The organism is Streptomyces coelicoflavus (genome assembly GCF_003112555.1).
In the GTDB taxonomy this organism is placed as follows: Bacteria; Actinomycetota; Actinomycetes; order Streptomycetales; family Streptomycetaceae; genus Streptomyces; species Streptomyces coelicoflavus.
This window is the reverse complement of the sequence record NZ_BEWB01000006.1, coordinates 1-109,935: the sequence shown is the minus strand read 5'-3', so window position 1 is coordinate 109,935 and position 109,935 is coordinate 1. Positions and strand designations below refer to the sequence as shown.

Genomic DNA, 109,935 nt, shown 5'->3' with positions numbered 1-109,935 from the left:
TCGAGGTCGTCGCCGACGAGACGACCGGCTACCGCGTGACGGTGGAGCAGCTGGAGGCGGCGCGCACCGAGAAGACCAAGGTCGTCCTCTTCGTGTCGCCGTCGAACCCGACGGGCGCGGTGTACAGCGAGGCCGAGACCGAGGCGATCGGCAAGTGGGCCGTGGAGCACGGCCTGTGGGTGCTGACCGACGAGATCTACGAGCACCTCGTCTACGGCGACGCCGTCTCCGTGTCCCTGCCCGCGCTGCTGCCCGAGCTGCGCGACAAGTGCGTCGTGGTCAACGGCGTGGCGAAGACGTACGCGATGACCGGCTGGCGGGTCGGGTGGATCATCGGCCCGAAGGACGTCGTCAAGGCGGCCACCAACCTCCAGTCGCACGCCACGTCCAACGTGGCCAACGTGTCCCAGGCGGCGGCGCTGGCCGCGGTCTCCGGCGACCTGGACGCCGTGGCGAAGATGCGGGAGGCCTTCGACCGCCGCCGCCAGACCATCGTACGGATGCTGAACGAGATCGACGGCGTGCTCTGCCCGGAGCCCGAGGGCGCGTTCTACGCCTACCCGTCGGTGAAGGCGCTGCTCGGCAAGGAGATCCGCGGCAAGCGCCCGCAGGACTCGGTCGAGCTGGCCGCGCTGATCCTGGAGGAGGCCGAGGTCGCGGTGGTGCCGGGCGAGGCGTTCGGCACGCCGGGGTACCTGCGGCTGTCGTACGCGCTCGGGGACGAGGACCTCGTCGAGGGCGTGAGCCGGATCCAGAAGCTGCTGGCGGAGGCGCGGGACTGACCGTCCCACCGCCCGCGGGGCCACACCGGAACGTTCCGGTGTGGCCCTGTTTGTTTGTGCGAGCAAGACCACGTACGGGGAAAGTGCTGTCGGGCCGGGCGTGTCGTGCGGCAGGATCCTCGGATGGAGCGTGTACGTGATGTCTCTGAACTGCCCAAGGCCCATCTCCACCTGCACTTCACCGGTTCGATGCGGCCCACCACCCTGCTGGAGCTGGCCGACAAGCACGGCGTACGGCTGCCCGAGACGCTGACCGAGGCGCTGGGCCGCGGGGAGTCGCCGAAGCTGCGGGCGACGGACGAACGGGGCTGGTTCCGCTTCCAGCGGCTGTACGACGCGGCGCGGTCGTGCCTCCAGGCGCCGGAGGACATCCAGCGGCTGGTGCGGGAGGCCGCGGAGGAGGATCTGAAGGACGGCTCGGGCTGGCTGGAGATCCAGGTCGACCCGACGTCGTACGCGCCGCGGCTGGGCGGGCTGATCCCGGCGCTGGAGATCATCCTGGACGCGGTGGAGACGACCGTGCGGGACACCGGGATCGGGATGCGGGTGCTGGTCGCCGCGAACCGGATGAAGCACCCGCTGGACGCGCGGACGCTGGCACGGCTGGCGGTGCGGTACGCGGAGCGGGGCGTGGTCGGCTTCGGGCTTTCGAACGACGAACGGCGCGGGATGGCCCGGGACTTCGACCGGGCGTTCGCGATCGCGCGGGACGGGGGCCTGCTGTCCGCGCCGCACGGGGGCGAACTGACCGGCCCCGCGTCGGTCCGGGACTGCCTGGACGACCTGGAGGCGGACCGGATCGGGCACGGCGTGCGGGCGGCGGAGGACCCCCGGCTGCTGAAGCGGCTGGCGGACCGGCAGGTGACGTGCGAGGTGTGCCCGGCGTCGAACGTCGCCCTGGGCGTGTACGAGAAGCCGGAGGACGTGCCGCTGCGGAGGCTCTTCGAGGCGGGCGTGCCGATGGCGCTGGGCGCGGACGACCCCCTGCTGTTCGGGGCACGGCTGGCCGCCCAGTACGAGATCGCGCGCGAGCACCACGGCTTCACCGACGCGGAGCTGGCGGAGCTGGCCCGCCAGTCGGTACGGGGGTCGGCGGCGCCGGAGGAGATGAAGGCGAAGCTGCTCGCGGGGGTGGACGACTGGCTGGCGGCCTAGGAAGGGGCCGCGGGCGGAGCGCGGGTCAGCCGAGTCCCGCGAGCAGCGTCCGGGCCAGACGGCGCGCGAACGCGTCGACCGGCGGGCGTACGCCGGTCGACGTCGCCTCGTACGCGAAGGCCCGTTGTGCGCAGGCGCCCAGCAGAAGGGACGCGGCCGCGAACGTGTCCGCGTCGGACCTGATCCGCCCCGCCGCCCGCTCGGCCCGCAGATAGGCGTCGAGGCCCTCGATCGGCAGGTGCGGCCCGGTGCCGAGTTCACGCATCGTCTCGTCGTGCCGGCGCTTGAGCTGGGTCTGCGCGTACAGCGAGGCGGCGATCGGGAAGCTCTGTTCGTAGAAGAGCGCGGCCTGACGGGCGATCTCCGTGAGGTTGTCCTCGAGCGGGGCCCGTCCGGGCTCGGCCGCGAGGCCCCGGAGCAAGGGGGTCAGCCGGGGCAGCCGTTCGGACAGGACCCGGATGAACAGCTCCTCCTTGCTCGCGTAGTGCTTGTACAGCGCGGCCTCGGAGCAGCCCGCCACCCTGGCGATCTCCTTAGTGGTGGCACGGGCGAGCCCGACGGTCAGCATCAGCTCGTGGGCGGCGTCCAGGATGCGTTCCCTGGCCGGCTTGGCGGAGGGCATGGCTGCTCCAGTCGGGGGTTGACTCGGGGGTGAGTGCTTGCTCACCCTAGAGGGAGCAGGGGTGAGTGAGTACTCACCCACCAGTCCGCTCGGACGCGTAAGGATGGGGTGTGCCATGGAACTCACCGTCTTCGGTGCCACCGGAGGAATCGGGCAGGAGATCGTCCGGCAGGCGCTCGGCGCGGGACACCGGGTGACCGCCGTCGTACGGGACCCGGCCCGGCTGTCCGTGACCGGCGACGGCCTGGAGGTGTTCCGCGCGGAGCTGGGTGACCCGGCGGCGGTGCGTCCGGCGGTGGCCGGGCGGGACGCCGTGCTGTCCGGGCTCGGCGCCCGCAGCCGGAAGGACGCGGGGGTCGCCACCCGGCTGACCCGGACGGTGCTCGACGCGATGCGGGCCGAGGACGTGAGCAGGCTGCTGGTCGTCAGTGCCGCCCCGGTGGGGCCCGAGCCACGCGAGGACGGGCTGGTGGACCGCACCGTGCGCGGCATCGTCTCCGCCATGCTGAAGGAGGTGTACGTCGATCTGCGCGCCATGGAGGACGAGGTGGCGCGCAGTGGCCTGGACTGGACGGTCGTCCGCCCGCCGCGGTTGCAGGACAAGCCGCTGACCGGCCGGTACCGGACGGTGGTCGGCGGTTTCCCGCCCAAGGGGCGGTTCGCGGGCCGTGCCGACGTCGCCCACGCGATGCTCGCCATGACCGAGGACGCGGGGACCGTGAAGCAGGGTGTGGGCGTCGCCTACTGAGGCCCGCCCACCGGGCGCCGGCGGCCGACGCCGGCCGTCAGAGGCTGACGCCGACCGTCACCGGTTCGTTGACCAGCGTGACGCCGAAGGCCTCGCGGACCCCGGCGACGACCTCGCGGGCCAGCGCGAGCAGGTCCTCGGTGGTCGCCTCGCCGCGGTTGGTGAGCGCGAGCGTGTGCTTGCCGGAGATGCGGGCGGGACCCGTGCCGTACCCCTTGGTGAAGCCCGCCCTGTCGATCAGCCAGGCCGCGGAGGTCTTGACCCGTCCTTCCCCGGCCGGGAAGGCGGGCGGCTCGACGGCATCACCGAGGCGCTCGGCGACGCGGGAGCGGAACGCGGCGAACTCCTCGTCCGTGAGGATCGGGTTGGTGAAGAACGACCCGGCCGACCAGGTGTCGTGGTCCTCGGGGTCCAGCACCATGCCCTTCCCCGCGCGCAGCTTCAGCACCGTCTCCCGGGCGGCCGTCAGCGGCACCCGGTCGCCCACCTCGACACCGAGGGCGCGGGCCGTCTCGGCGTAGCGCAGCGGCGCGGAGAGACCGCCGGCGTCCTCCAGCCCGAAGCGGACACGCAGGACGACATACCGGTCGGGCTCCGCCTTGAAGCGGCTGTGACGGTAGGAGAAGGCGCAGTCGGCGTTGGAGAGGGCGACCGTCTCGCGGCTCCTGCGGTCGTAGGCGATGACCTCGGTGACCGTGGCGGACACCTCCTGGCCGTACGCGCCGACGTTCTGGATCGGCGTCGCGCCGGCCGAGCCGGGGATGCCGGCCAGGCACTCGACGCCCGCCAGGCCCGCCTCGACGGTGCGGGCGACCGCGTCGGTCCAGATCTCGCCGGCCGCCAGCTCGAGCGTCGTGCCGTCGAGGCGGAAGCCGCGGGTGGCGATGTGCAGGGCGGTGCCGTCGAAGCCCTTGTCGCCGATGACCAGGTTGGATCCGCCGCCGATGAGCAGCAGCGGGGTGCCGGTGTCGTCGGCCTCGCGGACGGCGGCGATCACCTCGGCGTCGGTCGTGGCCGTGACCAGCCGGGTGGCGGGCCCGCCGAGTCGGAAGGTGGTCAGCGGGGCGAGGGGCGCGTCGTGGAGTTCCTGCACGCGCTCAAGACTACGAGACGGCACCGACAGCGCCGGGCGGCGGGAAACCAGGTAGCACGGGAAGCGCAGCAGGCGCAGCAGGCGCAGGGAGACAGGAAGCGCGGGAAGCACGGGCAACGCCCCGGCCGGTGGGCCGGGGCGTTGCCAGGGTGGGTGCTCGGGCGCGTCCTCACGTCAGGCGCCTGCGCACCTCCGCCCAGCTCACCGGCAGCTCGTCGCTCGAGGCCGGCCAGGAGGCGAACTTCGAGCCCCGCATCTGCGCCGACAGCCCCTCGGAGGCCGGCGCGTGGGTGCCGGAGCGGGCGAAGGTCTTGAGGGCCTCGGGCGACTCCCAGGCGGAGAGCGTCCAGAAGGTCCGCTTGAAGGGTTCCGCCTTCAGGGAGGCGCCGTACGCTCCGGGGGCGCTCTTGACCTGCCGCCACACGCCCGGCGTCCGCACGAGGAACTTGAGCGCTCCCCACAGGGTGCGGGTCTCGAAGCGGGAGGCGAAGACGTGGACCTCGGTGGCCCGGGGAGGCGGGTTCGGCACGGTCCAGGGAAGGGTGGGCATGTCGTGCTCCTCTCGTGTCGGGTGCCGTGCGGTCAGTGCCGGGGAGTCGGTCCCGTCGTGGCGAGGGCCGGTTCGGGGGCCGTCTCCGTCGTCGGCGCGGCCGTGGGGCCCTGTCCCCCGGTGCGGCGGCGCGCCGGGATGAACAGGACCGCGACACCGCCGAGGGCCACCATCGCGGCGCCCACCGCGGCCGCGGGCCGCAGCCCGTCGACGAAGGACTGCGCGGACTCGTAGCCGCCCTGCGCCGCGAAGATCGACGACATGATGGCGATACCGAGCGCGCCGCCCACCTCGCGCAGCGCGTTGTTGGCGCCGGAGGCGATGCCCTGCTCCTTGGCGGCGACGCTGGACATCACCAGCGCGGAGGCGGGGGCGAAGTAGAGGGCCATGCCGATCCCGCTGACGATCAGACCGGGCAGCTGGATGGCGTAGGAGGCGTCGGCCGTGATCACGGAGGCCAGGTAGCCGAGGCCGGCCGCCTGGAGGAAGAGACCTGCCGCGACGACGGGGCGGCCTCCGATCCGGTCCGAGAGGATGCCGGCGATCGGCGCGACCAGCATCGGCATGCCGGTCCAGGGCAGCATGCGCAGGCCCGCCTCGGTCGGCGAGTAGCCGAGCACCCCCTGCATGTACTGGCTGAGCAGGAAGATCGAGCCGAACATGCCGAGGAACATCAGCAGGCTCGCCGCGTTGATGCCGGAGAAGGCGCGGGAGCGGAACAACCGCATGGGGAGCATCGGGTTCTTGGCCCGGGTGCTGTAGAGGACGAAGCCGACGAGGAGCGCGGCCCCGGCGAACAGGGCGGTCAGCACGACGGTGCCGGACCAGCCGTCGACGGGCCCGCGGACCAGGCCGTAGACGATGCCGAAGAGTCCGCCGCTGGCGAGCAGGGTGCCGGGTATGTCGAGCGGGGCGCCGGTGCCGTGCGACTCGGCGAGGCGGAGCCGGGCCAGGGGCAGCAGGGCCAGACCCAGCGGGACGTTCAGCCAGAAGATGAACTGCCACGAGATGTGCTCGGTGAGGCTGCCGCCGACCAGCGGTCCGGAGGCCACGGCGAGTCCGTTGACCGCACCCCAGATGCCGTACGCCATCCCCCGGCGTTCGGCGGGGACCGCGGCCGTGAGCAGGGTCAACGTCAGCGGCATCATGATCGCCGCGCCGACGCCCTGCACCGCGCGGGCGGCGATGAGCGAGTCGATGCCGGGTGCCATGGCCGCGGCGGCGGACGCCCCGGTGAAGACGGTGAGGCCGACGAGGAAGAGCCTGCGGCGGCCGAAGCGGTCACCGAGGGCCGCGCCGAACATCAGCAGGACGGCGAAGGTGAGCGTGTAGGCACTCACGGTCCATTCCAGGTCGTGCAGCGCGCCGCCCAGGTCTTCGCGGATGGAGGGCAGGGCGGTGGTGACGACGAGGTTGTCCAGGGCCGCCATGAAGCCGGCGACGCTGGTGATGACGAGGGCCCAGGCGGCGCCCCCGCGACGTGCGTTCTGCTGTGACATCTCTCCCCCAGAGTGATGTTCGACGAGCCTTCAAGTAGTTATTGATCACTAACTTTTGCGGTCACACGAACGCAGGGCACACGGGTGCCCCGATCTCCTACTCCTGCGGTCCGCCCGCCGGCCGCCCGGACGGGTAGATCCCTTCCCACACCCGGTGCTCGGACGGAAAGCCCATGGCCGACAGGCAGTTGATGAGCATGCCGTAGGCCAGGAACCCCGTCGTCTCGCCGACGTCGCCCCCCAGCGGCAGATGCACGGTGTCCCACAGCCGCATCCACCCGGTGCGCACCGACTCACCGAACTCGCGGTCGCCCTCCTGCTCGGCGGCCGCCACGGCCAGATACATCTGCATCTGCATCATCAGCCGCTCGGGGTGTTCACCGATGGCCACCTGGTACGCCCGCCCCATCGCGTGCAGCGCATCCTCGCCGTGCAGCCCTTCGGAGGCCTTCTCGAACATGCGGACGGTCTCGTCCACGCAGCGGTCCGCCGCCGCGAGGAAGATCGCCTTCTTGCCCGGGAAGAGCCGGAAGAGGTACGGCTGCGAGACACCGACACGCTTGGCGATCGCCTCGGTGGAGGTGCCGTAGTAACCACCTCGCGCGAATTCGGCCATCGCCGCGCGGATGACGCTTTCGCGCCGCTCCTCTGCGCTCATCCTGACCATGAGAGAAAGTTAGTACTCAATCACTAACTTCGTCAAGAGGCGTGCGCTCGGGGCAGCGCGGGAAGCGGCGGCGCGTCAGCGCGGGCGCCGTTGCACCACGTCGGCGAGCACCGTGTCGACCAGCCTGCCGACGGTCGCCGCGGCCGGCGGGCCGGGATCGCGGTCCGCGAACAGGAGGTGCCCTCCTCCGACCAGGGAGAGGGTGAGCGAGTCGATGTCGGCGTCAGCCGAGATGCGCCCCCTCGCGCGCTCGTCGGCCAGGTAGGCGGAGACGGCGGCCGTGACCTGGGAGAGGATCGCGATGCCGCCTCCTGGCATGGCCCGCCGCAGCCGTACGCGCAGCTCGTCCCGGAAGGTGATGAGCGGAATGATCGCCACCGGAACCGGCCCGAACAGAGTGGTCAGCGCATCGGTGAGGTTGGCGGCCACGTCGCCGGTCCCCACGACCTCGCGCAGCGCCAGCGCCTGGGCCTCGAGCTGCGCCGCCCGGTCGAGCACCAGCTCGGCGAGGAACGCGTCGAAGTCGGCGAAGTGCCGGTGCAGGACGCCCTTGGCGCAGCCCGCCTCGTCCGTGACGGCCCGGCTGGTCAGCCCGTTCGGGCCGTCTCGCAGGAGTACGCGTTCGGCGGCGTCGAAGAGCTGCTGCCGCGCGTCGCGAAGATGCACTCCGGTCGGCACTCGCGGAACCTCCCTCACGCCAGGCACTCCTGGCACTCTCATCGCTTGCCCACCCGCCGCCCATTGGCAGGTGGGCGCTTGCCCATTAAAGTGAACGCATGCCCACTTTACCGCCGTCCGAGTCGTCCGAACCATCCGAGCCGTCCGAGCCCATGCCGCAGCAGTCGGACCCGGCCCCGCAGCCGGAGCCGGAGCCCATGGCACAGCAGTCGGATGCGGCCCCACAGCCACAGCCACAGCCACTCCACCAGGCCCGGCACACGGCCCAGTCCTTCGGCACGGATGCGCGACGCTACGACCGGGCCCGGCCGCGCTACCCCGACGACCTGGTGGCGCGGATCGTCGCCGGGAGCCCGGGCCTCGCCGCCCCCGACGTCCTCGACGTCGGCTGCGGCACGGGCATAGCGGCCCGTCAGTTCACGGCCGCCGGTTGCACCGTGCTCGGTGTCGAGCCGGACGCGAGGATGGCCGAGTTCGCGCGGGCCCGCGGCCTCCGGGTGGAGGTGGCGACCTTCGAGGCCTGGGAGCCCGCCGGCCGAACCTTCGACGCGGTGATCGCCGGCCAGTCGTGGCACTGGGTGGACCCGGTCGCCGGCGCCGAGAAGGCGGCCCGGGTGCTGCGCCCGCACGGGCGCCTGGCCGTCTTCGGGCACGTCTTCGAGCCGCCGGCCGAGGTGGCCGAGCCGTTCGCGGCCGCCTACCGCCGGGCGGCGCCCGACTCGCCGTTCAGCGGACAGCCGGCGCGTCGTCCGGTGGAGACGTATCAGGCGGGGTACGCGAAGATCGCCGACCGGATCCGCGGGACCGGGCGGTTCGAGGACCCGGAGCAGTGGCGATTCGACTGGCAGCGGTCCTATACGCGCGAGGAGTGGCTGGAGCTGCTCCCCACCACCGGCGGTCTCACCCGGCTGCGTCCCGATCAGCTGGGCGCGATACTGGGCGCGGTCGGCCACGCCATCGACGCCCTGGGCGGTCGCTTCACGATGCACTACACGACGCTGGCGACCACAGCGGTACGCACCGGCGCCGACGACTGACGCGGATCCGCCCGCCGGGGCCGGCCCCACCGCGTGCGGGGACCGGCACGAGGCGGGACCGGACGGAACCCGTCAGCCCAGTCGTACGACCGCCCGGGCCATGCCGAGGACCTTCTGGCCGCCGCTGGTGGCCGTGAGGTCGACGCGGACGGTGTTGTCGTCGAGCTTGGCCGCGACCTTGCCGCCGACCTCGATCACGGCACCCCGGTCGTCGTTCGGGACGACGACGGGCCGGGTGAAGCGGACGCCGTACTCGACGACCGAGCCGGGGTCGCCGGTCCAGTCGGTGACCACGCGGATCGCCTCGGCCATGGTGAACATGCCGTGTGCGATGACGTCCGGCAGGCCCACCTCCTTGGCGAACTTCTCGTTCCAGTGGATCGGGTTGAAGTCGCCGGAGGCGCCCGCGTACCGCACGAGCGTGGCGCGGTCCACGGGGAAGCTCCGCGCGGGCAGTTCGGTGCCGACCTCGACGTCGGCGTACGCGACCTTCGCCGTCGCGGACTGCGTCTGGGTCTGGGTCTGCGTGTGGGACTGCGTGTGGGGCTGCGTGTGGGGCTGCGTCATGGGGATGCTCACGCCTCCTCGGCCGCGCGGGCGACGAGCTTGGTCCAGGCGGTCACGACGTGCTCGCCGGCCTCGTCGTGGACCTCGCCGCGGATGTCCAGGATGTCGTTGCCGGCCATCGACTTGATCGCCTCGATGGTCGAGGTGACGGTGAGCCGGTCACCGGCCCGCACGGGGCGGACGTAGGCGAACTTCTGGTCGCCGTGCACCACCCGGCTGTAGTCCAGCCCGAGCTGCGGGTCCTCGATGACCTGGCCGGCCGCCTTGAACGTGATCGAGAACACGAAGGTCGGCGGAGCGATCACATCCGGATGACCGAGCGACTTCGCGGCCTCCGCGTCGGTGTACGCCGGGTTGGCGTCCCCCACGGCCTCCGCGAACTCACGGATCTTCTCCCGGCCCACCTCATAGGGCGCGGTGGGCGGATAGGTCCGCCCCACGAACGACTGGTCGAGCGCCATGGGCTCGCAACCTCCTGCTGCTGCTCTTCGTAGCGGTGCCAACGATGGGCGGTGACAACGACACGAGGCCGCCCCCAGACATCGGGGACGGCCTCGTGTACGAGCCTGATTTATCGCGTCTCGCGGTGCGCGGTGTGCGCGTTGCAACGCGGGCAGTGCTTCTTCATCTCCAGTCGGTCCGGGTTGTTACGCCGGTTCTTCTTGGTGATGTAGTTCCGCTCCTTGCACTCCACGCAGGCCAGCGTGATCTTCGGGCGGACGTCGGTGGCAGCCACGTGAGTGCACTCCTTGACGAACGGATTGATGTTATTAACGCAGAAAAGAGTAGCCGACTGAAGGACCGACCCCGCAATCGGCTACTGAGAGTAGCGGTGACCGGACTTGAACCGGTGACACAGCGATTATGAGCCGCTTGCTCTACCGACTGAGCTACACCGCTGTGATGCGATCGGGCCCCGCCTCGCGACGGGAACCTTTCACACCAGAGCCCCAAAACGGAATCGAACCGTTGACCTTCTCCTTACCATGGAGACGCTCTGCCGACTGAGCTATTGGGGCGAGCGATGAAGACATTACACGGTCGCCCGCCGTTCGCCCAAATCCGTTTCGTCGACCCTGCCCCGACCCGTCCCGGAGGCCGCGGGACGGCCCGACCACAGGGGACGGCACCGGTACGACTATTGCGCTCCTCCGCGCCACGGGCTGATCACCGTCCTAGGCTCGACTCACTCTGCGTGATCTTGCGTCCCCCACTGCGCAGCCCCGAGCCCAGAGGAGCGCGATGTCCGACAGCCAGCCGCAGCCGCCCCACTCGCCCTCCCCCTCGGACGCCGCCGACCGGGGCTCGCTCCTGCTCACCGGGGCCCGGCTCGCCGACGGCCGGACCGTGGACGTACGGCTCCACGGCGGGCGCATCGAGGCGGTCGGCACGGCCGGCAGCCTGACCCCACGGCACGCATCCGGCCCCGGCGGCCGGGCGGGCGCGGGCGGCCGGGCGGGCGCGGGCCGTCATCACCTGGACCCGGGCGGTCATCTGGACCTGGGCGGCTACCTCCTCCTCCCCGCCCCCGCCGATCCGCACGTCCACGCCGACACGGCGCTCACGGCCGACGTCCCGGGCCCCGTCTCCTACGACCCCGACGACGTCCGGCGCCGGGCCACGGAGGCGGCCCTGCTCCAGCTGGGACACGGCGCCACCGCGCTCCGGGCACATGTGCGGGTGGGCGACGTCGCGGGCCTGGGTGCCCTGACCGCCGTACTGCGGACCCGGCGCTCGCTGCGCGGGCTCGCCGAACTGACCGCGGTGGCGATGCCGAGGGTGCTCACCGGGGTGGCCGGTGCCGACGGCCTGGCGATACTGCGGGACGCGGTCAAGATGGGCGCGGACGTGGTGGGCGGCTGCCCGGACCTGGACCCCGACCCGACGGGGTACGTGGAGGCCGTCCTGGAGGTCGCCGCCGAGCACGGCTGCCCGGTCGACCTGCACACGGACGCCGCCGACCCCGCGCGGCTGGCCCGTCTGGCGGCCATGGCGGGCGGGCTGCGCCCCGGGGTGGCCATCGGGCCCTGCGACGGCCTGGGCCGGCTTCCGGCCGAGGCGGTCTCCCGGGCCGCGGACCAGCTCGCGGCGGCCGGAGTGGCGGTGGTCTGCCTGCCCCAGGGCGCCTGCGGGCCGTCGGACCGTCCCGACGGCACGGCTCCCGTACGGCTGCTGCGGGCGGCCGGGGTACGGGTCACCGCCGGGAGCGGCGCGCTGCGGGACGTGTCCAACCCTGTCGGGCGGGGCGACCCCCTGGAGGCCGCCTACCTGCTGGCCTCGCGCCACGGGCTGCGCCCCGAGGAGGCGTACGACGCGGTGAGCGCGGCGGCACGGGCGGCTCTCGGGCTGCCCGAGGTACGGGTGGAGGCGGGCTTCCCGGCCGAACTCCTCGCCGTACGCGGGGACCGGCTGGCGGGCGCGCTGTCGCTGGCGTACAGCCGGATCGTGGTGCACCGGGGGCGCGTGGTGGCGCGGACCAGCGCGGTACGGGAGTACGGCGACTCCTGCGCCCCGTCCGACCTGGGGTTGCCTCGGCAGGGACGCAGCGGGCGCGGACGACGTGACGGTCACGGCGGGCCGGGCGGGCGTGACGACCTGGCCTGAGCGCCTGAGGACCGGACCAGATACCGGGAGGGGGCGAACCGGGGCGGCAGGCCTAGAACCCACGCGGCGCCGGGCGGTGGGCCTGCGCGGCACTGGGCTTCCGCGGCACTGGGCCTCCGCGGCCGGCGACGAAGGCGTGGGGCAGGGGCGCGGGCGGTCGTCGGGGCGTACGGTCGAAGACATGCGCATTGTCATCGCTGGTGGTCATGGTCAGATCGCGCTGCGGCTGGAGCGGTTGCTCGCCGCGCGCGGTGACGAGGTGGCGGGCATCGTCCGCAAGGCCGAGCAGGCCGACGATCTGCGTGCGGCGGGCGCCGAACCGGTCGTGCTGGACCTGGAGTCGGCCTCGGTCGAAGAGGTGGCGGAGCGGCTGCGGGGCGCGGACGCGGCGGTCTTCGCGGCGGGGGCGGGTCCCGGCAGCGGGGTGGCCCGCAAGGACACGGTGGACAAGGCGGCGGCCGTCCTCTTCGCGGACGCGGCGGTCCGGGCGGGCGTACGGCGCTTCCTGATCGTGTCGTCCATGGGTGCGGACCCCCGGCACCAGGGGGACGAGATCTTCGACGTCTACCTGCGCGCCAAGGGCGACGCCGACGCGTACGTCAGCTCCCTGGACGCCCTGGACTGGACGATTCTGCGCCCCGGCGCCCTGACGGACGACGCGGGCACGGGCCTCGTACGACTGGAGGCGCACACCGGCCGCGGTCCCGTACCGCGCGACGACGTCGCCGCCGTCCTCGCGGAACTGGTCGACACCCCCGCCACCAACGGCCTGACCCTGGAGCTGATCAGCGGCTCGGCGCCCGTGTCGGTGGCGGTGAAGTCGGTGGCCGGGAACTGAGGGACGACGCGGCGCTCGCGGGCACGGCGCCACGGGCCCGCAGACCGAGGGGGCGGAGTCAGAAGAGGGGCAGCTGTCCGGGGAAGTCGGGGACGACGTACCCGTCCAAGGACGGCTGCGCCGCTCCGAGTTGCGCCGACCGGCGCGAACCGGGGCAGGACACCAGCTCACCACTCCCCCGTGCGCCGGACGGGTCATGGCGCGCGTACCGCCCCGCGACCACGGCGATCTCGCGACGGCACTCGGGGCAGGTTCTGCGGCGGGAGGACGAGACCATGACACCAGTCTGCCCGCCGCGCGCGTCCCCAGAGCCGCCCCACGGGCCGCACTCCCGCACCCGGGCATGACGAAGGGCCCCGTGACCTGCTGTTCGGGCAGGTCACGGGGCCCTTCGTTCCCGTGTGGCGGCGCCAGGATTCGAACCTGGGAAGGCTGAGCCGGCAGATTTACAGTCTGCGCTAGCGACCTCCAAAGGTCTACGAGACGCTTCGCGCACGACTCAAGGCAGGCAGTCGTCCGGCATGTCTGCCGAAGCGCGGGCAGCGACGGCCGATTGGCCGGACGCGAAGGTGACCGGTGAGGGCATCCGCCGCGCGGTCCGCACGTCGCCGGCGAACGCCCGGACGCTGCGGGACACCCTTCTCGCCGAACGCGCCGCCACGGCTGAGGCCGCGTGATAGGGGCGCTGCCGGTGTTCCGGTGGCCTCTGGCCCCGGACGGGTACGCCACCCGCCGACAGCTCCGCGCACGGGGCTTGCGCCTGGTGGTCAGGGCGTGGCTGCGACGGTCGAACGGCCGCGTCGCCGCCGGGGACCGCTGGTCGCCTACCTCTACCGCGTCGGCCTGGCCAAGCCGGTCCGGCCCGGCGTCATGGGCCGGACGGATGCGGGCCACGTCATTCCGCCGGCACTCGGCATGTGTGCCTTGTGTGCGTTCCCTGACGCGGTTGGCGGGGCCGCCTAGCCGCTGAAGAGAATTTCACCCAGGGACGCAAGCCAGTACCGCACCTGGTGCCGTCGGCGGCAGAACCGCTTCGGGCGCCGCCAACGGGGCGTTTCCAGCGGTCGGTTGCACTGCATGCACTGCTTCGTACGGAGCTTGGTACGAATCACGGATTCCCCACCCATGCCACACACCGTAACCGCTTTCTCACGCCGACTCTCCGAGGAGCGTCTGACCATGCGTAACGCTGACATCCGTCGTCTGGACCGCGAGATCCTGGCGACGACGAAGAAGCTGGAGGCGGTCCGCCGAGGTGAGTAGTGGCCGCTGAACGGCAGTGAGCGCCGGGCCATGGCCCGCTCGCCGGCCGCCGGCGGCTACAAGGTAGCCCGGGGCCGCAGCGCGGGCCGCGACGAACAGCGCATGGACGCCACCGGCAACAGCGCCGAGATCCGGCTGAACGCGGAACTGACCGCCCTGCACGGCGAACGTCAGCGCCTCATCACCGAGGCCGCCCGCAACAAGGCCGCCAAGAAGTCGTCCGGCTGGTTCTGACCAGCCCGTTTCCCGCGCCGGGGTGACCGGGACTTTCCACGGACACGACCACCCCGGCGCTCTCCCTTACTCCCGCCCTTCGAAGGGGCAGTCAGGAGCAGTTCCAGCATGTCTGAGAACGTCGTTCACCTCCACAAGGCCACCGACCCCCCGACCCCCGACACCGCCCCCACCCTGCTCACGGTCGTGCCCGACGCGCCCCCGGCCCGCCCGGTGCCGCTGTGGGTCCGCTCCGGCCGCGTCGTGAAGACGGCCGTCACCCACGAGACGACCCGGGTCACAGTCCGCGCGGCGGCCCGGCACGGCCTCTACACCTTCAACGGCGGCCGGATCGTGGCCCGCCGCGCGTGGGACGGCCGCACCGGCTCCCGGTATGAGCGGATGATCCGGGCGGCGGAAGCCGCAGGGAACCTGGAGGCGGCGGAGGAGTGGGAGGAGCGGCTGGCCCGGTTCCGCGCCGCCCGCTCTCGTGAGGGACGCGAAGGGAATGGCTGATGCCCAGACCGTGCGGACGGCCCTCTATAGCTGGGCATTCAACGTGAGTCGTCGTGACCAGGACCCGCCTGACGAGGTGGCCGCCGTGCTGGCGTGGTTCGAGCGGAAGTCCGTGCCCACGTCCGCGCTGGCCGACCGTATGCAGGTACGCGCCGCCCTGGACGCCTTGACCAAGAAACTGGACGGCACCACGGCGGCGCGGCACCGACGGCACCCCCGGCGTCGACCATCCGCCGGAAGCGGACCACCTTTCACAACGCCCTCGGCTACGCCGTTGACGCCGGACGCCTGACGGACCACCCCCTGCCACAGGTGCAGTGGAAGTCCCCGGAGCAGGTAGCGGAGGACCTGGACCCCGCCTCCGTACCGGACCCCCGGCAAGCTCTCCCCCTGCCCGATCTCGTGAACCTGCTCCGGTGGCACGTCACGGCGTACGGCGTCGCCGCCGACGGGCGGCTGTTTCGGACGCGGCGTGGCGGACTCGTCCAGGACACCGGATACGGCGAAGTGTGGGCGGAGGCCCGTACCCGCGCGCTCACGCCCGCTCAGCGCGCCTCACTGCTGGCCAAGCGTCCATATGATCTTCGCCACGCCACCGTGTCTACGTGGCTCAGTTCCGGGGTGGAACCGCAGGAGGTAGCCGCGCGCGCCGGCCACAGCGTGGCCGTGTTGTTCCGGGTCTACGCGAAGTGCCTGGACGGCGGCGCCGCTACAGCCAATGCCCGGATCGAGCGGGCGTTGAAGAACGGCAGCTAGGAGGAGCGGAAGCTGCCCCACGCTTGCCCCACACGGACTGGTCAGCACCCGAATCAGGGTGAGACACACTGGGAAAAAGCACCCATAACGATCAGGTCGGGCCCGTCAACGACGAAAGGGCCTGCGATCAGCATTGCTGCTGGTCACAGACCCTTTCGGTCGTGTGGCGGCGCCAGGATTCGAACCTGGGAAGGCTGAGCCGGCAGATTTACAGTCTGCTCCCTTTGGCCGCTCGGGCACACCGCCGGGGGTCGCTGCCCGTCGAACCGCTTTGGGGCGGTGCTCCGTGGCAACGACGTAAACAATACCTGATGTGGAGGGGTGCTTCGCCACCCGATTGATCGCCGCTCGGGACGCGGCGGATGACTAGGCTTGTGCGGATGCGGCCGAGGACCCTGCCGGGGCCGGCGGCCGTCGATGTATGCCGGTACGGACCCGACACGCACCCAGATACAAGGAGCCACAGGACATGGCCGACTCCAGTTTCGACATCGTCTCGAAGGTCGAGCGGCAGGAGGTCGACAACGCCCTCAACCAGGCCGCCAAGGAGATCTCCCAGCGCTACGACTTCAAGGGCGTGGGCGCCTCGATCTCGTGGTCCGGGGAGAAGATCCTCATGGAGGCCAACTCCGAGGACCGGGTGAGCGCCATCCTCGACGTCTTCCAGTCCAAGCTGATCAAGCGCGGCATCTCGCTCAAGGCTCTGGATGCGGGCGAGCCCCAGCTCTCCGGCAAGGAGTACAAGATCTTCGCGTCGATCGAGGAGGGCATCTCCCAGGACAACGCGAAGAAGGTGGCCAAGCTCATCCGCGACGAGGGTCCCAAGGGCGTGAAGGCCCAGGTGCAGGGCGAGGAGCTGCGGGTCTCCTCGAAGAGCCGGGACGACCTGCAGACCGTGATCGCCCTGCTGAAGGGCCAGGACTTCGACTTCGCGCTGCAGTTCGTGAACTACCGGTGAGGCGCTGAACCGACGACGCGGGGCCGCCGACAGACAGGTCCCCGTGGACGGGAACTGACGGGAAAGGGTGGGCACCCGGTGGTGCGCACCCTTTCGCGTCCCGCGTCCCGCCGCCTCTCGCCTCGTCCGGTCCGCGCGGGTTCAGTCGCGCGAGTTGCCGAACAGGAGCCGATAGGCGATCAGGAGCACCAGCGAACCGCCGATCGCCGCGGCCCAGGTCGCACCGTCGTAGAAGTCCTTGCTGATCGGGTGGTCCAGCCAGCGGGCCGATATCCAGCCGCCGATGAACGCGCCGGCGATGCCGATGAAGGTGGTGCCGATGAATCCTCCGGGGTCGCGGCCCGGCAGCAGGAACTTGGCGATGGCTCCGGCCAACAGTCCGAGAATGATCCAGCTGATGACGGTCATGCCGTGACCCTGCCCTTTCTTGCTGTGCCCGCACTGTGCCAGTGCCGTGGGCTCGTTCCTCCGCGGTGTTCATGTCCTCTTGGTGGAGAGGACGTTCCGACCGCGCCGGGTGGTTGCGCCGATCAGTAGGGTGCCACCCATGACACCTGCGGGTTCGGGTCTGCGTCGCAGCCTCGGTCTCGGCGACGCCGTCGTCGTCGGGCTCGGTTCCATGATCGGCGCCGGGATCTTCGCCGCCCTGGCGCCGGCGGCACGCGCCGCCGGTTCGGGGCTGCTCCTCGCCCTCGCCGTGGCAGCCGTCGTCGCCTACTGCAACGCCATGTCGTCCGCCCGGCTGGCCGTCAGGTATCCGGCCTCGGGCGGCACCTACGTTTACGGACGTGAGCGGCTCGGGGAGTTCTGGGGCGTTCTCGCGGGCTGGTCGTTCATCGTCGGGAAGACGGCCTCCTGTGCTGCCATGGCGCTCACCGTGGGCGCGTACGTCTGGCCGGAGCAGGCGCACGTGGTGGCGGTCGCGGCCGTGGTGGCGCTGACCGCGGTGAACTACGGCGGGATCCAGAAGTCCGCCTGGCTGACGCGCGTGATCGTGGGCGTGGTGCTTGCTGTCCTCGCTTCCGTGGTGGTGGTGTGTCTGGGGTCGGGGCGGTCCGATGCCGGACGGCTGGACATCGGCTTGTCAGGCGGCACCGACGGGGTCCTTCAGGCCGCCGGCCTGCTGTTCTTCGCGTTCGCGGGGTACGCGCGCATCGCGACCCTCGGTGAGGAGGTGCGGGACCCGCGGCGCACCATCGCTCGCGCGATCCCACTGGCGCTCGGCCTCACCCTGGTCGTGTACGGGTGTGTCGCGGTGGCTGTCCTTTCCGTGCTGGGCTCGGGCGGTCTGGGACAGGCGACGGCTCCCCTGGCCGACGCGGTACGGGCGGCCGGCCTGCCGGGGCTGGCACCGGTCGTGCGGGTGGGCGCCGCTGTCGCCGCGCTGGGCTCCCTGCTGGCGTTGATCCTGGGCGTTTCACGGACGACGCTGGCCATGGCCAGAGACCGCCACCTGCCCAGGGCGCTGGCCGCGGTGCATCCGCGGTTTCAGGTGCCGCACCGGGCGGAGCTGGCCGTGGGAGTGGTGGTCGCGGTCCTGGCGGCGACGGTGGACGTACGCGGTGCGATCGGCTTCTCCTCCTTCGGTGTGCTGGCGTACTACGCCGTGGCCAACGCGTCGGCCTGGACGCTCGACCCTTCGAGGACGTCCCGGGTCGTACCGGCGCTGGGACTGGCCGGGTGCGTGGTACTCGCGTTCTCGCTGCCGGTGGTCTCGGTCGTCGTGGGTGTGGGTGTGCTGGCGGTGGGTGTGGTGGCGTACGGGGTGCGGGGGCAGCAGATGCCGCGGTAGGCGGGTGTCTCCGGGCAACGACCCGCGCCCTCGGCCACGGTGCCGTCGAGAGACGCTCTGCCGTTGCCCGCGTGGCTCGGCCGGGGTCAGCCGGAGGTCTCCCCTACGGGCGCCGTGTCCGTCGTACCGGGCCGTCTCCCCGTCCGTATGGGGAAGCCCGCCCACGGGGCCGCCGGTTCCGGCCCCTCGTTGGCCTCCTCGTACCAGCCCGCGCCGTCGACCCAGGCGCACAACCAGTCGGTGAGGCTCGGGGCATCGACGTACCAGGCGTGGTCGGCGTCGCCGGCGTTGGGTTCGAAGAGAAGCACCGTGGCCTGTGGGGAGCGGCAGTCGACGCAGGCGTACATCGCACAGCCCCAGTGGGATATCGGCAGGACACCCTCGGGCCAGGGCCAGTCGGGGTCCTTCGCACCGCTCTCGCGGTTGGCGAGGTACTGGGCGACTGCGGCGGGCTCGCCCGAGGGCGGGCTGTCGAGCAGGGGCAACAGACCGTACTCCGGGCCGAATCCGCCGTCACCTATGCGCAGGTACAGGTCGGCGAGCAGCGCGGGGAGGGGAAAGCCCAGGGCTGCCTCGGCGCGGGCCGACGTCGCCCCGTCCACGGGGGCGGGCAGGGAGCCCCAGCCCCACGGGCGAGTGCTTCGCGCCTTGGCGGCCACCCGTTCCAGCAACTGCTCGTTCTCGGTCATGAATTCATGATGCAGGCCGCCGCCGACATCGGGGCGGGCCTGTGGACAACTCGGAAGATGTGGACGGGCGAGGTGGAAAAGGCGCTTACCAGCCGGTCCGCTGTGTCGTCGCCGCCGCCGTGAAGGGCTGGTCCGTGCGCACGATCTCGCGTCCCAGCGGGAGCAGTGAGACGGGGATCAGCTTGAAGTTGGCGATGCCGAGCGGGATACCGATGACGGTGACGCACAACGCGATGCCGGTCACGATGTGGCCGAGGGCCAGCCACCAGCCCGCGAGGACGAGCCACAGCACGTTTCCGATACACGAGGGCGCCCCGGCGTCTCGGCGCTCGACCGCCGTGTACCCGAAGGGCCACAGGGCGTAGACACCGATGCGGAAGGCCGCGATGCCGAAGGGGATTCCGATGATCGTGATGCAGAGCAGCGCGCCCGCGAGCAAGTAGCCGAGGAACAGCCAGAAGCCGCTGAGCACGAGCCAAATGACGTTGAGGATGGTCTTCACGGCTGACGACCTGCCATCTTTTCGAGTCGGGCGATTCGCTCCGCCATCGGCGGGTGGGTGGAGAACATCTTCGAAAGCCCCTGCCCCGGACGGAAGGGGTTGGCGATCATCATGTGGCTGGCGGTCTCGAGCCGGGGCTCCGGGGGGAGCGGGAGCTGCTTGGTGCCGACTTCCAGTTTGCGCAGGGCACCGGCCAGGGCGAGCGGGTCGCCGGTCAGCTGGGCGCCGGAGGCGTCGGCCTCGTACTCCCGGGAGCGGCTGATGGCCAGTTGGATGACGGTGGCGGCGAGCGGTCCGAGCAGCATGATGAGGAGCATGCCCAGCAGACCGGGCCCGTCGTCGTCGTTGGACCGGCCGATGGGGATCAGCCAGGCGAAGTTGACCAGGAACATGATCACGGAGGCGAGGGCGCCGGCCACGGAGGAGATCAGGATGTCGCGGTTGTAGACGTGGCTGAGTTCGTGCCCGATGACGCCCCGCAGCTCGCGTTCGTCCAGCAGGCGCATGATGCCCTCGGTGCAGCACACGGCCGCGTTGCGCGGGTTGCGGCCGGTCGCGAAGGCGTTCGGTGCCTCCGTCGGTGAGATGTACAGGCGGGGCATCGGCTGGCGTGCCTGGGTGGAGAGCTCTCGGACCATGCGGTACAGCGCCGGGGCCTCGAACTCGCTGACCGGACGGGCACGCATCGCGCGGAGTGCGAGCTTGTCGCTGTTCCAGTACGCGTACGCGTTGGTGCCCAGGGCGACGAGGACGGCAACGACGAGCCCCGCTCGGCCGAAGAAGCTGCCGATGACGATGATGAGCGCGGACAGTCCCCCGAGGAGTACTGCGGTCCTGAGCCCGTTGTGCCGGCGGTGCACGGTACGCCCTCCAAATCGTGCAGCAGGGGAACCCTTTGCTTGCTGGTCTCGCTCGCTGTGGTTGCTTCCTGGTCTCCGATGCCACCGGTGCCGTGGGTGACACGTCCAGTGGACCCTTCCGTACTGGTCAACGCCAGGCGAGGGCCACCAGTTCCCCGGCGCCCGCCGCGACGCGTGTGGTCCGTACGGGTGACCGCCGTGGCGGGCGGCACACGCGCGTGGAGACCCCGTGCCGCACGCGCGCGTGCCCTGGGGGCTGCGTTCAGAAGAGCCCGGTGTCGGCGAAGCGCAGGATCAGCTGCGGTGCTCCGGAGAGGGCGACGGCGAGGACCGCGGTCACGGTGATCGCGGCCGTGAGGGGGGCGGGGGCCCGGTGACCGGCGGTCGCCGCCTCGGGCGCCCGGAACAGCAGTGCCGTCCATTGGAGGTAGTAGAAGAGCGCGATCACGACGTTGACGGCCATGACGACGGCCAGCCAGCCGAGTCCGGCGTCGACGGCCGCGGAGAACACCGTGACCTTGGCGAAGAGGCCGATGATGCCGGGCGGCAGTCCGGCGAGGCAGAGCAGGAAGAAGGCCAGGAGGAGGGCCGTGAGCGGGTTGGAGGAGTACAGGCCGCGGTAGTCCGACACCCGGTTCAGGGACCTGGTGCGGCCCACGAGCGCGGCCACCGCGAAGGCACCGAGGTTCACCGCGGCGTACATGAGCGCGTAGGCGACGCTGGAGCCGACCGAGCGCTCGGGGTCGTCGGAGTAGGCGGCGGAGGCGATCGGTACCAGGAGGTAGCCCGCCTGGCCGACGGACGACCAGGCGAGCAGCCGTACCGCGCTGTACGCGCGCGTGGCCTGCTGCCGGAGGGCACCGACGTTGCCGACGGTCATGGTGAGCGCGGCCAGTGCCGCGAGGGCGGGACCCCAGACGTCGGCGTAGGAGGGCAGGGCAACGACGGTGACCAGGATGAGGCCGGAGAAGCCGACCGCCTTGCCGATCACGGACAGGTAGGCGGCGATCGGCAGGGGCGCGCCCACGTAGGTGTCGGGCACCCAGAAGTGGAAGGGGGCGGCGGCCGTCTTGAAGGCGAAGCCGACGAGGGTGAGGACGACGCCGGCCTGGGCGAGCGTGGTGAACTGCCCGTCGACGTGCTGGATGCGCTCGGCCACCTGGGTGAGGTAGAGGGTGCCGGTGGTGGCGTACACGAAGCTGATGCCCATGAGGCTGACCGCGGTCGCGGTGACCGAGGACAGGAAGAACTTCAGGGCCGCTTCGGAGGACCGGCGGTCGCCCTGCCGGAGGCCGACGAGGGCGAAGGCGGGCAGGGAGGCGACCTCCAGGGCGACGATCAGGGTTGCGAGGTCGCGGGAGGCGGGCAGGAGGGCGGCTCCGGCGGCGGAGGAGAGCAGCAGGAACCAGAACTCGCCCTCGGGCAGCCCCCGGTCGGCGTCCTTCACGGCGGTGACCGACAGGAGGGCGGTCAGGAGTGCGCCGCCGAGGACGAGGAACTGGATGGCGAGGGTGAAGGTGTCCGCGGTGTAGCTGCAGACGCCGGGCTCGCCGCTCTGGCAGAACGTCGAGCGGTCGTCGTTCACCAGGGGCAGCAGCAGCAGGGCGGAGGCGGCGAGTCCGGCGACCGAGATCCAGCCGAGCAGGGGCTTGCGGGCGTCCTTGACGAACAGGTCGGTGACGAGGACGACGAGGCCCACGACGGCCGTGACGGTGGGCGGCGCGATGGCGAGCCAGTCGACGGACTGGACGAGGTTCTGGGCCAGCGGCTGCTGCGCCAGGGCCACCTCGGCGAGGGGCTGGGCCGGGGAGCTCATCGGGTGCCTCCTGAGAGGAGCTGCTGCACGGCCGGGTCGGTCAGCCCGAGCAGGGTTCTGGGCCACAGCCCGGCGACGACGGTGAGGACGACGAGCGGGGTCCAGGCGGCGAACTCGTACGCGCGCACGTCGGCCGGCTGCGGCTGCGGGGCGTCCTGGGGTACGGCGCCCATGCAGACGCGGCGGACCACGATCAGCATGTACGCGGCCGTCAGCAGGGTGCCGAAGGCGGCGACCGCCATGAAGGTGAGGAACGCGGGGCGGCTGAGGTCGTGGTGCGGGTCGAAGGCGCCGAACAGGGCGAGCATCTCGCCCCAGAATCCGGCCAGGCCCGGCAGGCCCAGCGAGGCGACGGCGGCGAAGGCGAGCAGTCCGCCGAGACGGGGTGCCTTGCCGTACAGGGCGTGGCCCGACTCCTCGGCGAGGGTGTCCAGGTCGGTGGTCCCGGTGCGGTCCTTGAGCGCGCCGACCACGAAGAAGAGCAGGCCGGTGATCAGGCCGTGGGCGATGTTGGCGAACAGGGCCCCGTTGACGCCGGTCGGGGTCATGGTCGCGATGCCCAGCAGGACGAAGCCCATGTGGCCGACGGAGGAGTAGGCGATGAGGCGTTTGAGGTCGCCCTTCGCGCCTCTCCTGGCGAGGGCCAGGCAGGCCAGGGAGCCGTAGATGATCCCGACGACGGCGAAGGCGGCGAGGTAGGGCGCGAAGGTGCGGAAGCCGTCTGGCGCGACCGGGAGCAGAATCCGAACGAACCCGTACGTACCCATCTTCAGCAGGACGCCGGCGAGCAGGACCGAGCCGACGGTCGGCGCGGCGGTGTGGGCGTCGGGCAGCCAGCTGTGCAGCGGCCACATCGGGGTCTTGACCGCGAGCCCGATCCCGATCGCCAGTACGGCGGTGACCTGCACGGATGTGGTCAGCGACCGGCCGTTGTCAGTGGCGAGTGCCACCATGTCGAATGTGCCCGCCGTGATTCCGATCAGGAGCAGGCCGAGCAGCATGACGACGGAGCCGAGGAGCGTGAAGAGGATGAACTTCCAGGCGGCCCCGGCCCGTCCCTCGCCGCCCCAGCGGGCGATGAGGAAGTACATCGGGATGAGGACCATCTCGAAGGCGAGGAAGAACAGGACCAGATCGAGGACGGCGAAGGTCGCGAGGGTGCCGGACTCGAGGACGAGCAGCAGCGCGACGAACGCCTTCGGGCTCGGGCCCGGAGCCCGCGGCGTCAGCCGCTCGTGTCGCTGCTTGAAGTACGAGTAGAGCGCGCAGAGGAAGGTCAGCAGCGCGGTCAGGACCAGCAGGGGGAGGGAGATGCCGTCGATGCCGAGGTGGATGCGTACGTCGAGTGCGGGGATCCAGCTGATGTCCGTGCTGGCCTGCATCTTCGACGGATGGTCGTGGTCGAAGCCGAGCACGAGGACGACCGCGGCGATGAGGATCGCGCCGGTGACGGTGACGCCGTGCCGGAGCACGGCCTGGTCGGGTGACTTCCCCTTCAGTCCGGGCGGGGCCGGCAGAAGGGCGGCGACGGCACCGAGGAGTGGGCCGACGACGAGGAACGCGAGAAGGACCCGCATCACGGACTCGTTGATATCGATCACGCCTGCTCACGCTCCCGTGGCGACGAGGACGGCGGCGACCGCGAGGACGACGGTGCCGGCGAGCAGCGCGCTCACATAGGTCTGCACATTGCCGGTCTGGGCGCTTCGTACGGCGGCCCCGAGCAAGCGGGGCAGGGCGCCCGCCGCGCGTACGTAGGTGTCGACGACCTCGCGGTCGAGGAACCGGACGAGGCTCGCTCCGGCCCGGACCGGGCGGACGAAGAGGGTCGTGTACACGGCGTCCAGGTGGAAGCCGGCCGCCGCGTGCGGGTGCACCGGGCCCAGCAGGAGCCGTCCCGGGTCCGACGGGTCGGGTGCGGAGGCAAGGTCCCCGTAGGCGGGCCGGTGGCTGGCGATGGCCTCGGCCTCCACCAGGGCGGCGTCGCCCTCGGGGTGGGCCGCGACCGCGCCCAGTGGGGTGCGGACCGCGAGCGCCGTGGTGTGCCGCCAGGCGGCGTAGGTGACGATGCCGCCCACCAGGGCCACTCCCGTGCCGAGCACGGAGGTGGTGAGGGTCGGGGTGAGGTCGTGGCCGTCGAACCAGTCGGGCAGCAGACGGAAGGCGAGCCCGCCCAGCGCGAGTGAGGGGAGGGCGAGCACCCAGAGCACGGCGTTCATGACCAGCGGCTGCCTGCCGTGGTCGGGGGCCTCGGCGCCCTGTCCGCGGAAGGCCAGCAGCCACAGGCGGGTCGCGTAGGCGGCGGTGAGCAGAGCGGTGATCAGGCCGGCGACGAGCACGGTCCAGCCCGCGGCGCCGGGCGCGTGCTCGGTGTGGCCGGTGGCCACGTGCTCCGCGGCGCCGAGGACGGACTCCTTGGAGAAGAAGCCGCTGAAGGGCGGGATCGCGGCGAGCGCGAGCAGGGCCACGGTCATCGTCCAGAAGGCGTCCGGGACCCGGTCGCGCAGGCCCCGCATGCGGGACATGGCGGCCAGCGAGTTGGTGCCGGCGGCGTGGATGATCACGCCGGCGGCGAGGAACAGGAGCGCCTTGAAGGCGCCGTGAGTGAGGAGGTGGAAGACGGCGGCACCCCGGTCGCCCGTGGCGAGGGCACCGGTCATGTAGCCGAGCTGCCCGATCGTCGAGTAGGCCAGGACGCGTTTGATGTCGTCCTGGGCGAGGGCGGCGAGCGCGGAGCCGACCATCGTGACGGCGGCCATGACGGCGAGGACGACCATCGCGGCCCGCGATGCCTCGAAGAGCGGAAGGAGCCGGGCGACGAAGTACACACCGGCGGCGACCATCGTCGCGGCGTGGATCAGCGCCGAGACCGGTGTCGGGCCCGCCATCGCGTCGGGGAGCCAGGTGTGCAGCGGGAACTGCGCCGACTTGCCCGCGACACCGGCCAGGAGCAGCAGGGCGATCAGCGTCGGATGGTCGAGCGAACCGCTCGCCACCGCGCCGAGGACCTTGGTGATGCGGAAGGAGCCCGCTTCGGTGGCCAGCGCCAGCAGGCCGATCAGGAAGGGGACGTCGCCGAGCTTGGTGACCAGGAAGGCCTTGAGGGAGGCGGCGCGCGCCTCCGGGGTCTCCCAGTAGTGGCCGACCAGGAAGTACGAGCAGATGCCCATGACTTCCCAGCCGACCAGCAGCACCATCAGGTCGCCTGAGTAGACGACGAGGAACATGGCGGAGGTGAACAGGGAGACGAGAGCGGCGTACGAGGGGTAGCGCGGGTCGTCGCGCAGGTATCCCGTGGAGTAGAGCTGCACGCAGGTGGCGACGGTGCCGACGAGGACGGCGACGAGGGCGGCGAAGCCGTCGACGTGCAGGGCGAGTTCGACGGGGACCGAACCGGTGGGCGTCAGTTCCGTGACGGCGTCGACGGCCCGGCCGCCTCCCTGGCGGGCCGCGACGAGTACGGCGAGGACGAGGGCCGCCAGCGTCGGCAGAATCGCGAGGGGGCGGACGAAGCCGGGCGCGGACCGGCCCAGCAGGAGACCGGCGGCTGCCCCGAGGAAGGGGAGGAGGGGGACGAGTACGGCGAGGGTGGTCGTGGTCACGCGGTGGCCTCAGCCTTCTCGGCGGCCGTCCCGGTCGCGGGGGTGTCGGTGTCGGGGCCGTCCGGCTCGTGGCCCTCGGCGGTGTCGCGGAGCCTGTCGATGTCCGAGGTGCCGCGGTTGCGGTGGACGGCGAGCACGATCGCCAGACCGATGCCGATCTCGGCGGCCGCGATGGCGATCGTGAACAGGGTCAGGGCCTGACCGGAGTGCAGGGTCTCTTCCGCGGCCCTGCTGAGCCAGACGTCGAAGGCGACGAGGTTGAGGTTGACGGCGTTGAGCATCAGCTCGACCGACATCAGGACCAGGATCGCGTTGCGGCGGGCGAGAACGCCGTAGAGGCCGGTGCAGAAGAGGAGGGCGGAGAGGACGGCCGGATAGGCGAGGTGCATCAGCGGACACCACCCGTCTGGGAAGTACCGGACGAAGAGGCGCCGGACGGGGAAGTGCCGGACGAAGAGGCGCCGGTGGGGGAGGTCTTCGCCGGGGGTGCTTCGCCCGCGCGGGCCGCCTTGGCCTTGCGGGACAGGACGATGGCGCCGACCAGGGCGGCGAGCAGAAGGACGGAGAGGGCCTCGAAGGGGAGGACCCAGTTCTGGAAGAGGCTCGCTCCGGTGACGGCGGTGGAGCCGGCGGCCGGGCCGTCCAGGTCTATCCAGGTGGTGCGGAAGGCGTCGACGACGACCCACACCAGGGCCGCCGCGGAGGCCACGGCCACGGTGAGGGCGGCCCAGCGGTTGCCGGAGTCGGCGTCCGGGGACCGGCCGATGGGCGCCCTGGTGAGCATCAGGCCGAACAGGATGAGGACGACGACGGCACCGACATAGATGAGGACCTGGACCCAGGCGATGAACTCGGCGGTGAGCAACAGGTATTCGACGGCCAGGCCGCCGAGGGCCACCACCAGCCAGAGCGCCGCGTGAACGAGCTGACGGGTGGTCACGGTGACGACGGCGGCTCCGAAGGTGACCAGTCCGACGAGGAGGAAGGCGATCTCGACGCCGGTCGGGGAAAGGAATCCGTGGGATGCGGCGGCAAGGGTCATGGCCGGTCCTCCTGCCCGGGCCGGTTCGGCTGCCCCGACTGGTCCGCCTGCCCCGGCCGGTCCTCCTGCCCCGACTGGTCCGCCTGCTGCTGCGCGGCCAGCTTGTCGGCGGCCTTGCGGGCGGCGGCGAGTTCCTTGGGTTCCTCCGCACCGGGGTCGAGAGCGGGCGGGGCCGGCACGGTCCACATCCACTCGCGGAGCTTGTCGCGCTCGTGGGTGAGGTCGCGGATGTCGGTCTCGGCGTACTCGAACTCCGGGGACCAGAACAGGGCGTCGAAAGGACAGACCTCGATGCAGATACCGCAGTACATGCACAGGGCGAAGTCGATGGCGAAACGGTCGAGGACGTTGCGGCTGCGGTCGCGCCCGCCGGGGGTGGCCGCCGGGACCGTCTCCTTGTGGGAGTCGATGTAGATGCACCAGTCGGGGCACTCGCGGGCGCACAGCATGCAGACCGTGCAGTTCTCCTCGAACAGGCCGATCACACCGCGGGTACGGGGCGGCAGCTCCGGCTGGGCGTCGGGGTACTGCTCGGTGACGGTCTTCTTCGTCATCGTGCGCAGGGTGACGGCCAGGCCCTTGGCCAGGCCGCTGCCGGGGACGGGGGCCATTACGCGATCACCACCTTGACGACGCCGGTGAGGGCGATCTGGGCGAGGGAGAGGGGGACGAGGAGCGTCCAGGACAGTTTCTGGAGCTGGTCCTCGCGCAGGCGTGGGTAGGTCACGCGGAGCCAGATCACGACGAAGGCGAGGACGGCCGCCTTGAGCAGGGTCCACACCCAGCCGAGGCCGTCGGCGCCCCAGGGGCCGTGCCAGCCGCCCAGGAAGAGGACGGTGGTCAGACCGCACAGGACGACGATTCCGGCGTACTCGGCGAGGAGGAACAGGGCGAAGCGCAGGCCGGTGTACTCGGTGTAGGCACCGAAGATGATCTCGGAGTCGGCGACCGGCATGTCGAACGGGGGGCGCTGCAGTTCGGCCAGCCCGGCGACGAAGAAGACGACCGCGCCGACGATCTGCCAGGGCAGCCACCACCACTCGAAGGCGTCGAGGATGCCGACGAGCGAGACGGTGCCGGCCGCCATCGCCACGGAGGCGGCGGTCAGCAGCATCGGGAGTTCGTACGCGAGGAGCTGGGCGGCGGTACGCAGGCCGCCCAGGAGGGAGAACTTGTTCGCGGAGGACCAGCCCGCCATGAGCGAGCCGAGGACGCCCACGCCCATGACGGCGAGGACGAAGAAGACGCCCGCGTCGACGACCTGACCGACCGCGCCCTCCCCGGGCCCCACGGGGATGGCGAGGAGGACCAGGAGGTACGGCAGCAGGGCCACGGCCGGGGCGAGTTGGAAGATGCGGCGGTCCGCGTCGGCGGGGACCACGTCCTCCTTCTGCGCGAACTTGACGCCGTCCGCGACGAGCTGGGCCCAGCCGTGGAAGCCGCCCGCGTACATCGGGCCCAGACGGCCCTGCATGTGGGCCATCACCTTGTGCTCGGTCTGGCCGACGATCAGGGGGAAGGCGAGGAAGACGACGAAGACGATCAGGAGGCGCAGGGTGACGTCGAGCGCGTCGTTCACTGCGGGCCTCCTGGGGAGTTCGGGGGATTCCGACGGGCTTCGGTGCCGTCGGCGGTGTCGGACACCTCGGCAGCATCCGGCCCTTCGGAGGCATCCGGATCCCGGCCGGCGTCCGGCTCCTCGGGTGCATCCGGCCCGCCGGGGGCCGTCGGCCCGTCGGGAGTGTCCGCCGGCTCCTCGGGCGCTCCCGGCTTCTCGGTGGCCTCGGGCTCGCCGAACGCCGGGCGGGCGTGGTGCCACGGGGCGTCCGAGCTGCGCGGGGTCGAGGGCGCCTGCTTCCGGGCCGGTTCCGCCGTGGGCGAGGAGGCGGTGCCGGTCCCGTTGCCGCCCCGCGGGGCGCTGCCGGGGCCCGCGTCGTCCGGCTGCCCGGCGTCCGCGGCTGCCCGCTGGCTGGCCGAGCCCTGCGACGCGCTCCGAGCACGCCGGGGACCGGCGGTACCGGTGGTGCCGGTGGTGCCGGTGGCTCCCCGCCGTCCGGCAGCCGTATCGCCGGTGGGTCCGCCGGAGGGCTCGGTGGCGGGCGGGGTGGGCTCGGTGGCGGGCGGCGTGGGCCCGTCCGCCGGGCCGGCCGCTCGCTGGGACGCGGAGCCCTGGCTCGCACTGCGCGACCGCCGCGGCGCCGGTGCGGCCGCCGGTTCGCCGGCCGGGGCGTTCTGGCTGACCGAGCCCTCGGCCGCCGTCCGGGAGCGGCGTGGCGTGGCCGGGGCCTCGGTACCGGGCGTCTCCGTCTGCTGACCGACGGAGCCCTCGGCGGCCGTACGGGTCCGCCGGGCGGGGCGTTCGCCTGCCGCGCGGGCCGGGCGCTCCCCCGCCGCACGCCCCGCGCCCCGTGCCGGGCGGGCGGGAGCGGGAGGCAGCTGGCCCTTCAGCGGGCCCCACTCGTTGGGGTCGGGGACGCCCGGCGGCAGCATCTGGCGCCGGCGGGGACCGCCGTGGTCGGACTCGCCGGGTTCCTTGGCCCCGGGCCAGGCCTTGGCGACGCGTGCGGCGAGGACGAAGTCCTTGCGCAGCGGGTGGCCCTCGAAGCCCTCGGGCAGGAGCAGGTGGTCGAGGGCGGGATGGTCCTCGAAGGAGACACCGAACATCTCGTGCGTCTCCCGCTCGTGCCAGGCCGCGCCCGCGTAGACCTCCACGGCGGTGGGCAGGACCGGGGCCTCGTGCGGGACGGTCGTACGCAGCAGCAGCCGGCGTACCGGCCCCAGCGCGGCGACGTGGGCCGCGACGCGGAACCCCGTGCCCGGTTCGTCGACCGCGCTCAGCCAGTCGAAGTACGTGCAGCCCAGCCGGTCGCGCGCCGTCTCCAGGGCGGTGATCCAGGAGCTGGACGGCACGTCGACGGTCAGGAGGTCGTACGACTCCTCGGCCGTGGCGTCCGCACCGAAGAGTTCCTCGGCCCCGGCGGGCAGCCAGCCGACGGCGGTCATCGCCCCTCCCCCGTGTCGGAGGCCGAACCCGTGTCGGAGGACGGAGCCGCGTCGGAAGTCGAGCCCGCGTCGGAGGCCGAGCCCGGCGGTCGCACCAGGCCGCTCCGCAGCGCTGCCGTCGACGGCCGGGGCGAAGCGGCGTACCGCTCCCCCAGGGACTCCCGCGCGATCTTCTCCTGGAGCTTGAGGATCCCCTGGAGCAGCGCCTCGGGGCGCGGCGGGCAGCCGGGAACGTAGACGTCGACGGGGATGATCTGGTCGACGCCCTTCGTCACGGAGTAGGAGTCCCAGTAGGGGCCGCCGCAGTTGGAGCAGGCGCCGAAGGAGATGACGTACTTCGGCTCCGGCATCTGCTCGTACAGGCGCTTGACGGCCGGCGCCATCTTGTCGGTCACCGTGCCGGAGACGACCATCAGGTCGGCCTGGCGGGGACCCGGAGCGAACGGGATGACGCCGAGCCGGATGAAGTCGTGGCGGGCCATCGACGCGGCGATGAACTCGATCGCGCAGCAGGCGAGGCCGAAGTTGAAGACCCAGAGCGAGTAGCGGCGGCCCCAGTTCAGGACGACCTTCATCGGCTCCGGAGCGAGACGGGCGAGCGTGCCCAGCCGCTTGGGCTCGGGCAGCGGCACGGGCGCCGGTGCGGGTGCGGGTGCGGAGGGGTTCACGTCCACGACAGGACGCCCTTCTTGTATGCGTACAACAGGCCCACGGCGAGGAATCCGAGGAAGATGAACATCTCCACGAGGGTCGTGGCCCCGTAACCAGGGTCGGCGAAGACCGTCGCCCAGGGGAAGAGGAAGATCGAGTCGACGGCGAAGATGACGTAGAGGAACGCGTAGACGTAGTAGCGGACCTGGGTGTGCGCCCAGCCCTCGCCGACGGGGTCGACGCCGCACTCGTAGGTGAGCAGTTTCTCGGGCGTCGGGACCACCGGCCTCAGCAGGCGCCCGGCGCCGAAGGCGACGGCGACGAAGAGCACGCCGACGACGGCGAGCAGGCCGACGACCGAGTAGGACCGGAAGTAGTCCGCGGCTAGCCCGACGGTGGCGTCGGCGGTGGTCACGGCGCCGGCGGTCGCGTCCCCGACGGTCGGATCCGTCACGTGCGCCCCTCACTCCCTGTCGCGAACGTCGTACTAGACGCCGTGGTAGACGCCGTTGACGTCGTGGTAGACGCCGTAGACGTCGTGAACCTCGTACCCGTCATGACCGTCGTGGCCGTCGTGAACGCTGCCGCTCGACGATCTGTACGCACGGGAGTCTAGAGCCTGATAAAGAGACGGTAAGCAGCCCGTCGTACGTTGGGACGCGGGGTGGGGTTTTCCTCAGTGCGTCCCGGCGGCCCACCTCATGGCGCGGGGCCGCACCGCACGGCACGCTGACGGGTATGACCGAACGTCTCTGGACATCGAGCTCCGCCCGGACCGCCGGTGCGGTGGCCGGCGACCGCCTGCCGGACCATCTGCCGCCGGCCCGTTTCGCCTACGACCGGCACACGTGGAAGGAGATCGCCCACCTGCTGGCGAACTTCCCGGCGGCGCTGCTCGGATTCGTCTACGTCGTGACGATGCTGTCCGTCGGCGCGGGACTGACGGTCACGGTGATCGGGCTGCCGCTGCTCGCGGCCGGGCTGCTGGGCGCGCGGCAGCTGGGCAAGCTGGAGCGGGCGCGGGCCCGGGCGCTGCTCGGGGTGCGGGTGGACGAACCGAGCCCGCTGCCGTGGCGGAGCGAGCGCGGATTCTTCGCGCAGTTGTGGATGTCGTTGAAGGACCCGGTGGGCTGGCGCACGGTCCTGTACGACGTCATCCGGTTTCCCTGGGGCGTCCTCACCTTCGCCGTGACGCTGACGTCGTTGTTCGTGCTGTGGCCGGTGCTGCCGTTCATCGCGCGAGGACTGACCAACGTCGACCGGGCGATGGTGCGCGGGCTGCTGTCGCCGTCCGACGAGCTGGAGCGGCGGATCGCCGAGCTGGAGTCGGACCGGGGGATCGTGGTCGACACGGCCGCCGCCGACCTGCGGCGCATCGAGCGCGACCTGCACGACGGGGCACAGGCCCGCCTGGTCAACCTCGCCATGGGGCTCGGCCTGGCGAAGGAGAAGCTCCTGGAGGATCCCGACGCGGCCGCGGCCATGGTCGACGAGGCGCACGGCGAGGTGAAGCTGGCCCTCCAGGAGCTGCGGGACCTGGCCCGCGGCATCCACCCCGCCGTCCTGACCGACCGGGGCCTGGACGCGGCGCTCTCCTCGGTCGCCTCCCGTTGCACCGTGCCGGTCAAGGTGACCGCCGACCTGACGGAGCGCCCCGCGGCCGCCATCGAGGGCATCGCCTACTTCACGGTCTCGGAGCTGCTCCAGAACGTCAGCAAGCACAGCGGGGCGAGGTCCGCCTCCGTGGAGGTGTGGCGGTCGTCCGACCGGCTGCTCATACAGGTCGAGGACGACGGCCACGGGGGCGCGCGCCTCGACGGCGGTACGGGGATGAAGGGCCTCGCCGAACGGCTGTCCGCCGTCGACGGCCTCTTCGTCGTCGACTCGCCGGAAGGCGGCCCGACGACGGTCACGGCGGAGCTGCCGTGGCGCGACCGCACGGAGACCGACGCGGCCGGCTCCGCCCCCAGGAGGTAGGGAAAACCCCCCTTCCCAGACGCCGACGGGCTCCATTGGGCCCGGCGGCGCGGTCGAGGAGGGTGGAGGTACGACGGCACAGCCGCAGAGCGGCACAGCACAGCCGCAGAGCGGCACGGCACAGCCCAGGGCGACGAGGAGAGGGACGGCACCGATGGCCACGGAATACGGACAGAGTTACGGACTCGGGGGCGGGTCCGGCTTCCCCGGGGACACGGGTGCGCGGCGCCACCGGCTGCCAGCGGGTCTGCGGGCGCCGTTCGAGGCGCGCAGCTGGCGGGAGTTCGGTTACGTCCTGGTGGGTCTGCCGGTCGGCATCCTGCTCTTCACGTACGCCGTCACGATGGTGTCGCTGGGGGCGGGACTGCTGGTGACGTTCCTGGGCGTGCCGGTGCTGGCGGCCGCACTCGCCGGGTGCCGGGGCTTCGGGGCGATGGAGCGGGCGAGGGCCCGCCTCCTGCTGGGGCTGCGGGTGTCGGAACCCGAGCCGCTGCGGCTGAAGAAGCGGGGGGCGATGGGCTGGATGGGGGCGGTGCTCAAGAGCGGCGCCTCCTGGCGGAGCCTGCTGTACGCGGTGCTTCAGTTCCCGTGGTCGGTGTTCTCGTTCGTCGTCGCCGTGAACGTCTGGGCGGTCGGGTGGGCGATGCTGACGTACCCGCTGTATTTCTGGGTGTTCCCCGTGTACGCCGGCCAGGACGGGCTTCAGCTGTACGGCGACGAGACGCACCGGATCTACCTGGACAACCCGTTCGAGATCACCGTGACGGCGCTGATCGGGCTGCTGTTCACGCTGGCGACGCCGTGGCTGGTGCGGGGGCTGACGACGGTGGACCGGGTCATGGTGCACGGGCTGCTCGGCCCGTCGCGGCTGGCGACGCGGGTCGTGGAGCTGGAGTCGGACCGGGGGGTCGTGGTCGACACGGCCGCCGCCGACCTGCGGCGCATCGAGCGCGACCTGCACGACGGGGCACAGGCCCGCCTGGTCAACCTCGCCATGGATCTGGGTCTGGCCAAGGAGAAGCTGAGGGAGGACCCGCGGGCGGCGGCCGTCATGGTGGACGAGGCGCACGGTGAGGTGAAGACGGCCCTCCAGGAGCTGCGGGACCTGGCCCGCGGCATCCACCCCGCGGTGCTGACCGACCGGGGTCTGGACGCGGCGCTGTCGGCGGTCGCCTCGCGCTGCACCGTGCCGGTGCGGGTCGAGGTCGACCTGACGGAGCGGCCGGCGTCGGCGATCGAGGGCATCGCCTACTTCACGGTCTCGGAGCTGCTCCAGAACATCAGCAAGCACGCACGGGCCACGTCGGCCGCGGTGGAGGTGTGGCGGGTGGAGAACCGGCTGATGCTCCAGGTCGTGGACAACGGCGTGGGTGGTGCGAACGCGTCCGCCGGTTCCGGTCTGGCCGGTCTGGCGGAGCGGCTCGACGCGGTGGACGGGATCCTCGTGGTGGACTCGCCGGCCGGAGGGCCGACGCGGATCACGGCGGAGCTGCCGTGGCGGAACGAGCCGCTCACCGGCTGATCGGAAACCGCGTCCGCCCCGGCGCTCGTCGCCCCGGGGCGGACGCACCCGCGCCCAAACACTCGACCTGGGGGACGCACGCGCCGCGGACCGGTCCGCCCGACTTCCGGCCCCTCCCCCCTCCCCCCGCCCCTCCCGCTGGGTCTCCGTATCTCCGTGCCTCTCCCGCTGGGCTTCCGTATCTCCGTCTCTTTCGGTTGCCTGAGGGCGTCCGGCCTCGGATGCTGGAATGCTGGACCCGTCGCACGGACGGTTCGTGGACGCGGCGCGGGCCGCGCGGACCGGGCAGGTGCACGGGCTGTGGGGGGCCGAGGATCGTGGAGGACAGGGTGCGGGTGGTCATCGCCGAGGATTCAGTGCTGCTCCGAGAGGGGCTGACCCGGTTGCTGACCGACCGCGGGCACGAGGTCGTGGCAGGGGTCGGCGACGGTGAGGCACTGATCAAGACCATCACCGAGCTGGACGCGCAGGGCGAACTGCCGGACGTCGTGGTGGCGGACGTACGGATGCCGCCGACGCACACCGACGAGGGGGTGCGGGCCTCGGTACGGCTGCGCAAGGCACATCCCGGTCTCGGCGTGCTGGTGCTGTCCCAGTACGTGGAGGAGCGGTACGCGACGGAGCTGCTGGCCGGTTCCAGCCGGGGCGTGGGCTATCTGCTCAAGGACCGGGTGGCCGAGGTCCGGGAGTTCGTGGACGCGGTGGTGCGGGTGGCGCAGGGCGGTACGGCGCTGGACCCGGAGGTGGTCGCGCAGTTGCTCGGGCGCAGCCGCAAGCAGGACGTGCTGGCGGGGCTCACCCCGCGGGAGCGGGAGGTGCTGGGTCTCATGGCCGAGGGCCGGACCAACTCGGCGATCGCCCGGCAGCTGGTGGTGAGTGACGGGGCCGTCGAGAAGCACGTCAGCAACATCTTCATGAAGCTCGGTCTGTCTCCGAGCGACGGTGACCACCGCAGGGTGCTCGCCGTGCTCACGTATCTCAACTCCTGACATCGGCGGCCCACGCCTCGGAAGCACCGGCCCGCTCCGGCCACGCGGAGGCTCATCCGGACGAATGAGAAACCGGAGGACGGGGCGGGTGCGTCCCCGCCGGTGCCGGGGGACGGGAAATCCTTGGGATTCCAGGGCTGCGGGCCGTCTCGAAGTCGTGTCCATCATGCGAATGTCCACCGGAAGTCATGGCGTGCGGACGTAGTGTTGATCCCGGGACGGTCGTTGGGAGACCAGTCCCCGGACAGCCGTCCCGAGGGAGGTCCAGTAAGTGACCAGCCAGGTCAGCAGCCCAGCGGAGCAGACCGACGGAGCCGACGAGACCGTCGTGGGAGCGCAGCGCAAACCGGTCGGAACGAAGGACGTCCGCCGGCTCGACCGGGTGATCATCAGGTTCGCGGGGGACTCGGGCGACGGGATGCAGCTCACCGGCGACCGTTTCACCTCGGAGACGGCGTCGTTCGGCAACGATCTGTCGACGCTGCCGAACTTCCCGGCCGAGATCCGGGCGCCCGCCGGCACCCTGCCGGGCGTCTCGTCCTTCCAGCTGCACTTCGCCGACCACGACATCCTCACGCCGGGCGACGCGCCCAACGTGCTGGTGGCGATGAACCCGGCCGCGCTGAAGGCGAACGTCGGCGACCTCCCGCGCGGCGCGGAGATCATCGTGAACACGGACGAGTTCACCAAGCGGGCGATGCAGAAGGTCGGCTACGACACCTCTCCGCTGGACGACGGCTCCCTCGACGGCTACCGCCTGCATCCGGTGCCGTTGACCACGCTGACCGTCGAGGCGCTCAAGGAGTTCGACCTCAGCCGCAAGGAGGCCGAGCGCTCCAAGAACATGTTCGCGCTCGGCCTGCTGAGCTGGATGTACCACCGGCCCACCGAGGGCACGGAGAAGTTCCTCAAGTCGAAGTTCGCGAAGAAGCCGGACATCGCCGAGGCCAACATCGCGGCCTACCGCGCGGGCTGGAACTTCGGTGAGACCACGGAGGACTTCGCGGTCTCCTACGAGGTGGCACCGGCGGCGACGGCGTTCCCGCCCGGCACCTACCGCAACATCTCCGGGAACCTGTCCCTGGCCTACGGCCTGATCGCCGCCTCCCGGCAGGCGGACCTGCCGCTCTTCCTGGGCTCGTACCCGATCACCCCGGCGTCCGACATCCTGCACGAGCTGAGCCGGCACAAGAACTTCGGCGTGCGCACCTTCCAGGCCGAGGACGAGATCGCCGGGATCGGCGCGGCGCTCGGCGCGGCCTTCGGCGGCTCCCTGGCGGTGACGACGACGAGCGGTCCGGGCGTGGCGCTCAAGAGCGAGACGATCGGTCTCGCGGTGAGCCTGGAGCTGCCGCTGCTGGTCGTGGACATCCAGCGCGGGGGCCCCTCGACCGGTCTGCCGACCAAGACGGAGCAGGCCGACCTGTTGCAGGCGATGTACGGGCGCAACGGCGAGGCGCCGGTCCCGGTCGTCGCCCCGCGCACCCCGGCCGACTGCTTCGACGCCGCCCTGGAGGCCGCGCGGATCGCGCTGACGTACCGGACTCCCGTCTTCCTGCTTTCCGACGGCTACCTCGCCAACGGCTCCGAGCCGTGGCGGATCCCCGAGACGGACGAGCTTCCGGACCTGGCGGTGCGGTTCGCGCAGGGGCCCAACCACACCCTGGACGACGGCACCGAGGTGTTCTGGCCGTACAAGCGGGACCCGCACACCCTGGCCCGTCCCTGGGCGGTGCCGGGCACGCCCGGCCTGGAGCACCGGATCGGCGGCATCGAGAAGCAGGACGGCACCGGGAACATCTCCTACGACCCGGCCAACCACGACTTCATGGTCCGCACCCGGCAGGCCAAGGTCGACGGCATCGCCGTCCCCGACCTGGAGGTCGACGACCCGGACGGCGCGCGGACGCTGGTGCTGGGCTGGGGCTCGACGTACGGCCCCATCACCGCGGCCGTGCGCCGGCTGCGGACGGCCGGTGAGCCGGTCGCCCAGGCCCACCTGCGCCACCTCAACCCCTTCCCGGCCAATCTCGGCGCGGTGCTGAAGCGGTACGACAAGGTGGTGGTCCCGGAGATGAACCTCGGGCAGCTCGCCACCCTGATCCGGGCGAAGTACCTGGTCGACGCCCAGTCGTACAACCAGGTCAACGGCATGCCGTTCAAGGCGGAACAGCTCGCCACGGTCCTGAAGGAGGCCATCGATGGCTGACACCAACGCACTGCTCCAGCTCGTCCCCCGGGCCGAGGGCAAGCAGTCCATGAAGGACTTCAAGTCCGATCAGGAAGTGCGCTGGTGCCCCGGCTGCGGCGACTACGCCGTCCTCGCCGCCGTGCAGGGCTTCATGCCCCAGCTGGGCCTGGCGAAGGAGAACATCGTCTTCGTCTCCGGCATCGGCTGCTCCTCCCGCTTCCCGTACTACATGAACACCTACGGGATGCACTCCATCCACGGCCGCGCCCCGGCCATCGCCACCGGGCTCGCCGCCTCGCGCCGCGACCTGAGCGTGTGGGTGGTCACCGGTGACGGCGACGCGCTCTCCATCGGCGGCAACCACCTCGTCCACGCCCTGCGCCGCAACGTCAACCTCAAGATCCTGCTGTTCAACAACCGGATCTACGGCCTGACGAAGGGCCAGTACTCCCCGACCTCCGAGGTCGGCAAGATCACCAAGTCGACTCCGATGGGGTCGCTGGACGCGCCGTTCAACCCGGTCTCCCTGGCGCTCGGCGCGGAGGCGTCCTTCGTCGCCCGGACCGTCGACTCGGACCGCAAGCACCTCACCGAGGTCCTGCGCCAGGCTGCCGAGCATCCGGGCACGGCCCTGATCGAGATCTACCAGAACTGCAACATCTTCAACGACGGCGCCTTCGACGTCCTCAAGGACAGGGAGCGGGCCGAGGAGGCGGTGATCCGCCTGGAGCACGGGCAGCCGATCCGCTTCGGCGCCGACGGCGCCAAGGGTGTCGTGCGGGATCCGCGCACCGGTGACCTGGAGGTCGTCGCGGTCACCGCGGACAACGAGGGGGACGTCCTGGTCCACGACGCCCACGCCGCGTCCCCGACCACGGCCTTCGCGCTCTCCCGCCTCGCCGACCCGGACACCCTGCACCACACGCCGATCGGCGTGCTGCGCTCGGTCGAGCGGCCGGTCTACGACACGCTCATGTCCGAGCAACTGGACACCGCCGTCGAGCAGAACGGCAAGGGCGACCTCGCCGCGCTGCTCGCCGGTAACGACACCTGGACGGTCGTCGGCTGACACCGCCTTCACGGCACTGCGGAGGGGCCCGGACGGGAATCGTCCGGGCCCCTCCGACTTACGTAAAGGTAAGTACCTTACTTCAAAGTGGGCACTTTCTTTCAGTTAGCGCAGCTCTTAGGGTTAGTGGCAACGGACCCCCACCAGGAAGCACTGACACCATGAGCATCGTCGTCACCGGAGCCACCGGACACCTCGGCCGCCACGTCGTACGGCAACTGCTGGAGAAGGTGCCGGCCGACCGGGTCACCGCGGTCGTCCGGGACCTCGACAAGGCCGCCGACCTCGCCGACCGGGGCGTGCGGCTCGCGGTCGCCGACTACAACTCCCCCGAGACCTTCGACGGCCTGTTCGCGGCCGGCGACCGGGTCCTGCTGATCTCCGGCAACGAGTTCGACAAGGGCCGCGTCCGGCAGCACACGGTCGTGATCGAGGCGGCGAAGAAGGCCGGCGTCGCCCTGCTCGCCTACACCAGCGCCCCCGAGAGCCTCAGGGCGGCACTCGCCGACGACCACCGCGCCACCGAGGAGGTGCTGGTCGGCTCGGGCGTGCCGTACACGCTGCTGCGCAACGGCTGGTACCACGAGAACTACACCGAGCAGCTCGCCCCGGTCCTGGAGCACGGCGCCGTCGTCCAGGCGGCCGGCGAGGGCCGGGTCTCCTCCGCCTCCCGCGCCGACTACGCGGCCGCCGCCGTCGCCGTACTGACCGGCGAGGGCCACGAGAACACCGCGTACGAGCTGGGCGGCGACGAGGCGTGGAGCTTCGCCGAGTACGCCGCCGAGCTGAGCCGGCAGACCGGCAGGGAGATCGCCTACCACCCCGTCTCCGTCGAGGCGTACACCGGCATCCTCACCGGCGCCGGGGTGCCCGGACCGCTCGCGGACGTCTTCGCGGGCGTGGACGCCGCCATCGCCAAGGGCGAGCTGGTCGTCTCCACCGGCGACCTGTCCCGGCTGGCCGGCCGCCCGACGACCCCGCTCGCGGAGGCCGTCGCCGCCGCCCTCAAGGGCTGACCCGGACCCCGGGCTCCCGCTCCGCGTGTCATGACCGTATGGCGATACGGGCATGACACGCGGCCGGGTGCGGCGCTACCTTCGTCCTGGCATGCCTTCCCGTCCCCGGCATGCCGTGTGCGAGAAGGAGGTGCCCGTGGCCGGGTCGTCCAGGAGTGATCAGCGCATAGGCCTGCTGAACGGCGTCGCGGCGTACGGCATGTGGGGTCTCGTCCCCCTGTTCTGGCCGCTGCTGAAGCCCGCCGGGGCCGGCGAGATCCTCGCCCACCGGATGGTGTGGTCCCTCGCCTTCGTAGCCGTCGCCCTGCTCTTCGTACGGCGCTGGGCCTGGGCCGGCGAGCTGCTGCGGCAGCCGCGCAGGCTCGCGCTGGTGGCGGTGGCCGCCGGCGTCATCACCGTCAACTGGGGCGTCTACATCTGGGCCGTGAACAGCGGCCACGTCGTCGAGGCCTCGCTCGGGTACTTCATCAACCCGCTGGTCACCATCGCGATGGGCGTGCTGCTGCTCAAGGAGCGGCTGCGGCCCGTGCAGTGGGCGGCGGTGGGCACCGGCTTCGCGGCCGTGCTCGTCCTCACCATCGGCTACGGCCAGCCGCCCTGGATCTCCCTCTGCCTCGCACTCTCCTTCGCGACGTACGGCCTGGTGAAGAAGAAGGTCAACCTCGGCGGCGTCGAGTCGCTGACCGCCGAGACGGCGATCCAGTTCCTGCCGGCGCTCGGCTATCTGCTGTGGCTGGGGTCGCGGGGCGAGTCGACCTTCACCACGGAGGGGCTCGGGCACTCGGCCCTGCTCGCCGCGACCGGCGTCGTCACCGCGATCCCGCTGGTCTGCTTCGGCGCGTCGGCGATCCGCGTGCCGCTGTCCACGCTGGGGCTGCTGCAGTACCTGGCGCCGGTCTTCCAGTTCGCGCTCGGCGTCCTGTACTTCGGCGAGGCCATGCCGCCCGAGCGCTGGGCCGGCTTCGGGCTGGTCTGGCTGGCGCTGACACTGCTCACCTGGGACGCGCTGCGCACGGCTCGCCGGACGGCGCGGGCCCTGCGGGAGCAACTGGACCGGGCGGGCGCGGGCGTACCGCCGGTCAAGGGGGGCGCCGTCGCGCGGGAGCACGGGATCGTGGCCTCCGGGGTGCCCGCCCCCGCTTCCGCCGACGCGCCGGCCGCGCCCGAGCCCCGCGACGTCGGGGCGGCGAAGCCGTAGCCGCTTCCCGCGGGGCACCCGGTCAGCGCTTTTCCGGTGCCTGTCGCGCCCGGTGCGCGCGGACCTTCTCCCGGTTGCCGCAGTGCTCCATCGCGCACCAGCGGCGGCGGCCGGGGCGCGAGGTGTCGACGAAGAGCAGGTAGCAGTTGTGGGCGCCGCACTCGCGGACACGGTCCGCGTAGGGGCCGGTGAACAGCTCGATCGCGTCGCGCGCCACCGTGGACAGCAGGCCGGCGCCCGTCGCCGGTCCCGGGGCCCAGCCGCGCGTGCCGTCCGGTTCGAGGCGGGTGACGAGTGGGGCTTCGGCCGCCGCGGCGTTGACGGCGTCCAGGTGGCCGGGGTGGAGCGGCCGTCCGTGGGCGCGGTCGGCGGCGAGGAGGAAGAGGGCGTCGCGCAGGGTCCTGGCCCGTGCCACGTCCGTCCGGTCCAGAGCCAGCTCCAGCCCGTCCGGCAGCCGGCTGCGTCCGGCCCAGGCCGCCAGGTCGGCTGGCTCGTGCAGCACCTCCCAGCGCGCGAAGGCGCCGGGTCCTCCGGTCGTGAGCAGTTCGAGGCAGAGCGCACCCGGGTCGAAGCGGTAGGGCTTGCCCTCGTGCGACATCAGCGTCAGTCCGGAAGGACGCTCCGGGGTCGGCTCCGGCGGCGGCTTCGGCGGTGACGGATGTTCCCTCTGTGCCGCCCGTTCCTGCGATTCCCCTACCCGCTCCGTCATGAAACCAGTATAAGTGGTTACATGACATCGACCTCAAGGCCCGCTCCCCTGCATTTCAAGATCGTCATCGACGCGGCCGCCCCGCACGCGCAGGCGGACTTCTGGGCCGCGGCCCTCCACTACGAGGTGGAGGACAACAGCGCGCTCATCGAGAAACTGCTGGGTTTCGGGGCGGTGCCGGAGGAACTGACCCTCGAGTCCCACGGCCGCCGCGCCTGGCGGGACCTGGCCGCCGTACGACACCCCGACGACCCGTTCCAGGAGGAGAGCGGTACCGGACTGGGGCGGCGGCTGCTGTTCCAGCGCGTACCGGAGGCCAAGACCGCAAAGAACCGGCTTCACCTCGACGTGCACGCGGCGGACGGGCGGCGCGAGGAGGAGGTCGCCAGGCTCCGGTCGCTGGGGGCGAGTGTGCAGCGGGAGGTGAAGGAACCGGGCGGGGAGTGGGTGGTGATGACGGATCCGGAGGGGAACGAGTTCTGCGTCCACTAGGACCGGGCCCGCCGGAAGCACGACTCCAGGGGTTCCGCTATGTGCGACACCGTGGCCGGATAGCGGTCTTGACGGCAGGTCAGTCCCGCCCGCACCATCCAGGCACCCCATTCACTGTGGAGTCCCCTCCCCAGGGACTCCCTAGGAATCCGGAGCCCCCCACATGAAGCTCCTCCTCTCCGGGCGTGCGCTGACCGCCGCCGCCGTCGCCGTCGCCACGCTGGTGACCGGCGGTTCCACCGCCGGCGCGGCGACCGCGCCGGCACACCCCGCGGCCGCCGCCGCGCCCGACATATCGGCGGCCGCCGTCAAGGCCCACCTGGCGCAGTTGCAGTCGATCGCCACGGCGAACGGCGGCAACCGCGCCCACGGCCGCCCCGGCTACCGGGCCTCGCTCGACTACGTGCAGGCCAAGCTGGACGCGGCCGGGTTCACCACCCGCGTCCAGCAGTTCACCGCCTCGGGCCGCACCGGGTACAACCTCATAGCCGACTGGCCCGGCGGCGACGCGAATCAGGTTGTCATGGCCGGGTCACACCTGGACAGCGTCACCTCCGGGCCCGGCATCAACGACAACGGCTCCGGCTCCTCCGCCGTCCTGGAGACCGCGCTCGCCGTCGCCCGGTCCGGCTACCAGCCCACCAAGCACCTGCGCTTCGCCTGGTGGGGCGCGGAGGAACTGGGGCTCGTCGGCTCCCGCTCCTACGTCAACAGCCTCGGCTCGGCCGAACGCGCGAAGATCAGTGGCTATCTGAACTTCGACATGATCGGCTCCCCCAACCCCGGCTACTTCGTCTACGACGACGATCCCACGATCGAGAAGACGTTCAAGGACTACTTCGCCGGCCTCGGCATCTCCACGGAGATCGAGACCGAGGGCGACGGACGCTCCGACCACGCGCCCTTCAAGAACGCGGGCGTCCCCGTGGGCGGCCTCTTCAGTGGCGCCGACTACCGCAAGACGTCCGCGCAGGCGGCCAAGTGGGGCGGCACCGCGGGCCGGCCGTTCGACCCCTGCTACCACTCGTCCTGCGACACGACCGCCAACATCGACGACACGGCCCTGGACCGCAACAGCGACGCCATCGCGTACGCGGTCTGGGAACTGTCGCAGTAGGGCGAGCGGCCCAGCCCCGGGGCCGGGTCAGCCCGCCTGGGCGCGGGCGCGTTCGGTGAGGCGGCCCATGCGGGTGCGGACGGACTCCAGTTGCTCGGCGTCCTCGGCGGCCGGGCCGTCCTCGGCGGCGAGTTCCTCCCACAGGCCGGCCAGTTCGTGCCCCAGCTCCAGGCCCCGTGCGGGATCGCGTACGGCACGCCAGGCGGTCGCCGCGCTCTGGACGTTGCCGTACGCGGCTTCCGCGTCGCCCGAACGCCGGTGTATCCGGGCCAGTTCCAGGGAGAGCCGGAAGGCGCGGCCCGGGTCGCCCGACAGGTAGGCGATGTACGCGGTGAGTTCACGGAGCCGGAGCACCTCGGGGTGCTCCGGCCCCAGCGTGCCCGAGGCGTCCGTCACCGTCTGCTCCGCCAGCCGCGCCGCAGCCTCCGTACGTCCCTCCTTGACGGCCTCGTTGATACGGGCCGTCGGCCCCGCGAGCAGCGCGGGGGCGGTGGCGTCGCCCGGCGCGGTGATCGGCGCGTCCCCGAGCACGGCCTCGGCCACGGCGTCGAAGCCGCGGGCGGGGGTGGGCTTGGGATCGGGGTCGGAGTAGGGATCGGGGCGGGGGCCGAGTTCCGGGGTGGAGGGCGTTCCCTTCGGCGCGGCTCCGGGGGCGGGGGCGGGGGCGGACGTGGGGGCAGTGGCGGGTGCGGACGCAGCCACGGGTGCGGCGGTCGGGGCGGGCACGGGTCGCGGCTCCGCGTCTTCCGACGTGCCGGTCGGGGCGGGCGTGCCGGTCGGGGCGGGCGTGCCGGTCTGAGCGGTCGTGACGGGCGAGGCGGGCGTGCCGGGCGAGGCAGGCGAGGCAGGCGAGGCGGGCGAGGCGGCACCGTCCATGCGGGGCGGTGGCCCGAAGACGCCCGTCGGTGGCGCCACCGTGCCGGGTGTCACAGCCCCGCGCGCCCCGTCCTGCGATGCCGACTCCCCGGCCGGTTCCGGCAGGGCACGGAGCGTGAACGTCGGCGCGGATTCACCGCCGGACCGCTCCGGCGGCGTCGCGGGCACCGCCGGCAGCGGGAACGTCGGCGCGCTGTCCCCGGGCGGCGCCACCGAGCGCAGGACGTGGGTGGCCGGGTCCGGCCGTACGGGTGTCTCCTCGGGCGCGGCGGGCGCCGGTTCCGTCGGCACGGGGTCAGCGGCGAGGTGACTGGAGCCGTCCGGATCGACGCGGAGCGGGACGGAGTAGCCGATGCGCCGGTCGTGGATGGTGGCGAGGACGGGGTGGCCGGCGGCGAGGGCGAGGCGGTGGAGGCGGTTCAGGACGGCGTTCTGGATCTCCTCGCCCGGGGCCGCGACGACCAGTGAACCGTCGACCGAGGCGCCGCGTACGCCGGAGTCGCCGTCCGGCACACGGACGTCGATCGGCGTCGTCGGCGTTGTCGCGGGACCGGGCGAGCGCTCGGCGCGCTCGTGCTCCCGCTGCCTGTCGCGGCCGAGTCGAGACATCGTTCCCCCACTCATCGGCGGCTTCCGTCGGCGGTTTCCGTTCCCCTGCCGTCCAGAGCCTGTCATGCCTGTCGTGAACCTACTGTCGAGTCTCTCCGCTCGCTCGCGATTCTCACGTCACCGGGGTGTCACAGGCTCGTTCCAGGAGGTCACGCCCGTATCGGCCGGCTCGGCGCGGGTGGGCCCACGACGGCTGCGGACGGCCGCGGGCGGCTGCGGGCGGCTGCGGGCGGCTGCGGACAAGAGTGACGGGGCACGCGAGCGGGCAGGCGGACGGGCATGCGACAGGGACCCGAGATATGGATCCGCGGACCGGTGACCGCGCCGGAGCCGCCCGGCACGGGCGCCCCCCGGCGTTTCTCCTGGGTCGGCGCGCACGGCGGAGCGGGCGTCTCGACGCTCGCCGCCGTCTACGGCGGGCAGGACTGCGGGCGCGGCTGGCCCGGGCCGGCGGACCCGGCGTCGGTGCTCCTGGTGGCCCGGACGCACGCGGCAGGGCTGGCGGCCGCGGCCCGGACCGTGGAGGACTTCCGGCGGGGGCGGGCCCCGGCGGGACTCGGCCTCCACGCCGTCGTCCTGGTCGCGGACGCCCCCGGACGGCTTCCCCGACCGCTCGCCCGGAGCGTGGAGCTGCTCGAGTCGGCCGTGGAGGTCCACCGCGTGCCCTGGGTCACCGGCTGGCGCCTGGGCGAGGCCGGCGCCGGTCCGCCCCGGGGTACCGACCCGCTGATCCGCCTCACCCGGCCGGTGCACTGACCGCCGCCGTGCCCCGCGGTCCGCGGCTAGGCGGTGACGTCCTTCGTCGTGAACCGCGCCCAGGCCGCCGAGCCGAAGACCGCCGCGTAGAGGGCCTGGAGGCCCAGGTTCTTCACCAGGTCGTCCCAGTAGACCGGTTCGCGCATCAGGTCGGCGAAGGACAGCCAGTAGTGCGAGAAAAAGTACGGCTGGAGGGCGTCGAGCTGGGGGATCTGGTCGAGGATCTGGACGGTGATCAGCAGCCCGACCGTGGTCGCCATCGCCGCGATGCCGCTGCCCGTCAGGGTGGAGACGAACAGGCCGAGGGCCGCGACGCCGACGAGTGAGGCGGCCACCACCAGCGCGATCAGCAGCGCCCGTGCCAGGCCCTCGGTGTAGGTGATCCGGGTGCCGGAGATGGTGGTCAGGTCGCCGACCGGGAACAGCAGCGCGCCGACCGCGAGCGCCGAGACCGCGACGACCAGGGTGGCCGCGAGGCAGAAGGCGATCACCGTCGCGTACTTCGTGAGCAGCAGCCGGGAGCGGCCGGCCGGGGCGACCAGGAGGTAGCGGAGCGTGCCCGCGCTCGACTCGCCCGCGATCGCGTCGCCCGCGACGACGCCGATGGCCATCGGCAGGAAGAACGGGAGGGTCGCGGCGAGCGCGGTGAAGACCAGGAACAGCCCGTTGTTGCTGATCTGCGAGATGAAAGCCGGTCCCTCGCCGCCACCGCCGCCGGCCGGGGAGCCGTCACTCGTCTCGATCTTCACGGCGATGCCCACCAGGACGGGCACGGCGGCGAGCACGGCCAGCAGGGCGAGGGTCCGCCAGCGGCGGAACGTGATCAGCAGCTCGCTGCGGAACAGCCCGAGCGTCCACAGCGCGCTCGGGCTGCGTGCCGCGCCGGGCCCCGGCGCCGAGCCCTGCCCCGCGCCCGGCACCACGGCAGGCACCACTGCAGGCACCACGACCGGTGTCTCCTCGGCCGGTGTCTCCTCGGCCGGTGTCTCCTCGGCCGGCTCTCCCCGTACCTCAGCCCGCGACATCGAAGCCCTCCCCCGTCAGCGCCACGAAAGCGTCCTCCAGCGACGCCCGTTCCACGGCGAAGCCCCGGACCCGGACCCGGGCCGCGACCAGCGCCGCGTTCACCTCGGCGAGGTCGCGCTCCGGTGGTTCCGCCGTCACCCGGTCCCCGTCGACGACCACGTCCGCGGCCCCCTGCTCCTTCAGCACCCGGGCGGCGTCGCCCGCGTCCGGCGTGGTCACGACCAGCCGACCGCGTGCCCCGGCCGCCAGGTCGGCGACCGCGCCCTGGGTGATCAGCCGCCCCCGCGCCATCACGGCGGCGTGGGTGCACACCTGCTCGATCTCGTCCAGCAGGTGGGAGGAGAGGAAGACGGTGGTGCCGTCGGAGGCCAGTTCGCGCACGAGGCTGCGGATCTCGCGCATGCCCTGGGGGTCGAGCCCGTTGGTCGGCTCGTCCAGGACGAGCAGCCGGCGCGGCTGGAGCAGCGCCGCGGCGAGGCCGAGCCGTTGCTTCATGCCGAGCGAGTAGGCCTTCGCCTTCTTGCCGCCCGCGGCCGCGAGGCCCACCCGGTCGAGCGCCGCGGCGACGCGCTCGCGCCGGGTGCGCGGGTCGGCGGTCGGGTCGGCGGCGTCGTAGCGCAGCAGGTTGTCGCGCCCGGAGAGGAAGCCGTACAGGGCCGGGCCCTCGATGAGGGCACCGACCCGGGGCAGTACGGTGCGGGACGCGCGCGGCATGGGCAGACCGAGGACCCGGGCACTGCCCGAGGTGGGTTCGATCAGCCCCATGAGCATGCGGATGGTGGTGGTCTTGCCGGAGCCGTTGGGACCGAGGAAGCCGAAGACACTGCCCGCCGGGACGGTCAGGTCCAGACCGTCGACGGCGAGTTGTCCGCCGCGGTAGCGCTTGGTGAGCGCGCGGGTGACGATGACGGCGTCATCCGCGCTCTCCTCGTCCGGGCGCTCCGGCTTCGTGGCGGACGGTTCGGCCATCGGCTCCCTCGTTTCGTCCTCTTCGCCGTACGGGTGGAGGTACGCCGTACTTCCTACTTCGCCGCATCGGCCGCCTTCACCAGCGCGTCCTTGGTGACCGCTCCGGCGTAGACCTTGCCGTCGTCCGTGATCAGGGCGTTGACCAGGCGGGTCTTGAAGACCGTGCCCGAACCGAAGTCGCCCTTGACCTGGTCGCCGAAGGAGCCGAGGAAGCCGCCCAGGCCGCCGAGGTCACCCAGGTCGCCGCCCTCGGCGCCCGTCGGCAGGCCGCCCCGGGCGCCGGTGTCGAAGGTGGCGATCGAGTTCCAGCCCTCGCCGATCACCTCGAGGCCGTCCATCTCCTTGGCGAGGTCGCCCTCGGCCTCGCGCCCGTGCTCCGGGGCCTTGGCGGCCGCGCCGGACTCGTCGGCCTCGGTGACCTTCGCTCCGGCGGGCGGCGTGAAGTCGAACGTCGACGCGTCCGGCTTCGCGAAGCTGACCTTGGTGAAGCCCACGTCCACGACGGCGGCGCCGCCGCTCGCCGGGGTCAGCGTGAACTTCAGCGGGGTGCCGGTCTCGGCGTCCACGGCCACGGTGATCGCCCCGACCGTGGAACCGTCCTGCTTGGGCTCGACGACCAGGCGGTACGCGTCCCGGCCGGCCACCTGCGCGGTGCCGCCGACGGTGACGGACGTGGTGTCGTCGACCGACTTGAGCGCCTCCTCGGCGAAGTCCTTCGGGGTGGCCGGCACGTCCTTCTCCGGCCGCTCGGCGCCGTCGGGGGCGGTGGAGTGGTAGACCTCGTTGGACTGGCTGTCGTAGCCCCAGACGTCCTTGCCGTTGTGGATCAGGCTGTACTCGGCGGCGTTCTCCATGAGGGAGAGCTTCTGCCGGTCGGGGCCGTCGGCCGCGACGCGCAGCGTGTGGCTGCCCGACACCAGCGCGGTGAGCTTGGCCGACGGGTCGGCGGCGGAGCCCTCGCCGTCCCCGCCGGAGCCCGGACCTCCGGACATTCCGGACATCAGGCCGCTCTCCAGGCCGCCGAGGTCCGGCAGGCCCAGGTCGGTGTTGATGCGCACCGTGCCGGACAGCTGCTGGACGTCCGACTTGGCGATCTTCTCGATGAGCTGCTCCGCGGTGACCTTCGGCAGGTCGGGGTCCCCGGAGTCGGCGAGCGCGGGCACGAGCCCGATCGTCGCGGCCGCCACTCCCATCACCGCGACCGGGACGACGTACCGCGCGGCTTTGCGCCGTCCGGCGCGCGGCTCCTCGCCCTCCCCGGCGGTCCTGTTGTCGTCGGAATCGATCGGTGCCATGTGTGCCCTACCTCCGTCGTCGGCGGCGGCTGTCTCGCGACCTCGCACTCGTTCACCCGTCAGCCGCCATTCTCACCCGAATCGGTGAGGATTGGTGTTTTTCCGTGGTGTCCATCTGACCAAATCGGCGGAGCACAAGCGTCAGACCGCGGGCTCAACTCCGCGTACTCCTGCGGGATGACACGGAGGTGCCACGGCTCCGCCTGCCCGTAGGGGTCGGTGTACGGCGCCCGGCGGACGGCGCCCGACGTCCGGCGCGCGGCAGACACGCACGCCGCGCGGGGGCCGGGGGCGGCGGGCGGTCATCCGGCCCGGTGGACCACCGCGTCGCACAGCTCCACCAGCGCGGCCTTCGCGTCGCACTCCCGCAGCGGGGCCAGCGCGGCGCGGGCATCCTTGGCGTACCGGACGGTGTCCCGGCGCGCCTGCTCCAGCGCGGGGTGGGCGCGCAGCAGGCGCAGCGCCTCGGCGTGCCGGGCGTCGTCGCTCAGGTCGGAGTCGAGCAGCTCGCACAGGGCGAGGTCCTCGGCGAGCCCCAGCCGGGCCGCCCGCTCGCGCAGCCGCAGGACGGGAAGGGTGGGGATGCCCTCGCGCAGGTCCGTGCCGGGCGTCTTGCCGGACTCGTCGGAGTCGGAGGCGATGTCCAGGACGTCGTCCGCGAGCTGGAAGGCGACGCCGAGCCGCTCTCCGTACTGGGTCAGCACGTCCACCACCGTCTCGTCGGCGCCGGACATCATCGCGCCGAACCGGCAGGAGACCGCCACCAGCGAGCCCGTCTTGCCGCCCAGCACGTCGAGGTAGTGGTCGACCGGGTCGCGGCCGTCCTGCGGCCCCGCCGTCTCCAGGATCTGACCGGTGACCAGCCGCTCGAACGCGAGGGCCTGCACGCGGACCGCCTCGGGCCCGAGGTCGGCGAGGATCTGCGAGGCGCGGGCGAAGAGGAAGTCACCGGTGAGGACCGCGACCGAGTTGCCCCAGCGGGTGTTCGCGCTGGACACCCCGCGCCGCACGGCGGCCTCGTCCATCACGTCGTCGTGGTACAGCGTGGCGAGGTGGGTCAGCTCCACGACCACGGCCGAGGGCACGATCCCGGGGGCGTAGGGGTCGCCGAACTGGGCCGAGAGCATCACCAGCAGCGGCCGGAACCGTTTCCCGCCGGCCCGCACCAGGTGCTGGGCGGCCTCCGTGATGAACGGCACCTCGCTTTTGGTTGCCTCAAGCAACCCTTCCTCGACAGCAACCAATCCGGCCTGGACATCGGCTTCCAGAGCCTGGTCCCGCACGCTCAGCCCGAACGGCCCGACGACGGTCACGAGGGGTCTCCTGTCTGCTGGTGTCTACTGGCGATTACCTGGTTTGTCGATAGGTCGCTGCCACCACTCAAGTCAGCGTATCCGGTCACGTTTCGATCACCGCTAGCGCCCACGGTTACAGGCCGGTCGGTATCGGATCATGAACGGTATGTTTTTGATCAGGTGATATGAGCAGATTTTGATAGATATCGCCAGGGGGGCAGAACCGGCCCCGGGGAGGCCGGCAGGCCGGAAACCGCCGCCCAAGATCCCATCACCCCTCCCAACGGGCCGCACTCCGAGAACGTCACCCAATCGACACCCGCGCCCGCGCCCGCACCCACATCCGCGCCCACATCCACAGCGCCGCACCCCCGCCCTCTCCGCGCCACCCTCTCCGCACCGCCCTCCACCCCCCGCTTCCCCCTCCTCCTCACTCGACACCCGAAGCCGTCCCCGCTCGTGGCCGGTTGGCGAATGATTGAGGTTAATGCCCGTTTTGTCGTGCTTGTTGGGGCCAGTGAGTTGGCTCACTCCGACACGCCCCCGGGCAACCTCGCCGCAACCTGTGCCCTCCCTTTGCCCCGCAAGCCAGTTGGGACTTGGCAGCAGCAAAGGATCAAGAGCCCCAAACAGCTCAGACCAAGGTCAACAGGCACGTTAGGTGATTCCTGCACTTGTTCCGGACATGTGCTCTCGCATACGTTCCCGGCCTGTCGGGTGGACGCCGAATCCTGCCACCGCCCGTCGCACAGTCATCCACCCAACAAACTCGCGGGCAGGAGCGGGGGACCCAGGTAAGTCGCCGCACCGGTCACCACCGGAGCGGCTCGGGGTGAAGCCGTACCCGTCAGGGCACGGCCGGGCACCTCCCCGCCCGAACCCGACAGCTCACCTCGCAGGCGTCAGGAGAGGGACACCGCATGTCTGCCAACGGTCAGAACCGTCACGCCCGTACCGGCCGCCTCGCCCGCAAGCTCGCCGTGGCCGGCACCGGTGCCGCGGTGCTCGCGCTGCCGCTCATCGGCGCCGCCACCGCGTCCGCGGCCACCCCGGCCGCCGCCACCACCACGACCACGACCGCCGCCACGGCGACGTCGTACCCGGACAACCTCGACGGCTGGATCCGCGAGTCGCTCGACATCATGGCGCAGCACGGCATCCCCGGGACCTACGACGGCATTTACCGCAACATCATGCGGGAGTCGTCCGGCAACCCGCTCGCCATCAACAACTGGGACATCAACGCCATCAACGGCACCCCGTCCAAGGGCCTGCTCCAGGTGATCGACCCGACCTTCCAGGCGTACCACGTGCCCGGCACCTCCTGGGACCCGTACGACCCGGTCGCCAACATCACCGCCGCCTGCAACTACGCGGCCGACCGCTACGGCTCGATGGACAACGTCTTCAGCGCGTACTGAGCCGCTTCGGCGCGTACCGAGCCGTACCGCCGCGGCAGTACCGCGGGAGTGCCGCGGGTGAGCCGCGGGTGAGCCGCGGGAGTGCCGCGGGTGAGCCGCGGGAGTGCCGCGGGTGAGCCGCGGGAGTGCCGCGGGTGAGCCGCGGGAGTGCCGCGGCGACCAAGAAGTACTAGGAAGTACCGAAGATCCGCTCGAGGACGACGGCCACGCCGTCGTCCTCGTTCGTCGTGGTGACCTCGTCGGCCACCGCCTTGAGTTCGGGGTGGGCGCCGGCCATGGCGACGCCGTGTGCCGCCCACTGGAACATGGGGATGTCGTTGGGCATGTCCCCGAAGGCGATCGTCCGCTCCCGCCGAAGGCCCAGGTGCTCGGCGGCCAGCGCCAGGCCGGTCGCCTTGGTGATGCCGCACGGCTGGAGCTCCACCGTCCCGGGCCCCGACATGGTGACCGTCGCGAGGGAACCGACCACCGCACGCGCCGTCGCCGCCAACTCGTCGTCGGTCAGGTCGGGGTGGCGCAGCAGCACCTTGCTGATCGGTGTGGCCCACAGTTCCTCGCGCCGCTCGACACGCACCGCGGGCAGGGTGGGGTGGGGCATCAGGTAGCCCGGCTCGATGAGCGTCAGCCCGTCGACCCCGTCCTGGTCGACGGCGGCGTGCACCTGGCCCACCTCGGCCTCGATCTTGCCGAGGGCGGTCTCGGCCAGTTCCCGGTCGAGGGTGACCGACCACAGCATCCGGTGCGCACCGGCGTCGTACACCTGCGCGCCCTGGCCGCACACCGCGAGTCCTTGGCAGCCGAGGCGGTCGAGCAAGGGACGCACCCGGGGGGCCGGCCGCCCCGTCACCACCAGGTGCCGCGCACCCGCCCCGGCGACGCGCGCCAGCGCGGCCAGCGACCGTTCGGAAACGGTGTCGTCGCCGCGGAGCAGCGTGCCGTCCAGGTCGGTGGCGACGAGTGAATAAGCGGTGCGGTCCATGATCAGAGAATACGGACACCGCACCCGTCCGACTCACCCGCGACCGCTTCCGAACGAGGACGTAGTGAGTGCGCTCGAACCCGTACGCGGATGCACGCGGACGCCCGATCATGCCCACATCCTCGTCGCACTTCCTTTTGTTCCGCTTCCCGCTGTCGCCGTGCCCTCGACCGGCCCGAGGCGGGGCAGTGGCTGCCCAAGACCGGTGGGTCACCCGTAACGTGTGGCCCGACCACGTGTCATACGGCGCGCACGGCGCACATGGCGAGCACGAAAGCGAGGCAGCACCCGATGCCCCCCTTCGATGTCCCCGAGGGCGATCCCTTCGGCCCGCACAACCTTCCGTACGGTGTGTTCTCGATCCCCGGCTCGCGGGAGCGGACGGTGGGCGTCCGGCTCGGCGACCACGTCCTCGACGCGGGCGCTGCGGCCCACGCGCTCGGCTCGCCGTACGCGTCCCTGCTCGCGCAGCCCACCCTCAACCCGCTGCTGGCCGCCGGGCGCACGGCGTGGTCGGACGTGCGGCGCGCGCTGACGGCGTGGGTGACGGTCCCCTCCCACCGCGAGACCCTCGAACCCCTCTTCCACCCGCTGTCGTCGGTGACCCTGCACCTGCCCTTCGAGGTCGCCGACTACGTGGACTTCTACGCCTCCGAGAACCACGCCCGCAACGTCGGCCAGATCTTCCGCCCCGACGCCGCCGAGCCCCTCACCCCGAACTGGAAGCACCTGCCGATCGGTTACCACGGCCGCTCCGGCACCGTCGTCGTCTCCGGCACGGACGTCGTGCGCCCGTCGGGGCAGCGCAAGGCGCCGGCCGACGCCGCTCCCGTCTTCGGCCCGTCCGTCCGTCTCGACATCGAGGCCGAGGTCGGTTTCGTGGTGGGCACGCCGTCCCCCCAGGGCAGCCCGGTGGCGCTCGGCGACTTCCGCGAACACGTCTTCGGGCTCTGCCTGCTCAACGACTGGTCCGCACGGGACGTCCAGGCCTGGGAGTACGTGCCCCTCGGCCCGTTCCTCGGCAAGTCCTTCACCACGTCGGTGTCGGCATGGATCACACCCCTGGACGCCCTGGACGAGGCCCGGGTCGCGCCGCCCGAGCGCACGCACGAACTGCTGCCCTACCTGGACGACACGCACGACGACCAGGACGGCCCCGGCGGCTACGACCTGCGGATCTCGGTCGCCGTCAACGGCCACGTCGTCTCCGAGCCGCCGTTCTCCACCATGTACTGGACGGCCGCCCAGCAGTTGGCCCACATGACGGTCAACGGCGCCTCACTGCGCACCGGCGACCTCTACGGCTCGGGCACGGTGAGCGGACCGACCGAGCGGGAACGCGGGTCGCTGCTGGAACTGACCTGGAACGGCCGCGACCCGCTGGAACTCCCGGACGGCAAGCGGACGTTCCTGGAGGACGGGGACGTGGTCACCCTGTCGGCCTGGGCACCGGGGCCGGACGGCGTCCGGGTGGGGCTGGGCGAGGTCACCGGACGGGTGGTCGGGCGGGACTCCTGACGGTACGGCTGACGACGCGACCGACGGGCCGCGGGATCCGGACCCCCGGGATCCGTGCGGGCGCCTTCTGAATCCGATGAGCTCCGACACCTGACTCACACCGCCCGGCCCCGTCATACTGGCGTCGGGCGGTGTGCGCGTACGGCCCGGCCCAGCACCACCCCTGTACAGCCAGAGCCGCCCATCCTTCGACCAGGATCCGGAGCCAGTGGCATGACCGTCTGCCTGCTCCTGCTGTTCGTCGTCGCCGTGACCGCCGCGGTGCCGGTGCCCCGCGCGCTGACCCGTTCCGCGTGGCCCGAGCGGGATCCCGTGGTCGGGCTGTGGGTGTGGCAGTGCCTGGTCGCCACCGTACTGCTGTGCTGTCTGACCTCCCTCGTCCTCGGCGCCACCGCCGTCTTCGGCACCGTCCGCGCCCAGCTCTTCGCTCCGGCACCGCCCGCGGTGACCGCGGCGTACAACCTCTCCGCCGGGCCGGTCTGGGCGGCCGTCCTCACCCTTCTGCTGGCGGGCGGCGCCGCCTGGACGACCGCGATGCTCGCCCGTGAACTCGTCGAGGCCCGCCGCCGGCGCGCCCGCTCACGCGCCCACCTGCGCGAGCGGGCCCCCGACCTGCCCGCCGGGCTCCCCGCCGCCCGCGGCCCCCTGCTGGTGCTGGAGGACGAGTACCCGGACGCCTGGTGGATGCCCGGCAACCCGCCCCAGCTGATCGTCACCACCGGCGCCCTGCACCGGCTCACCGACCATCAGCTGGACGCCGTCCTCACCCACGAGCGCGGACACGCCCGGGCCCGCCACGACTGGCTGCTGCACCTGTCCACCGCGCTGGCCACCGGGTTCCCGAGCGTCCCGCTCTTCGCCCACTTCTGCGACCAGACCCACCGACTGGTCGAGCTCTCGGCCGACGACACCGCATCGCGCCGCTGCGGCCATCTGACCACCGCGCTGGCCCTGATCGAGCTGAACCAGCACCGCGGCGTCCTCTCCTGCGCCTCCAGCCACCGCCTCCTCGGCGAGCGGGTCGACCGCCTCCTGGAGCCCCGGCCCCGCATGCCCCGCCGGCGCCGCGCCCTGACCACGGCGACCGCCGCCCTGGTCCCGCTGATCCCCCTCCTGATCACCTTCGCTCCCGGACTGACCGCCCTGGCCTGACCCCCGGCAGCCCCTCCTCCGTCCCCCCGCCGGACTCACTGTGGGGTTCGCGCCCCGAAGCGGGCGCCCGTGGCCGAGTCGTCGTCTTCAACCGCCCCGCTATATCCAGTCGTCGGGCTCGGGCTCCGGCTCGTGGTCGGGCCAGTCGTCCTCACCGGCGTGGGACGCGGTACCGGTGCCCACACCGGCCGACGGGGTCGGCACGGACGCCGGGGCGGCCTCCTCGGCCGGTCCCTCCAGCCCCGCCAGCACCCCGACCACACCCTCCCCGTACGTCGCGAGCTTCTTCTCGCCGACCCCGCTGATGCCCCCGAGCTGCCCGACCGAGGTGGGCCACGCGGTGACGATCTCCCTGAGGGTGGCGTCGTGGAAGATGACATACGCCGGGACGCCCTGCTCACGCGCCTGTTCCGCACGCCAGGCGCGCAGGGCCTCGAAGGCGGGGACCAGCTCCGGGGGCAGCTCGACGGCGGCCGCCTTCGCCTTGCGTTCGCCGCGTCCGCCGCCCGCCGCCCTGGCCCCGGCGGGCTTCTTGGGCTCCTTGCGCAGCGGCACCTCCCGCTCCCGCCGCAGGACCTCGCCGCTGGTCTCCGTCAGCACCAGCGTGCCGTACTCCCCCTCGACCGCGAGCAGACCCTGGGCCAGCAGCTGCCGGGCGACGCCCCGCCACTCGCCCTCGGTCAGCTCCTCGCCGATGCCGAACACGGAGAGCTGGTCGTGGTCGAACTGGATCACCTTGGCCGTGCGCTTGCCCAGCAGGATGTCGATGATCTGCCCGGCGCCGAACTTCTGCCCGCGCTCCCGCTTCAGCCGCACCACGGCCGACAGCACCTTCTGCGCCGCCACCGTGCCGTCCCAGGTCTCGGGCGGTGTGAGACAGGTGTCGCAGTTGCCGCAGCCTGTCCGGTCCGGGTCCTGCCCGAAGTAGGCGAGGAGCTGGCTGCGACGGCACTGGGCGGTCTCGCACAGGGCGAGCATCGCGTCCAGGTGTGACTGGGCCCGGCGGCGGAACGCCTCGTCGCCCTCGCCGGACTGGATCAGCTTCCGCTGCTGTATGACGTCGTTGAGGCCGTACGTCATCCAGGCCGTGGAGGGCAGGCCGTCCCGCCCCGCGCGGCCGGTCTCCTGGTAGTAGCCCTCGACGGACTTGGGCAGGTCCAGGTGGGCGACGAACCGCACGTCGGGCTTGTCGATGCCCATGCCGAAGGCGATCGTCGCCACGACCACCAGGCCCTCCTCGCGCAGGAACCTCGACTGGTGCGCCGCGCGGGTGCCCGCGTCCAGACCCGCGTGGTACGGCACCGCCTCGACGCCGTTGCGCGACAGGAACTCGGCGGTCTTCTCGACCGAGTTGCGCGAGAGGCAGTACACGATGCCCGCGTCGCCGGAGTGCTCCTCCCGCAGGAAGCTCAGGAGCTGCTTCTTGGGGTCCGACTTCGGCACGACCCGGTACTGGATGTTGGGGCGGTCGAAGCTGGCCACGAAGTGCCGCGCCGCCGGCATGTGCAGCCGCTCGGTGATCTCGCGGTGGGTGGCGTCGGTGGCCGTGGCCGTGAGCGCGAGGCGGGGCACGTCCGGCCAGCGCTCGCCGAGCAGCGACAGGGCGAGGTAGTCGGGCCGGAAGTCGTGGCCCCACTGGGAGACGCAGTGCGCCTCGTCGATGGCGAAGAGGGAGACCTTGCCGCGGGAGAGCAGGTCGAGGGTGCTGTCCAGGCGCAGCCGCTCGGGCGCCAGGTACAGGAGGTCGAGCTCGCCGGCCAGGAACTCGGCCTCGGTCACGCGCCGCTCGTCGAAGTCCTGCGTGGAGTTCATGAACCCGGCCCGCACGCCGAGCGCCCGCAGTGCGTCGACCTGGTCCTGCATCAGCGCGATCAGAGGCGAGACCACGATGCCCGTGCCGGGCCTGACCAGGGACGGAATCTGGTAGCACAGCGACTTTCCGCCGCCGGTCGGCATGAGCACGACGGCGTCCCCGCCGGCGATCACGTGCTCGACGATCGCCTCCTGCTCACCGCGGAAGGCGTCGTACCCGAAGACCCGGTGCAGGGTGGCCAGCGCCTCGCTGTCCCGGTCCCCCACCTGCGCCGTCTCTGTCATCGTCATCTCGCCGATCACGCCCGTCCCGCTCATCGTCCCGTCCCCCGTACGTACTGCCTCGCCCGTCCGGTCTGTCTGGTCCGTCCTGCCCCGACCACTGCCTCAACGATAGGGGTCCGCACCGACAGCCCCGGAGTTATCCACAGGTTGCCCGACGCAGCCCGCGTCAAGGACACGACGATCGTTCACACGTTCGCGGGAGACCCGCCCGATTCCGGCGGATAGTCTGATTGCACCCGCGAGACTCCGTCCCATGGGAGCACTGATGAGCGTCGCACCGAAGGCGTCCGCACCCGACTGGCCGACCCCACCGGAGGGCGGCTGGACCGCGGACGACCTCGACCGGCTTCCGAACCTGCCTCCGCATACGGAGCTGATCGACGGGAGCCTCGTCTTCGTGAGTCCGCAGACCATCTTCCACTCGCGTGCTGTGAGCTTCTTCGAGTGGCAGCTCCACTCGCTCGCCCCGGCGGAGTTCGACGTCATCCGTGAGTTCACCATCGACATCGACCGGCAGAACCGGCCCGAGCCAGACGTGATCGTCGTGCGGGAAGACGTGGTCCAGGACCCGGGGCAGACCCGCTTCCCCGCCGAGGCCGTCACTCTGGCCGTCGAGGTCGTCTCCCCCGAATCGGTCTCCCGCGACCGCGAGACCAAGCCCCTGAAGTACGCCCGGGCCGGTATCGCCCACTACTGGCGGGTGGAGAACGAGAAGGGCCTCGCCGTCGTCCACGCCTTCGAGCTGGAGCCCACCACCGGCGCCTACACCAGCGTCGGCATCTTCCGCGAGCGCATGAAGGTGAGCGCGCCGTTCCCGATGGACCTGGATCTGACGGCCATCAAGCCGCGCCGCGGCGGCGAGTAGTCCCGGCACAGACGGCTGTGGTCCGGCACCCCTGCGAAGAGGGCCGGACCACAGCCGCGAAGCCACCAAGCCGCCGGCGCGCGTCAGCGCACGAACACCCCCGCCTGACCCGCCAGGTCCAGGAAGTACTGCGGCGCCACACCGAGCACCACCGTGACCGCCACGCCCACGGCGATCGCCGTCATCGTCAGCGGGGACGGCACCGCGACGGTCGGGCCCTCGGGGCGGGGCTCACTGAAGAACATCAGCACGATCACGCGGATGTAGAAGAACGCCGCGATCGCCGACGAGATCACACCGATCACGACCAGCGGGGCCGCGCCGCCCTCCGCCGCCGCCTTGAACACGGCGAACTTGCCCGAGAACCCGGAGGTCAGCGGGATACCGGCGAAGGCCAGCAGGAACACCGCGAAGACCGCCGCCACCAGCGGCGACCTGCGACCGAGCCCGGCCCACTTCGACAGGTGCGTCGCCTCGCCGCCCGCGTCGCGGACCAGCGTGACGACCGCGAAGGCGCCGATCGTGACGAAGGAGTACGCGGCCAGGTAGAAGAGGACGGACGAGATGCCCGACGGCGTGGCCGCGATGACACCGGCGAGGATGAAGCCCGCGTGCGCGATCGACGAGTACGCCAGCAGCCGCTTGATGTCGGTCTGCGTGATCGCGACGATCGCGCCCACCAGCATCGTGACGATCACCACGCCCCACATCACCGGCCGCCAGTCCCAGCGCAGGCCCGGCAGGACGACGTAGAGGATGCGGAGCAGGGCACCGAAGGCGGCCACCTTGGTCGCCGCCGCCATGAAGCCGGTCACCGGGGTCGGCGCGCCCTGGTACACGTCCGGCGTCCACATGTGGAACGGCACCGCGCCCACCTTGAACAGCAGGCCCATGACGATCAGCGCGGAGCCGACGAGCAGCAGCGCGTCGTTGCCCATGGTGTCGGCGAGCGCCGGGGTGACGTTCTGGACGGTGCCGTCGACGACCTGGGCGATCGTGCCGTACGACATCGAGCCCGCGTAGCCGTAGAGCAGGGCGATGCCGAACAGGGTGAACGCGGAGGCGAAGGCGCCGAGCAGGAAGTACTTGACCGCCGCCTCCTGCGACATGAGCCGCTTGCGGCGGGCCAGGGCGCACAGCAGGTACAGCGGGAGGGAGAAGACCTCCAGGGCCACGAAGAGCGTCAGCAGGTCGTTGGCCGCCGGGAAGACCAGCATGCCGACGACGGCGAAGAGCAGGAGCGGGAACACCTCCGTGGTGGTGAAGCCCGCCTTGACCGCCTTCTGCTCGCTCTCGCTGCCCGGTACGGCGGCCGCCTGCGCGGCGAAGGAGTCGACGCGGTTGCCGTGCTGCTCCGGGTCGAGGCGCCGCTCGGCGAAGGTGAAGAGGCCGACCAGGCTGGTCAGCAGGATGGTGCCCTGAAGGAAGAGGGCCGGCCCGTCGACGGCGATGGCGCCCATCGCCGTGATGCCGGCCCTGGTCGTGCCGTACCCGCGCGCCGCGAGCGCGACGACCGCGGCGAACGCCGCGATCAGGGCGACGGCGGACAAGAACATCTGGGTGTAGTAGCGGGACCTGCGCGGCACGAAGGCCTCGACCAGGATTCCGATGATCGCGGCGCCGATGACGATGAGGACGGGCGACAGCTGCCCGTACTCGATCTTCGGCGCGTCGATCTTGGCGATCGGGTCGGCCGCCGTCGCCGCCGTTGTCCACAGGCTGTGGACGGCTGTTGCGCTCACTTGGCCGCCTCCACCTCAGGCTGGGGGTCCGTCTTGTGTACGTCGGACATGGTCTGCTCCACCGCCGGGTTGACGATGTCCGTCACGGGCTTCGGGAAGACGCCCAGGAAGATCAGCAGCGCCACCAGCGGTGCCACGACCACCAGCTCGCGCACCCGCAGGTCGGGCATCCCGGTCACCTCGGCCTTCACCGGGCCCGTCATCGTCCGCTGGTAGAGGACGAGGGTGTAGAGCGCGGCGAGGACGATGCCGAGGGTGGCGATGATGCCGATCACCGGGTAGCGCGTGAACGTGCCGACCAGGACCAGGAACTCACTGACGAAGGGCGCGAGGCCCGGCAGGGAGAGGGTCGCCAGGCCGCCGATCAGGAAGGTGCCGGCCAGGATCGGGGCGACCTTCTGCACACCGCCGAAGTCGGCGATGAGCCGCGAGCCGCGCCGCGAGATCAGGAATCCGGCGATCAGCATCAGCACGGCGGTCGAGATGCCGTGGTTGACCATGTACAGCGTGGCGCCGGACTGGCCCTGGCTGGTCATCGCGAAGATGCCCATGACGATGAAGCCGAAGTGCGAGATCGACGCGTAGGCGATCAGCCGCTTGATGTCGCGCTGGCCGACCGCGAGCAGCGCGCCGTAGATGATGCTGATGACCGCCAGGACCAGGATGACCGGCGTCGCCCACTTGCTGGCCTCCGGGAAGAGCTGGAGGCAGAAGCGGAGCATCGCGAAGGTGCCGACCTTGTCGACGACCGCCGTGATGAGCACGGCGACCGGCGCGGTCGACTCCCCCATGGCGTTGGGCAGCCAGGTGTGCAGCGGGAACAGCGGCGCCTTCACCGCGAAGGCGAAGAAGAAGCCGAGGAAGAGCCAGCGCTCGGTGCTGGTCGCCATGTCCAGCGAGCCGTTGGCACGCGCCTCGGCGATCTCGGTGAGGGAGAAGTTCCCGGCGACCACGTAGAGGCCGATCACCGCGGCCAGCATGATCAGACCGCCGGCCAGGTTGTAGAGGAGGAACTTCACCGCCGCGTACGACCGCTGCGTCGCCGCCGTCTTCTCACCGTGCTCGTGCGCCCGGTCGCCGAAGCCGCCGATCAGGAAGTACAGCGGGATCAGCATGGCTTCGAAGAAGATGTAGAAGAGGAAGACGTCGGTGGCCTCGAAAGAGATGATCACCATCGCCTCGACGGCCAGGATCAGGGCGAAGAAGCCCTGCGTCGGCCGCCACCGGCTGCTGCCGGTCTCCAGCGGGTCGGCGTCGTGCCAGCCCGCGAGGATGATGAACGGGATCAGCAGGGCGGTCAGCGCGATCAGCGCCACCGCGATGCCGTCCACGCCCAGTTCGTACCGGACGCCGAAGTCCGCGATCCAGGAGTGGGACTCGGTGAGCTGGTAGCGGTCGCCGTCGGGATCGAAGCGGACCAGGACCGCGATCGCCAGCCCGAGCGTGGCCAGCGAGACCAGCAGCGCCAGCCACTTGGCCGCGGTGCGTTTCGCGGCCGGCACGGCTGCCGTGGCGATCGCCCCGACGGCCGGGAGGGCCGCCGTGACTGTCAGCAGGGGAAAGGACATCGGTATCAGACCGCCCTCATCAGCAGGGTCGCGGCGACCAGGAGTGCCGCACCGCCGAACATCGAGACCGCGTACGAGCGCGCGAAGCCGTTCTGCAGCTTGCGCATCCGCCCGGACAGGCCGCCGAACGAGGCCGCCGTGCCGTTGACGACTCCGTCGACCAGGGTGTGGTCGACGTAGACCAGGGAGCGCGTGAGGTGCTCGCCGCCGCGGACCAGGACGACGTGGTTGAAGTCGTCCTGGAGCAGGTCGCGCCGGGCGGCCCGGGTGAGCAGCGACCCGCGCGGGGCGACGGCCGGGACCGGACGGCGCCCGTACTGCGCCCAGGCGAGGACGACGCCGACGACCATGCAGGCCACCGTCGCTCCGGTGACCGCGCCGGCGCTGATCGGCGAGTCGCCGTGGCTGTGCCCGGTGATGGGCTCCAGCCAGTGCAGGAAGCGGTCGCCGATGCTGAAGAAGGCACCGCCCGCGACCGATCCGACGGCCAGCACGATCATCGGGATCGTCATGAGCCCCGGCGACTCGTGCGGGTGCGGCGGCTCGTATTCGCCGCGGGTCTCGGCGGCGGGCTCCACGTCGGGCTTGGCCGGCGACGGCGTCGGGGCGTCGCGCCAGCGCTCCTCGCCGAAGAACGTCATCAGCATCACGCGCGTCATGTAGTACGCGGTGATGGCCGCGCCCAGCAGGGCGCAGGCGCCGAGGATCCAGCCCTCGGTGCCGCCCTTGGCGAACGCAGCCTCGATGATCTTGTCCTTGGAGAAGAAGCCGGACAGGCCCGGGAAGCCGATGATGGCGAGGTAGCCGAGGCCGAAGGTGACGAAGGTGACCGGCATGTACTTGCGCAGTCCGCCGTAGCGGCGCATGTCGACCTCGTCGTTCATGCCGTGCATGACGGAGCCTGCGCCGAGGAACAGCCCGGCCTTGAAGAAGCCGTGGGTGACCAGGTGCATGATCGCGAAGACGTAGCCGATGGGGCCGAGGCCCGCGGCGAGCACCATGTAGCCGATCTGCGACATGGTCGAGCCGGCCAGCGCCTTCTTGATGTCGTCCTTGGCGCAACCGACGATCGCACCGAACAGCAGCGTGACCGCGCCGACGATGGTGACCACCAACTGCGCGTCGGGGGCGCCGTTGAAGATGGCCCCGGAGCGGACGATCAGGTACACGCCCGCCGTCACCATGGTCGCGGCGTGGATGAGGGCCGAGACCGGGGTCGGGCCCTCCATCGCGTCACCGAGCCAGGACTGCAGCGGCACCTGGGCGGACTTGCCGCAGGCGGCGAGCAGCAGCATCAGGGCGATCGCGGTGAGCTTGCCCTCGTCCGCCCCGCTCGCGAGCCCGGCCTCCCCGTGGCCGCCGAGCACCGGCCCGAAGGCGAAGGTGCCGAACCACAGGAACATCAGCATGATGCCGATGGACAGGCCCATGTCGCCGACGCGGTTGACCAGGAAGGCCTTCTTCGCGGCGGTGGCGGCGCTGGGCTTGTGCTGCCAGAAACCGATCAGCAGGTAGGAGGCGAGACCGACGCCCTCCCAGCCGACGTACAGCAGCAGGTAGTTGTCGGCGAGGACGAGGATCAGCATCGCCGCGAGGAACAGGTTCAGGTAGCCGAAGAAGCGGCGGCGGCGCTCGTCGTGCTCCATGTACGCGACCGAGTACAGATGGATGAGCGAGCCGACGCCGGTGATCAGCAGGACGAACGTCATCGACAGCTGGTCGAGCCGGAAGGCGACGTCGGCCTGGAAGCCCTCCACCGGGATCCAGCTGAACAGGTGCTGCGTCAGGGTGCGGTCCTCGGCGCCGCTGCCGAGCAGGTCGGCGAAGAGGACGAGGCCGATCACGAAGGACACGGCGGCCAGCAGCGTGCCGATCCAGTGGCCGACGCGGTCCAGCCGGCGTCCGCCGCACAGCAGGACGACCGCTCCTAGCAGGGGCGCCGCCACCAGCAGCGCAATCAGGTTCTCCACGTTTCAGCAGCCCCTCACAGCTTCATCAGGCTGGCGTCGTCGACCGAGGCCGAGTGGCGGGAACGGAACAGGGACACGATGATCGCGAGCCCGACCACGACCTCCGCGGCGGCGACGACCATCGTGAAGAAGGCGATGATCTGGCCGTCGAGGTTGCCGTGCATCCGGGAGAAGGCGACGAACGCGAGGTTGCAGGCGTTGAGCATCAGCTCGACGCACATGAAGACCACGATCGCGTTGCGCCGGATCAGCACGCCGGTGGCGCCGATCGTGAACAACAGGGCCGCGAGGTAGAGGTAGTTGACGGGGTTCACTTCGACGCCTCCTCGGACCGCTTGGAGTCGGGCCGCGTGTCGGGCCGTCCGGAGCCCGCCGGACCGACGGCCTTGCGTTCCAGCCGCTCCTCGGCCCGCTGCTCCAGCGCCTTCAGGTCGTTCAGCGCCTCCATCGACACGTCGCGGATCTGGCCCCGCTCGCGCAGCGTCTTGCTGACGGTCAGCTCGGACGGGGTGCCGTCGGGCAGCAGACCCGCGATGTCGACCGCGTTGTGCCGGGCGTACACACCCGGCGCCGGCAGCGGCGGCAGGTACTTGCCGTCGCGGACGCGCTGCTCGGACAGCTCGCGCTGGGTCCGGGCACGTTCGGTGCGCTCGCGGTGGGTGAGCACCATGGCGCCGACGGCGGCCGTGATGAGCAGCGCGCCGGTGATCTCGAAGGCGAAGACGTACTTGGTGAAGATGAGGGACGCGATGCCCTCCACGTTGCCGTTCGCATTCGCCTGGGCGAGGCCGGTGAACTCCGATACGGAGGCGTTGCCGATGCCGGCGATCAGCAGGATGCCGAAGCCGAGTCCGGACACCAGGGCCAGCCAGCGCTGGCCCTTGATGGTCTCCTTCAGGGAGTCCGCCGCGGTGACGCCGACGAGCATCACCACGAACAGGAACAGCATCATGATGGCGCCGGTGTAGACGACGATCTGCACGATGCCGAGGAAGTAGGCACCGTTGGCGAGGTAGAACACCGCCAGAATGATCATGGTCCCCGCGAGGCACAGCGCGCTGTGCACGGCCTTCTTCATGAAGACGGTGCACAGGGCGCCGATCACCGCGACCGTGCCGAGGATCCAGAACTGGACGGCCTCCCCGGTGGAGGTCCCGGCGGAGAGGGTCGCCGCGGCGGCGAGCTGCGCGCTCATCGGCGGATCACCTCCTCCGACGCCGGCTCGGTCGCGCCGAAGGTCGAGTCGCCCTCCTGGACGACCTCGCCCTTGGAGTGGGCGACCTGCTGGACCGTGCCGGGCGCGGCCTCGGTGACCAGGCCCCGGTAGTAGTCCTGCTCGTCGGTGCCCGGGTAGATGGCGTGGGGCGAGTCGACCATGCCCTCCTCCAGGCCGGCGAGGAGCTGGTCCTTGGTGAAGATGAGGTTGGCGCGGCTGGAGTCGGCCAGTTCGAACTCGTTGGTCATCGTCAACGCGCGCGTGGGGCACGCCTCGATGCACAGGCCGCACAGGATGCAGCGGGCGTAGTTGATCTGGTAGACGCGGCCGTACCGCTCGCCCGGCGAGTAGCGCTCCTCGTCGGTGTTGTCCGCGCCCTCGACGTAGATGGCGTCGGCGGGGCAGGCCCAGGCGCACAGCTCGCAGCCGACGCACTTCTCCAGGCCGTCCGGATGGCGGTTGAGCTGGTGCCGTCCGTGGAACCGCGGAGCGGTGGTCTTCTTCTGCTCCGGGTACTGCTCGGTCAGCCGCTTCTTGAACATGGCCTTGAAGGTCACGCCGAAGCCGGCCACGGGGTTCATGAAACCGGGGTCGGTCCCCTTGTGCTCCCCGTGTTCCGTGTGTGCCCCGTGTTCCGCGTTTTCGCTGTGTCCCTTGTTTTCCTCAGCCATCGGACGCCTCCTTTCCATCCGTAGATCCGTCCACAGATCCGTCACTGTGAGTATCGGGCCCGCCACTGACAATCAGCTCCCGCTCCCGGCGGGGACGACGCCTGGGCACCGGCGGCACCGCCTGCCCCGGCAGCGGCGGCACGGGGAATCCGCCGGCCATCGGGTCGAACGCGGCGCCGGTGTCGGCAGGCTGGTCGACGGGCTGGTCGGCGTCCTTCGCGCCCTTGTCGCGGTACATGTCCACGAGGAAGGACAACAGCAGCAGGACCAGGACCCCGCCGCCGATGTAGAGGGCGATGTCGCTGAAGCCGTAGTTCTCGTTCCGGAGCGCCCGCACGGTCGCGACCAGCATCAGCCAGACCAGGGAGACCGGGATGAGGACCTTCCACCCGAGCTTCATCAACTGGTCGTAGCGGACCCGGGGAAGGGTGCCGCGCAGCCAGATGAAGAAGAACAGCAGCAGCTGGACCTTGACCACGAACCAGAGCAGCGGCCACCAGCCGTGGTTGGCGCCCTCCCAGAAGGTGCTGATCGGCCAGGGGGCCCGCCAGCCGCCGAGGAACAGCGTGGTGGCGACCGCCGACACCGTCACCATGTTCACGTACTCGGCGAGCATGAACATCGCGAACTTGATCGACGAGTACTCGGTGTTGAAGCCGCCCACGAGGTCGCCCTCGGACTCGGGCATGTCGAAGGGGGCGCGGTTGGTCTCGCCGACCATCGTGACGATGTAGAGGATGAAGGAGACCGGCAGCAGCACGATGTACCAGCGGTCGTCCTGCTGGGCGACGATCTCCGAGGTGGACATCGACCCGGAGTAGAGGAAGACCGAGGCGAACGCGGCGCCCATCGCGATCTCGTAGGAGATCATCTGGGCGCAGGACCGCAGTCCGCCGAGGAGCGGGTACGTCGATCCGGAGCTCCAGCCGGCGAGCACGATGCCGTAGATGCCGACCGAGGCGACCGCCAGGATGAACAGCATGGCGATCGGCAGGTCGGTGAGCTGCATGGCGGTGCGGTGGCCGAAGATCGAGATCTCGTTGCCGGCCGGCCCGAAGGGGATCACCGCGATCGCCATGAAGGCCGGAATGGCCGCCACGATCGGCGCGAGGACGTAGACCGCCTTGTCGGCGCGCTTGACGATGACGTCTTCCTTGAGCATCAGCTTGATGCCGTCGGCGAGCGACTGGAGCATGCCCCAGGGGCCGTGCCGGTTCGGGCCGATGCGCAGCTGCATCCAGGCGACGACCTTGCGCTCCCACACGATGGAGAACAGCACGGTCACCATGAGGAAGGCGAAGCAGAAGACCGCCTTGATGACGACCAGCCACCAGGGATCGGTGCCGAACATCGAGAGGTCTTCAGCGGCGAGGTACGGGCTCATGCCTCCACCTCCTTGGGGGCGGCGCCCTCGGGCGTCGCCGGACCGATGCGGACGAGGGTTCCGGGCAGGACCCCGGCGTCGGAGGCGACGCCGGTGCCGGCCGAGTTCAGCGGAAGCCAGACCACCCGGTCGGGCATCTCGGTGACCTGGAGCGGGAAGGCGACGGCCCCGGCCGGTCCGGTCACGGCGAGGACGTCGCCGTCCTTGACGCCCGCCTCGGCGGCCGTGGCGGCCGACACGCGCGCGCGTGCGGCGTGCCGGGTGCCGGCCAGCGCCTCGTCGCCCTGCTGGAGCAGTCCCTGGTCGAGCAGCAGCCGGTGCCCCGCCAGTACGGCTTCTCCGGCGGCCGGCCGCGGCAGCGCGCTCGCGGTCTGAAGGGGCTCACCGGCCCGCGGCCCGTCCCAGGCGCCGAGCCGGTCGATCTCCGCGCGCGTGGTGCGCAGGTCGGGCAGGCCGAGGTGGACGTCCATGGCGTCGGCCAGCATCTGCAGGACGCGGGCGTCGGCGGGGGCGAGGCGCCGGGTCATCTGGTCGGGCTTGAGCGCGGCTTCGAAGAAGCGCACCCTGCCCTCCCAGTTGAGGAAGGTGCCGGGCTTCTCGGCGACCGCGGCGACGGGCAGGACGACGTCGGCGCGTTCGGTGACCTCGCTGGGCCGCAGCTCCAGCGACACCACGAACCCGGCCTCGTCGAGTGCCGCACGCGCGCGCGTGGGGTCGGGCAGGTCGGCGACCTCCACGCCCGCCACCAGCAGCGCCTGGAGTTCGCCCCGGGCCGCGGCCTCGACGATCTCGCCGGTGTCGCGGCCGTAGCGGTGCGGAAGGTCGGACAGGCCCCACAGGGCGGCGACCTCCTCACGCGCGCGGGGGTCGGTCGCGGGGCGTCCGCCGGGCAGCAGCGACGGCAGCGCGCCCGCCTCGATGGCGCCGCGCTCCCCGGCCCGGCGTGGGATCCACACCAGCCGGGCGCCGGTCGCCGCCGAGGTCCGTACGGCTGAGGTGAGGCCGCCGGCCACGGACGCCAGCCGTTCGCCGACGACGATCACGGCACCCTCGGCGCGCAGGGCCTCGGCCGCCTGGCTGCCGCCCTCCTCCAGGCCGACGCCGCTCGCGAGGGCGTCCAGCCACTCGGTCTCGGTGCCCGGAGCGGCGGGGAGCAGGGTGCCGCCCGCCTTCTCCAGGCCCCGTGTGGCGTGCGTGGCCAGTGAGAAGACCTTCTGTCCGTGCTTGCGCCACGCCTTGCGCAGCCGGAGGAAGACGCCGGGCGCCTCCTCCTCGGCCTCGAAGCCGACCAGCAGCACTGCGGGCGCCTTCTCCAGCGACGTGTACGTGACGCCGGTGCCGTCGAGGTCACGGCCCCGTCCGGCGATCCGGGCGGCCAGGAAGTCGGCCTCCTCGGCGCTGTGCACGCGCGCGCGGAAGTCGATGTCGTTGGTGTCGAGCGCCACGCGCGCGAACTTGCTGTACGCGTAGGCGTCCTCGACGGTGAGCCGCCCGCCGGTCAGGACGCCGGTGCGGCCCCTGGAGGCGAGCAGTCCCTGCGCGGCGATCTGCAGCGCCTCCGGCCAGGAGGCCGGCTCCAGCTCGCCCTCCGCGTTGCGCACCAGGGGCGTGGTGAGCCGGTCCCGCTGCTGCGCGTACCGGAACCCGAAGCGCCCCTTGTCGCAGATCCACTCCTCGTTGACCTCGGGCTCGTTGGCCGCGAGGCGCCGCATGACCTTGCCGCGCCGGTGGTCGGTGCGGGTGGCGCAGCCGCCGGAGCAGTGCTCGCACACCGACGGCGAGGAGATCAGGTCGAAGGGCCGGGAGCGGAACCGGTACGCCGCCGAGGTCAGCGCGCCGACCGGGCAGATCTGGATGGTGTTGCCGGAGAAGTACGACTCGAAGGGGTCGCCCTCGCCGGTGCCGACCTGCTGGAGCGCGCCCCGCTCGATCAGCTCGATCATCGGGTCGCCCGCGACCTGGTTGGAGAACCGGGTGCAGCGGGCGCACAGCACGCAGCGCTCGCGGTCGAGCAGGACCTGCGTGGAGATCGGCACGGGCTTCTCGTAGGTCCGCTTCCTGCCCTCGAAGCGGGAGTCGGCCTGGCCGTGCGACATCGCCTGGTTCTGAAGGGGGCACTCGCCGCCCTTGTCGCAGACCGGGCAGTCCAGCGGGTGGTTGATGAGCAGCAGCTCCATCACCCCGTACTGGGCCTTCTCGGCGACGGGCGAGGTGAGCTGGGTCTTCACCACCATGCCGTCGGTGCAGGTGATGGTGCAGGACGCCATGGGCTTGCGCTGGCCCTCGACCTCGACGATGCACTGGCGGCAGGCGCCGGCCGGGTCGAGGAGGGGGTGGTCGCAGAACCGGGGGATCTCGATGCCGAGCTGTTCGGCGGCCCGGATGACCAGGGTGCCCTTGGGCACACTGATCTCGGCGCCGTCGATCGTCAGGGTGACGAGATCTTCCGGCGGGACCGCCGCTGCTCCCCCTCCCGAGGGAGTATTGGTGGTCACGGTCATGCCTTCACCTCCGTGCGGTCGGCCCAGGCCGTCGACTTGGCCGGGTCGAAGGGGCAGCCGCGGCCCGTGATGTGCTCCTCGTACTCCTCGCGGAAGTACTTGAGCGAGGAGAAGATCGGCGAGGCGGCACCGTCGCCGAGGGCGCAGAAGGACTTGCCGTTGATGTTGTCGGCGATGTCGTTCAGCTTGTCGAGGTCGGACATCTGTCCCTTGCCGGCCTCGATGTCGCGCAGCAACTGGACCAGCCAGTAGGTGCCTTCGCGGCAGGGTGTGCACTTGCCGCAGGACTCGTGGGCGTAGAACTCGGTCCAGCGGGTGACGGCGCGCACGACGCAGGTCGTCTCGTCGAAGCACTGGAGCGCCTTCGTGCCGAGCATGGAACCGGCGGCGCCCACTCCTTCGTAGTCGAGGGGGACGTCGAGGTGCTCGTCGGTGAACATCGGCGTCGAGGAACCGCCGGGCGTCCAGAACTTGAGCCGGTGGCCGGGGCGCATGCCGCCGCTCATGTCGAGGAGCTGGCGCAGCGTGATGCCGAGCGGGGCCTCGTACTGGCCGGGGCCCGCGACGTGGCCGCTGAGCGAGTACAACGTGAAGCCCGGGGACTTCTCGCTGCCCATCGACCTGAACCAGTCCTTGCCCTTGTTCAGGATCGCGGGAACTGAAGCGATGGATTCGACGTTATTCACCACAGTCGGGCACGCATAGAGGCCCGCGACGGCAGGAAAGGGGGGACGGAGCCGCGGTTGACCCCGGCGGCCTTCGAGCGAGTCGAGCAGTGCGGTCTCCTCACCGCAGATGTACGCGCCCGCGCCCGCGTGCACGGTGAGTTCGAGATCGAGTCCGCTGCCCAGGATGTTCTCGCCGAGGAAGCCGGCCGCGTGGGCCTCGCGCACGGCCTCGTGCAACCGCCGCAGTACTGGGACGACTTCACCACGCAGGTAGATGAAGGCATGCGAAGACCTGATGGCGTAACACGCGATGACGATGCCCTCGATGAGGCTGTGCGGGTTCGCGAAGAGGAGCGGGATGTCCTTGCAGGTCCCCGGCTCCGACTCGTCGGCGTTGACAACTAGATAGTGAGGCTTGCCGTCCCCCTGGGGAATGAACTGCCACTTCATGCCCGTCGGGAACCCGGCACCGCCGCGTCCACGCAGACCGGACTCCTTGACGTACGCGATCAGGTCGTCCGGCGCCATCGCCAGCGCCTTGCGGAGCCCCTCGTACCCCTCGTGCCTCCGGTAGACGTCGAGAGTCCAGGACTCGTCCTCGTCCCAGAAGGCCGACAGCACGGGTGCGAGCAGCTTCTCCGGGCTGCTGCCCTTGATCTCGGCGGCCACGGTCATCACTCCCCCTCCTCGGCGGTAGGCCCTGCCGGGTTGGAAGGGTCGGATGCCGATGTGTCCTGCGGCGCGTCGTGCGAGCTGAGGTGTTCCGTCGGGGACGGGTCGTGCACGGCCCGGTCCTGCGGCGCGTCGTGCGGTCCGCCGTCCCGCGGGTGCACCACGCGCGCGGCGGACGCCTCGCCCTTGGCCAGCTTGAGACCGGCCAGGGAGGCGGGACCCGCGCTGCCGCCGGCCGCGACGGCGCCGTCCCGCTCGTCGGGGAAGCCCGCCAGGATCCGGGCGGTCTCCTTGAAGGTGCACAGCGGCGCACCGCGCGTGGGCGTCACCGGCCGTCCCGCGCGCAGGTCGTCGACGAGGGCCTTGACGCTCGCCGGGGTCTGGTTGTCGAAGAACTCCCAGTTGACCATCACGACCGGCGCGAAGTCGCAGGCCGCGTTGCACTCGATGTGCTCCAGGGTGACCTTGCCGTCCTCGGTGGTCTCGCCGTTGCCGACGCCCAGGTGTTCCTGGAGGGACTCGAAGATCGCGTCGCCGCCCATCACCGCGCACAGCGTGTTGGTGCACACGCCAACCTGGTAGTCACCGCTCGGCCCGCGCCGGTACATGGTGTAGAAGGTGGCGACCGCGGTGACCTCGGCGGTGGTGAGGTCCAGCATGTCGGCGCAGAACCGCATCCCGGTGCGCGTGACGTGTCCCTCCTCCGCCTGCACGAGGTGCAGCAGCGGCAGGAGGGCGGACCGGGAGTCCGGGTAGCGGGCGATGACCTCGCGCGCGTCGGTCTCCAGCCGGGCCCGGACGTCGTCCGGGTAGGCGGGCGCGGGCAGTTCCGGCATGCCCAGGCTGACGCCCCGCTCCGAAGAAGAGGTGGTCACCGGTCGACGCCTCCCATCACGGGGTCGATGGACGCCACGGCGACGATGACGTCGGCGACCTGGCCGCCCTCGCACATCGCCGCCATGGCCTGCAGGTTGGTGAAGGACGGGTCGCGGAAGTGGACCCGGAAGGGCCGCGTGCCGCCGTCGGATACGACGTGCACCCCGAGCTCGCCCTTGGGCGACTCGACCGCCGCGTACGCCTGTCCCGGCGGCACCCGGAAGCCCTCGGTGACCAGCTTGAAGTGGTGGATCAGGGCCTCCATGGAGGTACCCATGATCTTCTTGATGTGGTCGAGGGAGTTGCCGAGGCCGTCCGGTCCCAGGGCGAGCTGGGCGGGCCAGGCGATCTTCTTGTCGGCGACCATGACCGGGCCGGGCTCCAGCCGGTCCAGGCACTGCTCGACGATGCGCAGCGACTGGCGCATCTCCTCCAGCCGGATCAGGAAGCGGCCGTAGGAGTCGCAGGTCTCGGCGGTCGGGACGTCGAAGTCGTAGGTCTCGTATCCGCAGTAGGGCTGGGTCTTGCGCAGGTCGTGCGGGAGACCGGTGGACCTGAGGACCGGGCCGGTGGCGCCGAGTGCCATGCAGCCGGCCAGGTCGAGGTAGCCGACGTCCTGCATGCGGGCCTTGAAGATGGGGTTCCCGGTGAAGAGCTTGTCGTACTCCGGGAGGTTCTTCTTCATCTTCTTCACGAGCTCGCGCATCTGGTCGACCGCACCGGGCGGCAGGTCCTGGGCGAGTCCGCCCGGGCGCACGAACGCGTGGTTCATCCGCAGGCCGGTGATCAGCTCGAAGACGTCGAGAATGAGTTCACGATCGCGGAATCCGTAGATCATGACCGTGGTGGCGCCCAGCTCCATGCCGCCGGTGGCGACGCACACCAGGTGCGAGGAGAGCCGGTTCAGTTCCATGAGCAGGACCCGGATGATCGTGGCGCGGTCCGGGATCTGGTCCTCGATGCCGAGGAGCTTCTCGACGCCCAGGCAGTACGCCGTCTCGTTGAAGAACGGCGTCAGGTAGTCCATGCGCGTCACGAACGTGGTGCCCTGCGTCCACGTCCGGTACTCGAGGTTCTTCTCGATGCCGGTGTGCAGGTAGCCGATGCCGCAGCGGGCCTCGGTCACCGTCTCGCCGTCGATCTCCAGGATGAGGCGGAGCACGCCGTGGGTGGACGGATGCTGCGGGCCCATGTTGACGACGATGCGCTCGTCGTCGGCGCGGGCCGCGGACTGGACGACCTCGTCCCAGTCGCCGCCGGTGACCGTGTAGACGGTGCCCTCGGTGGTCTCGCGAGGGGATGCGTGCGAAGTGCTCACGAGTACGACCTCCGCTGGTCCGGAGCCGGGATCTGGGCGCCCTTGTACTCGACGGGGATGCCGCCGAGGGGGTAGTCCTTGCGCTGCGGAAAGCCCTGCCAGTCGTCCGGCATCATGATCCGCGTCAGGGCCGGGTGACCGTCGAAGACGATGCCGAAGAAGTCGTACGTCTCGCGCTCGTGCCAGTCGTTCGTCGGATAGACCGAGAACAGCGACGGGATGTGCGGGTCGCTGTCGGGCGCGCTGACTTCGAGGCGGATCAGCCGGTTGTGGGTGATCGAGCGCAGGTGGTAGACGGCGTGCAGCTCGCGGCCCTTGTCGTGCGGGTAGTGGACGCCGCTCACACCGGTGCACAGTTCGAAGCGCAGGGCCGGGTCGTCGCGCAGGGTGCGGGCGACGCGGACCAGGTGCTCGCGCTCGATGTGGAAGGTCAGCTCGTCGCGGTCGACGACCGTCTTCTCGATGGCGTTGTCGGGCAGGAGTCCCTGCTCCTCCAGTGCGCCCTCGAGTTCGTCGGCGACCTCGTCGAACCAACCGCCGTAGGGGCGGGTCGCCGGCCCGGGGAGCCGGACGGAGCGGACCAGACCTCCGTAGCCGGAGGTGTCGCCGCCGTTGTTGGCGCCGAACATGCCGCGCTGGACGCGGATCTCCTCGCCGCCCTGGCCCCGCTGGCCGGGGAGGTTCTGCGTGGACAGGTCCTTCTCGGGATTGACGTCGCCCGAGTCACCCGCGGTGTTGTTCGCGTCACTCACCGCAGCAGCCCCTTCATCTCGATCGTGGGCAGGGCCTTGAGCGCCGCCTCCTCCGCCTCGCGGGCCGCTTCCTCCGCGTTCACACCGAGCTTGGAGCTCTGGATCTTCTGGTGGAGCTTGAGGATGGCGTCCAGCAGCATCTCGGGCCGCGGCGGGCAGCCGGGGAGGTAGATGTCGACCGGGACGACGTGGTCGACGCCCTGGACGATGGCGTAGTTGTTGAACATGCCGCCCGAGGAGGCGCAGACCCCCATGGAGATGACCCACTTCGGGTTCGGCATCTGGTCGTAGACCTGCCGCAGCACCGGCGCCATCTTCTGGCTGACCCGGCCGGCGACGATCATCAGGTCGGCCTGGCGCGGCGATCCGCGGAAGACCTCCATGCCGAAGCGCGCCATGTCGTAGCGGCCGGCGCCGGTGGTCATCATCTCGATGGCACAGCAGGCGAGGCCGAACGTGGCCGGGAAGACGGACGACTTGCGCACCCAGCCCGCGGCCTGCTCGACGGTGGTCAGCAGGAAGCCGCTCGGCAGTTTTTCTTCGAGTCCCATGTCAAAGGCCCCTCAGTCCCATTCCAGGCCGCCGCGCCGCCATACGTACGCGTACGCGACGAAGACGGTGAGCACGAAGAGCAGCATCTCCACGAGCCCGAAAATCCCCAGGGCGTCGAAGGTGACGGCCCAGGGGTAGAGGAAGACGATCTCGATATCGAAGATGATGAAGAGCATCGCCGTCAGGTAGTACTTGATGGGGAAGCGCCCGCCGCCGGCCGGCGTGGGGGTCGGCTCGATGCCGCACTCGTAGGCCTCGAGCTTCGCCCGGTTGTACCGCTTCGGACCGATCAGCGTGGCCATCACCACGGAGAAGATCGCAAAGCCTGCCCCGAGGGCTCCCAGTACGAGGATGGGCGCATACGCGTTCACCGCTCCTCGCTCCTCTCAGTCGGCACTGACTGCTGGCGGTTGCACTGGACTCACAGCCGCCCCAACAGCCCCACGAACCCCGCCCGTCCCGACGAAGATCGCGAACATGTGAAGCAGGTCACAAGCCCAACTGCCTCGCATCCTATGCCCGACCCTCTGTGATCTGCGACACGGGGTATTGCACAAGCTTTGTGATCTCCACCACCTGACGAACGATCATGAAGTCGGATGAGCGGTGATCTTCACACAAGAAGCGTTCACCTGATCACCAGAGGTGACAATTTCACTCGTCGTCGCTGGCCAGAGGGGGCGGGCAAGGGGCGTCTCAATATCAAGAAGCTTCCCTTGCATGCAAATTGGTGCTGGACGTGAGCCCTTGATAGAGGAGGCGTTCACACGTCAGGGGGAGCACCGGGGGGCGTTGTGGACACGTGCGCGCGTTCACGAGCGATCCGCGGGCGGCCGACCCGCCTCGCACGCGACGGACGCGCGCGCCGGGGTAACCGTTCCGTGACCTGTGCCACATTCATGAGAGGCGTCTGAGAACCGGGCTTGGCCAAGTGTCCCAACAAGTGGTAAGCGCGGGGCAATTCGGGCGTAACGATCAAAGACCGTGATCACAGGCCGGTTACGGCCCGTCCACTATGTCCGTTACGGCGTCAATAAAGAGCGACACGCCCGGGATTCGGCGGCCCGATTGAACAACTGTGGCGCAGCACACGTTTCTTGTAGGTATGGAGGAGCTACTGATACCGGTTGTCCCTATGTCCCACACCGCTCACATACGCAGCCACCGGAAGCCCCGCCGCAGCGCGTCGACGATCGCGATGCGGACCGGAGTTGCCGGTGGCGTCCTCAGCACCCTGGCAGTGGCCGGTGCGTCGGGGGCGGCCCACGCGGCCGAACCGGTGACGCAGACCCTCGAACTGCCCACCCTGACGGCCGACCTGGCCGCTCAGGTCGCCCAGTCCGCGGACGTCACGCAGCAGGCGGCCGCGAGCTACCAGCTGCAGGCCGAGCGTGACGCGGCGGCCGCCAAGGCCGCCAAGCAGGCCAAGGCCGACCTCGCCGACGCCAAGAAGAAGGCCGCGGAGGCGAAGAAGAAGGCCGAGGAGGCCGCGCGCAAGGAGGCCGCCGAGCGCGCCTCGCGCACCGCCGAGCGCACCACCCTGAGCGCCTCCGCGGACACCGGCTCCTCCACCGGCACGAGCAGCGGCAGCAGCACCAGCACGTCCACGGCCACCGGTTCGGCCGCCGCCGTCGTCTCCTTCGTGCAGGCCCAGGTCGGCAAGGCGTACGTCTCCGGCGCCACCGGCCCGTCCGCCTACGACTGCTCCGGCCTCGTGCAGGCCGCCTTCAAGCAGGTCGGCATCAGCCTGCCCCGCGTCTCCCAGGCCCAGTCGACGGCCGGCACCCAGGTCGGGCTGGACAACCTCCAGCCGGGCGACATCCTGTACTGGGGCGGTGCCGGCAGCGCGTACCACGTGGGCGTCTACGTCGGCGGCGGCATGTTCGTCGGCGCGCAGAACTCCTCCACCGGCGTGGTCGAGAAGCCGCTCTCGTACGACCCGCCGAGCGGCGCGGTGCGCGTGCTGTAAGCCGCGGAACCACCCGTTCACACGCGAAAGGGCCGCAGCCGCTCGGGGGCTGCGGCCCTTGGCGGGCTCCTGGCATGCTCGGGCGCGGGCCGGTTCCCTCCGGCCCGTCCACGAGCCGAAGGAGCCAACGTCATGCCCAGTGTGTTCGTACAGGGACGGCCCGCCGCCTCCTGTCCCCCGTTCGCGCCCGAGGCCCGGCGCGGATCGGTGCGGCGCGTCACCGAGGTCGGCGAGGAGGTGCTGCACCGGCCGTGCCGTGACGTCACCGAGTTCGGACCCGACCTCGCGGCGCTCATCGACGACATGTTCCGCACCATGTACGTGGCGGAGGGGGCCGGCCTGGCGGCCAATCAGGTCGGGGTCGGTCTGCGCCTGTTCGTCTACGACTGCCCGGACGACGACGGTGTCCGACATGTCGGACACATCGTCAACCCGGTGCTGGAACCCCTCGCCCCGGCCGAACGGCGGCTGCTGGACGAGGGCGAGGGCTGCCTGTCGGTGCCGGGCGCCGTCATGGCCGTACCGCGGCCCGACCGGGCCGTCGTGCGGGGCCTGGACAGGGACGGCGCGCCGCTCGTCGTCGAGGGCACCGGCTACTTCGCGCGCTGCCTCGCCCACGAGACCGACCACGTGAACGGGCACGTCTACCTGGACCGGCTCTCCGGCCGGGAGCGGAAGGCGGCGCTGCGGCAGTCGGCTGACCGGCGCGAGGAGGTCTTCGCGCGCCGGTCGGCCAACGCGGCGGCCTTCACCGCCTGATCGGCCCGTCGGCCGGGTTTCAGGCCTTCGGCGCGACCTTGCTCAGTCCGTTGATGATGCGGTCCATCGCGTCGCCGCCCGTCGGGTCCGTCAGGTTGGCGAGCATCTTGAGGGTGAACTTCATCAGGATCGGGTGGGTGAGGCCGCGCTGGGTCGCGATCTGCATGACCTTCGGGTTGCCGATGAGCTTCACGAAGGCGCGGCCCAGGTTGTAGTAGCCGCCGTAGGTGTCCTTCAGGACGCGCGGGTAACGCTGGAGGGCGATCTCGCGCTGGGCCGGCGTGGCCCGCGCGTGGGCCTGGACGACGACGTCGGCGGCGATCTGGCCGGACTCCATGGCGTAGGCGATGCCCTCGCCGTTGAAGGGGTTCACCAGGCCGCCGGCGTCGCCGACGAGGAGCAGACCCTTGGTGTAGTGGGGCTGGCGGTTGAAGGCCATGGGCAGCGCGGCGCCGCGGATCGGGCCGGTCATGTTGTCCGGGGTGTAGCCCCAGTCCTCGGGCATGGACGCGCACCAGGCCTTGAGGATCTCGCGCCAGTCGAGCTCCTTGAAGGCGGCGGAGGTGTTCAGGACGCCCAGGCCGACGTTGGAGGTGCCGTCGCCCATGCCGAAGACCCAGCCGTAGCCGGGCAGCAGGCGGTCCTGCGCGCCGCGTCGGTCCCACAGCTCCAGCCAGGACTCCAGGTAGTCGTCGTCGTGGCGGGGCGAGGTGAAGTACGTGCGGACCGCGACGCCCATGGGCCGGTCCTCCCGGCGGTGCAGGCCCATCGCCAGGGACAGCCGCGTGGAGTTGCCGTCTGCGGCCACCACCAGCGGCGCGTGGAAGGTGACCTCGCGCTTGTCCTCGCCCAGCTTGGCCTTCACACCCGTGATGCGGCCGGTGCGGTCGTCCACGATCGGGGCGCCCACGTTGCAGCGCTCGTACAGTCGGGCGCCGGCCTTCTGGGCCTGCCGGGCGAGCTGCTCGTCGAAGTCGTCGCGCTTACGGACGAGTCCGTAGTCGGGGAAGGAGGCGAGATCCGGCCAGTCCAGCTGGAGGCGCGAGCCGCCGCCGATGATGCGCAGGCCCTTGTTGCGCAGCCAGCCGGCCTCCTCGGAGATGTCGATGCCCATGGCGACGAGTTGCTTGACCGCGCGCGGGGTGAGGCCGTCGCCGCAGACCTTCTCCCTGGGAAACGCGGTCTTCTCCAGGAGCAGGACGTCCAGTCCCGACCTGGCCAGGTGGTACGCGGTCGTGGAGCCGGCCGGCCCCGCGCCCACGACGATCACGTCGGCGGTGTTCTCGGAGAGCGGCTCAGTCTCGACGGTCACGGCGGGATCTCCCCAAGTTCGGAATCTGCGTGCCGACCGGCACTGGTCATGGGCAGTCTATTCAGCGTCACCGATCACCCGGCTGAAGGGCTGCCCAGTGAAGCGACCTCTCCCCGCCGTACGGTTGCGCGTCCCCACCGACGAGGACGCCGTCGCCTGGCACCGGATCTTCGACGATCCGGACGTCATGGAGTTCCACGGCGGGCGGTCCGCGGAACTGTCCGTCTACGAGGAGCTGACCGCCCGCCAGCGCCGGCACGACGCCGAGCACGGCTTCTGCCTGTGGACCATGGTGGACGGTTCCGGGCAGGTCATAGGGTTCACCGGCGCCCAGCCCTGGCCCGGGGAGTGGGGTCCCAAGGGCGAGATCGAGATCGGCTGGCGGCTCGGGCGGGGGCACTGGGGGAAGGGCTACGTCACCGCGGCGGCCCGGCAGACCCTCCAGCGGGTGCGGGCGGCCGGTGTGGCGGAGGTGGTCGCGATGGTCAACGCCCGTAACGCCCGGTCCATCGCCGTCACGGAACGCCTGGGGATGCGGCTCGCCGAGGTCTTCACGATCCCCTCGTCCGAGCAGCGGGGGCACTGCTACCGCCTCGCCCTGCCCCTCCCGGAGGACTCGCATGACGCACGGTAACCAACTGTCACAGTCAGCCACTTGACGCTTCCGGGCAGTGCCCGGCGGCGCTACTCTGCCGGGTACCGCTGGGGGTGACGCCCGTGCGCCTGGTATCCGGGAAAGCCGATGTGCGCGTACCGCGCCTGGTCGGCCTCATGGCCGTGGACGCGTACGAGACCGCCCGCGTCCAGGGGCTGTCCCTGCACGCGTCGGACCGGCCCGATCTCCGGGCCGCCGTCGTCGACCACGTCGTACGCCAGTACCCGCGGCCCGGCGCACGGGTGCCGCCGGAGTCGACGGTGTACGTGTGGTTCGACTTCGGGGAGGGCGAGGGCGGCGGGGGCATCCGCGAGCCGCGCGTGCCGTGCCCGCCGCCGGGCGGACTCCGCCGGGAACTGCCGGAGCCGGGCGGGCCGGAACCGGGCGCGCGGGAGCCGGGCGCGCCAACGCCCCGCCGTGCCGTCCTCAGCCCGCCTTGAACCCGCGGTGCAGTGTCACCACGCCGCCCGTCAGGTTGCGCCACGCCACCTTGGACCAGCCGGCCCTGCCCAGCCGCCCGGCGAGCGCCGCCTGGTCGGGCCAGGCGCGGATGGACTCGGCGAGGTACACGTACGCGTCGGGGTTGGACGACACCGCGCGGGCGACCGGCGGCAGGGCGCGCATCAAGTACTCGGTGTAGACGGTGCGGAACGGCGCCCAGGTCGGGTGTGAGAACTCGCAGATGACGACCCGGCCGCCGGGCCGCGTCACCCGGTACATCTCGCGCAGCGCGGCGTCGGTGTCCTGCACGTTGCGCAGCCCGAAGGAGATGGTGACGGCGTCGAAGACGTCGTCCTTGAACGGCAGCCGGGTCGCGTCGCCCGCGGTGAACGGCAGCCAGGAGTGCCGTTCCTTGCCGACCTGGAGCATCCCCTGGGAGAAGTCGCAGGGGACGACGTAGGCGCCGGTGCGGGCGAAGGGCAGCGAGGAGGTCGCCGTGCCCGCCGCGAGGTCCAGGACCTTCTGGGCGGGGCGGGCGTCGACGGCCTCGGCGACCGCCTTGCGCCACGCCCGGTCCTGGCCGAGCGAGAGCACGGCGTTCGTCAGGTCGTACCGTTCCGCGACGTGGTCGAACATCGAGGCGACTTCGTGCGGCTGCTTGTTCAGGGAAGCGCGGGTCACGGGCCCATTGTTGCAGCACGTGTCCCGCCCGGCGCGGACGGGCTCACGACGCCCCTCGGCCCCGTGACCGAGGCCGAGGCCGACGCCGTGACCGAGGTCGAGGCCGAGGTCACTGAGACGCTCGGCTCACCGCCCCCGGTACACCAGACGGCCGCCCACGACGGTGGCCACGCACGTGCCCGCGCCCTCCCGCACGAGCGCGGCCCGGTCGGGTACGTCGAACACCGCGAACCGGGCGGGCCGGCCGGGAGCGAGCCCGGGAAGCAGTACCAGCGGCGCTGGCGAGAAGGACGCGGGCCCGGGCAGGGCGGCCGGACGCGCCGCCACGGCGAGCCCCGCTCCGCGCACCGCGTCCAGGGCCGCGCGGCCCCGCAGCTCTCCGGCGACGGCGACCGTGCCGTGCGCCAGCATGCGTTGCACCCCCCGGCGCGCGCTGGCGCCCCGCGCGGACGCGTTCGCGGCGAGGAGTGCCTGCGCGCGCTCCCCGAAGACCGGCTCGGTGCCCAGCCGGTCCGCTTCGCGCGGGTCGGGGTGGTATGCCTGCTCCAGCAGTTCCGGGCCGTACGGGTTCAGCAGTCCGGGCGTCAGGATGCCGGGCCACCGGCGCACCCGGGCCCGCGGGTGGCCGGCGGCCAGTGCCTCGTACGGGCCGACGGCGGCGAGCTGCGCGCCGTCGACCACGACGGCCGTCTCGGGCGAGGCCTCGCAGACGTGGATCGTGAGCACGGCGGCCTCAGTTGGACGCGAGCAGCTTCAGCTCGGGGTGGGCCGTACCGCCCTCGATGGCCGTGGACGAGATGTGGGAGACGACCCGCTCGTCGACGGGGTCGTTCGCCGGGTCGTCGTGCACGACCAGGTGCTCGTACGTGGTGGCCCGCTGGGCGGGCACCCTCCCCGCCTTGCGGATGAGGTCGATGATCTCCATCCGGTTGGAGCGGTGCTTGGCGCCGGCGGAGGAGACGACGTTCTCCTCCAGCATGATCGAGCCAAGGTCGTCCGCGCCGTAGTGCAGGGAGAGCTGGCCGACCTCCTTGCCGGTGGTCAGCCAGGAGCCCTGGATGTGGGCGACGTTGTCGAGGAACACGCGGGCGATGGCGATCATCCGCAGGTACTCGAAGAGCGTGGCCTGGGTGCGGCCCTTCAGGTGGTTGTTCTCGGGCTGGTAGGTGTACGGGATGAAGGCGCGGAAACCGCCGGTGCGGTCCTGCACGTCCCGGATCATCCGCAGGTGCTCGATGCGCTCGGCGTTGGTCTCGCCGGTGCCCATCAGCATGGTGGACGTCGACTCGACGCCCAGCCCGTGCGCGATCTCCATGATCTCCAGCCAGCGCTCGCCGGACTCCTTGAGCGGCGCGATGGCCTTGCGCGGCCGCTCGGGCAGCAGCTCCGCCCCGGCCCCGGCGAAGGAGTCGAGCCCGGCGGCGTGGATCCGGGTGATGGCCTCCTCGACCGACACCTTCGAGATCCGCGCCATGTGCTCGACCTCGCTCGCCCCCAGGCTGTGGATGACGAGTTCGGGGAACTCCTTCTTGATGGCGGCGAAGTGCTTCTCGTAGTACTCGACGCCGTAGTCCGGGTGGTGGCCGCCCTGGAACATGATCTGCGTGCCGCCCAGCTCGATCGTCTCCGCGCAGCGGCGCAGGATGTCGTCGAGGTCGCGGGTCCAGCCCTTGGCGGTGTCCTTGGGCGCGGCGTAGAAGGCGCAGAACCTGCACGCCGTGACGCACACGTTCGTGTAGTTGATGTTCCGCTCGATGATGTACGTCGCGATGTGCTCCGTACCGGCGTACTTGCGCCTGCGTACGGCGTCGGCGGCGGCGCCCAGCGCGTGCAGCGGGGCGTCCCGGTAGAGGTCGAGCGCCTCTTCGGGGGTGATCCGCCCACCGGCGGCGGCGCGGTCGAGGATGGGCTGAAGGTCGGCCTTCTCGGTCACCGGCGTCCCTTTCGCAAGGTTCGTAAGGGTTGTGGACGGACCTGCCCAGCGTACGCCAGGCGTTTCTCCCGCTCGTGGTCAGGCCGCGTACGCCCCGGCCAGGACGCCGAGGAAGGCGCCCGCGATCAGGAACGGCCCGAAGGGGATGGCCGTCTTGCGGTCCGCGCGCCGGGCGACGAGTAGGGCGCCGCCGTACAGCGCCCCGAGCAGGAATCCGGCGAAGGTGCCCAGCATCAGCGTGGGCCAGCCGTACCAGCCGAGGACGGCACCGGCCGTCAGGGCGAGCTTGACGTCGCCGAAGCCCATGCCCGCCGGGTTGATGAGGAACAACACGAGGTAGCCGGCGCCGAGGGCGAGGGCGCCCAGCAGGGCGGTGGTCCACTCCCCCGCGTGCTCGGGCACGAGCGCGGTCGGGCCGAGCAGGACGAGCGCGGCGCCGGCGAGCGGCAGGGTGAGCGGGTCGGGCAGCCGCCGTACCTTCAGGTCGACTACGGCGAGCAGTACGCCGGCCGGGGCGAGCAGCAGCCAGACGGCGACCTCGGGGCGGGTCCCGGTGGCGGCGGCGAGGGCGGCGCAGACGAGGGCGGTGGCGAGGGCGAGGGACGCGGTGCGCGGGCCGTAGGACGCCTGGTCCGTCGGGCACCGCCCGCACCGGGCCCGGCCGAGCCAGCCCCGGACGGGGTGCCCGTCCGGGCAGCGCTCGTGCCACGCCTCCCCGGAAGGGGCGGAGAACCGGTAGGCGGCCCGGGGCAGCAGCGCGCCCGTCGCCGCGCCCCACAGCGCGGCGACGAGGACGACCACGACGTCGAGGTCGATGCCCGTGTGGCCGCCGATACCGAGGTCGGTGCTCATCCGGCGGCGGCGACGCCCTCGCGCCAAGTCGGCAGCAGTTCGTCCAGCAGCGCCTCGGTGCGCGGCGGCACCCCGCGCGCGCCGCTGCGGTCGACGAGATCGGCGGCGAGGGCGCGCAGCCGGTCGGGGTCGCCGGTGGTGTGCGTGGCGCGCAGCAGTTCGTGCCACAGGCGCTCGTCGGCGGGGGCGGTGCGCAGTGCCGCGTTGAGCGCCTCGATGGCCTTCTCCGCGCGGTTCCTCTCCAGGTGGAACTCGGACAGCGCGAGGCCGGTGTCCGCGACCAGCAGGGGGAGTTGGGCGTCCACGATCTCGTGGGTGAGCCAGCGGTAGCGGCCTTCGGGCCGGTCGGCGAGCAGCGGCCCGCGCACCAGCACCAGCGCGTCGGTGAGCAGCCGCCCGCGCACCTGGCGGCTGTCGACGCCCCGGCCCTGCGTGGCCTCGTAGTAGAGGGAGCGCAGTACGTCGAGGTCGGAGACGACGGACCTGGCGAGGGTGAGCCGTCCGGAGGCGTCGGTGGCGAGCCGCGGTGTGCCGTCGGGGTCGGTGCCGAGCCAGGCACGCAGCCGCTCCAGCAGCGCGTCGCGCACGTCCGCCGTCACGCCGCGCGGCCACAGCGCGGAGGACAGCACGCGCGGGTGGACTCCCTCGCGGTGCAGCAGGAGCAGCGCCAGCGCCTCGTGCAGCAGGGCGCTGCGCTCGCCGTCGGGCGCGTCCAGGCCGATGATCTCGTACGAGCCGACGAGGCGGGCGTACACGGCGGGCCGCCCCTGCTCGCTGATGTCGACGAGGAACGGCGGGGTGTTGGCCGCCCGTCGGGGCCCGCCCTCGGGACCGGAGCCCGGGTCGGCGTCGGTGAACAGCTCGACCACGGCACGCTGCTGCGCGACGGGCAGCGACTGGGCCTCCAGCTCGAGTCCGAGCAGCGGCGCGAGCAGCCGCCCCTCGCCGGTGATCTCCATCTCCCACGCCGCGCCGGGCAGGTCGGTGCCCCCGGTGCCGACGAGGTAGCCGATGCCGAGGCGGCCCGCGTCGGCGGCCAGCTCCGCGAGCTGGAGGGCCTCCTCGTCGGACGGCTGGGCGGCGAGGAGGACGAGGTGCGGGGCCCAACGCGTGTGCTGGGCGGGCCCGGTACGGCCGGTGAGCACCGAGTCGTGCCCGGCGGCGCCGAGCGCGCCGCGCCGCTGCCGGGTCTCGGCCGCCATGGTCTCGAGGAGGTCCTCGAACCCGTCGAGGTGCCGGATCCGGTTCGGCGCGAGGGGGGTGAGGTCGTCCCCGAACCCGACGAGGGTGATGGTCATGCGGTCCGACCAGCCGTTGGTGGCCAGCTCGGCGGCGACCGACGCGAACACGGCGGCCCGGTCGGTCTCGGTCCCGCTGAGCGAGACGATGCCGGGCACGGCCTCCAGGTTGAGCAGCAGCCGGGAGTCGTCCATGGTGCCGAGGCTGACGAGCCCGGGGTACGGCGCGGCCGTCTCGGCCTCCTCGTACCCCTCGGCGTCGGAGCGGGCGAGCATCCAGAAGGTCTGGTCCTGCCCCTGCTGCCAGGGCGCGGGCGGCTTCCCGGCGGGCTGGGCGAGCTGGAGGTGCAGGTCGCCGTTGCCGCTCATCCAGGCCGCGTAGACGACGGGCAGCGGGCGGGACTCGGCGGCGAGTGAGGCGGCCAGTCCGCGCAGCGACCGGTCGAGCAGGCGTACGCCCTCGGGGTCGGCGCCGACGAGCAGCGCGTCCTGCACGTCCTGGGCGTCCCCGGTCGGCGTGGGCGGCTCCATGCCGCGCCGTCCGCCGACCGCGCCGAGCGCCGACTGCCACATCGCCTGCCGGCGCCGCCGCCCGAGGGCGCCGAGGAGACCGGCGGCGAGGAGGGGCGCGGCGAGGAGCGCCTCGGGCAGCCCGAAGGAGTCCTCGGCCTGTCCGGCGGCGGGGGTGGCGTGCTCCTGACCCGCACCGGGCACGGGGGTGGCCGGCGTGACGGGGTTCGCGGGCGTGGGCGCGGGCCGCTGCTCGGGCAGGGACACCTGGGCGTCCCCGCCGCCCTGGGCTCCGCCTTGGGCTCCGCCGCCCTGCGCGTGGTCCCCGCTGCGGGCGTAGTCGCTGATCTGCTGCTGCACCTGCTCGGAGACGTTCGGCGCGGCGTCGGGCATCTCGACCAGCTCGCCGCCGCGGGCGTCGCCGGGCATCTCCATGATCCAGCCGGGCCGGATGAGGGAGGCCTCCGACAGGCGGGACCCGTCCGGCTGCACGCGGTCCTTGTTGAGCTCGAAGATCTCCTTGTACCGCCGCCCGTCCCCGAGGTGCCGTTCGGCCACCTCCCAGAGGGAGTCGTGGTGACGCCCCTCGGGCGGCTGGATCCGGTAGTACTTCGTGTCGCCGTGCGCGGCGGAGGCCCCGCCGTCCGCACGGGCGGCCGCCTGCCCCGCCTGCCCGGCCTGCTCGGCGAGGGCGCCCGCGGTGGCGGCGGCCTGCTCCTGCTGCTGCGCGAAGAGCCCCGGCGTCTGCTGGGCCGCGGCGACGGACGGCTTCTGGTTCCCCTCCAGGCTCTGCCCGAGCTGCGACAGCCCCGGCGTGAGGCTCGCCGCGGTGGCACCGACGAGGAGCAGAGCGGCGACGAGCTGCCGGGCCAGCAGCTGACTGGGCCCCGACCCCGGCACCCGCCCCGGCACGCCGACACCGGAGACAGCCGCCTTGACCTCGACGAGCACACAGGCGGTGAACTGCGCCCAGGCGAGCCAGACGACGACGGTGAGGATGGACAGGAACGTGTGGACCGTGATCTCGCGCTGAAGCCAGTCGAGGCCGGGCGCACCGTCGGGGAACGGCCAGCCGATCTGGCTCGCCAGCGCGACGGGCACCCCGGCGACCAGCACGAGCAGCACGACGAAGGCGAGGAACGCCTTCACGAAGTCCCCGAACGACCGCCGCCGCACCCGCACCGGCTGCGGCGTGCGGTTCCTTGGAGCGGAGGGTGCCGAGGGAGCCGTCGAGCTGGAGGAGCTTGATGTGCGGCGTCGCGGCATGGGCGCAGTCCTGGGTCGTGGTCGTGGGCGGAGGAGGCCGCGGGGGCGTCCGGCGTGAGGGGTGTGTTGAGCCTACAGAGATCTTATGGACTCCCGCCGACAGCGGCGAAGGGTCAGGAGAGGCTCACATCACAACTTCCGTCCGCTTCACGCACTTTGCCCGTTTCTTCGAACGCCTCCTTCACACTCCGCACACAATCCCCGAAAACCGGTCAGAGGCCGCGCACGCACCCCTGGTAGCTTCGTTGCCCGTCGCACACGTCGTATCCCGGGGGGAACATCAGTGGCCCGCAGCGCCCTCACCATGACCGCCGCCACCTTCACCGCGACGGCGGCCCTGCTCCTGACCGCCTGCGGCGGGGACGACTCGTCGCCGGACGACATCAAGGGGGCGGAGACGGGAACGGCCGGCCCGTCGGCTTCGGCATCGACGCCGGGGACGGCCGACGTGAAGCGGCCGGACGTGAGCCTGCCCAAGGACCTGAAGCTGGTCTTCGATTTCGAGAAGCCGTCGGACGCGGACGCCACCGCCGCGCTGGGTGACGCCGCGAACTACATCAGAGCGCTGAATCACGGCATCACCGAACAGAACGCCAAGGATCCCGCGTACGGCTTCTACTCGGCGGCGGGTGCCGCCCGGTACGCGGAGTCGCAGATCCGGGAGTACGTGGACGGCGGTTGGACCCTGACCGGCGAGGACCGGTACTACCAGGCGGAAACCAGCCCCGTAGGCGAAGGTGAGAAGGCCAAGTCGATCCTTGTCACGTTCTGCGAGGACCAGTCCAAGGCTTACGGCAAGGAAGTGAAGACCGGAAAGGTTCACCGCACCGAGGAGAGCCTGGCCAGTTACCAGAAGTTCAGCCTCCTCATGGCTCCCCAGCAGGACTCGCCGGTGTGGCGGGCCCAGCAGATCACCGTCGAGGGGAAGGCCACGGAATGCCGGGGCTGACCGCTGCCGGCCGCACGAAGTGGATCGTGGCGCTCGCTGCCGGTTCCGTGTTGTGGGCTGCGGGAGTGGCCCATGCCGACAAGCCCGTGGGCGGCACCACACCGACGCCGGAAGGCAGCGACAAACCACAGGGCGATGCGAACAATCGCACCCTCCTGGCCTCCGTCTCCCAGTCCAGGATTCAGGTCACCTACCCCGACGGCCGCACCGGCACCGGCTCCATGGAGGACCTCACCTCCGTCGACCCCAACTGGGAGCCGCCGGTCTGCTGGTACGAGCCGGTGTTCACCCCGGAACAGCTCAAGTCCGCCGTCGCGGACCTGGAGAAGAACGGCGGCCTGGGCGCCGTGAACACCCACGAGTTCTGGACCTCGGGAATCTTCGTGGACCACTACGAGGAGGGCGAGGAGCAGGACAACTTCGACATCAACGCGTCGAAGAACACGACGGCAGAGGGCTACAAGGACTACAACGTCGGCAAGAACGGCATGTTCTGGCGCAGCGTGGTCCGCAAAGGACACGAGCACGACACCAAGGCCTGGGACTGCGGCCGCATCATGTTCTGGCAGGACGCCGGCACCGTCCCGGACGACGAACACGCCCCCACCCCCGAGACGCTCGCCGCCTACGCATACGACCAGATCGACGTGCCCGGGACCAAGGTCGAGCTGAAGCCCGAGACGAAGTCCACCGTGAACCTTCCCACCTGGGTCTGGCTGGACAAGGGCACCTTCAAGGAGGTCAAGGTCCGGGCCGAGCTGCCCCACACCGGGCTCTGGGCGGAGACGACCGCGAAGCCCGTCGCCCTCCACCTGGAGCCCGGCACGGCCGACGCCGAGACCTTCCCCGCCTCCGGCGACTGCGAGATCAACGCCGACGGCTCCATCGGTACGCCGTACACGAAGGGCAAGGCAGACGAGACACCCCCCTGCGGCATCCGCTACCTCCGCTCGTCGAACGGCGAGCCGTATCGATTGAAGGCCTCGATCACCTGGGAAATCTCCTGGGAGGGCACCGGCGGCGCCCAGGGCGACCTGCCGGACGGCACGTTCGAGTCGACGCAGGACATGGAAGTCCAAGAGATCCAGTCCATCAACCGCTGAACAGTTCCTCGGCCCGCTCGGCGGTCAGCGCACGCCGCGCCCGTGCGTCATGGCCGACAGTCGTACCCTTCGTAGGGTGCTGACGCAGACGTCCGTCCCCGCCCCGGCAACCACCGACCGGGTCGTCCTCGTCTCCGGAGCCGCCCCGGTGCTGGACCGCGCCGAGGCGTTCCGCGACGGCTTCGGCGCTGTGACCGGCACGTTCCGTTCCGTCTGACCCGCAGAGAGGACTCCGGGACATGGGCAAGAGCGACCTCGCACTGCCGTTGACCGAGCTGGAGAACTACGGGCGCCGGCTGCGGTCTCTCAAGACGCGGCTGAACCACACGAAGAAGCTGTTCGAGTCCTACAAGGACGACATCGGCGACGGCAGCGTCAATGACGCGCTCGACGACTTCGAGTCCAACTGGGAGGACGGCCGCGAGGACATCACCCAGCAGCTCGACGCGCTCGGCAGCATGTCGGACGCCGTGGTCCGCGAGTTCAAGAAGCTCGACGACGAACTCACCAAGCAGGTCAACGACGCCGTGAAGACGGAGGACAAGCGGGGCGGCAAGGGCGGCGACAAGTAGCGGATGGCCAGGCTCCCCGTGCCCCACCTCGTCGGCGAGCCCCAGCTGGAGGCCGACTTCGCCCCCGGCACGCTCCCCGACGGGCTGGCCGAGTCCCTGGCCAGGTTCCTGGAGGAAGCCGAACCCGTACTGTTCTCGCCCGGCACGCTCCCGGATCCGTTCTCCGGCTCGGCACGCATGCGCGTACGCGTGGGGATCATGACCGACGGACACTGGGTCTGGGCCCTCGCCTGGTCGGACCACGTCCGGCAGCACCGCGTGGCGCCGCCGCCGGCGTTCGTCCGGCACGCCGTTTCGCTCCGATTCTCGGCCCCGGAGGTCAGCGTTGCACGAGCACTCGACATCGCGCGGGCCGAAGGGCTCCCGCTGCCCGACTGAGGGCACCCGGACGGCACGTACGGTCCGGGCCGTCGGGTTCTTCGACGAGCTCTCGCCCGGCTGGGGGTTCCCCACCGACGGCACGATCAGGGACGCGGTGAGGCCCTCTGCGGTCGCCGGCGAGGCTCGGCTCGTGGACCATCTCCGGCAAGGCACCCGGATCTGGGCCGAGATGGGCGCACAGGCCGACGTACTGGACTCCGAGGGACCGACGTTGGCAGGGGCCGGCTCGCTGCTCACCGACGGTGTCTGGCTCTGGCGCGACGACCTCGCGTACTACGTGGTCACGTATCACCTCGCCCTCCCCGAGGCATTCCGCGCGCACGCCCGGGAGTTGGGCCACTGTCCGCCCGAGGTGCCGGAGAGCAGGCTCGTCGAGATCCTGACGCGGGACCTCGGCGTTCCCATGGGCTGACGACGCGCTCCGCCCCGCCCCGCACCGTACGGCGGTGCCGTGCCGTGCCGTGGGACCACTTCCGTACCATGACTCACTCAGCCCACCCGCGGAAGGACTCCCCCGATGGAAGCCCTGTCAGCCGACGACGTCCGGGAGATAGCCGGTTACCGGTTGCGTGCGCGGCTGGGTGAGGGCGGCATGGGAGTCGTCTATCTGTCGCACACGCGCGGCGGGCAGCCGGTCGCGCTGAAGGTCGTACGGCGTGACTACGCCCAGGACGCGGAGTTCCGCAGGCGTTTCACCCACGAGGTGGCGGCGGCCCGGCGCGTACAGGGGCCGTACACCGCACCCGTGCTCGACAGTCTCACCGACGGGTCCGAGCCCTGGCTCGCCACCGGGTACGTGCCCGGCCCCTCCCTCGCCTCCGCCGTGTACCAGCACGGCCCGTTGCCGCTGCCCACGGTGCTGCAACTGGTCGCCGGCATCGCCGAGGCCCTGCAGAGCATCCACGCCGCCGGTGTCGTCCACCGTGACCTGAAGCCGTCCAACGTGCTCCTCGCCTCGGACGGACCCCGCGTCATCGACTTCGGGATCGCCCGCGCCGCCGACACCACCGCGCTGACCGGGACGGACGTGCGGCTGGGTACGCCCGCGTACATGGCGCCCGAGCAGGCCGTGGGCGGTGACGTCACCCCCGCCCTGGACGTCTTCGCGCTCGGACTCGTCGCCTGCTTCGCGGCCACCGGGCGGCATCCCTTCGGCGAGGGGTCCTCCCACGCGCTGCTGTACCGGATCGTGTCCAACGAGCCCGATCTGACCGCCTGTCCCGAGGAGTTGCGCGGTCTGGTCGGTGCCTGTCTTGCCAAGGAGTCGGCCGCGCGACCGACTCCCGCGCACATCGTCGAGGCGTGTCACACGCTGGCCGGGACGTCCGGGCTGGCCCGCCAGGAGGGGTGGTGGCTGCCGACGGCCGTTTCCCAGCAGATCGCGCAACAGGAGCAGACGCTGCGCCTGTACTCGGCGCCCGCGCCCGGTCCGGTCGACGCCGTCCCGCCGCCCGCGCAGCCCGCGCAGCCCGCGCACCCGGTGGTTCCCATGCCGGCCGCCCCTCCCGTGCCCACCCAGCCCGGCCTGTCGCCGCAGGCCGCGTTCGCCGCGGCGGCGCCCACCGCTCCGGCCCAGCCGCCGCAGCCGGTTGGCGGCCCGGCCCACCAGGGCCCGGGGACACCGTCCGGGCGCCGACGCGGGCCGCTGGTCGCCGCTCTCGCCGTCGTCGGTGTTCTCGCCGTCGGCGGGGGCTCGGTCCTCGCCTACCGGATGACGGCGGACGACGATTCCCGCGGCAACGACCGGGCGGCGTCCGGCGGTGCCACGGACCCGGCCTCCTCCGACACCGGCGCCGACACCGACGCCGGCGCCGCTGGTACCGGCTCGGCGGAACAGGCCCCCGGGGCCGGTGTGCCCTCGGCCGGCGACGGGCCGAAGACCGAGGCCGGATGGCAGGTCAGCGTGCGGGACAAGAACCTCGTCCTGCGGGCGCCCAAGTACTACCCGAACGCCCAGGACGTCGGCTCGGGCACGTTGTGCAACCCCGCCGACGTCACCACGCTCGACGTCAACGACCTCGACCTGAAGACCAACGGGTCCTACGTCCCGACCTCCGGGCAGTGGCTGACGTACACGGACTGCCCCGACCCGATCAAGGTGAACGGCATCCGCCTCGCCGACGGCGGCGGAACGTTCGGCATCCTGGCCGAGCGACGCCCCACACCTACCGAGTGCCGCGAAGCCGCCCGCGCGGCGACGCTGCCGAACCCGATCCCGCTCAGCAGGATCAGGGACGACTCGCTGCTCAAGGTGGGCACCGCGCTGTGCATCGAGTCCGGCCAGGGCGCGGTGACCCAGCTGTGGGTCACCAGGGCCAACGACGAGGGGCCCGAGAACGACCACCTGCGTACGTACGTCTTCACGGCCACCCAGTGGAAGCCCGAGTGACCTTGGCCGTGGCCGGGTCCTAGCGGTTCACCGACTGGATCTCCTGTACCTTCACGTCCTCCGTCGCACCGAACGTGCCTTCGGGGAGGTTGCCGCCCTCGCCCGTGGTGCTGGTCCACGAGATCTTCCAGGTGACGGTGGCCCGCAGGGGGTACGAACCGTCGGAGCCGGAGGAGCGCAGGTACGTGACGCCGCAGGGCGGGGTGTCGTCCGCCTTGCCCTGTTCGTACGGCGCCCCGATGCTGCCGTCGGCGTTCAGCTCGCAGTCGCCGGACGCCGGGTAGGTGCGCGCGTCAGGCGTGCCGGGGTCGATGTGCAGGGAGACGGGTTCGGCGGTGGTGGTGGCGGAGAGGCCGGTGCCGGGGAGGCTCGCGGTGACCGAGATCTTCTTGAACCTCGTCCTGTCCAGCCAGACCCAGGTGGGGAGGTTCACCTTCGTCGTCTCGGCCGGCCGCATCTCGATCCTCGTGCCGGGGACCGGGAGTTCGTCGTAGGCGTACTCGGCGAGGATCTTCGGCGACACGGCGAGGGGCTCGTCGGGGGTGGTGCCGTTGTCCACCCAGAACGGCGGCTTGTCGCAGGCGCTGGCCTCGGGGTCGTCCTTGCGATTGGGGTTGACCGCGGCCGCCCAGAACATGCCCTCGCCCTGCTTGTCGAGGTTGTAGTCCTTGTACGGCTTGCCCTCCTTGTACCGCTGGTCCAGCGTGTCGCCGACGAACTCGCCGATGTCCCCGATGAACGGCAGCTCGCTGATGCCCCGCATGGCCTTGACGGTGGCCTCGATCTGCTTGGGCGAGAAGGCGGGCTCGTACCAGCACGCCGGCGGCGTCCAGTTGCTGTCGGTGGACGAGAGGTTGCCGGTCCTGCCCGAACCGGTGGTGCCGTTGACCGTCGTGCGGACCCTGGTCTGCACCGTGAGGTTCTTGCCCTGGACGCCGCCCTTGGCATCGCCCAGGCTGCTGCCGTCCCCCGTCTTCCCTCCGGCCTGTGCGGCCGTCGGGGCCAGGGCCATCGGGAGAACGAGTACGGCGACTACGAAACCCTGTCGACGTGTACGGCTCACGGCTGGCACTTCTCCGATCCTCGCTCCGACACCACGTTCACGGTCTGCCACACGCCGTCGGCGTTCTTCTCCATGCGCGCGTTGTAGGAGACGTAGTCGTCCGCGTCGCCGGGCGTCTTCTTGACCTTCTTGGTCTTCCGGTCCTTGCTGTACGACTCCGTTTCGTCACCGCAGTACGTCACCGTGGCGGCGTTGTCACCGCTGAGGGTGACCTCGCGGTCGTAGTAGCGCGTGGACCCGGTCCAGGTGGTGCCGCCCTCGTAGAAGGACTGGACGTAGGTCGCGGCCGCGACCAGGGCGTTGTCCTTGCTGTAGAACTTCAGGGCCGGGTGTTCCTCGGCGTCGACAGTGATCGCCTCGTCGATCGAGTTGATCATCCGTTCGTTGTCCGCGAGCACCGCGTCCTTGACGGGATCCCCGGTCTTGGTGCCCTCGAACACGTTCTTCACGTCGGCGGGCAGCTTGATCTCCGGCCGGTCCACCCCGTCCCCGCTCGCGGACGGCGAAGGCGACGCCGACGCGGACGCCGAAGCCCCCGTGTCCGCGCCCGCGATCTCGTCCTTCCCCGAGTCGTCGGAGTCCGAGCCGCCGCCGCAGGCGGTCAGCAGCAGGGCCACCGCCGTGGTCAGGGCGGCGGCAGCGGTCGCGGTCGTCGTACGTGTGCGCATGGGAGTCGTACCTCCGTCAGTGGGGGAAGGAAGGATGGATGGCGTCTGCGGGCGGGGCGGCATCGGTCAGCCCACCTCGTTCTCCGCCACCGCCCGACCGTGGACCACCACGTCGCCGCCGTAGAACGCCCCCGTGAACACCGGGGAGTACGTGAGCTGGACCTCGACCTGCACCCGTCCGGCGTCGGCCGTCACGCAGTGCGTCGCGGCGATGTCGCCGCCGGTCATGTTCATCTCGGCGGCGAATGCCTTGACCCGGGCGTCGCAGTTCTCGTAGTTGATGGGGGCGGGGCCGCCCTCGTTCTCGTAGACGGCCTCGCGGTCTATGTCCTGGGCGGCGTAGCGGGCGGCCTGTTCGGCGATGTCCGCGGCGCGTTCGCGCTTGGAGATGGACATGCCGCCGTCGATGACGAAGGCCGAGAGGGCGAGGAAGACCAGGGCGAAGATGATGACCGCGCCGGCACCGGAGCCGCGGTCGTCCAGGCGGGCGCCGCGCTCCACCAGCCAGTCGGGTACGAGGTGTCTCACGCGGCCCTCCGGTACGGGTCCAGCGGGGAGCTGAAGCTCGCCGAGAGGGTGGTGGGGATGTCGAGGCCGATCATCGACAGGCCGCGCACCTCGCAGCTGACCTCGACCGTGAAGAGCGTGTCCGGTTCGAAGCCGGCGCTCTTCTGGACGACGGACACGGGGCCGGAGCAGACGTCCTCCAGGTCGGCCTGGGCCGCCTTCCTCGCCTCGGCCATCGCCGTGCCGTGGTCCTTCTGGATCGAGCCCGCGCGTGCCGCGTCCCGGGCCGCGCCGTCCAGGGCGCCGCGGCCTTCGACGAGCTGGCCGAAGCCCACCAGGACGAGGATGAAGAGGATCATCACCGGGGCGAGGATCACCACCTCGATGGTGGACAGGCCCCGGTCGTCCGTCCCGACGCCGCCGGCCCCGGCCGTGCGCGCGCCGGTGCGGGAGTGGGAGTGGGCGACCACTAGTTCTCCCCCTCCTGTACGAACCGTTCCACCGGTCCCGTCGACTGCGCGTGCACCGTCAGGTCCAGGCCCGGGAAGACCGTCGGGACCCGGGCCGTGATCTCCACGCCGACCGTGTCCTGTTCGGGCTGGAGCATCTTCACGTCCGGCCCCAGGACCAGCTGGGGGCCCAGCTGGCGGATGTAGCTGTCGACCACGTCCCGCGCCTCGCCCCGCCAGCCGCCGGGCTGGTCGTGCGCCGTCGCGCGGGCCTTGCGGGCGCCCGCCTGGGCCGCCGCCTGTGCCACGTGGTCGGCGAAGAAGTACAGACCGAACTGCACCGTCGCGAAGATCATGAAGAACAGGACCGGCGTGAGGAACACGAACTCGATCGCGGTCATGCCGGAATCGCCGCGGGTGGCCGCCGCTTCACGCGCCGTCTCCACCCTGCGGCGTACCCGTCCGAGCACGCTTGCCGGCATCCCCGTGTACCCCGTACGTCCGTCCGGCCTCAGCAGGTGCCACTCGCGTCGGCGCCCTCGATGCACTCGCCGACCTTGGTGGCGCCCTTGTCCAGCGCCTGGCTGATGATGGCGGCCACCACGCCGACGATCGCGACGACGACCGCCGAGATGATGACCCACTCGACGGCGGACGCGCCGCGGTCGAGTTCGCCGGAGCGGGCGCGCTCGACGCGGCCCTGAAGGAAGGTGACCAGGAAGTCCACGGCCGGGATACCGGTGCGGAAGTTCCGTCCGTTCATGGTGATGTGTCCTCTCGAATCAGATTCTGGAAGCGGCTCGGAGCTGGAGGAGCTGAGTCACACCTGAAACACCCGCATCGCCGCCGGGTAGATCAGGAACACCAGGAACCCGGCGCACAGCAGGAGCTGGGCCACGAGCATCGACTGGGACTTCTCACCCGCGCTGCCCTCGATCTCGGCGAGTTCGCGGTGGCGCATGGTCTCGGCGCGGGAGGACAGGGACTCGCGGACCTTGGCGCCGTCGTCCGCCACCAGGGCGAGCGAGGCGGAGAGGTCCTTGAGTTCCTCGACGCCCAGGTCCTCGCCGAGCTGGCCCAGCGCCTGCCACTGGCTGATGCCCGTGATGCGGGCGTCGGACAGGGCGTTGCGGATGCGGTGGGTCGCCCAGCCGTCCGACACCTCCGCCGCCGCCATCAGGGCCTCCGGCAGACCCCGGCCGCCGGCCAGGCTCATGGAGACCAGGTCCAGATAGGCACCGATCACGCGCCGCAGGTCACGGCGCTTGTCGGCGGCGTCCCGGCGTACCTCCAGGTCGGGGAGGAAGAAGAAGAGCGCCGCACAGAGCAGGGCCAGCCAGACCGGGATGATCGGGCTGTCGCCGAAACCCAGCTGCCAGACGATCGCGAACAGCAGCGGGCCGAAGAACAGACCGCCCACGGCCAGCAGCACCTTCGTCGCCAGGAACTTCTCCCAGCTGCGGTCGAGCACCGCCAGGTCCGCGCGCAGCGAGCGCTGCTGCCAGCCCTGCTGGAGGTACAACTCGGCGACGCGGGCGCCGATCCGTGCCCGCAGCGAGCCGAGACGGCCGGTGTCCTGCGCCGTGCGCGACGACGACTCGTACGCCGCCCCGCGCGCCCGCATCGCGTCGATCCGGGCGACCTGCTGGACCGGGCTGCGTCTGCTCGGCATCAGGGCGCGGACCAGGACGTAGATGCCCAGGCCGATAACGGCGCCGACCAGGACCGGCATGGTCAGGTTCATCGTCGTACCCCCTCGTCCCCAGACGCGGGCGACGGCTGTGACGGTTGCGGCAGTCGCTGTACGGGCTGTCCCGGCTGGCCGGAGGCGCCGGGCCGGCCCGGCGTGCGCGGGCGCACGAACTGGACGTCGGAGCCGTCCCGGACCAGGAAGCGCTCCGGCGTCTCGATGGTCGACAGCTTGCGCATCCACCAGAAGCCCAGCGCGAACAGACCGCACACGCAGGCCAGGACGAGCTGGCCGACGGGCGAGCTGTACGGCTCGACGAAGTCCCGGTTGAAGATGGACAGGCCGAGGACGAAGAGCACCGACACCGCGACCACGATCTGCACGGAGCGGCGGGTCGAGGCGCGCTGGGCCATCACGCGCTGGCGCATGTCGACCTCCTCGCGCGCCGACTTGGCGAGCGCGCCGAGGACCTGGCGCAGACCGGGGCCGCGCAGCCGCGCGTTGAGGATGAGGGCGGCGACGATGATGTCGGCGGACGCGTCGTCGATCTCGTCGGCGAGGTGCTGGAGCGCGTCGGGCAGCGGGGTGCGCGAGCGCAGCCGGTCGACGAGGGCGTCCAGGTGGGGGCGCAGGACCGGGGCGGCGGCGCGGGCCGAGGCGGGGATGGCCTGCTCCAGGCCGACCGCGCCCGCGATCGTGTCGCGCAGCGACTCCGTCCAGGAGGCGAGTGCCTCGACCCGCTTCATGGCGGCGCGTTCCTCGGCGGCGCCGCCGAAGAGGCGGTCCCAGAAGAAGACGAGGACACCGGCCGCGATGCCGAGCACCGCCCAGCGGGTCAGGAGCAGGACGACGAGACCGACGAGGGCCGCGGCCGAACCGCGCCGTCCGGCCCAGCGGACCAGCTCGTTGACCCGCTCGCTGGCCTGCCGCTTCTCGTGTTCGGGCTTGGCGGGCAGTCCGCGTACGGCGACCAGGAACAGGGCGAGGCCGCCGCCGACGGCGACGCCGCAGCCGAGCGCGTACATGACCGTGGTGGAGAACAGTCCGCCCATGGAGCCGAGCGAGTCCAGTGCCGCGAGTGCGGTCGTGTCGTGCGTCATGTGGTGCGTGTGGCTCATGTCCGTCTCACCCCCACGTTCCGTTGGGCCGGTAGCCGTAGGCGATGAGTTCCTCCAGGCAGGCGATGGGGGCGTGCGGTACGACCTGGCCGTCGGCCGCCTCGGCGAACACCTCGCTGGACAGCACACGGCCGTCGACGCCGTTGACCTCGCGGACCGAGGTGACCATGCGCTGGAGGCGGCCGCCGCTCTGGAAGTCGTTGCGCCGCTGGACGAAGACGACGAAGTTGACGGCGCCGGCCACCAGCATCTGGCTGGCCTCGATCGGCAGCCGCTCCGTCGCTTGGAGGGCGTACGTGGAGATGCGGTTGAAGACCTCGTGCGAGCTGTTGGCGTGGATCGTGGAGAGCGAGCCGTCGTTGCCCTGCGACATCGCGTTCAGCATGGTGACGATCTCGTCGCCGAGCACCTCGCCGACGATGACGCGGGAGGGGTTCATGCGCAGCGAACGGCGGACCAGTTCCGCCATGCTGATGGTGCCCTGGCCCTCGGAGTTGGGCAGCCGCTCCTCGAACGCCACGACGTTGGGGTGGAGTTCGGGGAAGGTGTCGAGGCCGAGTTCCAGTGCCCGTTCGACGGTGATCAACCGCTCATGCGGCGGGATCTCGTTGGCGAGGGCGCGCAGCAGCGTCGTCTTGCCGGCGTTGGTGGCGCCGGCGATCATGATGTTCTTGCGGGCCCGGACCGCGCAGGCCAGGAAGTGGCCCAGCTCGGGGGTGAGGGTGCCGTTGCCGACCAGGTCGGAGATGAAGACCTTGCCCAGACGCGCGCGGCGGATGGAGAGCGCGGGGCGCCTGGCGACGTCCATGACCGCCGACAGACGCGAACCGTCCGGCAGCCTCAGGTCCAGCTGCGGGTTGGCGGAGTCGAAGGGGCGGGAGGAGAGGCCCGAGTAGGCGCCGAGGATCTGGATCAGCTCGATGAGTTCCTCGTCGGTCTCGGCGACCGGCTCGCCGCGTACCTCGCGCCCGTCGGCGTAACCGACGAAGACGTGGTCGCAGCCGTTGATGTCGATGTTCTCGACCTCGGGATCGTCGAGGAGCGGCTGGAGCCGCCCCACGCCGAACAGCGCGGCGTGCACGGCGGCCGCGTACGCCTCCTCGGTCTCCGCGTCCAGCGGCGTACGCCCGGCGTTGATCTCGGCGCGGGCGTACTCCTCGAGTATCTGCGCGATGACGGCGCGGGCGTAGTGCCGTTCGTCCTCGGTGGACATCGGGGTGACGCCGCCGGCCTGGTCCTGGCGGCGCTGCTCGGCGATGCGGTCACCGGCGTCCTGCCGGAACCGCTTGACCAACGAGTGGTCGACAGCGGTCATCGCCCGGCCCCCGCGTGGCCGGACATGCCGGCCGGACCGACGGGGCCGGTCGCGCCCGTGGGTCCGCCGGGCACGGACCAGGCGGCGCCGAACTGCTGGTACAGGTCCGAGGTGACCTTGCGGGCCGAGCGGATGAGCAGCGACTTCTCCAGCCGCCCGCGCCTGCGCCCGGCCAACTGGTCGGCGCCGGCCGGGTCGTCGGCGATGGTGCCGACCACGCGGGCGCCGGTCTGGGCGTGCACCAGCATGTCGTTGACCTGGCCGGAGAGCTTGGCGGCGTTGTTGGTGTCGGCGACGAGCACGACACCGATCAGCGGCAGACCGAGGCTCGAGGCCCCGCGCGATCCGCCGTGCAGCTTGTTGGACAGCGCGGCGGCACGGTCCCGGACCCGGGCGATGGCCTCCGGCTCGGTACGGGAGAGGAGCAGGACGAGCGAGGCGTGCGGGAACAGCTCGGTCGCCGGGGAGTCCCCGCTGATCCGGCCGCAGTCGGCGAGGACGTCGGCGGGGGCGTTCGGGGAGTCGGCGAGGGAGGCGAAGGCCCGGCCGAGGGTGGGCCACAGGCCCGCGAGCCCGGCGGCCTGCTCGGAGATGCCGAGTCCGACGAGGACCTCGAGGCCGCCGCTGAGCGGCTGTACGTGGTCCCAGAGCTGGTCGGGCACGAGGCCGCGGCGGGCGGTCGCGGCGATCGACAGCATGCCGGTGTTCGGGTTCAGCGGTCCGCCGTGCGCGGCGGCGGACCGGTACACCAGGTCGCCGCCCGCCGGATCGGCCTCGGCGAGCAGGACACGGCGCGGCCAGACCGCCGCGAGGGCGACGGCAGCGGTGGTGACGCCGGGCGAACCCTTGTCAGCGGCGAGGGCGATGAGAGCCATGGCTTCTTCGGTCGCCTTCTACTTGGCGGGAACGCGCACGAGGGCGACCTCGCCGGCGGACGAGGCCGACGCGAGCGCGGCCGCCTCACCTTCGTCGACCAGGAGGGTGATGGACTTGCTGCCGGTGCTCACGGTGGCGTCGCTCTCGCCCTTGACCCTCTCCACGGAGGCGGTCGCGATGAGACCGTTGCCGGACGACGACGAGGAGTCCTTGTCGGACGAGTCCGAGCTGCTGGAGCCACTGGTACCGACGCGGTACGCGGCGACCGTGTCACCGCCCTTGATGTCGGCGTAGTACTGGCCCTCCTTGAGCGCCAGACCGACGGACGCCTTGCCGGCGGGGACTTGCTCCTTGGCCCCGAACATCTGCCCCACCACGACCGTGCCCGCGTAGATCGGGGACTTGGCCTTCAGCTTCTTGAGGGCCTTGACCTTCGTCCACTCCACGTACTTGATGCTGTCGTCGGCGGCCACCATCACGGACGTGACGTTGTCACCGACGGACTCGCCCGCCTGGATGTCGGCCGTCACCTTGACGACCTCGACCCGGTCACCGACCTGCAGCACGAGCATCGTCGCGCCCAGCGCGCCCAGCAGGATCAGCAGCACCGCCAGCGCGGCCAGCGCCGGCTTGCGCTCGCGAGGAGGGCTGGGAAGCCGGTCACCGACCGACGGCTGAGCCGGAGCCGCGGAACGTCCCGCGCCCGCCCCCGTACGCTCCTGGATCTTCACGCAACCGCTCCCCGTACAACCAAGAAAGAAATCGTCTGCCACGCACCCACTTGGGCGCCGATCGACCAAGTGGGCAGAATCATCTGCAATTTCGGACACTTCGCCCGCGCCCGCCCGACCGGTGACGTCCCGGGGCATCCCCTGACGCACCCGCCCGACCTGGGCGATTAACCAGCAGTAAGGCGAGTGTCAAGCCATCGCACCGTATCAGCCGCACATAAGCCCCTCAAGGCACGCCCACCCCCTGCCCAGACACCCCGCCCACCGTTATTCATCTGCAACTTCACGCCCGCGGAACCCCCTTGAGCACGGCCCCGCCGAGCACCCCTCCCACTGTGCTCGCGCGAACCGATGAGGACCAGGGCCGGCCGCCCCGCACGTGCGGTTCGTCACGGTGCACCCATGACCCCTGCACGATTCACTCACGAGGGATCCGACGGCCCGTGCCATGATCTTCGCTCGGATCGGTGACGGGTCAGTGACGGGGCGAGTACGCAGAGGGAACGGGGTCGGGGGGCACGGATGGGTCTACTTCCGGTGAGCGGGGCGGCGTTGAGGTCGGACACCCGGGTACGGGAGGCCGCGCGGGACATCGGCGCCCGGTACGGCGTCGACTACACCGACGACGCGGCCGTGACGGCGCTGCTGGCCGAACGCCGCAAGTCCCTGGAGACGGAACAACGCCGGCCGGCGGCCTATCTGGGGCTGCTGACGCTGATGGCGGGCATGTTCCTGCCGTTCGGGATCCCGCTGTCCCCGGCGCTGGACGCCCACCTGTTCGCCGTACTGGGAGCCGCGGGCGCCCTGACGGTCGTCGGCGCGGCCCTGCTCGTACACGCGCGAGCCCAATGGAAGCAGGCACTGCGCAACGGCCCCTTGGCCGGCTACCGCGAGGTCCTCGGCATCGCCCGCGCCCACGGCATCCCGCTGGCACACATACCGCCGTGGCTGGAGGGCCGGACGACGGGCGGAGGCGGGAAGGGCGCGGCCCCGATCCCGACGTACCCGCCGGTGGAGCCGGCACCGCAAGCCCCCTCGGACGCGCCACCGGACTCGGCACCGGCACCGGCACCATCAACCCCGGCGCCCGCTTCCGTATCCGTATCCGTACCGCCGAAGCCCTCGGCCGTCTCGCACTACGAGCACATGGCGGACGCGGGCGGCTGGCACGACGAAACGGGCTGCCTCCTGTTCCTCGCCGGCGCGGGTGGCGTGACCTGGGCCGTCACCGTGGGCACCGCGGTCGGGTACGCGGCCCTCCTCCTCGTTCCCGTGGCTGTCTGGATCTGGCTGGCGGGCCGTCGCCAGGGCCGTGAGAAGGAGGAGTTGCGCGAGGAGGCCCTGAAGTACGTCACAGCGCTGGAGGCGGCGCAGGCAGCGGGCGCACGCGTACCGGAACTCTCCCCGCAGTTGCGCGCGCTGCTCGACGACCACCACTGACCCCACTCCTCCCCCACCCACGAAGCAACGGAGCACCCGTGAACCGCGCGAACCGCGTGAACCGCCCCTCATCGGCAGCCCTCGCCGCCCTGTCCCTGCTGTCCCTCACCGCACTCACCGCGTGCGGCGGCGACTCGGAGCCGGACCCCGCGACCGACAAGTCGAGGACAAGCGCATCCGCGACCGCGGCCAAGGCCCCCTCCCCCGCGGAGCACCTGGCCGCGACGATCGTCACGAAGACCGACACCGACGGCTTCCAGGTGGACGAGCCGGCCGACGAGTTCGTGTTCGCCAAGTCCGCCGACGAGGTGACGGTCGACAAGCCCGCCTGCGCACCCCTCGCCCACGCCATGAACCAACTGCCGCTCGGCACCCCCGAGGCCGACCTGACCCGGGTGGCCTCGGGACCGACGGACGCGCCGACGCAGCTGACCAGGGGCATCACCTACACGTACGTCACCCTGGCGTCCTACGCCCCGGGGAAGGCGCAGTCCGCCTTCGCCGACGTACGGAAGGCGGTGGACGCGTGCGGCGACGGCTTCACGGCCAAGGCGAACGGCAACGAGAGCCCGTACGACTCCGTCACGGCGGAGAAGGTCACCCCGGCCGGCGACGAGTCGCTCGGCTACACGTCCACGATGACGTTCCGCGGCGTCCAGCACGTCCTGCACGGCGAGGTGGTCCGCAGCGGCGACGTCCTCGCCGTCTACTTCTCGGCCGACGGCATGGCCATCGCCAACGGCAGGCCGAGCGACGCGAGGCTGTCACCCACGGTGGTGAAGGCGCAGAACGCGAAGCTGGGTTGATGCCGTGAAGAACCTCCGGTTGCGCGCCGTGACAGGCGTCGTCGCGGGCCTGATCTCTCTCACCCTGACCGTGCTGTTGGCGGTGTCCCGGCCGGAACTGTTGGAGTGGGCCCGGGCGAAGGCCGAGGACCGGGGCCGGACCGACGAGGCGTTCATCTTCGTCTGGGCCCTGATCGCGCTGCCCCTGGCCGGACTCCTGCAGACACCGGTGGCGCGCAGGCGCGGGGCGCGGATCGGCGCGGGCTGGGCCCTGATCGCCGGCTACTGGCTCCTCGTCCTGCTCCTTGCTCCGGTGGCCTGGCAGGCGGAGGGGCTGTTCCCTCCCACCGACGGTCCCGGCAAGAGCGGCGGCGTCTTCGGTGCGGCGGTCGGGCTGGTGATCGGTACGCCGGTGTACGCGGTCGTCTCGGGGGCCGTCTTCCGTACGGTGCGTCCCGGAGAGACCCTGAGCGAGCAGGTGCGGAGCCATGTGGCGGGCGTCGCCGTCCTCACGGGCGTTATGACCGGTGCTGTGGTGGGCCTGGCCTGCGGACTCGGCTTCCGCTTCCCGGCCGCGGGCGCCCCCGCCCTCGTCCTGCCGGGCGGCATCCTGTGGGGAATGCACGCGGGTGCGGCCCTGGGCTGTCTCGCCGCGGGCCGCTTGCAGCCGTCGTCGCCCGCCCCACGCCGTACGACGACGGAACCGGCGCTCGCCTTCGCCCGTACGGGAGCGGCCCTCCTCGCCTGCTGCCTGTGCGTGTCCCAGCTGGGCTGGGCGCTGCCGATGTGGGCGGTCGTGGTGGTCGGGGTACCGGCGCCGTACCTGCTGTTCGTGTGCGCGGCACGGTGGGAGTGGCTGGGGCGGTGGGTGACTTTCCGCGTGGTGGAGGTGCCGAAGGGGGCGTTCACGTGAGGGCCGGGCGAGGCGTGCTGCCGCCTACCGCTGTCGGGCGGCGCGGCTCTTCCCCTTGCCTCTCCTGCGCAGCTTCCGCAGGCGTGCACGCTCCCGCACGCGGCGCTCCTCGAGCACGGCGCGGCGACGGCGGTAGGTGAGCCATCCCACGACGGCCACGCAACCGACGTACACGAGGAGCGCGGGGCCGGTGCCGGGGACGTACGCACAACCCTCCTCGTACGACCGGCAGTTCCTGCCCCGCAGTCCGCTGAGCAGGAAGAAGACCGGCGCGAGGGCAGCCGCGCAGCACGCCCCGCGGGCAACTCGGCACGGGATGGCGCCGGACGCCTTCCCGGCGCCGTTCGCGGCAGGGCTCCCGAGCCTCCCCGACACGGCACCACCCCACCCGAGGAGCGTGACCAGCCCCAGAGCGCCCCCTACGCCCCAGGACCCTCCGGGCAGCTCGTACAGCACGGGTGCACTCTCGCGTGCGGCCCACCGCGACCCTCCGAACAGGCCGACGAGCACCGCCGCTCCCACCACGACGAACAGCATGAATCCGACGCCGTCCCGCACCCGGAACCGAGCGTTGCCCTCCGACGCCCCGGCCGTCGGCCGCTCAGGCATCGCCGTACGCCCGATCCCACCTGCTCTGGCGCACGCCACCCCACGTGCCCATCACGACGGCCGCCCCGAAGAGCGTCGCCAGGAGCACTCCGTAGGAGCTGGTACGCCCGTCGTCGGGGCTCGCGATGCCTTCCGGGTCGTACCGCACGCGCACCTCGTCGCCCTTGGCCGTCGCGTCCCGGCAGCCGTCGCTTTCCGAGAGCGAGGGCGAAATGTCCTGTCCGTCGACGGTGCGCAGTTCGCAGTGGTTGGTACTGCTGTGGTCCGCGCTCACGACCACCGCGTCGGCCGACACACCCCGGTCCGCGAGGGCCGCCGCTTCCCCGGCGACCGTGCCGAGAAATCCCAGGGCCACCCCGGCGATCGGCGGCACGATCAGCTGCCAGGCCACCTTCCGCTGCTTGCGCGGCACGCGGCGCAGCAGGAGCACCGGGACGAGGAGCGACGCCAGGGGAAGGAGGAAAACGGCGAACAGTCCCCCCACCCCACGCACCGCGGACGGAAGCGGAACGACGGGGCCCAGCCAGGACAGCCCCAGCGAACCACCGGCGCACACCAGGCTGAACGCCAGCCACCGCACCATGTCGGAACGGGCCGCCCTGCTCCGGGATATGACATCCGCCACGTGTTTCCTCGCCCCTCACTAGCCCCTCGGGTGTCCAGAGCACCGTAGCGGCACCCGAAGCAGTTCACTCTGGCGAAACCGGGAAGCGCGCAGATACCGTCAGTAGCCTCGACCGCTCATCTGTCTCACGGGGAGTCCACTGTGAAGCGCCGCTCTTTGCCCGTTGCTGCCGCGCTCGCCGCCTCAGCAGCTCTGCTGCTGACGGCCTGCGGGGGCGGGGACGACAAGTCCAGCGACAACGACAAGATCGCGGGGGCCGATGTGTCCGCACCGGCGTCGTCGGACTCCCCCGACGCTTCGGACGACACCGCCGAACGGCCAACGATGAAGCTTCCGGACGACGTCACCGAAACGTTCGAGGGCTGGAAGACCGGAGACGACACGGAGGATGCCGTCCTGGCCGACGCAGGGCACGCACAGACCGCGGTCACGTACGCGATCACCCAGGGCGACCCGGAATCAGCACCGTTGAGCTTTTACCAGACAGGTACGGCACTCGCCGGCAGCCAGGACTGGGTGAAGGGCATCGTCGACGCGGGACTCACGTACTCGGGAGCTGTGCGCTATTACGCCCCGGACATCAGCGTGTTCGACAAGAAGACGGCCGGCGTCTCGTACTGCGCCGACGAGAGCAAGGCCTACAACAAGAACAGGAAGACGCAGAAGGTCGACAAGGTTCCCGCCACCGACCAGTCCTACGTCTTGTACAGCACCCGCCTGGAGAAGAACTCCAAGGGCGTCTGGCAGACGACGAAGCTTGAATCGGAGCGGGGGAACAAGAAGTGCGTTCAGTGAAGACGCGCCGTCGATTGCTTGCCACTGGTGCGGCTGCCGGAATCATCGCGCTGACACCGAGTACAGCACTCGCCTGGGGCACACCCGGCGAGTCGAACGGTCAGAAGACCGAAACCGGTGGTGATGGCCGCGGCGGCAGTCTCACGTCCCGCGTGACATTCCGGGGTGCCGTCGGGGGGAGCGGTGACGGGGGCGGCACCGGCAAGGTGCAGCCGGTCGGTGACTGGGCCCCGCCTGCCTGCTGGTACGAGCCCCGCTCCGCCCAGGAGTTCTCGAAGTACGTGGAGAACACCTACGACGAGACGGTCAACACACCGGGCCAGCACAGCTACGCCAAGACTTCCGTCGGCAAGTTCCGGGACAAGTACAAGGACGGCGAGTACGAGAACTACAACCTCGACGAGGCGGACAAGGGTAACTGGTGGGTCGCGGTCCGGGACGAGGACCGCTGGATGGAGCCTGAGGCGCAACTCTGCGACAAGGAGCCCTTCTGGGTCGAGAACGGCGACGCCCCGGACGTCGAGAACGCCGTGACTCCCCAGATCCTCGCCGAACTCGCGTACAACCGGGTCAGCTTGCCGACGACCGAAGTGACCCTCGCGCCTCCTGCGGCCACCAAGGTCAATCTTCCGACCTGGGCCTGGCTCGACCGGACGACGTTCAAGGAAGTCTCCGTCACCGCCGAGCTGAATGTAGGTGGCCTGCACATCGCGGCGACGACCACCGCCACGCCGAAGTCCTTGAAGCTGGAGCCGGGCACCCCGGACGCCGAGACCTACCCGGCCTCCGGCGAGTGCACGTTCGACGACGACGGCTCCATCGGCGAGCCCTACGCCAAGGGCAAGGCCGACCAGACGCCGCCCTGCGGCATCAGGTACCTCCGCTCCTCCGGAGACGGCACCTTCGACCTCCAGGCCACCATCACCTGGGACATCGCCTGGACCGGCACCGGAGGAACGGGCGGCGACCTGCCCGACGGCACCTTCGAGAACGCCCAGGCGGTCACGGTGCAGGAAATCCAGTCGATCAACCGCTGAACACAACACGGAGCAGGTGCACATGTCCTTCCTGAAGTTTTTCTCCGACGATGTCAAGGAGATGGCGAAGACCCTCGAGAACAGCGGGGGCCGCATGAAAGAGGCATCGCAGGAAATGAAGCGGGCCGACTCAAGCCAGGTCGGCCACTCCGAACTCCAGTCGGCCTGCGACGTCTTCGCGGACTCCTGGGACTACGGCTTCGGACAGTTGTCCAAGCTGACGAAGGGTGTCTCCAAGTTCGCCAACAAGGCGTCCGAGGAGTTCCTCAAGATGGACCAGGCGCTCTACGACGAACTGAAGAAGTCAGCGGCAAAAGCCAAGAAGTGACCGCTCACGCGTCGATACGCGGCGGCCACTCCACACCTGCCGCGGCGAGCCGGTTGAGATGCGTACGCCTCCGCCGCCGCGTCACGCCGAGACCGACGAGGTAGAACGCGAAGAAGGCGAGCCAGATACCCACCGCGACGAGGACGTTCCTCACCGTGTATCCGGGAAAGATGAGGAAGATCGCCATGACGACGGGAAGAATGAGGATGTTGCTCAGCACGCGCGGGTTGTACCGGCCGCTCGCGTCAACCACCATCTGCGAGTAGAGCAGTTCCACCTGGGGCCGTGCTTCCGGGACCGGGGTGAGACCGAGCCCCGGCCGCATGCCTGGCAGCGGCCTCCTGCCCGAAGCCTGCTGCTGGTCGGCCTGGAGTGCGGCGGCCCGTTCCCGAGCGTCAGGCATGCGGACGAACAGAAAGAACGGATTGTTCAGGGCCGCGTTTCCGGGTGCGTGTCCGACGTAGCGATACCCGAATCTCTCGGCGACGTACGCGAAGGCCGCGAACTTCTTCAGGCCGGGGAAATGTGGTCTTACCGTGAACTCGCGCGCCTCCTCCGTGACAGCTTTCATCAGCTCGTTCAGGAGATGCCGTTCGTCCATGACCGCCTCCTCCTCGGCTCGTACGGGGGCGGCCCCATCGTGACACACGGACGCCGCTGGTAACTTACCGGCTCAGGCAGCACAAAAGCACGGGGAGAAGTCCGATGAGTTCCGAAAAATACCCGAATCTGGGGTTCGATCCAGCGCCCGGCGATCTTGAGGCTGTCCGGGATCTGGTGAAGGCGGTGGGCCGTGTCACCAGCGGCAGTGACACGGCCCAGACGGAGCTGAGCAAGATGGGAACCGCGGACGGCATATGGGCGGGCAAGGCCGCCACTGCGTTCCAGGACACCTACTCCCCCGTTCCCCCGTATCTGAAGAAGGCCCTGGGATCACTGGACACCGCTCACCGGGCTCTCGGCAGCTGGGAAACACAGCTGGACGGATTCCAGTCCAGAGCACGGAAGCTGGAGGAAGAGGCGGCGGAAGCGGCTCGTAAGGTCAACTCCGCCCAGAACGCGGTGGACCTGCTGCCTACGTCCACCGCGGGGCTGTCGGACGACGACGAGAAGAAGCACGAGAAGGAGTCCAAGGCGAAGAAGAAGTCCCTGGAGACCGCCACCGGCGAACTGTCCGCGATCCGCAGCCGGGCGCACACGCTCCAGAGCGAGCACGGGCAGGCCGCGGCGGACATCACACGCCGGGTCAAGGGCGCCGCCGACGACGCGCCCCCCGAACCGGGCTGGTTCGAGGAGGCGCTGGACGCGGTGGGCGACCTGCTCTCGGACGCCTGGGACACCATCACGGACCCGAACTTCTGGAAGCTGATCGGCGACATCCTGGCGGACATCGCCATGGTCGTCGGCGTCCTGGCGATCTTCTTCTCCGGCCTCGGGGTGGCCGCGTTCATCATCGCGGGGCTCGCGCTCGCCTTTCACCTCGCCGCCAAGGCCGGCGGGGCCGACGTGACCTGGGAGACCATCGCCTGGGACGCCGTCGGTGTGTTCGCCGGTGGTCTCAGCCTGGCGGGAGCCCGGCTCGCCCAGTCCGGCCGCGCCCTGGTCAACGCCGGCCGGGAGCTGCGGCTGTCCTCCGGCTTCATGAAGGCTCTGGGCAACGTCCGGTTCGGCAACATCCTCAACGGCCTGCGCGGACTTCCCAGCGGCGTCGCCAACTCCGCACGGGGGCTGGGCATGGCCGGCAAGGGCTGGTCGTTCGTCGCCGCCGGTACTGCCGTGGACAAGGCGGCGACCTGGTCCGGTGCCGCGCTGGCGATCGGTTCCAACATGCACAACGGCACGTGGGACCAGGGACGTTGGACGGACGGCGAGTTCAAGATCGGTGACATTCCGGTCGTCGGACCGTTCATGGACTACTTCGGGCCCACCGACGAGGGCGAGGTCATGGCACCCGGGCCGACGTCTCCCACCTTCGACACGCAGACCGCCCTCAGCTCCTCGGGCAGCACCTTCACCAAGCACCTCGACCCCTCGCAGATGGGTACGGCCGCATGAGCGCGGTCTCCCACGGCCCGACCGAAGACGTCGAGCGCAGCACAACCGCTCCCTTTCACTACGCCTTCCACCACGACGTGCCCGACGAGTTCGTCAGGCTTCCGGAGCCGACGGAGTCCGACGGCTGGCGCGAGGCCATGGCGGAACTGCTGCCAGGAGCGGACACGGAGGCACAGGACGCCGCCAGCGAGGGACTTCGCCGCCAGCTGCCACTGCTGAGCGCCAGGGAGAACGTGCTCCTCACCGCCATGTGCGTCGGCACCGAGGAGGTGGACGGCGGTGAGCGCCTGTCCATGGGCCTGCTCGCGGTCACCGTCCGCCCGAGCGGGCACAGCCCCGTTCAGCGCCTCTTCACCGCTGAGGGCATTTACCAGGCGACCGCCAAGAAGTTCTTCTCCAACGTCGCCGAGGAGCGCCTGGAAGAGATCAGCCTCCCGTCGGGCGAAGGCCTGCAGGGTCCGCAGGACATGGTGCTCGCCACGAAGCTTCCGTGCGGGCCAGGGGTGATGTCGACGTCCCTGCGCACGCTGCGGCTGCCCCCCATCGAGGCCGGGATCGCCGTACCGCCCCTTCCGATGGCGGCCCTGCAGCTGATCGTCCCCGCACCCCACAGCTACTGCGTGTACGTCACCATCTCCACGCCGTCCGTGTTCCTGCTGGACTCCTACAGCGCACGCCTGGCACACATAGGCCGCACCCTCGCATTCGGCGAGCCGCCCGAGGACGCGGGATGAGCACACGTCCCCTCATGTCGCCGTGCGCCTCCACGCGATGCCCTGGCCCGGGAGGGCCGCGGTGCTGAGGGCACAGCTCGCAGCTCTGCTGAGGGACGGCGCGCAGAGCAGGCAGCAGCACGAGGCCCGCAACCTCCAACGCTCGTGGCGCAGATTCGCCGCCTTCGCCTACGTCGCCGAGCAGTACGGGTACCGGTACAACGGGCTGTCCCCACTCTCCCCCGCAGGGAGCCCGAACCCCTACTTCGCTTTCCGCCGGCTGCCGGATGCACCGGAGCGAGCGGCGTGGAGCGCGCAGCACCACCCCGCCGCGCCGGAGGGCGGACCGCTGCCCGGCATGCGCCCCGGAGGCAGCCGGTTGCGGCCACTGCCCGAGGTACAGCAAGAGGTCGATCTCCTGCACGCCCGCATCATGGTCGATTACAGCCGCACCCACCGGCGCCGAGGGCTGACCGCTCTCCTTGTCCTCCTCGTGGCCATGCTCATCCCCCTCTCTCAGACCGGCTTCAGTGCCCAGTCGCTGCTGGTGTGCGGCGCCGTCTGGCTGCTCTTCGCCGCACTGTGGCTGACGGGCCTCGTCATCGCGCGACGCCGGTACGCGAAATACAGTCGCGTGCTCCGGGACTCCGGAGTCGACTGGCCCCCGAACCCCTCACTCGCCTAGGTCCTGTCTCTTTGGAGGTCTGACGCCTTGGATGAGGGCCGATTACTCTGTCGTGATGGCCAAGAGGATTGAGTCGGAGCTGGTGGTTGACCTGCGGGGTAGGTCGATCGAGACGCTCGATGACTTCTGGGACGCCGTGGCTGAGCCTTGCGGACTGCCGGAGTGGTTTGGCCGGAACACGGAAGCCTGGCGGGACACCATCCAGACGCGGGGCATCTCCGAGGTCATCGACAGCTATGACGTCCTGGTCGTGCACGTGGACAAACGAGGAGTCTTCGCGGCCCGGAACCGCGAAGCTCGAGCCCTGCGAAGCGTCTTTTCAGGGAGGCAGTCGCGTCTGGTCGTGCACGAGCTGCTCTGATCACCGCGTCGAGCGGGACCAGATCAGGATGGCCGCCAAGTGCAAAGCAGCCTCGTAGGCCAGGGCAAGCTTGTCCGTGCGCATCGCCAGACCACGCCACTGCTTCAAGCGGCTGATGCACCGTTCGACGGTGTTGCGCTGCTTGTACGCCTCCGCGTCGAAGCCTGGTGGCCGGCCTCCGGCTCGCCCTCTCCGCAGGCGGTGTCCGACCTGGTCGGCAGGCTGCGGGATGACGGCGCGGATGCCTCGCCGTCGGAGATGGCTACGGATCGCGCGGGAAGAATAGGCGCGGTCCGCGAGGACGGTCTCCGGTCGAGTCCGGGGCCTGCCGAGTCCGTGTCGCGGGACGCGGATTCTCGCCATGACGGCCTCGAATGCCGGAGCATCACCCGCCTGACCAGCGGTGACGTAGAGGGCCAACGGCCGTGCCCGGTTATCGCTGGCCAGATGTACCTTCGTACTCAGGCCGCCACGAGAACGTCCGAGTGCGTGATCGTCGGGTTCCGACCGTCGCGCAGCCCCCTTTTCACGGCCCCAGCCGCGTGCTGATGGGCCCGGCAGATGGTGGAGTCCAGCGAGACCGTCCACTCCACGTCGTCATCCGCGTCGGCGGTGGCCAGGACTGCGGCCA

109 protein-coding genes, 3 tRNA genes, 6 pseudogenes and 1 riboswitch (1 of these 119 only partly in view) are annotated in these 109,935 nt (G+C 71.2%); of the genes and pseudogenes, 48 read left to right on the top strand and 70 right to left on the bottom strand.

From position 1 onward, the window contains the following. A protein-coding gene (locus Sco07f_RS15315; RefSeq protein WP_087789865.1) for a pyridoxal phosphate-dependent aminotransferase crosses the window boundary here: on the top strand, nucleotides 1-782 show its 3' portion. It extends 445 nt beyond the left edge of the window; 782 of the gene's 1,227 nt are visible here — the last part of the coding sequence; its start codon lies beyond the left edge, outside the window; it ends in the stop codon at nucleotides 780-782. Between the two features lie 123 nt (nucleotides 783-905). Further along, complete coding sequence (locus Sco07f_RS15310; protein ID WP_007443904.1) at nucleotides 906-1,937, top strand: adenosine deaminase; 1,032 nt, start codon at nucleotides 906-908, stop codon at nucleotides 1,935-1,937. Between the two features lie 25 nt (nucleotides 1,938-1,962). Here the strand turns inward: Sco07f_RS15310 and Sco07f_RS15305 are convergent, their stop codons facing one another. Further along, the gene (locus Sco07f_RS15305; protein WP_108988165.1) at nucleotides 1,963-2,559 is read right to left on the bottom strand and encodes a TetR/AcrR family transcriptional regulator; all 597 of its coding nucleotides are present in this window, start codon (nucleotides 2,557-2,559) and stop codon (nucleotides 1,963-1,965) included. 115 nt (nucleotides 2,560-2,674) lie between these two features. Between Sco07f_RS15305 and Sco07f_RS15300 the strand changes: the two genes are divergently transcribed. Then, the gene (locus tag Sco07f_RS15300) at nucleotides 2,675-3,307 is read left to right on the top strand and encodes an NAD(P)-dependent oxidoreductase (RefSeq protein WP_108988164.1); all 633 of its coding nucleotides are present in this window, start codon (nucleotides 2,675-2,677) and stop codon (nucleotides 3,305-3,307) included. Between the two features lie 37 nt (nucleotides 3,308-3,344). On the opposite strand, the gene Sco07f_RS15295 is transcribed toward Sco07f_RS15300, so the two are convergent. The 5 genes from Sco07f_RS15295 to Sco07f_RS15275 form a co-directional block, all read right to left on the bottom strand. Next, complete coding sequence (locus Sco07f_RS15295) at nucleotides 3,345-4,400, bottom strand: UDP-N-acetylmuramate dehydrogenase (RefSeq protein ID WP_108988163.1); 1,056 nt, start codon at nucleotides 4,398-4,400, stop codon at nucleotides 3,345-3,347. Between the two features lie 169 nt (nucleotides 4,401-4,569). After that, nucleotides 4,570-4,950 (bottom strand): DUF3291 domain-containing protein, encoded by a 381-nt coding sequence (locus tag Sco07f_RS15290; RefSeq protein WP_108988162.1) that lies wholly within the window; start codon nucleotides 4,948-4,950, stop codon nucleotides 4,570-4,572. A 32-nt stretch (nucleotides 4,951-4,982) separates the two neighbouring features. Then, a complete protein-coding gene (locus tag Sco07f_RS15285; protein ID WP_054099467.1) occupies nucleotides 4,983-6,449 on the bottom strand; it encodes an MFS transporter in 1,467 nt (488 codons plus the stop codon). Nucleotides 6,450-6,546: 97 nt separating this feature from the next. Continuing rightward, a complete protein-coding gene (locus Sco07f_RS15280; protein ID WP_007443910.1) occupies nucleotides 6,547-7,116 on the bottom strand; it encodes a TetR/AcrR family transcriptional regulator in 570 nt (189 codons plus the stop codon). Nucleotides 7,117-7,191: 75 nt separating this feature from the next. Beyond that, entirely contained in the window at nucleotides 7,192-7,794 is a 603-nt protein-coding gene (locus Sco07f_RS15275; RefSeq protein WP_007443909.1) for a TetR/AcrR family transcriptional regulator, read from the bottom strand. A gap of 197 nt (nucleotides 7,795-7,991) precedes the next feature. On the opposite strand from Sco07f_RS15275, the gene Sco07f_RS15270 reads away from it, so the two are divergent. Next, nucleotides 7,992-8,831, top strand: coding sequence for a class I SAM-dependent methyltransferase (locus Sco07f_RS15270; protein WP_042824914.1), 840 nt, complete (start codon nucleotides 7,992-7,994; stop codon nucleotides 8,829-8,831). A gap of 72 nt (nucleotides 8,832-8,903) precedes the next feature. Here the strand turns inward: Sco07f_RS15270 and Sco07f_RS15265 are convergent, their stop codons facing one another. The 5 genes from Sco07f_RS15265 to Sco07f_RS15245 all read right to left on the bottom strand — a co-directional run bounded on the left by Sco07f_RS15265 (nucleotide 8,904) and on the right by Sco07f_RS15245 (nucleotide 10,417). Next, on the bottom strand, nucleotides 8,904-9,398 hold the full coding sequence (locus Sco07f_RS15265; protein WP_244942058.1) for a MaoC family dehydratase: 495 nt from the start codon (nucleotides 9,396-9,398) through the stop codon (nucleotides 8,904-8,906). Nucleotides 9,399-9,406: 8 nt separating this feature from the next. Next, on the bottom strand, nucleotides 9,407-9,859 hold the full coding sequence (locus Sco07f_RS15260) for a MaoC family dehydratase N-terminal domain-containing protein (RefSeq protein WP_108988161.1): 453 nt from the start codon (nucleotides 9,857-9,859) through the stop codon (nucleotides 9,407-9,409). A 110-nt stretch (nucleotides 9,860-9,969) separates the two neighbouring features. Further along, entirely contained in the window at nucleotides 9,970-10,134 is a 165-nt protein-coding gene (gene rpmG, locus Sco07f_RS15255; RefSeq protein ID WP_003948671.1) for a 50S ribosomal protein L33, read from the bottom strand. A 91-nt stretch (nucleotides 10,135-10,225) separates the two neighbouring features. Further along, a tRNA-Met gene (locus Sco07f_RS15250) sits at nucleotides 10,226-10,298 on the bottom strand. A 46-nt stretch (nucleotides 10,299-10,344) separates the two neighbouring features. Next, nucleotides 10,345-10,417: transfer RNA gene (locus Sco07f_RS15245), tRNA-Thr, on the bottom strand. A gap of 223 nt (nucleotides 10,418-10,640) precedes the next feature. Between Sco07f_RS15245 and Sco07f_RS15240 the strand changes: the two genes are divergently transcribed. Further along, nucleotides 10,641-12,002, top strand: coding sequence for an amidohydrolase family protein (locus Sco07f_RS15240; protein ID WP_108988160.1), 1,362 nt, complete (start codon nucleotides 10,641-10,643; stop codon nucleotides 12,000-12,002). 181 nt (nucleotides 12,003-12,183) lie between these two features. Further along, entirely contained in the window at nucleotides 12,184-12,840 is a 657-nt protein-coding gene (locus Sco07f_RS15235; RefSeq protein ID WP_007443880.1) for an SDR family oxidoreductase, read from the top strand. A 58-nt stretch (nucleotides 12,841-12,898) separates the two neighbouring features. Here Sco07f_RS15235 and Sco07f_RS15230 read toward each other — a convergent pair whose 3' ends face one another. Continuing rightward, entirely contained in the window at nucleotides 12,899-13,117 is a 219-nt protein-coding gene (locus tag Sco07f_RS15230) for a hypothetical protein (protein WP_078581584.1), read from the bottom strand. A 247-nt stretch (nucleotides 13,118-13,364) separates the two neighbouring features. Here Sco07f_RS15230 and Sco07f_RS15225 point away from each other — a divergent pair. From Sco07f_RS15225 to Sco07f_RS15205, 5 pseudogenes are all read left to right on the top strand, one after another. Next, a pseudogene (locus tag Sco07f_RS15225) lies at nucleotides 13,365-13,517 on the top strand (conjugal transfer protein); the annotation flags it as partial. Continuing rightward, a pseudogene (locus tag Sco07f_RS40590) lies at nucleotides 13,517-13,803 on the top strand (RRQRL motif-containing zinc-binding protein). The pseudogenes Sco07f_RS15225 and Sco07f_RS40590, both read left to right, overlap by 1 nt. A 216-nt stretch (nucleotides 13,804-14,019) precedes the next feature. After that, a pseudogene (locus Sco07f_RS15215) lies at nucleotides 14,020-14,337 on the top strand (hypothetical protein). 108 nt (nucleotides 14,338-14,445) lie between these two features. Then, nucleotides 14,446-14,802, top strand: a pseudogene (locus tag Sco07f_RS15210) (ATP-binding protein); the annotation flags it as partial. After that, a pseudogene (locus Sco07f_RS15205) lies at nucleotides 14,798-15,588 on the top strand (site-specific integrase); the annotation flags it as partial. The pseudogenes Sco07f_RS15210 and Sco07f_RS15205, both read left to right, overlap by 5 nt. Before the next feature lie 164 nt (nucleotides 15,589-15,752). On the opposite strand, the gene Sco07f_RS15200 reads toward Sco07f_RS15205, so the two are convergent. Beyond that, nucleotides 15,753-15,834: transfer RNA gene (locus Sco07f_RS15200), tRNA-Tyr, on the bottom strand. A gap of 223 nt (nucleotides 15,835-16,057) precedes the next feature. Here Sco07f_RS15200 and Sco07f_RS15195 point away from each other — a divergent pair. Continuing rightward, the gene (locus tag Sco07f_RS15195; RefSeq protein WP_007443878.1) at nucleotides 16,058-16,546 is read left to right on the top strand and encodes a YajQ family cyclic di-GMP-binding protein; all 489 of its coding nucleotides are present in this window, start codon (nucleotides 16,058-16,060) and stop codon (nucleotides 16,544-16,546) included. 141 nt (nucleotides 16,547-16,687) lie between these two features. Here the strand turns inward: Sco07f_RS15195 and Sco07f_RS15190 are convergent, their stop codons facing one another. Next, nucleotides 16,688-16,954, bottom strand: coding sequence for a GlsB/YeaQ/YmgE family stress response membrane protein (locus tag Sco07f_RS15190; RefSeq protein WP_007443893.1), 267 nt, complete (start codon nucleotides 16,952-16,954; stop codon nucleotides 16,688-16,690). A gap of 139 nt (nucleotides 16,955-17,093) precedes the next feature. Here Sco07f_RS15190 and Sco07f_RS15185 point away from each other — a divergent pair, with 139 nt between their 5' ends. Next, nucleotides 17,094-18,338 carry an APC family permease gene (locus Sco07f_RS15185; RefSeq protein WP_007443876.1) on the top strand — a complete coding sequence of 415 codons (1,245 nt, stop codon included), beginning with the start codon at nucleotides 17,094-17,096 and terminating at the stop codon, nucleotides 18,336-18,338. 86 nt (nucleotides 18,339-18,424) lie between these two features. On the opposite strand, the gene Sco07f_RS15180 is transcribed toward Sco07f_RS15185, so the two are convergent. The 13 genes from Sco07f_RS15180 to Sco07f_RS15120 all read right to left on the bottom strand — a co-directional run bounded on the left by Sco07f_RS15180 (nucleotide 18,425) and on the right by Sco07f_RS15120 (nucleotide 30,957). After that, nucleotides 18,425-19,027, bottom strand: a complete 603-nt coding sequence (locus tag Sco07f_RS15180) for an SMI1/KNR4 family protein (RefSeq protein WP_108988159.1) — start codon at nucleotides 19,025-19,027, stop codon at nucleotides 18,425-18,427. A gap of 85 nt (nucleotides 19,028-19,112) precedes the next feature. Further along, on the bottom strand, nucleotides 19,113-19,529 hold the full coding sequence (locus Sco07f_RS15175) for a YccF domain-containing protein (RefSeq protein ID WP_007443891.1): 417 nt from the start codon (nucleotides 19,527-19,529) through the stop codon (nucleotides 19,113-19,115). Continuing rightward, entirely contained in the window at nucleotides 19,526-20,389 is an 864-nt protein-coding gene (gene htpX, locus Sco07f_RS15170; protein WP_087789875.1) for a zinc metalloprotease HtpX, read from the bottom strand. Before htpX ends, Sco07f_RS15175 begins: the two co-directional genes overlap by 4 nt. A gap of 262 nt (nucleotides 20,390-20,651) precedes the next feature. Continuing rightward, a complete protein-coding gene (locus Sco07f_RS15165) occupies nucleotides 20,652-22,205 on the bottom strand; it encodes an NADH-quinone oxidoreductase subunit N (protein WP_108988158.1) in 1,554 nt (517 codons plus the stop codon). Then, on the bottom strand, nucleotides 22,202-23,806 hold the full coding sequence (locus tag Sco07f_RS15160) for an NADH-quinone oxidoreductase subunit M (RefSeq protein WP_108988157.1): 1,605 nt from the start codon (nucleotides 23,804-23,806) through the stop codon (nucleotides 22,202-22,204). Before Sco07f_RS15160 ends, Sco07f_RS15165 begins: the two co-directional genes overlap by 4 nt. 6 nt (nucleotides 23,807-23,812) lie before the next feature. Then, a complete protein-coding gene (locus Sco07f_RS15155) occupies nucleotides 23,813-25,807 on the bottom strand; it encodes an NADH-quinone oxidoreductase subunit 5 family protein (RefSeq protein ID WP_108988156.1) in 1,995 nt (664 codons plus the stop codon). Then, complete coding sequence (gene nuoK, locus Sco07f_RS15150) at nucleotides 25,804-26,196, bottom strand: NADH-quinone oxidoreductase subunit NuoK (RefSeq protein ID WP_007443885.1); 393 nt, start codon at nucleotides 26,194-26,196, stop codon at nucleotides 25,804-25,806. The genes Sco07f_RS15155 and nuoK (Sco07f_RS15150) overlap by 4 nt, the downstream gene beginning before the upstream one ends. Then, nucleotides 26,196-26,849 carry an NADH-quinone oxidoreductase subunit J family protein gene (locus tag Sco07f_RS15145; RefSeq protein ID WP_054099460.1) on the bottom strand — a complete coding sequence of 218 codons (654 nt, stop codon included), beginning with the start codon at nucleotides 26,847-26,849 and terminating at the stop codon, nucleotides 26,196-26,198. The genes nuoK (Sco07f_RS15150) and Sco07f_RS15145 overlap by 1 nt, the downstream gene beginning before the upstream one ends. Beyond that, the gene (locus Sco07f_RS15140) at nucleotides 26,846-27,460 is read right to left on the bottom strand and encodes a NuoI/complex I 23 kDa subunit family protein (RefSeq protein ID WP_108988155.1); all 615 of its coding nucleotides are present in this window, start codon (nucleotides 27,458-27,460) and stop codon (nucleotides 26,846-26,848) included. Before Sco07f_RS15140 ends, Sco07f_RS15145 begins: the two co-directional genes overlap by 4 nt. Continuing rightward, nucleotides 27,460-28,428: a complex I subunit 1/NuoH family protein gene (locus Sco07f_RS15135; RefSeq protein WP_007443882.1), complete on the bottom strand. Its 969-nt coding sequence runs from the start codon at nucleotides 28,426-28,428 to the stop codon at nucleotides 27,460-27,462. The genes Sco07f_RS15140 and Sco07f_RS15135 overlap by 1 nt, the downstream gene beginning before the upstream one ends. Continuing rightward, complete coding sequence (locus Sco07f_RS15130) at nucleotides 28,425-29,852, bottom strand: NADH-quinone oxidoreductase subunit C (protein ID WP_108988154.1); 1,428 nt, start codon at nucleotides 29,850-29,852, stop codon at nucleotides 28,425-28,427. Before Sco07f_RS15130 ends, Sco07f_RS15135 begins: the two co-directional genes overlap by 4 nt. Next, the gene (locus Sco07f_RS15125) at nucleotides 29,849-30,526 is read right to left on the bottom strand and encodes an NADH-quinone oxidoreductase subunit B (protein WP_167468109.1); all 678 of its coding nucleotides are present in this window, start codon (nucleotides 30,524-30,526) and stop codon (nucleotides 29,849-29,851) included. Before Sco07f_RS15125 ends, Sco07f_RS15130 begins: the two co-directional genes overlap by 4 nt. Then, the gene (locus tag Sco07f_RS15120; protein WP_007443825.1) at nucleotides 30,517-30,957 is read right to left on the bottom strand and encodes an NADH-quinone oxidoreductase subunit A; all 441 of its coding nucleotides are present in this window, start codon (nucleotides 30,955-30,957) and stop codon (nucleotides 30,517-30,519) included. The genes Sco07f_RS15125 and Sco07f_RS15120 overlap by 10 nt, the downstream gene beginning before the upstream one ends. A gap of 284 nt (nucleotides 30,958-31,241) precedes the next feature. On the opposite strand from Sco07f_RS15120, the gene Sco07f_RS15115 reads away from it, so the two are divergent. The 7 genes from Sco07f_RS15115 to rarD all read left to right on the top strand — a co-directional run bounded on the left by Sco07f_RS15115 (nucleotide 31,242) and on the right by rarD (nucleotide 40,465). After that, nucleotides 31,242-32,480 carry a sensor histidine kinase gene (locus Sco07f_RS15115; protein WP_108988153.1) on the top strand — a complete coding sequence of 413 codons (1,239 nt, stop codon included), beginning with the start codon at nucleotides 31,242-31,244 and terminating at the stop codon, nucleotides 32,478-32,480. Nucleotides 32,481-32,634: 154 nt separating this feature from the next. Beyond that, a complete protein-coding gene (locus Sco07f_RS15110; protein WP_007443821.1) occupies nucleotides 32,635-34,002 on the top strand; it encodes a sensor histidine kinase in 1,368 nt (455 codons plus the stop codon). Nucleotides 34,003-34,331: 329 nt separating this feature from the next. Next, complete coding sequence (locus Sco07f_RS15105) at nucleotides 34,332-34,991, top strand: response regulator transcription factor (protein WP_007443820.1); 660 nt, start codon at nucleotides 34,332-34,334, stop codon at nucleotides 34,989-34,991. 271 nt (nucleotides 34,992-35,262) lie between these two features. Beyond that, entirely contained in the window at nucleotides 35,263-37,200 is a 1,938-nt protein-coding gene (locus tag Sco07f_RS15100) for a 2-oxoacid:acceptor oxidoreductase subunit alpha (RefSeq protein WP_108988152.1), read from the top strand. Next, the gene (locus Sco07f_RS15095) at nucleotides 37,193-38,251 is read left to right on the top strand and encodes a 2-oxoacid:ferredoxin oxidoreductase subunit beta (protein WP_007443818.1); all 1,059 of its coding nucleotides are present in this window, start codon (nucleotides 37,193-37,195) and stop codon (nucleotides 38,249-38,251) included. The genes Sco07f_RS15100 and Sco07f_RS15095 overlap by 8 nt, the downstream gene beginning before the upstream one ends. Nucleotides 38,252-38,412: 161 nt before the next feature. Next, entirely contained in the window at nucleotides 38,413-39,267 is an 855-nt protein-coding gene (locus Sco07f_RS15090; protein WP_108988151.1) for an SDR family oxidoreductase, read from the top strand. Nucleotides 39,268-39,403: 136 nt separating this feature from the next. Further along, the gene (rarD, locus tag Sco07f_RS15085; protein ID WP_108988150.1) at nucleotides 39,404-40,465 is read left to right on the top strand and encodes an EamA family transporter RarD; all 1,062 of its coding nucleotides are present in this window, start codon (nucleotides 39,404-39,406) and stop codon (nucleotides 40,463-40,465) included. Nucleotides 40,466-40,487: 22 nt separating this feature from the next. Here rarD and Sco07f_RS15080 read toward each other — a convergent pair whose 3' ends face one another. Beyond that, nucleotides 40,488-41,063, bottom strand: a complete 576-nt coding sequence (locus Sco07f_RS15080; protein ID WP_087789885.1) for a CGNR zinc finger domain-containing protein — start codon at nucleotides 41,061-41,063, stop codon at nucleotides 40,488-40,490. A 132-nt stretch (nucleotides 41,064-41,195) separates the two neighbouring features. On the opposite strand from Sco07f_RS15080, the gene Sco07f_RS15075 reads away from it, so the two are divergent. Both Sco07f_RS15075 and Sco07f_RS15070 read left to right on the top strand, forming a co-directional pair. Next, nucleotides 41,196-41,666, top strand: a complete 471-nt coding sequence (locus tag Sco07f_RS15075; protein WP_108988149.1) for a VOC family protein — start codon at nucleotides 41,196-41,198, stop codon at nucleotides 41,664-41,666. A gap of 163 nt (nucleotides 41,667-41,829) precedes the next feature. Then, a complete protein-coding gene (locus Sco07f_RS15070) occupies nucleotides 41,830-42,783 on the top strand; it encodes a M28 family metallopeptidase (protein WP_108988148.1) in 954 nt (317 codons plus the stop codon). A gap of 27 nt (nucleotides 42,784-42,810) precedes the next feature. Here Sco07f_RS15070 and Sco07f_RS15065 read toward each other — a convergent pair whose 3' ends face one another. After that, nucleotides 42,811-44,268: a tetratricopeptide repeat protein gene (locus tag Sco07f_RS15065; RefSeq protein WP_167468108.1), complete on the bottom strand. Its 1,458-nt coding sequence runs from the start codon at nucleotides 44,266-44,268 to the stop codon at nucleotides 42,811-42,813. 279 nt (nucleotides 44,269-44,547) lie between these two features. Here Sco07f_RS15065 and Sco07f_RS15060 point away from each other — a divergent pair, with 279 nt between their 5' ends. Further along, complete coding sequence (locus Sco07f_RS15060) at nucleotides 44,548-45,024, top strand: DUF6668 family protein (RefSeq protein ID WP_108988147.1); 477 nt, start codon at nucleotides 44,548-44,550, stop codon at nucleotides 45,022-45,024. 26 nt (nucleotides 45,025-45,050) lie between these two features. Here Sco07f_RS15060 and Sco07f_RS15055 read toward each other — a convergent pair whose 3' ends face one another. From Sco07f_RS15055 to Sco07f_RS15040, 4 genes are all read right to left on the bottom strand, one after another. Further along, nucleotides 45,051-46,049: an ABC transporter permease gene (locus Sco07f_RS15055; protein WP_244942057.1), complete on the bottom strand. Its 999-nt coding sequence runs from the start codon at nucleotides 46,047-46,049 to the stop codon at nucleotides 45,051-45,053. After that, on the bottom strand, nucleotides 46,036-47,019 hold the full coding sequence (locus Sco07f_RS15050) for an ABC transporter ATP-binding protein (RefSeq protein ID WP_054099449.1): 984 nt from the start codon (nucleotides 47,017-47,019) through the stop codon (nucleotides 46,036-46,038). Before Sco07f_RS15050 ends, Sco07f_RS15055 begins: the two co-directional genes overlap by 14 nt. Nucleotides 47,020-47,072: 53 nt before the next feature. Continuing rightward, nucleotides 47,073-48,314, bottom strand: coding sequence for a LolA family protein (locus Sco07f_RS15045; RefSeq protein WP_108988146.1), 1,242 nt, complete (start codon nucleotides 48,312-48,314; stop codon nucleotides 47,073-47,075). Nucleotides 48,315-48,616: 302 nt separating this feature from the next. Then, nucleotides 48,617-49,627, bottom strand: coding sequence for a polyprenyl synthetase family protein (locus tag Sco07f_RS15040; protein WP_108988145.1), 1,011 nt, complete (start codon nucleotides 49,625-49,627; stop codon nucleotides 48,617-48,619). Between the two features lie 729 nt (nucleotides 49,628-50,356). Beyond that, a riboswitch (cyclic di-AMP (ydaO/yuaA leader) is annotated at nucleotides 50,357-50,525 on the top strand. A gap of 4 nt (nucleotides 50,526-50,529) precedes the next feature. Here Sco07f_RS15040 and Sco07f_RS15035 point away from each other — a divergent pair. Next, nucleotides 50,530-51,030: a transglycosylase SLT domain-containing protein gene (locus Sco07f_RS15035; protein WP_054099446.1), complete on the top strand. Its 501-nt coding sequence runs from the start codon at nucleotides 50,530-50,532 to the stop codon at nucleotides 51,028-51,030. A gap of 169 nt (nucleotides 51,031-51,199) precedes the next feature. Here Sco07f_RS15035 and Sco07f_RS15030 read toward each other — a convergent pair whose 3' ends face one another. After that, on the bottom strand, nucleotides 51,200-52,009 hold the full coding sequence (locus Sco07f_RS15030; RefSeq protein WP_108988144.1) for an HAD family hydrolase: 810 nt from the start codon (nucleotides 52,007-52,009) through the stop codon (nucleotides 51,200-51,202). A 291-nt stretch (nucleotides 52,010-52,300) separates the two neighbouring features. Here Sco07f_RS15030 and fahA point away from each other — a divergent pair, with 291 nt between their 5' ends. Both fahA and Sco07f_RS15020 read left to right on the top strand, forming a co-directional pair. Next, nucleotides 52,301-53,527 carry a fumarylacetoacetase gene (fahA, locus tag Sco07f_RS15025; RefSeq protein WP_108988143.1) on the top strand — a complete coding sequence of 409 codons (1,227 nt, stop codon included), beginning with the start codon at nucleotides 52,301-52,303 and terminating at the stop codon, nucleotides 53,525-53,527. 213 nt (nucleotides 53,528-53,740) lie between these two features. Continuing rightward, nucleotides 53,741-54,679: a M56 family metallopeptidase gene (locus Sco07f_RS15020; RefSeq protein ID WP_054099443.1), complete on the top strand. Its 939-nt coding sequence runs from the start codon at nucleotides 53,741-53,743 to the stop codon at nucleotides 54,677-54,679. Between the two features lie 99 nt (nucleotides 54,680-54,778). On the opposite strand, the gene recQ is transcribed toward Sco07f_RS15020, so the two are convergent. Next, nucleotides 54,779-56,809: a DNA helicase RecQ gene (gene recQ, locus Sco07f_RS15015; RefSeq protein WP_108988142.1), complete on the bottom strand. Its 2,031-nt coding sequence runs from the start codon at nucleotides 56,807-56,809 to the stop codon at nucleotides 54,779-54,781. A gap of 232 nt (nucleotides 56,810-57,041) precedes the next feature. Here recQ and Sco07f_RS15010 point away from each other — a divergent pair, with 232 nt between their 5' ends. Next, nucleotides 57,042-57,641 carry a Uma2 family endonuclease gene (locus Sco07f_RS15010; RefSeq protein ID WP_108988141.1) on the top strand — a complete coding sequence of 200 codons (600 nt, stop codon included), beginning with the start codon at nucleotides 57,042-57,044 and terminating at the stop codon, nucleotides 57,639-57,641. 83 nt (nucleotides 57,642-57,724) lie between these two features. On the opposite strand, the gene nuoN is transcribed toward Sco07f_RS15010, so the two are convergent. The 14 genes from nuoN to Sco07f_RS14940 all read right to left on the bottom strand — a co-directional run bounded on the left by nuoN (nucleotide 57,725) and on the right by Sco07f_RS14940 (nucleotide 73,902). Beyond that, complete coding sequence (gene nuoN, locus Sco07f_RS15005) at nucleotides 57,725-59,383, bottom strand: NADH-quinone oxidoreductase subunit NuoN (RefSeq protein WP_007387555.1); 1,659 nt, start codon at nucleotides 59,381-59,383, stop codon at nucleotides 57,725-57,727. Continuing rightward, nucleotides 59,380-60,951, bottom strand: a complete 1,572-nt coding sequence (locus Sco07f_RS15000) for an NADH-quinone oxidoreductase subunit M (protein ID WP_087789893.1) — start codon at nucleotides 60,949-60,951, stop codon at nucleotides 59,380-59,382. Before Sco07f_RS15000 ends, nuoN begins: the two co-directional genes overlap by 4 nt. A 5-nt stretch (nucleotides 60,952-60,956) precedes the next feature. Then, nucleotides 60,957-62,921, bottom strand: a complete 1,965-nt coding sequence (gene nuoL / locus Sco07f_RS14995; protein ID WP_108988140.1) for an NADH-quinone oxidoreductase subunit L — start codon at nucleotides 62,919-62,921, stop codon at nucleotides 60,957-60,959. Between the two features lie 14 nt (nucleotides 62,922-62,935). After that, a complete protein-coding gene (nuoK, locus tag Sco07f_RS14990) occupies nucleotides 62,936-63,235 on the bottom strand; it encodes an NADH-quinone oxidoreductase subunit NuoK (RefSeq protein WP_004927567.1) in 300 nt (99 codons plus the stop codon). After that, nucleotides 63,232-64,116 (bottom strand): NADH-quinone oxidoreductase subunit J, encoded by an 885-nt coding sequence (locus Sco07f_RS14985; protein ID WP_007387558.1) that lies wholly within the window; start codon nucleotides 64,114-64,116, stop codon nucleotides 63,232-63,234. Before Sco07f_RS14985 ends, nuoK (Sco07f_RS14990) begins: the two co-directional genes overlap by 4 nt. Then, complete coding sequence (nuoI, locus tag Sco07f_RS14980; RefSeq protein ID WP_239081332.1) at nucleotides 64,113-64,718, bottom strand: NADH-quinone oxidoreductase subunit NuoI; 606 nt, start codon at nucleotides 64,716-64,718, stop codon at nucleotides 64,113-64,115. The genes Sco07f_RS14985 and nuoI overlap by 4 nt, the downstream gene beginning before the upstream one ends. An 82-nt stretch (nucleotides 64,719-64,800) precedes the next feature. Next, the gene (nuoH, locus tag Sco07f_RS14975; protein WP_087789896.1) at nucleotides 64,801-66,192 is read right to left on the bottom strand and encodes an NADH-quinone oxidoreductase subunit NuoH; all 1,392 of its coding nucleotides are present in this window, start codon (nucleotides 66,190-66,192) and stop codon (nucleotides 64,801-64,803) included. Next, a complete protein-coding gene (locus Sco07f_RS14970; RefSeq protein WP_087789897.1) occupies nucleotides 66,189-68,693 on the bottom strand; it encodes an NADH-quinone oxidoreductase subunit G in 2,505 nt (834 codons plus the stop codon). The genes nuoH and Sco07f_RS14970 overlap by 4 nt, the downstream gene beginning before the upstream one ends. Continuing rightward, complete coding sequence (gene nuoF / locus Sco07f_RS14965) at nucleotides 68,690-70,039, bottom strand: NADH-quinone oxidoreductase subunit NuoF (RefSeq protein ID WP_174855363.1); 1,350 nt, start codon at nucleotides 70,037-70,039, stop codon at nucleotides 68,690-68,692. The genes Sco07f_RS14970 and nuoF overlap by 4 nt, the downstream gene beginning before the upstream one ends. Next, nucleotides 70,036-70,908, bottom strand: coding sequence for an NADH-quinone oxidoreductase subunit NuoE (nuoE, locus tag Sco07f_RS14960; protein ID WP_054099439.1), 873 nt, complete (start codon nucleotides 70,906-70,908; stop codon nucleotides 70,036-70,038). Before nuoE ends, nuoF begins: the two co-directional genes overlap by 4 nt. After that, nucleotides 70,905-72,227, bottom strand: coding sequence for an NADH-quinone oxidoreductase subunit D (locus Sco07f_RS14955; protein WP_108988138.1), 1,323 nt, complete (start codon nucleotides 72,225-72,227; stop codon nucleotides 70,905-70,907). Before Sco07f_RS14955 ends, nuoE begins: the two co-directional genes overlap by 4 nt. After that, nucleotides 72,224-72,979 carry an NADH-quinone oxidoreductase subunit C gene (locus Sco07f_RS14950; RefSeq protein WP_007387565.1) on the bottom strand — a complete coding sequence of 252 codons (756 nt, stop codon included), beginning with the start codon at nucleotides 72,977-72,979 and terminating at the stop codon, nucleotides 72,224-72,226. The genes Sco07f_RS14955 and Sco07f_RS14950 overlap by 4 nt, the downstream gene beginning before the upstream one ends. After that, the gene (locus Sco07f_RS14945; protein WP_007387566.1) at nucleotides 72,976-73,530 is read right to left on the bottom strand and encodes a NuoB/complex I 20 kDa subunit family protein; all 555 of its coding nucleotides are present in this window, start codon (nucleotides 73,528-73,530) and stop codon (nucleotides 72,976-72,978) included. Before Sco07f_RS14945 ends, Sco07f_RS14950 begins: the two co-directional genes overlap by 4 nt. A 12-nt stretch (nucleotides 73,531-73,542) precedes the next feature. Further along, on the bottom strand, nucleotides 73,543-73,902 hold the full coding sequence (locus Sco07f_RS14940) for an NADH-quinone oxidoreductase subunit A (protein ID WP_003974383.1): 360 nt from the start codon (nucleotides 73,900-73,902) through the stop codon (nucleotides 73,543-73,545). A 764-nt stretch (nucleotides 73,903-74,666) separates the two neighbouring features. On the opposite strand from Sco07f_RS14940, the gene Sco07f_RS14935 reads away from it, so the two are divergent. Both Sco07f_RS14935 and def read left to right on the top strand, forming a co-directional pair. After that, entirely contained in the window at nucleotides 74,667-75,500 is an 834-nt protein-coding gene (locus Sco07f_RS14935; protein WP_007387575.1) for a C40 family peptidase, read from the top strand. A gap of 132 nt (nucleotides 75,501-75,632) precedes the next feature. After that, entirely contained in the window at nucleotides 75,633-76,259 is a 627-nt protein-coding gene (def, locus tag Sco07f_RS14930) for a peptide deformylase (protein WP_007387576.1), read from the top strand. 19 nt (nucleotides 76,260-76,278) lie between these two features. Here def and Sco07f_RS14925 read toward each other — a convergent pair whose 3' ends face one another. Next, entirely contained in the window at nucleotides 76,279-77,571 is a 1,293-nt protein-coding gene (locus Sco07f_RS14925) for a geranylgeranyl reductase family protein (RefSeq protein WP_007387567.1), read from the bottom strand. A gap of 97 nt (nucleotides 77,572-77,668) precedes the next feature. Here Sco07f_RS14925 and Sco07f_RS14920 point away from each other — a divergent pair, with 97 nt between their 5' ends. Beyond that, nucleotides 77,669-78,205, top strand: a complete 537-nt coding sequence (locus Sco07f_RS14920; protein WP_108988137.1) for a GNAT family N-acetyltransferase — start codon at nucleotides 77,669-77,671, stop codon at nucleotides 78,203-78,205. An 83-nt stretch (nucleotides 78,206-78,288) separates the two neighbouring features. After that, the gene (locus Sco07f_RS14915) at nucleotides 78,289-78,666 is read left to right on the top strand and encodes a PASTA domain-containing protein (RefSeq protein ID WP_280524563.1); all 378 of its coding nucleotides are present in this window, start codon (nucleotides 78,289-78,291) and stop codon (nucleotides 78,664-78,666) included. Here Sco07f_RS14915 and Sco07f_RS14910 read toward each other — a convergent pair. The 5 genes from Sco07f_RS14910 to Sco07f_RS14890 form a co-directional block, all read right to left on the bottom strand. Next, nucleotides 78,653-79,348: a demethylmenaquinone methyltransferase gene (locus Sco07f_RS14910; RefSeq protein WP_054099436.1), complete on the bottom strand. Its 696-nt coding sequence runs from the start codon at nucleotides 79,346-79,348 to the stop codon at nucleotides 78,653-78,655. The two genes, Sco07f_RS14915 and Sco07f_RS14910, sit on opposite strands and share 14 nt — an antisense overlap. Nucleotides 79,349-79,474: 126 nt before the next feature. After that, entirely contained in the window at nucleotides 79,475-80,074 is a 600-nt protein-coding gene (locus tag Sco07f_RS14905; RefSeq protein WP_108988135.1) for a hypothetical protein, read from the bottom strand. 7 nt (nucleotides 80,075-80,081) lie between these two features. After that, entirely contained in the window at nucleotides 80,082-81,281 is a 1,200-nt protein-coding gene (gene mqnC / locus Sco07f_RS14900) for a cyclic dehypoxanthinyl futalosine synthase (RefSeq protein ID WP_054099434.1), read from the bottom strand. A gap of 78 nt (nucleotides 81,282-81,359) precedes the next feature. Beyond that, complete coding sequence (locus Sco07f_RS14895) at nucleotides 81,360-82,133, bottom strand: prepilin peptidase (protein WP_108988134.1); 774 nt, start codon at nucleotides 82,131-82,133, stop codon at nucleotides 81,360-81,362. Beyond that, complete coding sequence (locus tag Sco07f_RS14890) at nucleotides 82,130-85,147, bottom strand: bacterial transcriptional activator domain-containing protein (protein WP_108988133.1); 3,018 nt, start codon at nucleotides 85,145-85,147, stop codon at nucleotides 82,130-82,132. Before Sco07f_RS14890 ends, Sco07f_RS14895 begins: the two co-directional genes overlap by 4 nt. A 283-nt stretch (nucleotides 85,148-85,430) precedes the next feature. Here Sco07f_RS14890 and Sco07f_RS14885 point away from each other — a divergent pair, with 283 nt between their 5' ends. The 7 genes from Sco07f_RS14885 to Sco07f_RS14860 all read left to right on the top strand — a co-directional run bounded on the left by Sco07f_RS14885 (nucleotide 85,431) and on the right by Sco07f_RS14860 (nucleotide 90,541). Next, on the top strand, nucleotides 85,431-86,096 hold the full coding sequence (locus tag Sco07f_RS14885; protein WP_244942056.1) for a hypothetical protein: 666 nt from the start codon (nucleotides 85,431-85,433) through the stop codon (nucleotides 86,094-86,096). Beyond that, the gene (locus Sco07f_RS14880; RefSeq protein ID WP_108988132.1) at nucleotides 86,084-87,199 is read left to right on the top strand and encodes a hypothetical protein; all 1,116 of its coding nucleotides are present in this window, start codon (nucleotides 86,084-86,086) and stop codon (nucleotides 87,197-87,199) included. The genes Sco07f_RS14885 and Sco07f_RS14880 overlap by 13 nt, the downstream gene beginning before the upstream one ends. 76 nt (nucleotides 87,200-87,275) lie before the next feature. Then, nucleotides 87,276-87,416: a hypothetical protein gene (locus Sco07f_RS40125; RefSeq protein ID WP_167468107.1), complete on the top strand. Its 141-nt coding sequence runs from the start codon at nucleotides 87,276-87,278 to the stop codon at nucleotides 87,414-87,416. A gap of 22 nt (nucleotides 87,417-87,438) precedes the next feature. Further along, nucleotides 87,439-87,771, top strand: coding sequence for a hypothetical protein (locus Sco07f_RS14875; RefSeq protein WP_108988131.1), 333 nt, complete (start codon nucleotides 87,439-87,441; stop codon nucleotides 87,769-87,771). Between the two features lie 3 nt (nucleotides 87,772-87,774). Beyond that, on the top strand, nucleotides 87,775-88,149 hold the full coding sequence (locus Sco07f_RS14870) for a hypothetical protein (RefSeq protein ID WP_087789911.1): 375 nt from the start codon (nucleotides 87,775-87,777) through the stop codon (nucleotides 88,147-88,149). Nucleotides 88,150-88,282: 133 nt separating this feature from the next. Beyond that, nucleotides 88,283-88,564, top strand: a complete 282-nt coding sequence (locus tag Sco07f_RS40585) for a hypothetical protein (RefSeq protein WP_244942055.1) — start codon at nucleotides 88,283-88,285, stop codon at nucleotides 88,562-88,564. A 105-nt stretch (nucleotides 88,565-88,669) separates the two neighbouring features. Then, nucleotides 88,670-90,541: a serine/threonine-protein kinase gene (locus Sco07f_RS14860; protein ID WP_108988129.1), complete on the top strand. Its 1,872-nt coding sequence runs from the start codon at nucleotides 88,670-88,672 to the stop codon at nucleotides 90,539-90,541. Nucleotides 90,542-90,560: 19 nt separating this feature from the next. Here Sco07f_RS14860 and Sco07f_RS14855 read toward each other — a convergent pair whose 3' ends face one another. The 11 genes from Sco07f_RS14855 to Sco07f_RS14805 all read right to left on the bottom strand — a co-directional run bounded on the left by Sco07f_RS14855 (nucleotide 90,561) and on the right by Sco07f_RS14805 (nucleotide 98,958). After that, entirely contained in the window at nucleotides 90,561-91,613 is a 1,053-nt protein-coding gene (locus Sco07f_RS14855) for a hypothetical protein (RefSeq protein WP_420918820.1), read from the bottom strand. Then, on the bottom strand, nucleotides 91,601-92,272 hold the full coding sequence (locus Sco07f_RS14850; protein WP_108988128.1) for a hypothetical protein: 672 nt from the start codon (nucleotides 92,270-92,272) through the stop codon (nucleotides 91,601-91,603). The genes Sco07f_RS14855 and Sco07f_RS14850 overlap by 13 nt, the downstream gene beginning before the upstream one ends. 66 nt (nucleotides 92,273-92,338) lie before the next feature. Next, the gene (locus Sco07f_RS14845) at nucleotides 92,339-92,800 is read right to left on the bottom strand and encodes a TadE/TadG family type IV pilus assembly protein (RefSeq protein WP_007443867.1); all 462 of its coding nucleotides are present in this window, start codon (nucleotides 92,798-92,800) and stop codon (nucleotides 92,339-92,341) included. Further along, a complete protein-coding gene (locus Sco07f_RS14840; RefSeq protein ID WP_051005830.1) occupies nucleotides 92,797-93,174 on the bottom strand; it encodes a TadE/TadG family type IV pilus assembly protein in 378 nt (125 codons plus the stop codon). The genes Sco07f_RS14845 and Sco07f_RS14840 overlap by 4 nt, the downstream gene beginning before the upstream one ends. A gap of 74 nt (nucleotides 93,175-93,248) precedes the next feature. After that, entirely contained in the window at nucleotides 93,249-93,710 is a 462-nt protein-coding gene (locus Sco07f_RS14835) for a TadE family protein (RefSeq protein WP_007443865.1), read from the bottom strand. Nucleotides 93,711-93,739: 29 nt separating this feature from the next. Continuing rightward, complete coding sequence (locus Sco07f_RS14830) at nucleotides 93,740-93,991, bottom strand: hypothetical protein (protein WP_007443864.1); 252 nt, start codon at nucleotides 93,989-93,991, stop codon at nucleotides 93,740-93,742. A gap of 57 nt (nucleotides 93,992-94,048) precedes the next feature. Continuing rightward, nucleotides 94,049-94,972, bottom strand: a complete 924-nt coding sequence (locus Sco07f_RS14825; RefSeq protein ID WP_042824882.1) for a type II secretion system F family protein — start codon at nucleotides 94,970-94,972, stop codon at nucleotides 94,049-94,051. Continuing rightward, the gene (locus tag Sco07f_RS14820) at nucleotides 94,969-95,970 is read right to left on the bottom strand and encodes a type II secretion system F family protein (protein ID WP_042824897.1); all 1,002 of its coding nucleotides are present in this window, start codon (nucleotides 95,968-95,970) and stop codon (nucleotides 94,969-94,971) included. Before Sco07f_RS14820 ends, Sco07f_RS14825 begins: the two co-directional genes overlap by 4 nt. Nucleotides 95,971-96,043: 73 nt before the next feature. Then, entirely contained in the window at nucleotides 96,044-97,351 is a 1,308-nt protein-coding gene (locus tag Sco07f_RS14815; RefSeq protein ID WP_007443863.1) for a TadA family conjugal transfer-associated ATPase, read from the bottom strand. After that, on the bottom strand, nucleotides 97,348-98,226 hold the full coding sequence (locus Sco07f_RS14810) for a hypothetical protein (RefSeq protein ID WP_007443862.1): 879 nt from the start codon (nucleotides 98,224-98,226) through the stop codon (nucleotides 97,348-97,350). The genes Sco07f_RS14815 and Sco07f_RS14810 overlap by 4 nt, the downstream gene beginning before the upstream one ends. Nucleotides 98,227-98,244: 18 nt before the next feature. Then, nucleotides 98,245-98,958, bottom strand: coding sequence for a hypothetical protein (locus Sco07f_RS14805; protein WP_108988127.1), 714 nt, complete (start codon nucleotides 98,956-98,958; stop codon nucleotides 98,245-98,247). Nucleotides 98,959-99,480: 522 nt separating this feature from the next. On the opposite strand from Sco07f_RS14805, the gene Sco07f_RS14800 reads away from it, so the two are divergent. The 3 genes from Sco07f_RS14800 to Sco07f_RS14790 are packed head-to-tail and all read left to right on the top strand — an operon-like array spanning nucleotide 99,481 to nucleotide 102,096. After that, on the top strand, nucleotides 99,481-100,398 hold the full coding sequence (locus Sco07f_RS14800; RefSeq protein WP_108988126.1) for a hypothetical protein: 918 nt from the start codon (nucleotides 99,481-99,483) through the stop codon (nucleotides 100,396-100,398). Nucleotides 100,399-100,436: 38 nt separating this feature from the next. Further along, nucleotides 100,437-101,204, top strand: coding sequence for a hypothetical protein (locus Sco07f_RS14795; protein WP_108988125.1), 768 nt, complete (start codon nucleotides 100,437-100,439; stop codon nucleotides 101,202-101,204). Nucleotides 101,205-101,223: 19 nt separating this feature from the next. Further along, the gene (locus tag Sco07f_RS14790) at nucleotides 101,224-102,096 is read left to right on the top strand and encodes a hypothetical protein (protein WP_159106949.1); all 873 of its coding nucleotides are present in this window, start codon (nucleotides 101,224-101,226) and stop codon (nucleotides 102,094-102,096) included. A 24-nt stretch (nucleotides 102,097-102,120) separates the two neighbouring features. Here Sco07f_RS14790 and Sco07f_RS14785 read toward each other — a convergent pair whose 3' ends face one another. After that, a complete protein-coding gene (locus Sco07f_RS14785; protein ID WP_108988123.1) occupies nucleotides 102,121-102,705 on the bottom strand; it encodes a hypothetical protein in 585 nt (194 codons plus the stop codon). Next, a complete protein-coding gene (locus Sco07f_RS14780; protein ID WP_007443859.1) occupies nucleotides 102,698-103,330 on the bottom strand; it encodes a hypothetical protein in 633 nt (210 codons plus the stop codon). The genes Sco07f_RS14785 and Sco07f_RS14780 overlap by 8 nt, the downstream gene beginning before the upstream one ends. 141 nt (nucleotides 103,331-103,471) lie before the next feature. On the opposite strand from Sco07f_RS14780, the gene Sco07f_RS14775 reads away from it, so the two are divergent. The 3 genes from Sco07f_RS14775 to Sco07f_RS14765 all read left to right on the top strand — a co-directional run bounded on the left by Sco07f_RS14775 (nucleotide 103,472) and on the right by Sco07f_RS14765 (nucleotide 105,490). Next, nucleotides 103,472-104,125, top strand: coding sequence for a hypothetical protein (locus Sco07f_RS14775; protein ID WP_007443850.1), 654 nt, complete (start codon nucleotides 103,472-103,474; stop codon nucleotides 104,123-104,125). A gap of 152 nt (nucleotides 104,126-104,277) precedes the next feature. After that, nucleotides 104,278-105,162, top strand: a complete 885-nt coding sequence (locus Sco07f_RS14770) for a hypothetical protein (protein ID WP_108988122.1) — start codon at nucleotides 104,278-104,280, stop codon at nucleotides 105,160-105,162. Nucleotides 105,163-105,184: 22 nt separating this feature from the next. After that, nucleotides 105,185-105,490: a DUF6317 family protein gene (locus Sco07f_RS14765; RefSeq protein ID WP_108988121.1), complete on the top strand. Its 306-nt coding sequence runs from the start codon at nucleotides 105,185-105,187 to the stop codon at nucleotides 105,488-105,490. A gap of 4 nt (nucleotides 105,491-105,494) precedes the next feature. Here Sco07f_RS14765 and Sco07f_RS14760 read toward each other — a convergent pair whose 3' ends face one another. Continuing rightward, on the bottom strand, nucleotides 105,495-106,091 hold the full coding sequence (locus Sco07f_RS14760) for a hypothetical protein (RefSeq protein ID WP_108988120.1): 597 nt from the start codon (nucleotides 106,089-106,091) through the stop codon (nucleotides 105,495-105,497). 104 nt (nucleotides 106,092-106,195) lie between these two features. Between Sco07f_RS14760 and Sco07f_RS14755 the strand changes: the two genes are divergently transcribed. From Sco07f_RS14755 to Sco07f_RS14740, 4 genes are all read left to right on the top strand, one after another. After that, entirely contained in the window at nucleotides 106,196-107,545 is a 1,350-nt protein-coding gene (locus Sco07f_RS14755; protein WP_007443847.1) for a putative T7SS-secreted protein, read from the top strand. Continuing rightward, nucleotides 107,542-108,279 (top strand): hypothetical protein, encoded by a 738-nt coding sequence (locus Sco07f_RS14750; RefSeq protein ID WP_108988119.1) that lies wholly within the window; start codon nucleotides 107,542-107,544, stop codon nucleotides 108,277-108,279. Before Sco07f_RS14755 ends, Sco07f_RS14750 begins: the two co-directional genes overlap by 4 nt. 61 nt (nucleotides 108,280-108,340) lie before the next feature. Then, nucleotides 108,341-108,943 carry a hypothetical protein gene (locus Sco07f_RS14745; RefSeq protein WP_108988341.1) on the top strand — a complete coding sequence of 201 codons (603 nt, stop codon included), beginning with the start codon at nucleotides 108,341-108,343 and terminating at the stop codon, nucleotides 108,941-108,943. 55 nt (nucleotides 108,944-108,998) lie between these two features. Beyond that, nucleotides 108,999-109,304, top strand: a complete 306-nt coding sequence (locus Sco07f_RS14740; protein WP_108987816.1) for a barstar family protein — start codon at nucleotides 108,999-109,001, stop codon at nucleotides 109,302-109,304. Here Sco07f_RS14740 and Sco07f_RS14735 read toward each other — a convergent pair. After that, nucleotides 109,305-109,935: pseudogene (locus Sco07f_RS14735) on the bottom strand (IS5 family transposase); the annotation flags it as partial.

What these genes read in the sequence shown, in the direction of transcription:
- Sco07f_RS14765 (WP_108988121.1), top strand. Translation starts at nt 105,185, where the DNA reads ATGTCCTTCCTGAAGTTTTTCTCCGACGATGTCAAGGAGATGGCGAAG.
- Sco07f_RS15000 (WP_087789893.1), bottom strand. Translation starts at nt 60,951, where the DNA reads ATGTCCTTTCCCCTGCTGACAGTCACGGCGGCCCTCCCGGCCGTCGGG.
- Sco07f_RS15110 (WP_007443821.1), top strand. Translation starts at nt 32,635, where the DNA reads ATGGCCACGGAATACGGACAGAGTTACGGACTCGGGGGCGGGTCCGGC.
- Sco07f_RS15010 (WP_108988141.1), top strand. Translation starts at nt 57,042, where the DNA reads ATGAGCGTCGCACCGAAGGCGTCCGCACCCGACTGGCCGACCCCACCG.
- Sco07f_RS14860 (WP_108988129.1), top strand. Translation starts at nt 88,670, where the DNA reads ATGGAAGCCCTGTCAGCCGACGACGTCCGGGAGATAGCCGGTTACCGG.
- Sco07f_RS15130 (WP_108988154.1), bottom strand. Translation starts at nt 29,852, where the DNA reads ATGACCGCCGTCGGCTGGCTGCCCGCCGGGGCCGAGGAACTCTTCGGT.
- Sco07f_RS14815 (WP_007443863.1), bottom strand. Translation starts at nt 97,351, where the DNA reads ATGACCGCTGTCGACCACTCGTTGGTCAAGCGGTTCCGGCAGGACGCC.
- Sco07f_RS15145 (WP_054099460.1), bottom strand. Translation starts at nt 26,849, where the DNA reads ATGACCCTTGCCGCCGCATCCCACGGATTCCTTTCCCCGACCGGCGTC.
- Sco07f_RS14985 (WP_007387558.1), bottom strand. Translation starts at nt 64,116, where the DNA reads ATGAGCGCGCAGCTCGCCGCCGCGGCGACCCTCTCCGCCGGGACCTCC.
- Sco07f_RS15035 (WP_054099446.1), top strand. Translation starts at nt 50,530, where the DNA reads ATGTCTGCCAACGGTCAGAACCGTCACGCCCGTACCGGCCGCCTCGCC.
- Sco07f_RS15190 (WP_007443893.1), bottom strand. Translation starts at nt 16,954, where the DNA reads ATGACCGTCATCAGCTGGATCATTCTCGGACTGTTGGCCGGAGCCATC.
- Sco07f_RS15090 (WP_108988151.1), top strand. Translation starts at nt 38,413, where the DNA reads ATGAGCATCGTCGTCACCGGAGCCACCGGACACCTCGGCCGCCACGTC.
- fahA (WP_108988143.1), top strand. Translation starts at nt 52,301, where the DNA reads ATGCCCCCCTTCGATGTCCCCGAGGGCGATCCCTTCGGCCCGCACAAC.
- Sco07f_RS14825 (WP_042824882.1), bottom strand. Translation starts at nt 94,972, where the DNA reads ATGAACCTGACCATGCCGGTCCTGGTCGGCGCCGTTATCGGCCTGGGC.
- Sco07f_RS15030 (WP_108988144.1), bottom strand. Translation starts at nt 52,009, where the DNA reads ATGGACCGCACCGCTTATTCACTCGTCGCCACCGACCTGGACGGCACG.
- Sco07f_RS15060 (WP_108988147.1), top strand. Translation starts at nt 44,548, where the DNA reads ATGCGACAGGGACCCGAGATATGGATCCGCGGACCGGTGACCGCGCCG.
- Sco07f_RS14810 (WP_007443862.1), bottom strand. Translation starts at nt 98,226, where the DNA reads ATGGCTCTCATCGCCCTCGCCGCTGACAAGGGTTCGCCCGGCGTCACC.
- Sco07f_RS15240 (WP_108988160.1), top strand. Translation starts at nt 10,641, where the DNA reads ATGTCCGACAGCCAGCCGCAGCCGCCCCACTCGCCCTCCCCCTCGGAC.
- Sco07f_RS15305 (WP_108988165.1), bottom strand. Translation starts at nt 2,559, where the DNA reads ATGCCCTCCGCCAAGCCGGCCAGGGAACGCATCCTGGACGCCGCCCAC.
- Sco07f_RS15300 (WP_108988164.1), top strand. Translation starts at nt 2,675, where the DNA reads ATGGAACTCACCGTCTTCGGTGCCACCGGAGGAATCGGGCAGGAGATC.
- Sco07f_RS14850 (WP_108988128.1), bottom strand. Translation starts at nt 92,272, where the DNA reads ATGCGCACACGTACGACGACCGCGACCGCTGCCGCCGCCCTGACCACG.
- recQ (WP_108988142.1), bottom strand. Translation starts at nt 56,809, where the DNA reads ATGAGCGGGACGGGCGTGATCGGCGAGATGACGATGACAGAGACGGCG.
- Sco07f_RS15070 (WP_108988148.1), top strand. Translation starts at nt 41,830, where the DNA reads ATGAAGCTCCTCCTCTCCGGGCGTGCGCTGACCGCCGCCGCCGTCGCC.
- Sco07f_RS15230 (WP_078581584.1), bottom strand. Translation starts at nt 13,117, where the DNA reads ATGGTCTCGTCCTCCCGCCGCAGAACCTGCCCCGAGTGCCGTCGCGAG.
- Sco07f_RS15180 (WP_108988159.1), bottom strand. Translation starts at nt 19,027, where the DNA reads ATGACCGAGAACGAGCAGTTGCTGGAACGGGTGGCCGCCAAGGCGCGA.
- Sco07f_RS15065 (WP_167468108.1), bottom strand. Translation starts at nt 44,268, where the DNA reads ATGTCTCGACTCGGCCGCGACAGGCAGCGGGAGCACGAGCGCGCCGAG.
- nuoH (WP_087789896.1), bottom strand. Translation starts at nt 66,192, where the DNA reads ATGAGCCCGTACCTCGCCGCTGAAGACCTCTCGATGTTCGGCACCGAT.
- Sco07f_RS14820 (WP_042824897.1), bottom strand. Translation starts at nt 95,970, where the DNA reads ATGGGCGGACTGTTCTCCACCACGGTCATGTACGCGCTCGGCTGCGGC.
- Sco07f_RS14760 (WP_108988120.1), bottom strand. Translation starts at nt 106,091, where the DNA reads ATGGACGAACGGCATCTCCTGAACGAGCTGATGAAAGCTGTCACGGAG.
- Sco07f_RS14755 (WP_007443847.1), top strand. Translation starts at nt 106,196, where the DNA reads ATGAGTTCCGAAAAATACCCGAATCTGGGGTTCGATCCAGCGCCCGGC.
- Sco07f_RS15290 (WP_108988162.1), bottom strand. Translation starts at nt 4,950, where the DNA reads ATGCCCACCCTTCCCTGGACCGTGCCGAACCCGCCTCCCCGGGCCACC.
- Sco07f_RS15265 (WP_244942058.1), bottom strand. Translation starts at nt 9,398, where the DNA reads ATGACGCAGCCCCACACGCAGCCCCACACGCAGTCCCACACGCAGACC.
- Sco07f_RS14835 (WP_007443865.1), bottom strand. Translation starts at nt 93,710, where the DNA reads ATGCCGGCAAGCGTGCTCGGACGGGTACGCCGCAGGGTGGAGACGGCG.
- Sco07f_RS15260 (WP_108988161.1), bottom strand. Translation starts at nt 9,859, where the DNA reads ATGGCGCTCGACCAGTCGTTCGTGGGGCGGACCTATCCGCCCACCGCG.
- Sco07f_RS14945 (WP_007387566.1), bottom strand. Translation starts at nt 73,530, where the DNA reads ATGGGACTCGAAGAAAAACTGCCGAGCGGCTTCCTGCTGACCACCGTC.
- Sco07f_RS15115 (WP_108988153.1), top strand. Translation starts at nt 31,242, where the DNA reads ATGACCGAACGTCTCTGGACATCGAGCTCCGCCCGGACCGCCGGTGCG.
- Sco07f_RS15285 (WP_054099467.1), bottom strand. Translation starts at nt 6,449, where the DNA reads ATGTCACAGCAGAACGCACGTCGCGGGGGCGCCGCCTGGGCCCTCGTC.
- Sco07f_RS15055 (WP_244942057.1), bottom strand. Translation starts at nt 46,049, where the DNA reads ATGTCGCGGGCTGAGGTACGGGGAGAGCCGGCCGAGGAGACACCGGCC.
- nuoK (WP_007443885.1), bottom strand. Translation starts at nt 26,196, where the DNA reads ATGCACCTCGCCTATCCGGCCGTCCTCTCCGCCCTCCTCTTCTGCACC.
- Sco07f_RS14880 (WP_108988132.1), top strand. Translation starts at nt 86,084, where the DNA reads ATGCCGGGGCTGACCGCTGCCGGCCGCACGAAGTGGATCGTGGCGCTC.
- Sco07f_RS15185 (WP_007443876.1), top strand. Translation starts at nt 17,094, where the DNA reads ATGACACCTGCGGGTTCGGGTCTGCGTCGCAGCCTCGGTCTCGGCGAC.
- Sco07f_RS14895 (WP_108988134.1), bottom strand. Translation starts at nt 82,133, where the DNA reads ATGAGCACCGACCTCGGTATCGGCGGCCACACGGGCATCGACCTCGAC.
- nuoI (WP_239081332.1), bottom strand. Translation starts at nt 64,718, where the DNA reads ATGAACCCCGTGGCCGGCTTCGGCGTGACCTTCAAGGCCATGTTCAAG.
- Sco07f_RS14785 (WP_108988123.1), bottom strand. Translation starts at nt 102,705, where the DNA reads ATGCCTGAGCGGCCGACGGCCGGGGCGTCGGAGGGCAACGCTCGGTTC.
- Sco07f_RS15140 (WP_108988155.1), bottom strand. Translation starts at nt 27,460, where the DNA reads ATGGCCCCCGTCCCCGGCAGCGGCCTGGCCAAGGGCCTGGCCGTCACC.
- Sco07f_RS15235 (WP_007443880.1), top strand. Translation starts at nt 12,184, where the DNA reads ATGCGCATTGTCATCGCTGGTGGTCATGGTCAGATCGCGCTGCGGCTG.
- Sco07f_RS15045 (WP_108988146.1), bottom strand. Translation starts at nt 48,314, where the DNA reads ATGGCACCGATCGATTCCGACGACAACAGGACCGCCGGGGAGGGCGAG.
- Sco07f_RS14830 (WP_007443864.1), bottom strand. Translation starts at nt 93,991, where the DNA reads ATGAACGGACGGAACTTCCGCACCGGTATCCCGGCCGTGGACTTCCTG.
- def (WP_007387576.1), top strand. Translation starts at nt 75,633, where the DNA reads ATGCCCAGTGTGTTCGTACAGGGACGGCCCGCCGCCTCCTGTCCCCCG.
- Sco07f_RS15075 (WP_108988149.1), top strand. Translation starts at nt 41,196, where the DNA reads ATGACATCGACCTCAAGGCCCGCTCCCCTGCATTTCAAGATCGTCATC.
- Sco07f_RS15080 (WP_087789885.1), bottom strand. Translation starts at nt 41,063, where the DNA reads ATGTCGCACGAGGGCAAGCCCTACCGCTTCGACCCGGGTGCGCTCTGC.
- Sco07f_RS14750 (WP_108988119.1), top strand. Translation starts at nt 107,542, where the DNA reads ATGAGCGCGGTCTCCCACGGCCCGACCGAAGACGTCGAGCGCAGCACA.
- Sco07f_RS14935 (WP_007387575.1), top strand. Translation starts at nt 74,667, where the DNA reads ATGTCCCACACCGCTCACATACGCAGCCACCGGAAGCCCCGCCGCAGC.
- Sco07f_RS15195 (WP_007443878.1), top strand. Translation starts at nt 16,058, where the DNA reads ATGGCCGACTCCAGTTTCGACATCGTCTCGAAGGTCGAGCGGCAGGAG.
- Sco07f_RS15270 (WP_042824914.1), top strand. Translation starts at nt 7,992, where the DNA reads ATGGCACAGCAGTCGGATGCGGCCCCACAGCCACAGCCACAGCCACTC.
- Sco07f_RS15020 (WP_054099443.1), top strand. Translation starts at nt 53,741, where the DNA reads ATGACCGTCTGCCTGCTCCTGCTGTTCGTCGTCGCCGTGACCGCCGCG.
- Sco07f_RS15095 (WP_007443818.1), top strand. Translation starts at nt 37,193, where the DNA reads ATGGCTGACACCAACGCACTGCTCCAGCTCGTCCCCCGGGCCGAGGGC.
- Sco07f_RS14875 (WP_108988131.1), top strand. Translation starts at nt 87,439, where the DNA reads ATGGGCAAGAGCGACCTCGCACTGCCGTTGACCGAGCTGGAGAACTAC.
- Sco07f_RS15310 (WP_007443904.1), top strand. Translation starts at nt 906, where the DNA reads ATGGAGCGTGTACGTGATGTCTCTGAACTGCCCAAGGCCCATCTCCAC.
- Sco07f_RS15280 (WP_007443910.1), bottom strand. Translation starts at nt 7,116, where the DNA reads ATGGTCAGGATGAGCGCAGAGGAGCGGCGCGAAAGCGTCATCCGCGCG.
- Sco07f_RS14740 (WP_108987816.1), top strand. Translation starts at nt 108,999, where the DNA reads ATGGCCAAGAGGATTGAGTCGGAGCTGGTGGTTGACCTGCGGGGTAGG.
- Sco07f_RS15050 (WP_054099449.1), bottom strand. Translation starts at nt 47,019, where the DNA reads ATGGCCGAACCGTCCGCCACGAAGCCGGAGCGCCCGGACGAGGAGAGC.
- Sco07f_RS15165 (WP_108988158.1), bottom strand. Translation starts at nt 22,205, where the DNA reads ATGAGCTCCCCGGCCCAGCCCCTCGCCGAGGTGGCCCTGGCGCAGCAG.
- Sco07f_RS14800 (WP_108988126.1), top strand. Translation starts at nt 99,481, where the DNA reads ATGGGTCTACTTCCGGTGAGCGGGGCGGCGTTGAGGTCGGACACCCGG.
- Sco07f_RS14970 (WP_087789897.1), bottom strand. Translation starts at nt 68,693, where the DNA reads ATGACCGTGACCACCAATACTCCCTCGGGAGGGGGAGCAGCGGCGGTC.
- Sco07f_RS14870 (WP_087789911.1), top strand. Translation starts at nt 87,775, where the DNA reads ATGGCCAGGCTCCCCGTGCCCCACCTCGTCGGCGAGCCCCAGCTGGAG.
- Sco07f_RS14890 (WP_108988133.1), bottom strand. Translation starts at nt 85,147, where the DNA reads ATGCCGCGACGCCGCACATCAAGCTCCTCCAGCTCGACGGCTCCCTCG.